The organism is Lactiplantibacillus sp. C232, from assembly GCF_023806725.1.
Lineage (GTDB): Bacteria > Bacillota > Bacilli > Lactobacillales > Lactobacillaceae > Lactiplantibacillus > Lactiplantibacillus plantarum.
Genome location: NZ_JAMSKZ010000011.1, coordinates 1 through 115,343 on the forward strand (window position 1 = coordinate 1; position 115,343 = coordinate 115,343).

The following is a 115,343-nucleotide window of genomic DNA, read 5'->3' on the forward strand; positions in this document are numbered from 1 at the left end:
ATACACCTGTTCCCATGTCGAACACAGAAGTTAAGCTTCTTAGCGCCGAGAGTAGTTGGGGGATCGCTCCCTGCGAGGGTAGGACGTTGCCATGCAACCTAAGGAATCGTTAATTCGATTCCTTTTTTGTTGCCAAAAATTAGTCTACTGGGCGAACTAAGACTAAATTTTGAAATTCAAACGGCGGGTCGGATTATTAGGAATCCCGGTACTCATCAGCGCATTGGGAATTCAACCTATACTATTAATCACCGGCACGATCTACTTATTGGTTGCAATCACGCTCATTGTACTGAATAAGTTTCCGTTGAGTTGAATCGTTAGCGATTGCGCTCAATGCTCATATTGGGGGTAGCTGGCAGTGATGGGGGAGCTGTCAAAACGAGAGACAGTAGCGTTCGGATTTTGAGAGTCAGGCGTAAATGGCGTACGTTTGGTTGGTTAGAAAAATCGATGCTAGTTTCAAGCGATAAAGTGATTCAGCTCAGTCTAAGGTACTAGGTATTGGTTTACGAACTTGGCCATTACTAACCGCTAATACGGGCTCGTGGGCCTAATGTCATTTAATTTGGACAGTATCCGTCATAACCATGTAAAAATCATGTAAATTCGGGAGCAATAATTGTTATTCTAGCAGTTACGTGCTATGTTATTATCATATTTTATGAAGTGGAGTGATAGTTATGGCTCAGATTTCTGTGGGGGATCGGGTTAAATGTCAAAAGAACGGCAATACCGATTATGATTTTTATGCTAAAGTTGAAAAAATTTACGAGAACTCCGCCTTCGTCACAATTACTCATTATGATTTGCGGGATGATATTAATGTGGCAGAACTTCAATATCGGGCAGTGATCGCCTTAAAGAAGATGAAACCCGCTAAACCGACTGCTGGTGAAGCGAAGCAGCTACAGGCAGTTAGTGCGGCCATGTTAGCTGAATAAATTAAGAATATCGATGCAACATGTAGGTAATGGGTTGTTCAAGAATTTGATTCTTGAACAACCCATTTTTAGTTTGGCTGCAAAGCTTTTCGGTGTGATGGAGTGCCCTGGTTGGGACTGATTTTATGATGATTAGAGGCCAACTGACTTAATGAATCTGTCCGTTAGAGCTTTAACAGATTGGATATTTAACAATCATTCACGCGGGTGTTGTTACAAGCTAATTGTGCACGTCTCTTTATTCGGTGTAGCAAACTTTTTTGTTGGCAATCTGACTTTTAGCCTGTACATCATTGGTTTCAATGGTACAATGGATATTAGTAGTTGATAACTGTTCTAAAGTAAGGAGGAGTTTTGAATGCAGACAGCTAATCAAAATGTAACGTTGACGGGGCGTCGACGCTTCTGGTTCATTTTTACGCTGTTGCTTGGGACTTGGACCATGTCGATCAGTCAGTCTTCCTTGTCGACGGTCTACCCAACATTTATGCGCGACTTTGGCATCTCGGCCTCAACCGTGCAATGGTTAACGACCGGCTTTATGTTGACAATGGTCGTCATGATGCCAATCAGTCCGTGGTTGTTGAATAATATTGGGTTTAAGAAATTATTCTTAGCCGTTTTGGTGCTTTTCGATATTGGTTCAATCATTATTTATTTCGCACCCAGTTTTGGTGTGATGATGGTCGGTCGCCTGATTAAAGCGGCGGCAGTTGGCGTGCTGTTTCCCTCGTATCAATCCATTTTACTGACGATTACGCCCGAGGAAAAACGGGGTAGTACGATGGGTGTCGCCGGGTTGGTCATGGGATCAGCATTAGCATCTGGCCCGATTATTTCCGGTGTGGTTTTGAAGTTTACCGATTGGCACGGATTGTTTGCCGTCTTCATCACGGTGGCAACTTTGTTGATCCTAATTAGTTTCACAACGATCAAGGACGTGATGGTCAATAAGCCTTCAAAGCTAGATTTGCTCTCAATCGTGATGTTACTGGGCTTTGCTGGGATTTTATACGTCGTGAATGAGATTGGTAAACCCAATGTGAACTGGACGTTCGGTTGGCTGTTATTAGCGGTTTCAGTACTAGCGGTGGCTTACTTTACTTATCGCCAATTTCACTTGGAGACGCCGTTATTGGAACTACGGGTCTTAAAAACATTTAATTATGACTTAGCCATTTTCCTAACAGCAATCTCGTACGTGGCGCTGATTGTCGTAACAATCATCTTCCCACTCTATTACCAGGGTGTCTTGAAGGTGTCGCCATTCGTTTCAGGCATGTCACTGGTGCCTGGTGCGGTGCTTCTAAGTATTTTGAACCCACTTACTGGGAAACTAGCAGAGAAGATTGGATACAAACAAATCATGTTACTTGGTATGAGTATGATCGTTGTTGGTTGGCTGATCTTAGCACTGATCAATTCAGAGTTGAACCTGCTCACCATGATTTTGCTGGCTGCCTTAATTGAAGGCGGGAATGCCTTTGTCATGATGCCCGCCGTCACATTGGGGGCTAATTCATTACCCGATGAACTGATTTCACACGGTACCGCTGTGATTACGACGGTTCGTCAAATTCTCGGTTCAGCTGGTGTGGCCGTGGCGACCTTGGTCTTATCCAACGTGACGTTTGCTCAGAAACAAGCGGGAGTCTCAACGTTGCGTGCGAACTTGCAAGGGTACCATACGGTCTTCTGGATGATGCTCGGCATTGAATTGGTTGGCCTCGTGCTTGCGTTACTTTTGCGTGATGGGCGCAAGCAGTCGCATTAATAATCACGGTGACTGACTACCAGGCGAGAATGACTGAAGTTAAGTGGGATATGCTTTGAACGCCACTAATTAGACATTAGTGCCTGCACAATCGGTCGGTTAGTCGTAATTAGGCCAAAAGGGCCGCCATTCTTGATTACAAGAATGGCGGCCCTTTTTTCGTGGCACGACTGTGATCGTACTGAATCACAGGACTTGGCCCAACTAACCGGGGCGCTTCTACTTGGCTGTTGCTTTTTGAATCTTTGCCAATTGACGATATTGACTGAGCATCCAGCTTTGATACGTCTGGTTGGCCGGTAACGTTTCGGTGACCTTCAGTACCGGCACATCGTATTTCCTGGCGAGTTTGACCATGTTCGTGACCAAGTTACTATCGGTCTGAGTGTTTTCAACGAAAAAGGCAATCCGGTGGTGCTTGATGTCTTGTTGCATTTGCTGGATATCCTTAGGTGATGGGTCGGAACCCTCTTCAATTGCATGTGCGAAATGCGTATTGCTGATTCGGTAGCCGATTGCCTTCAATGAGTAGTCAAAGACCGGCTCACTGACAGCGACACGCTGATTATTTGCATGCTGTTTCAATTGTTTGATCATAGTGGTTATGGTCTTAGCGTTGGTCTGATACTTTTGGGCCTGCTGTTCAAAATAATGCTTGTGCTGCGGCTGAATTTTGCTGAGTTCTGTTGCGATTTTAGTTGCTAATTTGGGCATCGTTGTGGGATCGTACCAGACGTGTTCGTTGGCCCCGTCAGTTTTATGAGCCACGTCGGTTCCCACTGTGATTACCCGGGCGCCCTTGGCTTTGTTGACAGTAAGCTTTTCCATCCAGTCATCGTAGCCGAGGCCGTTGTAAATGATTAATTGGGCGCTACTAGCCTGCTTAGCCGTGTTGACGGTCGGCTCGTAGTCGTGGGGGTCAACGCTCGGTCGATCAATAATCGAGGTCACTTGACCATACTTTCCTGCCACCGCCTTAGCCGTTTGACCATAAAAGTCGAGACTAGCCATGATATTAATTTTGTCGTTAGTCGTTTTACTGGGGGTGCTCGAACTTTGACAGCCTGCTAATAGGCCGCTGAGTCCCAGTATTATTGCCAAATAAAGCCATATCCGTCGGTTGACCATGTATTGTAACCCCATTCTCTTTAAATCGTAACCATTACTGTTAACTTTACCGAAAGAAACGGTCGTCGTCAAGTCTTTAAGATAAGGTTTAGACTAGGTGAAAACACTGCACTGACTGACGAAAGCTGGTAAAATAGGCGTACCTGAAAAGCGGAAGGCGGGGCACGCAGATGATATTTACGATTGTGATTTTAATTTTACTAGCAAGCGCAATTTTTCGCGGGTTTCACCGCGGATTTGTGATTGAAATGTTGCATCTGATTGGGACGGTCGTCGTCCTATTGTTTGCACGACTACTCTATCAGCCGTTAGGGACAATGATTAGTAATCTATTGACGAATTTACATTTAATTGAAGCTTCAGTGGCGGCAACGTTGATCATTAACCTGGTCGCTTTCTTCGTGTTAATTTCGTTAGGGTGGTCAGTGATTCGGTTGTTAGGCCGTGTTTCACGTAGCATTACGTGGCTACCAGTTATTAAGCAAGTGAACAGTGTTGCGGGTGGAATCGTGTCATTTGTCGTGACGTATCTGGTTATTTTTGTCGCGTTGTCGTTGGCGAACATCGTCAATACGAGCTTTATTCAGACGCAAATGACGCAGTCACCGCTCGCCACCTATATTGTGAAGCAGACACCTGGTCTAACTAGCCATTACCTCAGTAATTTGATTAATTTTAATGATGGGACGACTACGGATTCCTAGAGTTCATGGTGGGGGTACGACTGCTTTAAACTAAGACAAAGGCGTTACTGGTTTTTTGACCAGCAACGTCTTTTTTGATGAACCGGTTTGTTAGCAACGCACTTTTTTCGGTTCCCGAACGATTGCTAGTTTTTATGGGGTTATTTGGCTGATTACTATCATATTGAGCGTCCTTCATGCTATGATTATAAGTAAAAATGAGCAAGAAAGAGGCTGGGATACTTATGGGCATGATTCGAATTAATAATTTACGCTTTCACACGTTTAACGGGGTACTTCCGGAAGAACGGCGTAATGGTCAACAACTAGGGCTAGATATTGCCATTAAATATCCTATCGAAACCAAGGTTCAACACGATGACGTTCACGAGACCATCAATTACGCGGCGGTCCGTAACGTGGTCGATGAATTTGTAACGACCCATTCATACAAGTTGATTGAATCGCTAGCTAACCACTTATTGCAGACGTTATTGACAAGTTTTCCCGCGGCGGATGCAATCAATATTAAAATTCGTAAATATAGCGTACCAATGCCTGGAATCTTTGATGATGTGGAAATTGAGGTGGAGGGGACGCCGAATGGCAAGTAGGGAAGAACGGGTTTATTTGAGTGTTGGTTCCAATATTCATCCGCGCGTCCAAAATATTCAGCAAGCCCTTAGCCGATTACGAGCCGTCAATGGGGTAAACGTGATTGACGAATCTCATTGGTATGAGACTCAACCGTGGGGAAAGCGTGATCAGGCCAATTTTTACAATGTTTCGGTATCCTTAACGACTAATTTGACACCAGAAGAACTATTGGATGAATTACATACAATTGAGCAGGCGGGCCACCGCCAACGCTTGGTTCACTGGGGACCACGTACGATTGATTTGGATATTATTTTTTGGGGCGACCGGCAAATCAACACAGCGACGCTGACGATTCCGCATGCGCAGGCAGCTAAGCGCAACTTTGTGCTACTGCCAACTGCTGAAATCGCCAAAACTGATGTGTTAGTTGGACCACAAGTGGCCCAATTGATTGCGGCTAATCAGGATCAGAGTTGGATTAAAAAAGTAAGAAATGTGAGTGAGTTAGATGATTGATGAGAAGAACCAAGCAAAGATTGAGCATGCAGTACGAGAAATTTTAAGTGCAGTTGGTGAAGATCCTGACCGACCGGGATTAGTAGAAACACCAGCACGGGTTGCACGAATGTATGCGGAAGTTTTCGCTACTAAGACTGCCGCACCATTTGATAATTATAAACTGTTCAAGGTTGAGCATCCGACTGAAATGGTATTACTTAAGGATATTCCATTCTATTCGATGTGTGAGCATCACCTTTTGCCGTTTTTTGGCACGGTTCAAGTTGCTTATGTGCCGCAGCATGAACAAGTGATTGGCTTGAGTAAGATTCCTCGCTTGATTGACTATTGCAGTCAACAGCCGAACGTTCAGGAGCGGTTGACAGTTTCCATTGCAACAGAATTACAACGAATTCTTGACCCGGCTGGGATCGCGGTCTCAATCACGGCGCGGCACATGTGCATGGAGATGCGGGGTGTTAGCAAACCGGGTGTGCATACGGAAAGTAGCTATTACAGTGGTCAATTCAAGACGGATTTAGACTTGAAACGAGAATTCTTACAGCGAATCGCAAAGTAGGTGATTAAGTGGATACAGGGACGATTGAACAACGTTATCAGGACTTATTAGCCCAACTAAATCAAGCCATGTTAGCCAATAATCATCAGCGTGTTCCGTTATTACGGCGCATCATGGCACATCTTGGCCACCCTGACCATTATTACCATGTGATCCATATCGCTGGGACTAATGGCAAAGGCTCTACGGGAGCCATGTTAGCCAGTATCCTGCGGGCGCAAGGGTATCAAGTTGGCCGCTTCAGCAGCCCCGCGATTAATGATGCGCGTGAACAACTGCAATGCAATGGGACGTGGATCAGTCCAGCGGAATTTATCGATACGTATCGTGAGATTCTACCGGTTCTGCAAAATATGGGACTGACAGCTAGCGATGTCTCCATCTTTGAATGGTTCTTTCTCATTAGTGTCGTTTGGTTTCGGAATCAAAACGTGCAATGGGCGGTCATTGAAGCCGGTTTGGGCGGCTTGTATGATGCGACTAACGCCTTAGCCAGTCCCCAACTCACGGTATTTACTAAGATTGCCCTCGATCATACCGCCATTCTTGGGCCCACGATTACCGCGATTGCGCAAAATAAGTCAAAAATCATCAAGCCCCATACAACAGCAGTGACATTGGCTGACCAACACCCAGAAGCCCTGGCTGTTTTGCAGACCGAAGCGCTCAATCAAGGTGTTCGGCTAGTGACCGCTAAGCACGCGCAACTGACGGTGACTGGGCAAACACTCACGCAAACCGTCGTTGATGCGCACAGTCAGCTTTTTGATTGGACGCAATTAACGGTCGGACTGAGTGGCACCTATCAGCTACAAAATCTGCGGTTGGTTTTAACTGTGGTTGCAGTACTACAACAGCAACAAGTTAACTTGACGAACAGTGCGGTTCGCCGAGGCTTGCAACAAGTTTCCTTGCCAGGCCGGTTGACCGTATTACAGGAGCAACCTGTCATTATTGCCGATGGGGCGCATAATCCGGATGGTATGGCGGCACTAGTGGCAAGTGTGAAGCAATTACTCGCTGGTCGTAAATTGATTTGGATCGTCGGGGTCTTACAAGATAAGGCCTACCCTAAAATGCTGGCTGAACTATTACCGGTAGCTGACGTCCTGATTACGAATACGCCCGCAAATCCAGAACGAGCGTTATCCGCGACTAAGCTGGCCGACACGGCGAACGCATTATTAACGCCCACCTTTATGACCACGGCTGCGATGCAACGACAGCCAGACTTATTGACTGCAACGACGATCACGGATGCGTTAACGCAAGCTCAGCAGCAAGCAACCAGTAATAGTGCGATTATTGTAACGGGGTCATTTTATGTCATTCGTGAGCTCCAACAGGCTGGTTGGCCGGGGTTAAGCCAATGACGACGACTTGGTTGATTGCATCCAACAACGCTGGTAAAAGCCGCGACTTGATCGCGTGTTTGGCTTACTATGGCTTGACTGCTCGTCAGTACTTGACAGTGGCGCCGCGGCTCGAATTTCCCGTGGAAACGACGACGAGCTATGTCGATAACGCGGTTGCTAAAGCTCGTTTTGGGGCGCAACAGCTAGGGGTTCCGGTTATCGCAGATGATAGTGGCTTAGAGATTTCCGCGTTACCAGACTTGTTAGGTGTGACCACGGCGCGCGACTTAGGGGTTGCAGTCAGTGGCTTTGATTGCAATCAGGAAATTTTAACGGCCCTACGCGATATCCCTGACAACGAGCGGCAAGCGTTGATGCGTGCTACGTTAGCGGCTGCCTGGCCAGATGGGCGGATCTTGGCCGTACAAGCTTCGATCACCGGCTACATTGCGTCCTATCAATTTGGACGCTATTCTGGGGGATTTGACCGAATTTTCTGGCTACCGCGCTATGGTCGAACTTTGGCCGAATTACCAGCAACGTGGCGCATCCCGCTGACACACCGGGGACGGGCCGCCTTAAAATTAATCACAAAACTTTAAAAATTGGAAGGATCGGTGGAGTAGATGTTAGTACAAGATATCACCAGTTCATTAGCACAAGCAACGGATTTTGCGAGTCAGGCGTTGAATGCCCAAGTTCAACGACAACAACAATTAGTTTTGCGTTTTAGTGATTATAATCGGGAGCAGCAGCTCCGATTAACCCAACTATGTCAGCAATTAGATGGGGTCGTGCAGGCGAGTCCTGAACAGTTGACCGTCTTGCTGAACCAGACAGCTGGTCGCCAGTTAACACACCAATGGTCGCGAGTCTTTACGGATCAAGCAACGACTCAAATTCAATTGACTCAAATTATGAAACAATATGATGTTTTTTGGCAAGCGGGTGAGCACCGGTTTAATCTCACCAAGAAGCCGATGATTTATGGCATCATGAATATTACGCCGGACTCCTTTTTCGACGGTGGCCAGTACAAGACTAAAGATGACGTACTGAATCACGTGGATGCCATGTTACAAGCAGGAGCTGACGTAATCGAAGTTAATGGTCAAACGACACGGCCGGGCTTCACGGAAGTCACGCCGCAAGTTGAATTAGACCGGACGTTGCCGTACATTCGCGCCATCAAGGCTCGTTTCCCGGAAGCAGTCTTAGCGGTCGATACTTATAAGTATGATGTCATGCAAGCCGTCCTGGAAGAAGGTGTCAGCATTATTAACGATGTGAACGCCTTTACGGACGACCCTCGCAAGCTCAAATTGATGGCTGACAGTCGCGTCGGCTTACTGACTATGCACAGTAGTCGTGACCAAGAATATACCGATCTGACGAGCAGTATGCGTGGTTTCTTTGAACAAAATCTGGCAGCATTGACGAGTCATGGCATCGATATTGAACGAATTGCTCTAGATCAGGGAATCGGCTATTCACAAGTCGCACATGGGGAACAGGATTACGTGATGATGCGTAACATTGATGAATTTAATTATTTGCGACGCCCAATGATGGTGGCCATTTCACGGAAAGGTTATTTAGGTCTATTGCTTGGTCTGAAGAAGGAAGACCGGCTACCAATGACGTTGGTCACTGAAGCAGCGATGATGCTTAAGGGTGGCCGGATCATCCGGGTCCACGATGTGGCTGAAACCAAGCAATTGATTACGCTGTTAGGCCGAATTGAGAATGGCTATTGGTTATCGAATAATGATTAGTCCGGATGATTTTGACGATATTACGGCGAATGGGGTTAAGGACTATGATGCTTATTTCGGTACTCCCACGTACGATGATCACGTTTTATTTGAATTGTTAGTGGTTGGAATCTTACAAGTGGGTTTAGGCTGGCGGGTCGCGGCTAGTCAGTTACCAGTATTGCGGCAACATATGGCGGGTCTGCGGGTAGATGCCGTAGCCGCCCTGGACGAACCGGATTTTGAACGGCTGATGTTGACTCCCAAAGTGATGCACAATGGTCGTAAGTTACGTGCAATCATTCAAGATGCGCGTGCTATTCAACAATTACAGGCCGAGTATGGTAGCTTTAGCAACTACCTGTGGGCGTTTGTCGATGCGACACCAATCATTATGCCGGCGCCCGATGATGAATTACCGACGCGCTCACCCCTGGGCGCCCGCGTTGCGAAGGATTTACACCGACATGGTTTGACCTTCGTTGGACCAGTCGTCACCCACATGTTTTTGTTGGCGGCGGGATTGATTAAATTGAATTAAGTAGAATGAGGCTGGCGGATGCTGGCCTTTTTTTATTTGCTTATGCCGGCGTATTTTTGTGAGTATCAATGTGTGAATGTAAGCAAGGTGGGTGCTTTGATCCGGAGTGGTTATGGGAAGTGTGATTATTAGTTCCAACGCAATATGAAGCGCAAGTTCACAATGAGGGTAAGCGGCAAAAACATATTTGAATGGTCGGTGATGCTGGCGTGTAGAACCAGTCTAACCGTTTTCTAGGTAATAGTGAAGTTAGCAAAAAAACGTCGCAAGAGCAAGTTGTAATGGCCTTGTGACGTTTTTTAGAATGAGTTGATTTTGTATCCCTCTGACACGACTAGCGGTTAGCGGTCGTCGAGTCTGGCAACAGCCACATCGTTACCAAGCCAATCAGCCAGGCCACTAAGAAGAACGCCATGGCAGCTGGTAATTGATAGCCAAGCAACCATTGGCATAACAAGATAAGCGTGATAATGATACCGATAACGCGATTGATGATGCTCATGTAAGTGCCTCCTAGGTGGTTAGCTAAGAATGAAGTGAACCAGATTATCTGAATTAATAAATATTACTTAAATTATATAATGAATGACGTTATGTGTGCTGTAATGTGCGTTAATGTCTTAATTTAACGTACGAACGTCGAAAAATGCTGAATATTTGAAAAAACGATACCGCTGAGGTTGCGGTATCGTTGAACCTGTGACTGGTAATTAGCATCGTAGTGTGACTAACTCGGATACTGGTTAGTGATAACTACTTCTAGTACCATAACGTTTCAGCAAACGGTATAGCGTTTGGCGCATAGATTTTGAATGAATAAGCGTTATCCACAAAAATCATGCTCACTGCATCAGACTGATGGTTATACTGTGCTAAATGCCCAGCATGAGCGGGTTAATTGCATGTCTGGAAAATACAGACTAGTTTTTTTACTTAAGAAGGTTGTATTTATCTGATAAGACACCTATTATAAATTGCAAATATAAGTAAGACATTTAGGAGTGATTGGTTATGATTAATTTTGTTTTCTACAAATACTACAGATTCTGGGCTGCAATCGTTTTACTATTGCTAAGCGCTAACGTTTATCCAGCAATTGTTAACGGTAATGTCTTAGGTCGCGAATTTTGGCGAAATGGCACAAATCTGATTAATCTTGTTTTTGTAATTGTTGCTATTGGCTTTTTAATTCAAGTGTTGTTTTTTAAGAAAGGTGAGCCGCGTGCGAATGAACGTGCATTTTGATCAGGTCATGGTAAAAAAGCATGATTTTTAATCGCGTTATGGCAACCAAAGTATGAGGGAGTAGTCGAAAGTCTGATATGAAATTCTCTGAAAAACTAAAAGTGTGTAGGAAGCACGCACAATTGACACAATCGCAAGTGGCCGAACAATTACATGTATCGCGCAAAACAATCTCAGGCTGGGAAAATGACCACAGTTTTCCCGATGTTGGCAGTTTAGTTCAATTGAGTGATATTTATGACGTTCGGCTAGACGATTTAATGCGGGATGATCACTTACTGGCTTATTATAAGGAAGCAGAACAACTTCATCAGAAGAGCCGAAAATGGGTGGTCGTCTCGTATCGATGCAATTTCTTGTTACTGGTACTTGGCTACATTGACTATTTGCGGCCGTTTGGAATACGAACGTTTTTGGTACCGTTTTTAGTACTGGTGAACGCCATGGTATTATTGTCGTATTTTTCAGATTGGCAGCGGTTCAAGTCAGGTAAATTGCGTGTCGGTATCGTCATCACGGTGTTTATTGCATTTATTGCTGAGATTCTGATCAATACAATAGTACCGAGTTATCTGAACGAGTTAGCACATGCCGTTGATGATGGCCCCGCTGCGATAATTGGTGAAGTGGCCGGTCGCTTGCTGGTCACATCAATACTGATATTAAGTTTGGTATTAGCTATCTTTTTGAAGCCAAAACAACGAGAACGGTCGTAGTTTACCGAGCTAGTCAATATTGATGAGTTTGGAAGTGAGCCGTGGCGTCTCAAACTAACGAAAATGTGTAAGACAAAAAACGACCGCATGCTTAATAGCATGCGGTCGTTTAAGGCGGAAGAGATAGTTTATACAGAAACAGATTCGATTTGGATGCTGTGTATCATAACTTAACTCACGATGAACTAAATCGAACTATCCGTTGTTTCATAATCCACCTTGCCAAGTTCAATCTGAATCGTGATATGAGTTAGTGGAAACTGGGCGCTTAGGTCCTTGTTCAGTTGTTCCAAAAAGGCATTATTGTCAGCTAATGTTGAACGACAGAGATGGACGGTCATGGCTGTTTCAGTAGTACTCATGCCCCAAATGTGTAAATCGTGAATCTGGTTGACGGTGGGCTGGCTGGTTAAATAATCAGCGATTGCTTGGCGGTCAACATTGTTCGGTACAGCTTCCAGTGAATAATTCATCGCATCTCGTAAGAGTCCCCAAGTACCAATCAAAATCACGACGGCAATTAGCAGGGAAACAACGGGGTCTAGCCAGAACCAGCCTGTCTTCAAGATGATGAAGCCAGCAATGACCACGCCGATGGAGACGCCGGCGTCGGCGGCCATGTGGAGAAAAGCGCCCTTAATATTGAGATCGTGCTTTTGGCCCTTCATAAAGAGTAATGCGGTAAAGCCATTAATGACGACCCCAACAGCAGCAACGATAATGACATCCCATTCGGCGACGGGACCCGGATTACTAAGGCGCTGGATGGCCTCGACTGAAATGGCCCCGATAGCGACTAGTAAAAAGACGGCGTTGAAGAGGGCGGCCAAGATTGATGAGCTTTTGTACCCATATGTGTACTTATCGTTGGCGCTTTTTTGTCCAAGCCAGATTGCCAGCCAGGAGATCAGTAAGCCCAGGACGTCGCTGAGATTGTGTCCTGCATCAGCAACTAGGGCCAGTGAGCCGCTCGCAAAACCGTAGCCAGCTTCCAAGACAATGAAGGCAGTATTTAGGGCGACCCCAATCTTGAAGGCGCTGGTCTGTTGTTGTATTTGATGGCTGTGTGCCATATGAATCACCTACTTCTTAGTTGAATTTATCCTTGTTATGGCTATAATTTAAATATGAATGAACAAACATATGAATGACTGTTCATGTGTATTGTAACACGCTTACATGACAATCTCAATTAGAAATTGGAGTTTATGATGGAAAATGAAATGGACCATGAAATGATCGTCAAACGGTTGGCTGAACTGATGCCGCCGACTGATGAGTTGAGTCGGATCACCGCAATCTTTAAGGCACTTGGTGATCCGACGCGTGCCCGGATTATCTACGCGTTGGCCGTATCTAAGCTGAGTGTGGGTGAACTGGCGACGGGATTAGCCCTGACACAGTCGAATGTGTCTCATCAGTTAACGGTCCTCAAACAATTAAAATTAGTTGTGGGAACGCGCAATGGGCGTAACGTGCACTACCAGCTGGCCGATAAACATATCATTAGTATTTTTCAGCAGGTCGCAGCTCACGCTGAAGAAGCCGATAATTAGGTTGAATAGGTGTAACCACTGATCAGTTATGATGAGTGGTAAGCGCTGTGGGTTCGTAGTGGGCACTGATATAGATATCCATGGCCTAGAGGACCGCACGATTAGCTTGAATATAAGATTGTGCTTAGCATGACACCGCGAAATGGTTAATTTCGCAGTGTCATTTTTTGAACTAGTTATGTTTTTGTTAATTACCTAGTTTTATAAACTAGATGTATTGATATTTACACTATGTGATGGTATGCTGGTGTCAATAATAAATATGAGGTGATTAACATGGCACAGTCGGCGCGACAGTATCAAATAACAAATGAAGTCCTCAACTCAGTGACTCATGGGATTGGGATTATTTTAAGTATCGTTGCATTTGTTTTTTTGATGCTCAAGGCATATGCGGATGGTCAGCCCCTCGAATGGGCGGCGTTTATTATATATGGTTGTTCGTTGTTTGTACTATATACGTGTTCGACGTTATTTCACGGATTATACTTTACGCGCGCCCGCGAAGTTTTTCGTATCTTCGATCACAGTGGCGTGTACGTGCTGATTGCTGGGACATACACGCCGTACAGTCTACTGGCGATTAAGGGTTGGTTGGGCTGGACGATCTTATTAACGATTTGGATTTTAGCGATTGCTGGGATTACGGTTAATGCTGTTTGGCCTGGACGTTTGAAAAAGGTCGAAACGGTCATTTATGTGTTGATGGGGTGGATGTGCCTCGCCGGTGGTCGGCAGTTATGGGACCATTTAGGTGTCACTGGCTTCTGGTTATTAGTTGCCGGGGGCGTTGCGTTTACCTTAGGTGCATTACTATATAGTTTCCCACGGATTAAATATTTACACGTTATTTGGCACCTATTCGTGATGGTGGGAACCACGTTGATGTTTTTCTCAATTTATTTCTATATTTAAGGATGACTGTGGGGACCAGCTGCTGAGTTGGTCCTTTTTTTTTTAGATGCGGGAGATTTGAGTCGCGGATGACGTCTTAAATGCTGATTATTGACATTTTATTGCGAAAAGTTTTTCAACTGGACGGTATTCGAATCGTAACCATTGCGTACGCTCGTTAAGCTGAATGAGTTATCGCCACTCAGCTAACAATAATTTTGAAATTAAATGGCTAGATCGCTGTAGCATAGTCTAGAATACGATTTATTTTTGTCATCAAACTGTAATCAGCCAGGCGTATCTTTTGATTGCCTTTTTAAATAAACTTCCGTAGAATAGTAGGACAACGAAATTTTTAGTGAGGTGATTAAGATGGCATACGGGTTATTATTTGGTGGCATTTTCATGGAAGTTTTAGGGAGCTTTTTCTTAAAGCGCGCAAACGGTTTTCGGAACTTAATACCAACGATAATGGTGTTGGTTGGATATTTTAGTTCGTTAGTCCTTGTAACGCTTGCAATGCAACGCCTGCCGTTAGGGGTGACGTATGCCATGTGGGCTGGACTGGGCACGTTTGCAACCGTTATTTTAGCGGTCGTCGTTTACCGTGAACGGCTCAGTCTCTCACGTCTGAGTGGCTTAATTGCAATCGTAGTCGGGGCGATTTTACTGAACATTTAAATCAAGGGGGAATGATGATGCGTGCATGGATTCAATTAGTTATTGCGATTGGCGTTGAAATTGCGGGGACCAGCTTGTTGAAGTTATCGGCTGGATTTAAGTACCCCTTGGTTGGAATTGTGGGCATGTTACTATACGGCCTAGCGATTTTTAGTTTCTCACGGGCATTGAGCAAAATCCCACTGAGTGTTGGTTATGCAATCTGGGCCGGAGTCGGCACAGCTGCGACCGGCCTGATTGGAATTTGGGCGTTTGGCGAAATCTTGACGGGATTGAAAACGTTGGGATTCATGGCGATTATTACGGGTGTGATTCTATTGAACATGCCTGCTAAGGCGACTAAACCGGCTACTGCGACGCCGCGCTTGGCACGGTGGCGGACCCGGTTTAACCGGTAACTAAAAAGATCGAGAATCTGGCTGATGTTTTAAGCGATTACGCTTGAAATGCGCCGGTTGATTCTCGATCTTTTTTAGTTGTTGTAATTAGGCTTCTGACCAGACTTCCTTAGCCGTACCAATGACTAACGCCAACTTGGCCCACTGTTGAGCCTCAGTTAACTGGTTACCTTCTTCAGTTGAAGCAAAGCCACATTGGGTCGATAGTGCTAGATTACGCAATGGCACCTTAGTGGTCGCAGCTTGAACTCGTTCTTTGATCACAGTGGTCTTTTCCAATTCTGGAAACTTAGAGGTAACCAGACCTAATACGATGCGTTTGTGGTCATCATGGTTCCAAATCTGGTCTAACGCTTCGAAGCCACCCGCCCGTTCGTTATCATATTCCAAGAACAGCCCATCATAGTTAAGCTGGCCAAGGTAGGGTGCAACCACGTCGTAACTGCCCGAGAAGAGGTACGTGGATTTAAAGTTACCCCGGCAGATGTGGGTCGTGACGGTCAAGTCGCTTGGCAGGTCAGCTAATGCTGCGTTAATCACTTTAACGGCATCGGTCGCCCACTTAGTGTAGGCCGCGTGGTCAGCTTCGGGATCATTGAGTTTGCTAATTAAGAAAGCCCACGTCGTATCGTCTAACTGAATATAGCGACACCCAAGGTCATAAAAATGTTGAATGGTATCGTGATAAGCTTGGGCGAGATCATTTAAATAGGCATCCCAGCTGTCATAGAATTTGGTCCAATTGTCACTCCGATTATCACGGAATAACATAGTTGGTGATGGAATCGTTTGTTTAGCGAGTACGCCAGCGGGAACGATTGATTGTAAGTATTCAAAGGCAGCAAAGAACGGATGGTCGGGATTATACGCGACTTTGCCAATAAGTTCAGCGTTATCCGTTCGAGTATGGTCCCCCTTGAACTTATAGCTTTGATGGTAGTCGTACTTGCCAACACCAGTTAAGCCCCAAAGGAAATCTAAGTGCCACCAGCTGCGTGAAAATTCGCCATCGGTCACGGCTTTGAGCCCGAGTTTAACTTGTTCAGCGACCACTCGTTTGATTTCAGTGTGTTGGATTTCAAGTTCTTGATCACGCGTAATGGTACCGGCGGCTAATTGTTCATGGGCCTTTTTCAAACTAGCGGGGCGCAGTAGGCTGCCGACGACGTCAAAACGGAATGGGGCGGTTAAAGTTGTAGTTGTCATTAAATATCAAACTCCTTAAATTTTATTGGGAACGAAAAAACGTCGTCCTGAATAATATTAATCATTATTCAGGACGACGTTGGGCCGTGGTACCACCTGAGTTCTAGGCTAGTGAACTAGTCTACTCGATACAGCTGCCAAATGATTGGCAATTGCTAACGCGGGTAACGGTTGTTAAACCGGCTTTAGTTAATGCTGGTTACTTTGTTGCTCACCAGACACTCACCAAAACGAACTAGGGAGAAGACCATCTTCATTGGTTGTGCCGGTACCGTTTCACCAACCCGATACTCGCTGAACAGCGACACCAATTACTCATCTTTTAATCGTTCTTTAATTATTGACACCTATCATACTGGTAATTATTTTAAATGTCAAATTTAATTTAAGGCCGGAATCGGTGGGCGGGATTAATCCATAGTCATGCTATAATGCAAGTAACATGCGATTGGGGGCAAATTATGGATAGAATCATTCGGTTTTTTAAGCGGGATGACGTTGACTTGTACTTAACGTTGGCGTTATTAATCATCATTATTTATTTAATGCGCGGGTTTGCGACAGTTGTTCTATTAACGACGATTTTTGCGTATTTGGGCATTAAGCTTAGTCGGTGGTTAAACCTCCGAACGCACTTACCTTATTGGATTGCCGTCATTGTGGTCTACGTCGGCGTGATTGCGTTGTTTATCGGTGCGCTATCGTACGCGGCGCCTACCCTGGTCGATCAGTTGAAGGTCATTCCAGATATGCTGGCTAAAGCAATCACCAATCACCCGGTATTGAATAAGAATATTGATAAATGGGTCAACCAAGCCATTCATAGTAGTGAATTGATTCAAAACGGGAAGGCGTTACTCGTCACCGGTATTAAAGGACTGAGTGAGGTTGGGACTGGTTTTACGCACGTCTTAATGGCAATCTTTTTGAGTTTTATCTTTGCAGTTTCGCGGGGACGAATGATGGTCTTTGGCCGCCAGTTCTTGCAGTCGAAGTTTAAAAAGTTCTTCACGAACGTTTACTATTTAACGCATAAATTCGTTATGATTCTGGGGCGGATTATTGAAACGCAACTGGTGATTTGTACGATCAATACGATTTTGATGACGATTGGGTTCATGATTATTGGGATGCCAAGTATCATGGTGTTGTCGATCATTGTCTTTATCTTAGGCTTAGTGCCGGTGGCTGGCGTGTTGATTTCAATGATTCCGCTAACCTTACTGGGGTTTGCGTCGGGTGGCTTGATTCGAGTTGTCTGGATCATCGTGTTGGTTATTTTGATTCACGCCTTCGAGTCTTATTTCCTTCATCCACGGCTAATGGCGGATCGGACTGATTTACCAGTCTTTGTCACTTTTATTACGTTGATTATTATGGAAAGTCTATTAGGGGCCTGGGGCTTGATCATTGGGATTCCAATTGTTTCATTCTTCCTAGACATTTTGGGTGTGCAGAATTCTGAGCCGCGACGCGTGACGTCTCAAATAGCGAAACGTGAACCTTAGTGTGATTGTAACTGTACTTTACCGGTAGCAGACTTTGTATGGGGTCGGGTGATTTATATGAACAGTAGCTTGTGACTGCGCGTAAAGGTTATCAAAGATAATTGTAAGCTGGTATCTTCGAAGTGGATTACTTTCGAAGGTGCCAGCTTTAATTAATTACTGCTTAAAGATGCTGATAGTGACAATTACAAGTCAGACTGTTAGTGTTAAGCTATCAGCGTTCTAGGTGGTATAAGGTTGACTTATTTCGACTAAGTGTTAGAGTGAGCGGTTGGAATCTGTTTAGGAGGGGGCGATTACGATTAATCAATCAAATAATCAACATCCCGTGTTAGATGGCTGGCAAGAAATTGAAGCTGACCAAATTAAGCGAATGCAAGGTGCGTTGTGGCATTTGTTGGGCAATGCGATAGCATATTTAAGTCTATTTGTAATCGAACTAGTGCTTGCAACGATTGGTCATTCGCAATCTTTGCACGCGGATGCGTTTAATAATTTTGCGGGTATTGTTTCATCGGGGTTGTTATCGCTTGGTATCTGGGGTGGCATTCATAATCATCAATCACATCAAAGTAAAGTGACCGCTTTGGACGGCTGGGAGGCCGAACGTCGCAATCGATTGATGCGATTTCGTTTACAAGACTTATTCACGTTAATGAGTGGGGTCATTATGTTAGTTATGGCGGTACAAGTTATTGTGAGTGGTGTTAGTAATTTGTTTAAATCACACACCGTTCAAGCAGTGAGCGGTGTAACTGTTTGGGGAGCTGCAATCGCGAGCATCGTTATGTTAGTCGTCTGGTACTTTAATCGTCGCGGTGGGCAACAATTAGATAATTCGACGCTATTGGCTGCGGCAAAGGATAGTCTTAGTGATGCGTTAACGAGCATTGGCACTTTAATCTCATTAAGTGGGGTCTTACTATTCAAATTTGCTTGGTTAGATAGTGTTGCGAGTATCGTGATTGGATTCTTTATTTTTGCCGCTGGGTTACAAATTTTTCGGGACAGTGGGTTGCAGCTAATTAATTACAGTGATCCACAAGTTGAAAAAAATTATATTAATACGATTCAACAAATTGATGGTGTGAATCAGGTCAATGCAATTGATGTCCAGTATTCTGGGAGCTTAGTGGCCTTGTCGCTGGTTATAGCAGTGTCACCACGAATGACAGTGGCAGCCAGCTTTCAGCTCAGTGAAAGAATCGAGCAAGTGATGCGAAATCAGTATGGCATTATTGACACTAAGGTAATGTTTATGCCGCAAACATAAGTGTGTTGACTGATAGATTTTAATAATAAAAGACTAGTTTCAAGGTTGAATTCCTTGAAACTAGTCTTTTATTTATGGTTGGCGCGAATTCCGTTGCGGCGTGCGGGCATGGTGGACCGTCAAATTCGTTAGTGTGGCGTCTGTTGCTGGTTTCGTGAACAAAGGAATCGTCTCTTCCAAGACATCGCTAAACGCTAAGCCGTACCAGATAGCAGGAGATGGGGTGATGTTTTGTAGTAGAACGCGACCACCAATTAGTAGTCGATCGAACTGGCCCATAGTTGGGTTGCTAGCAAGGTCCATGATCTGCTGATTCTGAACGACAAATTTAAAATCGCCAACTTGACGAGGTTGTGTGATTCCGTAACGGGAATATTGGGGATCGATGCTGTGATCTGCAATTAAGTTCGTGACAATTTGGCGCAAATATAAATTAATGTGCTGTGATTTACGGAAACCTAAGTTGAGTTGAACTTCCACGATATTTCGAGTGCCTAGCATGTCAATGCTGTAACTACAATCATAAGGTCGGTTGGTTTCATTAATGGTAATAAACCAGTAAACCTTAGCGCGTTTAGGCCGCTTATCTAAAATCGAGTACAGAATTGACCGTTTAACCCGGTGTTGATGGTCGACCTTAGCCAAGTAGACTAAGTTCGTTGCAAATACTGGCAGGTGATCATCGTGGCTTAGCTGGATCAGTTGATTACGATAATCTAGCAGACTAATCTGTTCATTTGCCTGGTTGTAACGCAAACGCCGGCGATTACCAAAGAACCAAACGACCATAATCAAGAAAATGACGAGGGTCAGCCCCAAGGTCAAATAGCCACCGTGAATAAACTTGGTCAGACTAGCCGTTAGAAAGACGGTCTCCAGTGCGCCAAAGCCGAATAATAAAGCTAGCGCCAGCGCCCGGTGGCCCTTCATGTGAATCCACTGGCTAAGCAGGATGGTCGTCATCAACATTGTTAAGGTGATGGCTAAACCATACGCCGCTTCCATGTGAGCTGAAGTTTGAAATAGCCAAACGATTCCTAAGGTGACCAGACATAACAGCCAGTTGATCGCACCAATATAAATCTGGCTCCGAACGTTACTGGGGTGCTTGATAATCATACGTGGTAAGAACTTTAAACCGACTGCTTCGTCAACTAAGGTATAAGAGCCCGTGATCAAGGCCTGTGACGCAATGATGGCTGCGGCCGTGGCTAAGATAATCATTGCAATTTGACCGCCCGCAGGAACCATGGCATAGAAGGGATTGACATTGGTGGCATTGCGCCATGCCGCATCCTGATAATGGGTTAACATCCACGCGCCCTGACCAAGATAATTGAGAATCAAAGTCGTGTATACGAACGGCCAAGTGGCGTCGATGTTGGCTTTACCAACGTGACCCATATCAGAATACAGCGCTTCAGCCCCGGTCGTTGCAAGGAAGACACTACCAAGAATGAAAATTCCCATTTTATTAGCCGGATTGAATAAGACTTGTACGGCGTAAACGGGTGAGAAAGCTTTGAGAATGACGGGTGCCTGACTGATGTTGATCAGACCGAAGATGCCGATGACGGTGAACCAGAGCAACATCATGGGACCGAATGGCCGGCCAACGACGGCAGTACCAAACCCTTGAATCATAAAGAGAACCAGTAAAATAACCGTAACGGTTAGAGGCACGAGCCACGGGTACTGGGAAAAAGCCCCCAGTTTGGGTAATCCCTTTAAGCCTTCAACTGCTGATGTGACTGTCACAGCAGGTGTTAGGGTGCCATCTGCTAACAAAGCGGCGCCACCAATCAACGCGACGAAAATTAACCATTTGGCCCGGTGACGAACCAGCGCATACAGGGCGAAAATGCCACCTTCATGATGATTATCAGCGCGTAAAGCAATCAGGACGTACTTTACCGTTGTAATGAGCATCAACGTCCAAAAGATTAATGAAACACTGCCGATAACATAATCAGGTGTTGCATTCTTAAGTTGCCCCGCGTCATTGATCAGGGCGTTCATAACGTATAGCGGTGACGTTCCGATGTCCCCGTACACGACGCCTAATGTGATTAACATGCCAATCAATGAACGTTCCTGAATCCGTTGCTTACGCATGAATTATTGACCCCCACTTCAATTAGAACTGTGACTCATACTATACTAGCTTTTTTCAAAAGGGGTTAACCAGACAAACTAAAAATTTGCTCATGTTAACAAGTTTCAACTTACGTTTCGTTAGGTGAACTTTACTTCAAGTTGAGTACAATAAGTAATCCGGTTGTTCGTATTTAGAGGATAAAAAATGGGCCGTTTCATTCCAGTTGATAACGCTGAAATGAAGCGACCCATTAGTTTTGAATTTATTAGTCTAGTCAATTATTTCTCATCAGTGGCTGTATTCGTCTTCAACTGGGAGTGTTTAACGGAATAGCCAAAGTAAACGACCATACCGATGGCTAACCATACCACGAAGCGAATCCAAGTGACAGGCTTCAGGTTGATTAGTAGGAAGACACAACAGGTGATTGACATGATTGGTACAAACGGGACCCATGGCGTTTTGAAGGGACGCCGAAGATCTGGTTGTGTTTTACGTAACCGTAAGATGGAGAAGGAAACTAGGGTAAAGGCAGTCAAAGTACCGATATTCACCAGTTCAGCTAAGTCAGCTAATGGAATCAAGCCACCCATGATTGCGGCAATCGACCCAAACAAGACGGTTGATTTAAGTGGTGCACCGGTCTTGGCGCTAATATCGCTAAAGACATGGGGGAGTAATCCATCCCGCGACATGGAGAAGGAAATCCGAGTTTGACCGTAGAGACAGACTAACATTACAGTGGTCATACCAAGAATCGCGCCAAGGTCAATGATTCCGGCCATCCAATTTTGACCGGAGTAAATAAGAACGGCCGAGATCGGATGATCAATGTACTTGGCAAACGTTTCAAATGGGACCACGCCAGTCATGATGGCTGATACAGCCACGTAGAGAATGGTACAGATACCAAGAGACAGTAACATGGAACGTGGGAGTGTTTTGGATGGTTCCAATGTTTCTTCAACGCTGGATGAAATGGCGTCAAAACCGATGAAGGCGAAGAAAACGCTAGAGGCTGCGCCGAAGACCCCTTTGAAGCCAAATGGTAATAACGGACTCCAGTTTGCCGGTTTGATGAAGCGCACCGCGGTAAAGATGAATAAAAGAACAACGGCTAATTTAATCACTACCATGACGTTATTGACGCGTTTAGTTTCTTTGACCCCGAGAGACAATAAAGTGGTAATCAGGATAATAATGGTGAAGGCCGGCAGATTAAAATAGCTGGTCACACCAGGGACGGAACCTGCAGCTGCCGACAAAGCAGCGGGCAGTTTGAGGCCGAAGCCCGCCAAGAATGATTGAAAGTAGCCTGACCAGCCCGCTGAAACGGTTGAGACAGCGAAAAGGTATTCTAACATCAAGTCCCAGCCGATAATGAATGCAACAATTTCGCCGAGGGTTGTGTAGGCATAGGTGTACGCTGACCCACTTTCAGGCACCATCGCAGCGAATTCAGCGTAGCAGAGTGAAGCAAACAGGCAAGCAATTGCAGCTAAGACGAATGAGATCATTAGGCCGGGACCCGCCGTCAAGGCCCCCGTACCAGTTAAAACGAAGATCCCGGTCCCGATGATGGCCCCAATTCCCAGCATCGTTAGGTCAAATGTTTTAAGTTCCTTTTTGAGCGGACTGTGATAAGTGGCTAACATTGCATTGATATCTTTTTTGCGGAGTAACCGCGTGTGTGATAAATCCATAATCATCGCCCCATTTCGATGTGATAGCTTTAGTTTAATCGGTTTTGACAAAGTTACGATGGTCAATCCGACCAAAATAAATATTCTGATGGGCTATAGTGACTAAAAGCCAAATAATTGGACGCAATCGCGCGACATCCTGCGACTTCTTATTGATTGTCTGACTAATCGTGATTAATTAGCTACGGTATTCAACGCCTATTAATAGGGTGATATAGCGAACATGGCGGGGATTGTTTTTCTGAAGGTTAACTTACCTTGTGATTGCGATTGTTAGTGGGGATTATTGAAGGACCTTAGAAAATATGGTTTTGGCTCACTAAATCGCCACTTGATTGATGCAACCTGAAGAACTGGAGAGAGTGAGCGGCTTATTGGAACCCTTTTTTATTGATATCGATTATATGAATAAAATGGGATTATGATTATCCTTAAAGTATTTTGATGAATCAAATTGGATAATTAATTTTCTTGCAGGTAAAACGGCCTACGGGAAACTGATGTGACTCGTCTCGACCTTCCAATATCAACATTTATTGACCACATTTGCATAAATTTTATTATTCCAAATACAAACTTGATTGCAATTCTAAAATTAACAAATACGAATGATATTCATTAGTTGGTGACAATGGGTTTGGCGTTTGCTATATTCAAAAGGAGAACGCAAATCAAGGCCTGACCAATATTAAAGGCCACTTGAAATTAGTGGACTACTGGGTCTGCTGATTGTTGCTGGTATCGAAGCTAGTGATTGCAATGACTGGCAGATCTTGAATCAAAAAAGGGGATAGCAAGCTGATTGGTTTGGTGTTGGTAATAAAAGTATTGATACTAGTACGTCTGCATTCATAATGTATAAAGCATTGCCAGACTATTTCCAGATAATAAAGTTGGGAGGCATTAGTCATGTCGTCATTTCTTAAAGCAAAGACCGTTACACATTACGTGCTTTTTGCAATTATCCTTATTAGTAGCTTCTGTTTATACGGGTACGTTAAAAATCGTATTGAGTTAAATCAAGCGAGGACTGTACTAACAACAATATTAAAAAGCAGTCCTTATGACGTGCGTGTCTCGAGAAACACAATAATCAAGGAAGAATCCGGCCCTTTTAGCGGCATTATTTGGTATGAATACACATTTGCAACCAGCCAAACATTAGCGGAAAGTAAGAAATACAAAAAGTTTTTGCATCAGTCATCAAAAAATATGACCCTGAAAAATTGCCCCATCGTCTATCGCGTAATCGTTAGACCGCCGACTAAAAAAATAAAGCATTGGACGGGTGAAATCTATCTCGATACCAATCAAAAACTCAGCGCAACGGGACGTTCGAATTACGTCCAAGCTTTAAGCGACAAGTCTTTGTGTGAACTAACGATTTCATAAAAAGCCATTAACCAGGTGGTTCCAATGATTTAGTTTACTATCGGCCTACATTGAAAAATGGGGTAGGTAATGCGTTAACTCAATCAGGCCATACAACAGATGTTCAGAAGGGGTGGTCGAATCGAGTTGTGTTGATTGTCTAATCAACGCAACTTTTTTATTTGAGGATTTAACTTGGTCAAAAATATTTGTTATGAGTTTCTCCAGTGGTAGCAGAGGTATACTGCAATGATTGAATAAACCGATCCGTAAGATAATGACCCACAAAAAAACAGCTGGGAGACTTCACCAGCTGCTTCAAAGATTTGATTTATTAACGATGTCGTCGATAGTAACGGTAGACGACCGCTAATAAAATAATAATTAGTAAAATACCAACGGCCGCTCGCGGACCCGCAATGTGTTCGGTTAAGTGAAACATGCGAATGGGGCCGAGGCCGTGAATTCCAAGCATTGCAAGCATTGAACGCGCCCTCCTTAAGCATAATTATTAGCTATTTAATGATTAAATGCAAAAATTATATTCGCAAAAGATTATTATCTCACTACTATCTGCGGTAAAATAAAACCATCATTAATAAATTAGGTGGGTGCCTCCATTGCAATATATTCAGCCAATTTTCTATACAATTATCGTTTTAAACGCGGCCGCGGCGTTCGTTACCGTGTTCCGGGATCGTAATCGGGACATCGCGGCCACTTGGGCTTGGCTACTCGTGTTGATTTGGTTGCCGATTATTGGGTTTATCGCGTACGCTTTTGTCGGTCGTAAGTTACCAAAAAACCGGTTATTTCGGTTACGTAAAGAGACGCAAATTAGACTCGAACAGATGATTCAGCGGCAACGTGAAGCCCTGGGAACGGAATTGATGCCCGCAGATGCGGTCACTAGTTCGGTTCGTGGGATGGTCAGTTTATTCTTGAATTCCGATGGCGCGTTACTAAGCCGTAAAAACCGGGTCAAGATTTATACGGATGGACATGAGAAGTTCCATGCGATGTTCCAAGATATTGAAGCAGCTAAGAATCATATTCATATTGAATATTACACATTTTATAATGACCAGATTGGAAATGAATTATTACACCTTTTAGAGCGGAAAGCAGCCCAAGGCGTCGACGTTCGTGTCTTGTACGATCCGTGGGGGTCGATGGGCACGTTCCGCAGCTTCTTTAAGCATTTAGAAGAACTTGGTGGGCATGCCCGACCGTTCTTGGGTGCTCATTCAGCGATTTTGGACTTCCGTCTCAACTTCCGTGATCACCGTAAGATCGTGGTAACGGATGGCCGGGTCGGCTACGTCGGTGGTTTTAACGTTGGTGACCAGTACCTTGGTCGTAGTAAGAAGTTTGGTTACTGGCGTGATACCCATTTGCGGATCGTCGGTTCAGGAGTTTTTGAATTGCAGGAACGTTTCATTCGTGATTGGAACGCCACCGATGCGGAACATCGAATCGTGCCAGACGTTAATATGTTCCCAGTCATTCGCGTTAAAGGGAATACTTCATTACAGATCGTCTCCAGTGGCCCGGACAGTGATGCACAACAGATTAAATTGGGTTATATTAAAATGATTATGACAGCTCAACACCGTTTATGGATTCAGTCGCCATACCTAATTCCGGACGATTCCGTATTAGATGCGATTAAAATCGCTGCGATGTCAGGGGTTGACGTCCGCATTATGGTGCCGGACAAACCTGATCATGCCTTTGTTTACCGGGCAACTCAGTACTATGCCCGGGAGCTGGCAGATGCTGGTGTAAAAATCTATTATTATAATAATGGTTTTATTCATGCCAAGACCATCGTGATTGATGGTCAGGTGGCGTCAGTGGGCTCAGCTAATATGGACTTCCGGAGCTTTAAGCTCAACTTTGAAGTGAACGCCTTTTTATATGATGCTGATTTAGCACAAGAATTGGAACGGATTTTCTTAGAAGATCAAAAAATCAGTAGTTTGATTACCGTTCAAGACTTTAAAAATCAATCATTCTGGTTGAAGTTCAAGCAGACATTTTCACGGTTGTTATCACCAATTTTATAATTAAACAATTGAATAGATGATGCAAAAAAACTGATTTTGGAAAGTTATTGACTTTCAAAACCAGTTTTTTTAGTGTTCCTTAGTCGTTCAAGTACAATTGGCGCAAATTATTAATATCCGCTACGGATAACCCAAGCACTTCTCGTAAATAACCAATACCATTGCCGTAGAGGTCGTCGAAAACCCGAAAGACCATCTTCATATTGTCGGCTTCAACAGCCATGGCAACGTTGAATTGGCTAGCTAGGTCACCAGCATTGGCCTTGGTAATAATCGTAGCGGTATCCATACTGTCTGCGGCCATGAAGACGGCGTTAGTGAGCAGGTAGTCCTGCATAATCGTTTCACGGGGGACGTCTAGGGCCGTCATAATGAGCGCACCCGCGACCCCCGTTCGGTCTTTACCAGCAGCACAGTGAAAGAGTACCGATTGGTCGGGCTGGTCGTTGGTGAGGAGGGTCGCAAATAAATTTTGCCAGACTTTCACGGCATGACTATCCGTAACCATTTGCGCATATGTTTGTGCGTTGAAGGAATCATCGACGACCATTCGCTTGATGAGCCGTTTTAAACGGCGATCAAAGCGACGATTGTCAGTGAACGGATAGACAGACGTATTAATATACTTAGTATTCTTGGGATAACGGTCTGGAGACATCTCAGCTTCATTGGCTTGGCGCAGATCGATATCATAACGGAGTCCGTAGTTATCCAAGTAGGTGAGATCGCGGTTAGTGAGTAGTGACATGCCACCGCAACGCAGCAGTTTTTGCCACTTGATTGTCTGACCAGCGGTGTTCTCATAACCCCCCAGTTCTCGGAAGTTGATGCCGTGTTCTAGTCGTAAGACCCGATTGTGTTCCATAGTCTGATTACCTCGATTAGTGATTTAGCTTTATTATAACCGCTTTCATTTCCGGTGTCAGGGTAAAGTGGGTGCAAAAATTAGAATTGGATACTAAAAAAACTGTCAGACCAGAATTGGCTGACAAGTTTTTTTAGGTATTAGTGAGACTTAATTAGTCCCCGTTGTAAATCGAATTTTTAACTACCACATAGTCGCACTTAGTAATGGCCTTTAAATCCCGGCCACCGGCATATGAGATGGATGATTGTAAGTCTTCTTGCATCTCGTTTAAGGTGTCAACTAAGCGGCCCCGGTAAGGAACCAGCATTTGTTTACCCTCAACGTTTTTATGTTCGCCTTTTTGAGTTTCACTGGCGGAACCGTAGTATTGCTTATAAGTCTTACCATCGATTTTTAAAATGTTGCCGGGTGATTCTTGGTGTCCGGCCAACATTGAGCCAATCATGACCATCGTAGCGCCGAACCGAATCGACTTGGCGATGTCACCATTGGTCCGGACACCACCGTCTGCGATGATTGGTTTGCGAGCGGCCTTAGCACACCACCGGACAGCAGCTAATTGCCAGCCGCCAGTACCAAAGCCCGTTTTGACTTTAGTAATGCAGGCCTTACCCGGGCCAACGCCAACCTTAGTTGCATCGGCACCAGCATTTTCAAGGTCGCGAACGGCGGCTGGTGTGGCCACATTTCCGGCAATTACAAAACTATCCGGAAGGACGTCTTTGATGTGCTTGATCATCGCAATGACACTGTCAGCATGACCATGTGCGATATCAATCGTGATATATTCTGGCACGATTTGATTAGTAGCCAGGTCGTCGATAAAGTCATACTCGCTGGACTTAACACCGACCGAAATAGATGCGTACAGTTGCGCGGCATGCATCGTTTCAATAAAAGCACGGCGGGTCTCGGGGGCGAAGCGGTGCATAATGTAGAAGTAGTCGTTAGTGGCGAGCCACTTGGCAATCTCGTCGTTGATGACGGTTGCCATATTGGCAGGCACCACTGGAATCTTAAAACGACGGCCACCCAATTCTACGGTCGTATCGGCTTCCGAACGACTATTAATGACACACTTGTTCGGAATTAGTTGAATATCTTCGTAATCAAAAATCTCCATGCCCATGATGCAAAACTCCTTTAAGTTAATTCACGGTGTCACGTTCAATTAGCCCCAAATGTTGTGATCGATAACGTTAGTTTGTTCGCGATCGGGACCAACAGAGAAGGTAGCAATTTTAACGCCGACGAGTTCTTCTAATTTACGCAAGTAGTTCTGTGCATTAGTTGGCAGTTCCTCAAAGGTTTTAACGCCAGTAATGTCTTCGTCCCAGCCAGGAAGTTCTTCATAGATAGGTTTGCAAGCTTCTAATTCCTTCAGACTAGCAGGGTAGTGATAGATGGTTTCGCCGTTTAAGTCATAAGCGGTACATACCTTGATGGTCTTTAAGCCCGTCAAGACGTCTAAGCAGTTCAAACTAAGATGAGTAAACCCAGAAACTCGTTTAGCATGCCGTAATACAACGCTATCGAACCAACCAATCCGCCGAGGACGTTTAGTAACGGTCCCATATTCATGGGCCGTTTCACGAATGAAATCACCGACTTCGTCAAAGAGTTCAGTTGGGAATGGGCCGTCACCGACGCGGGAAGTGTAGGCTTTTAAGACCCCAACACAGTTATCGATTTTAGATGGGCCAACACCGCTCCCAATAGTAACACCACCGGCAACTGGGTTAGATGAAGTAACGTAAGGGTAAGTCCCTTGGTCAATATCCAGCATGACTCCCTGAGCACCTTCAAATAGGACGCGTTGACCGTTATCTAACGCATCATTAATGACAACGGAAGTATCGGTGACGAATGGTTTCAAAGTTTGACCATAAGCGTAATAGTCATCAAAAATATCTTCAAATTTCAGTGGTTCTAAGTCATAAAGCTTGGTAATAATTTGGTTCTTTTCAGCTAAGTTGCGCTTGAGTAACGCCGCAAAGGTGTCCTTATCAAGCAGGTCGGCTACGCGAATCCCAATTCGTTCAGCCTTATCCATGTAGGCTGGGCCGATTCCCTTATTAGTCGTCCCAATCTTGCCACCGGCTTTAGCTTTTTCTTGAGCGCCATCTAATGTGATGTGGTAAGGCAAGATGACGTGTGCACGGTTAGAGATTCTAAGGTTGTCAGGATTAACGCCCTTGTCCCGCAAGTATTGTAATTCTTCAACTAATGACTTGGGATTTAAGACCACGCCGTTCCCAATGACAGCTAACTTATCATGGAAGAAAATCCCTGATGGAATCAGCCGTAATTTGAAAGTTTGCCCATTAAATACGATGGTGTGGCCGGCGTTATCGCCGCCTTGGTAACGTGATACCACATCTGCTTCCTGACTCAAAAAGTCCGTGATCTTTCCTTTACCTTCATCGCCCCACTGGCTACCTACTACTACGACTGATGCCATATTCTTCCACCTCATTAAATAGTTTAATTATGAATAATTAATCCTAAAGAGTAGTTAAACGTTCACCACTCCAACAGGAAAGAGTATAGCAACTTTAACGTCAAAACGCAACCCAAAAGCCGAATGTTCTTGTTTTGAGCACAAATAATCGTTCATAATTAAGGTGAATTAGTTCGAAAACAAGTCCTTAATATGGAAACGAAGTGAAAAATAACAGTATTTTTTCATTGTTCGTCTCTATTAATTACTCGAGGGGTATGCTATAATAATGTTCGTGTTTTGTTAGTGAATACCTAAAAAGAAATGAGGATTAGCAATGATTGATCGTTATACGCGTCCCGCGATGGGCAAAGTATGGTCGTTAGAAAATCAGTACCAAGCATGGTTGGAGGTAGAGATTGCTGCCGACGAGGCCTGGGCTGAATTAGGGAAGATTCCAGCAAGTGATGTTGCTAAAATTCGAGAGAATGCCAAGTTTGATGTTGACCGGATCGCGGAGATTGAAGCCGTAACGCATCATGATGTGGTTGCTTTTACGCGCGATGTTTCCGAGTCGTTGGGTGCAGAACGTAAGTGGGTTCACTATGGGCTGACCAGTACTGACGTTGTCGACACGGCGCAAGGTTACCGGTTGAAGCAGGCTAACGCGATTATTCGCCAAGACTTACAAGATTTACGGGCGACACTAGCACAACAAGCGAAAAAATATAAATATACGGTTGAAATGGGGCGGACACACGGCGTCCACGCTGAACCAACCACATTTGGATTGAAGATTGCCCGGTGGTATTCTGAAATTAATCGGGATATCGAGCGTTTTGAACACGCGGCCGCAGGCGTTGAAGCGGGTAAAATCAGTGGGGCCGTTGGGACTTTTGCGAACATTCCACCATTTGTTGAAGAATTTGTCTGCAAACAACTTGGATTGCGCGCACAAGAAATTTCGACGCAAGTTTTACCACGGGACTTACATGCCGAATACATTGCTAGTTTGGCCTTGATTGCAACAAGCGTTGAAGTGTTTGCAACCGAAATTCGTGGTTTGCAAAAATCTGAAACTCATGAAGTTGAAGAATTCTTTAATAAAGGTCAGAAAGGCTCATCAGCAATGCCTCACAAGCGTAATCCCATCGGTTCTGAGAACGTGACGGGGTTGGCACGAGTTATTCGCGGCCACATGATGACCGCCTATGAAGATGTGCCATTGTGGCATGAACGGGATATTTCCCACTCTTCTGCGGAGCGGATCATCTTACCAGATACCACGATTTTAGTGGATTATATCTTAACTCGAATCAATAAGATTATTAAGACGCTGACGGTGTTCCCAGAACGGATGAAGCAAAACATGGATGCGACTTACGGGTTGATCTACAGTCAACGTGTCTTGCTCAAGTTGATTGATACGGGGATGTCTCGTGAAAGTGCTTATGACCTCGTTCAACCACTGACGGCTAAGTCATGGGATGAACAGTTACAATTCAAGCCACTTGTTGAAGGTAACGCCGAGATTCGTGAACATTTGGACCAGGCTGCGATTGATGATGCGTTTGACTATCATTACCATCTTCGCCACGTTGATGATATTTTCAAACGATTGGGATTAGACGATTAATTTAAAAACGATGAAGCCCCAGCGATGGTAATCGCTGAGGCTTTTATTATGATTAAAACGTGTTAAAAAGATGGGCTGTTTATTCGTCAGCCGATGCGCGTCCTATTCCGGCCTCCAGGGCTGGGGACGATTACTGGCTATTTTTGAGCTTGATAATGGCACGGTTTAATCATGCTTCATACTAAACGATAACTAGCGCAATGCGTGTAAGTACCTTGATTTCAGTTCAAGGGACCAAATGTTAGGTGCGTCGCAATCAGACCATACCCAAGTGCCATATGACGCTGTTCTTTGCGCGTGAGGCGCTGTAATTGGGTGTGAACGTATTGGTAGAGGTCACGATGCTGGCGTGGTAGAGTCATTGGGACCATATAGTTACGATAATAGGCTTGATATAGCTGGATGGTTACTTGCTGTGGCGAAACGTTGTTATTCAGGTCGATTGCAGCTGCCAGTAGCGCTTGGCGGTAGGAATCGGATGGTTGATTGGTAATCGGCTGATTATAAGCAGCATCTACTAAGGTAAATAATTTTTGAGCATCCACATCCATTGTTAGGACCAACCTTTCAATCGTTGAGATAGGCGCAATTATAGCATGGTCAGTATGCTTGATGTGCAGGCCCGAGTTGGTTTCTAAAGTAATGGAACGAACATAACCAGAGCCGCCAATGAGTGGGGGTCATTGGCGGCTCTGGTTATTAATAAGGGATTAATCAAGCGGCGGTCGCAGCAGTGTTTTCTGTTTTAAGCCCGGTGCCAAGCTGCGTAGCCGATGGTTGGGAAAATACCGATCAAACGGTCGATTTGTTCGCGGTCTAATTGATATTCGATAGCTGGCAGTAGTGCGTTGACGGCATCTTCAGCTTGATCACTGATTTCAGTCACGCCAACGAGATGGCCGTCTTGGTCATGGACCTGTTTACTAGCGGCAATCGGTTCCTTGGAGACTTGATAATACCAGTAATCTGCTAAATCGTTATCACTAATGGTTAAGCCGGCCTTTTCAGCAGCCGGTATTTTCATGCCGGCTTGCGCAATTCGTGGTGAAGTAAAGACGACCGATGGAATTACCGGATAGTCAATGGGAGCACTGGTTTGACCAGAGAACAAACGCATCAAGTATTTGGACTCAAAATAGGCTGCAGGTGTGACCTTTGGCAAGTCATTGGCAAGGACATCACCGGCTGCATAGATGTTAGGAACGTTGGTTTGCAAGTGATCGTTGACATAAACGCCGTGGCGGTCATATTTGACGCCAATCTGGTCTAAGCCTAAGCCATCTAAGTTTGGAATTCGACCAGTCGCATCTAGGATCCAGTCGGTCGTTAATTGCTGGTGGTCGCCATAACTAACTTGGAACTGGTCATCCTGTTTGGTAAATGCTTGCACGTTGGCATTTTTGATGAAGGTTACCCCACGTTCGGTTAAGTCGTCAACCACTTGTGTAACGAATGGTTGGTAAAAATCACGGAGGGCCTGGTCGCCATGTAACATGACTGTCACTTGGGCACCGGCCGCGTTAGCGATGGTGGCAAATTCCATACCAATATAGCCTGCGCCAATGATGACGATACTTTGTGGTAACCGTTTAAGGTTCATAAAATCACTACTATCGTGGGCGAGCTTGGTCCCCGGAATATCTAAACGATGGGGCTTTAAACCAGTCGCAATAACGATTTTTTCAGCGGTAATGGTTTGCTGATCATCAACGACAACGGTGTGAGCGTCCTTGAACGTGGCATGACCATGAATGATCGTTGCGCCACCATCTTCCAAACGAGCTGTCAGGCCTGCTGGTAAGGGATCAATAATCTCTTGTTTATGGGCCACGTTGGCCGTCCAATTAATGGTTGGTGCACTGCTCAAAATATCATTGAGGCGTGCTGCTTCCCGCGTTAATTTGACAGGTTCATCAAGAGTGATTTTGGCGTTACAACCACGATTAGGGCAGGTGCCCCCAATCAGACCACTCTCAATCACACCGACGCGAACACCAGTCTTGGCGAGTGGTGCGGCGCCATCAAACGTGGCGTGACCCGCACCAATGTATAACACATCGTAATCGTATTTGTTTGTCATGATTTATCAGCCTCCATTAAAATTTTGGTAACTTAAGCTTAACGAGTTTTAAGAAACCTGACAACTGATATGAATTGCTCGCGCCCGCTGTAATGATTATACTAAAAGTAATTATGTCAATAGGGAGACGTTAATATGCACGCTTTGATCGCAATTGATTCATTTAAAAATTCCATCACGAGCATTCAGGCCAACCGAATAGTGGCTAAACGATTTGCGGCTCACGGAATCACCGCTACTCAAGTTGCGATTGCCGATGGTGGTGAAGGAACGGTGGCGGCGTGGCTGGCTAACCATGCTGGTGGACAAGCTATTACGGCATCAACGGTGGATCTGGCGCAACGGTCAGTGACTGCAACGTATGGCTACTTTGCCACTGAAAAAATGGCAGTGATTGAGGTTGCGGCTGCATCCGGAATCCAGTTTGTCACGACGACCTTGACGCCGTTAGCAACGAATACCTATGGGACCGGGCTACTGATTAAAGATGCGATTGAGCGTGGCGCCCGTCAGATTATTCTGGGCTTAGGTGGTAGCGGAACGGTCGACGGTGGTGCCGGAATCCTACGTGCGCTCGGTTATCGTTTTTGGGCTGCCGATGGTCAAGAGTTATCCATGACTGGCGCTGATTTAAGTCGGGTCACTAAGATTGACGATCGACATGTGTTGCCACAATTAGCTGAAGTCTCGTTCATTAGTGCAGCGGACGTGACGAATCCGCTAACGGGACCGAACGGCGCAGCTAAGATTTTTGGCCCACAAAAAGGATTACCGGTTGCTCAAATTCAGGTTCACGATGCCGCTTTAGCTCACTATATGACGGTCGCAGCTGGTGCGGTGAGTGCCCACGAAGGCGATGGGGCTGCCGGTGGTATTGGGTTTGCATTACGTTACTTTTTACACGCCCGCGTTTGCTCTGGTTTTCAATTGTTAGCTGAAATGAGCAATCTTAAAACGAAAGTGGCCCAAGCGAATCTAGTTATCTCTGGTGAAGGCCAAGTCGACGATCAGAGTTTTATGGGCAAGGTACCAATTCAGCTCAGTCAGTTAGCCCAAGCGGCCGGCAAGCCTTGCTATTTATTAGTTGGTCGGCAGAAAGGTGCAAATGAAACATTTGCCAAACAGGGGGTCACGGCCGTTTTACCGATTGTCGATCAAGTCATGACCTTAGATCAAGCCATGGCGCAGGGACCAGCCAATCTGGAACGGATGGCGGACCGCTTAGCCCGAATCATTAGCCAGTCATAAAAAACTTAAGCGGTCAAAAAAACCGTATGCGTAGTGAATAGCGCATACGGTTTTTCGACTGAATTTTATTTATCAGGAACATAGTGATTTAAAAAGGCTGTAACATGTCGTTGATACTCGGCAGGATCGATCCAAAAACTCTCGGCGTGAGTGGCGTTGGGAACCTGCCACATCTGCTTGGGGCCCTTAGCGGCCTGATAATTTTCTTTGAGCATCCAACTTGGGACGTAGACATCCTTGTCACCGTGAATAAAGAAGATCGGTAGATGGTTATGTTTGAGCTGTTCGACAGAACTGACGTCGCTTAAATAATAGCCCATACGGTGGCGGTTAATAAAACTAACGATGGGCACAAACGGATACTTTGGTAAGTGAAACTGTCGCTTTAATAAGTAAGCGAGTTCTTCCTCGATACTCGAATAACCACAATCGGCAATGATGGCCTTAACTTGTGATGGAAGGTCTTCGCCGCTCATCATTTCAACGGTCGCACCACCCATGCTGACACCAAAAAGGATGATATCCGTGTGACGACCATTGATACGGACGACTTTATCGATCCAGCCTAAATAGTCGCGGCGATCCTGCCACCCAAAGCTAATGTACTTGCCGGCACTTTGCCCATGGCCGCGATCGTCGGGCAAGAGGACGTTATAGCCCATTTGATGGAACATATAAGCGTAATTTGCCATCGTTTCACCATCACCTTTGTAGCCATGGGAAACAATAACGGTTCGGTTGCTGGTTGTTTTAGCAGGAACGTACTGTGCGACAAGGTGATTGGCCTCGTCATTAGCGTTCAGTTGCCACTGCTGAACGGGCTGTCGGTGTAGCCAATCGACATAAGCGTAGTAGGCATCGGCGTATTTTTGTTTATCTGCCGAAGTTTCGGGCACGTAATCAACACGCTTGAAAGCAAAATCGTAGAGCTTCTCACTCGCGAATAGGGCGGCCGAAAAAATTGCCACAGGAGCACTAATTCCGGCTACGGCGCGTGTTTTTTTCATTAAATATCACTCCTCTAATCTCTCAATAATATGATACGCCGATTAGAAGTGAGATGTAACTATATTATTCTAGTAATATAAAAGGCCATCGCGGCGGGCGATGACCTATAAATTGCATTGGTCGCTAGGTGGCATCCCCAGCGAGCCTGTTTTTCATTAACTTTGGAGGAGTAAATGAAAAAGGTTCAAGTGGCTGAAGGAGATGTCCAGTCACTATATGTTTAGTATAGTAGTTTGATTGTTAAAAGGTAACTAAATCGCTTACTTGACTGGTGAAAAAACTAAAAATTATTTGTGGGTGGTCAATATTCCGGTATGGACAGATTTCGTCGTGCCAAGTATGATACCGATTCAAGTCGCATTAAGCCTCCTTAAGGGCTAGTTCATGCACTTTAGTGCTAACTTGATTAAGGACCTGCGTTTTACGTTCATCTGTCAAAAAGACGCGCTGACTTAAAATTGGGTAGTGTTGTTCACGTGCGATTAGCAATAATTCACGATAAAGCAAAGTGGCGGCTAATAGCGATGGCCGGGCGACGGGATCAATTTGTGGCATCATGGTTAATGCAGCCTCGTACTTGTTCATGGCAATCTGTGCTTCATGTTCCCAAAGCCGAATAAAATTGGCAGATGGGATGGGGCCATGCAAGTCAGTTGGATTGAGCTGATAGTGTGCCAATAGTTTTGATGGCAGGTAGATTCGGCCACGTTGGTAGTCTTCACCAACATCTCTTAAAATATTGGTGAGTTGCATGGCGCTGCCTAATTCTACGGCTGGTTTGACAAGTGATTGCGGGTTAGTTGCTAGCATTGGCAAAATCATCAGACCAACCGATCCGGCGACGTAATAGCAATAGTCTTCAAGTGCTTGCTGAGTTTGAGGTTGTTTAAAAGTCGCGTCTTGTTCTTGACCAGTGAGCATATCGAAAAAGACGTCAAGATTCATATCATAAGTCTCAAAAACGACGGCCAGTGCGCGCCACATTGGGTGGTCTGGGACATGACCATTGGCAAAGGTGGTCAATGATTGGCGCAATGCCATTAGACCATCAATATCATGGTCAACATCAACGAGGTCGTCGGCTGTTCGACAAAAAGCATAAACGGCGTAAATACTCCAAGCGCGTTCTAGTGGTAATTGCGAGAAGGCGGTGTAGAATGCGCTAGAAGACCTTTTAGTAATTGTTTGACAGTACGCAAAGTCAGTGCGATGTTGTTCGAATTTAGGCATTAGTTTGGTCATCTTTAATCAACTCCTCAACGGCTAATTTAGCACTTTGCATAACAATGGGAACACCGGCCCCAGGGTGGGTGCTACTACCACAAAAATAAAGATGGTCGGCATAGTCGAACTTGTTATGGGGACGATAATAATTACTTTGTTTTAACGTCGGTCGTAAGCCGAAAGTGGCTCCGTTATAGGCGCCAAACTGTTCTTTGAAGTCAACCGGTGTAAACTGCTTTTCGACAACGATATGCTGTTCAATATCGCTGAAGGTAGCCGTTTGTCTTAGTTTGTTAATGATTAGTTGACGATAGTTCTTCAGTGTTGTTGGTGACCAGTCATTAAACTTTGAGAGCTCAGGAACTGGTACTAAAACATAGAGTGCCTCACTGTTTTCGGGAGCTAAACTTGGATCCATCTTTGATGGAACATAGACATAATACGAGGGATCTTCTGGTAACTTGCCGTTGTCAAATAGATCGGCGACGTTTTTGCTGAAATCTTGTGCAAAGTGGATCGTGTGTAATGCTTCGGTTGGGTATTTTTTGTCTAGTCCTAAATACAAGACGAGACATGAGCATGAATAATCCATTTTGGCAATTTTTTGATCTGTGTACTGACCACGATTTTGCTCATTTGGAATCAGTGTCGTCATGGCGGTTGGAAAATCAGCATTACATAGGACATAGTCACTGTGGATCGGATGATTATTGACACGAATGCCAACAGCAACTTTATCTTTGATGATAATTTCTTGAACTGGTGTGGCAAGCTTTAACGTACCACCCTGTTCTTTGAATAACTTAACGAGACTATTGACAACTGTGTACATACCACCCTTTAAAAAATAGACCCCGTAGAAGAGCTCAATCATCGGAATAATGTTGTATAGCGACGGGCCCTGGTAGGGAGAAATCCCAATATACAGTGTCTGAAAGGCTAATGAATTACGTAGATTTTCATTCTTGATAAATTTTGCAATGTTTTTGTAGGCATTGTTAAAGGTGCGTAACTGTAGTCCTGCATACAGAGCGGGTAGGTTATAAAAGTCACGCCAGTTACGAAATGATCGTTCTAAAAAATTAGGCTTCGCGATGGTATACCGGTGATAAATATCCGCTAAAAAATTTAACATACCATTGACGTCATCAGGCGCAATGCGGTTAATCTCGGCAATTAATGTTGGGAGATCGCGTGACAAATCTAGACTAGATTGATCACCAAAGACAAGGTGCATCAAAGGTTGAACTTCTTCGAATGGTAAATAGTTGTGCGGATCGACCCCGCAAAAGCGAAAGACTTCTTCGTAGATGTCTTTCATCATGACGATCGTCGGCCCCACGTCAAATGTAAATCCTTGGCTAACAATCTGGTTCATTTTGCCACCCGGTTGCGCGTTTTGCTCATAAATCGTAACATTATAACCTAATTTTTGAAGCCGTACTGCAGCGGTTAAGCCACCAATACCAGCGCCAATAATCGATACTTGCTTCATCAGTAAATCTCCCCCTTAACAGATGAATAACTAAAAAGCATGGTTAATCATTAGTTATATTTTGGTTTAATAATGTAAAAAGTACAACAAATATGATTACTATGACGTATTAAAGTAGTCGGTAGGTGCGAATAGAGCGGACGAGAAAAACAAAAAAACCACCGTATCGGGGAATACGGTGGAAAAAGGAGTAGGGTAAACATGTGACGGGGAATCACATGTTACTATGAATTTCATTACTTTGGAGGAGTAAATGATAAATTTTAGGTTGTGTTATAGCTGATTGAGTTAACCTCAATTGCTATGATGTAATCATACCGAGGTTGTGTGAAGAATTTGTGACTGAACATGGCGAATGTCATGAAAAAAAGGGAAAGGCTTTATTAAGAAGTGTGAAGAATCATCAACGTTCTTACGGAATGCCTTGGCGAGGTGCGATGATCGACTGTTTGGGGCCAAAGAAAATAGTCACTTCAAAAGTTGTCCTTTGAAGTGACTATTTTGATTCGCAATCAATGCTAGTAATAACAAGTTTGCGGCGACGCTAAGTTGATAGTGACCAAGCAGATTTTGGTGACTGGCTGTGGGCACTGCCATTTGGCGCGATTAGTTATCGTCACGATTACCACCGAATAGAATAATTAGTCGTAGTAATTGTAAGAATGTTGACAGGGCTGCAGCAACATAGGTTAAAGCCGCCGCGACAAGCACTTTACGCACCATGGGAACTTCGTCGCGAGTCAAAACTTGCCCATCAGATAAAATCTGGAGGGCGCGTCTTGAGGCGTTGAATTCAACTGGAAGCGTGACAAGTTGGAACAATAACGCCAGTGAGAAGAGTAAAATCCCAATGTGAATCAGTGTTTGGTTGTAACTCAATAAAACGCCGATAATGATTAGTGGTAATGATAAGCTTGAACCGATGTTCGTGATGGGCACGAGGGCGGTCCGCAAGCGCATTGGCCAATAGTTAACGTGATCTTGAACTGCGTGTCCGCATTCGTGGGCCGCAACTCCGATGGCGGCCACAGAGGTTGAATCTGCTGTGGCTTCTGATAGGCTGAGAATCTTAGTTTGACCGTTGTAATTGTCGGTCAGATCCCCGCTTATCTTTTGGACACCAACATCATTGATACCAGATTGGCTTAAAATAAAGCGAGCTGCATCGGTGCCGGTTGTGCCAGATTGACTACGATAGGCATCATAATGCCGGAATGTCCGATTAACGTAACCCGATGCGGCCATTGAGATAATCAGTCCAATGATGACTAATAGGTAAGTCGGATCAAAAAACGAATAGAACAAGGTCGACCCCTCCTAAGTGGTTTAATGTTAATCCGATTCTATCAGATTTAGCGTGACATTCCTACTGAAGAAAGCCATTGGAAAGTGTCTTTACTATCGAGAAACGACGTCAGATTATATAATTAGCCCAGTTAATCGTAATTGGCAAAGAGCGAAGGAGTTTTCTGATGGAAAAGACGTATCGAACCAAAACGTATGGGGAAATGCCGTTAAAGTTAGATACTGGGAAAGGCTGGATTTTTCCTAAAGGTGTTGAAGTGAAGGCGCATGTTGATTTAGAAACGGGACAGGTCAGTTTTTTTATTGCACCAGAAGATCTCGATAAGATGAAATAAGTATTAGGACCACGATACGCGGTAAGGTTGAGAAGTTTGTTTCTCGCCTTGGCGCGTTTTTTATGGTGGAAATTGGATTGGCAATGATTATGGTTAATACGGTGTTCACGCGTGAGCCACAACTACTTGAAGGCATTAAAAAACCTCCGTATCGGGGAAATACGGAGGAAAAGGGAAGTAAATCGGTAAAATGTAATTAAGTACACACACATCATTACTTGGGGAAGTAATCATTAAAGTTAGGGGGTCGTTAAGGATTGGGATTTCCTTAATGACTATAAACATAGTATAGCGGCGACGCGTGAAGAAAGTGTGACGCGAAAAGTTTAAAAGCATGATTTTCAGACGAAAAAGTTAGGTCATGGAACGAAAAAATATGACGATTTTTACAAAGTTTATAACGAAATGATGACTGTCATAAATCAATATGAGTGGCTAAATGCTGGTGTGACGCAGTTTTTATTGGTCCTAGACTCTGAGGTGCTATAATGAAGCACAAATTAATCGAAAGGTGTTTTCCAAATATGACAATTAAAATCGTCACCGATTCGTCGGTCCAATTAACGACGGCCGAGATTGCACAGTATAATATTAAAGTGGTTCCGTTACTCGTGGGGTTCGGTGGCGACTTGATTGCAGATACGGCAGTTAGTACCGCGGAATTTGACCAACAGATGGCAGTCAGCCCAGTCTTGCCAACGACTAGCCAGCCGCCAATTGGTGATTTCGTCAGTTGCTACGATGAATTGACAGCGGATGGTAGCCAAGTATTATCACTACATTTGACGGAGACATTGAGTGGGACGGTCAATGCTGCTCGCCAAGCTGCCAAACTTGCTAGTGGCGATGTGACAGTTATTGATACCCAGGCGGCTGACCGTGGGATGGCCTTTCAAGTGCTTACAGCAGCACGGATGGCTCACGCCGGTGCGGATATGGCCACAATTTTGGCGAAGATAACCGTCATTCGGCAGCATACTAAGACCTACTTGTTCGTGGATACGCTCGACAATTTGGTCAAAGGTGGGCGCGTCCCTAAGTTGGCTGGCATGGTCACGAATTTGATTAAATTAAAATTTGTCTTTGAATTAGAAGCCGGAAAATTAAAACTTTATACGCGGGGGCGCGGGAAAAAGGCGCTAATCAAAGCGCAGGAACAAATTCTAGACCAATTAGCGGATGCGACTCGAGTCGAAGCGGCTGGAATTTCTTACGTCGGCGAACCGAGCGTTGCGGAAGCGCCAGAAAAGCTTCTCCAACAAGTCGTTCCACAAGTAACGCCACTGGTTGCGCGTACTAGTCCAATTATTGCGACGCACACCGGTGTTGGCGCTTACGCATTGATGTTTTATACAGTTGATTAAATTTGACGAACTAACCTACTATTAAAAATTACTTTGATGTGTTATAATTAATTAATGATAAATGAGAACCGTGTTGGTGCACTGTTCTGAGCCTAACCACCATTTAATGATGACTAGACCCGGATGGGGCACCTTTTTTGTCACTCTTTTCACTAAAAGAAAGTAGGAACTTATGTGAGCTATCTTCTCAATAATCCGTTTTTCGGGATCGGACTGTCGATCTTGGTGTATGGGATTGGCGAGTATTTATATCACAAAACAAATCGCTTTGTGTTATTCCAACCGTTATTTTTTGGAATGCTGCTCGGGATTGGTTTATTGGTATTGATTGCGTCGATTCTAAAGGCACCCGTGCAAAAAGTTTATGAAGCGTACCAGGTTGGTGGCGACTGGTTATTCTGGTTTGTGGCGCCCGCCACCGTCTCGTTTGCGGTGCCACTATATAAGCGTAATGATATCTTTAAGAAACATTGGGATGTCATTGTGATTGCGTTAGCGATTGGGTTAGGGCTGTCATTATTTGGTATCTATGGGATTTCACGGTTGCTCGGTCTGACGGATGCAGCGTTAGGTGCCATGTTAGTACAAGCAGCAACGACAGCAATTGCTTTACCGGTGGCTGAGTCGGTGGGTGGCGATCAAGCCATTGCGGCGTTCGCAGTCATTCTGAATTCAGTTTTGATTTACGCGTTAGGCGACCATTTTATTCGCTGGTTCAAATTGCACAAGAATCCGCTCGGTGCCGGGTTAGGATTCGGAATTGCCGGTAATGCGGTTGGTGCCACTAAAGCGATTGAAGTGAGCGAGGCTGCGGGCGCAACTGGTGCAATCGCCTTTGTGATTGCCGGTATTCTTGTTAATTTTATGGTTCCAGGGTTTGCGCAGTTGATTGGTTTAGGTTAGATGGTCCGGGAGGGATTCGATGAAAAAAGGCGCGTTTATTACACAAATTGTGATTTATGGTTTGATTTTATTGGCTAGTAGTTTAATTGCTAATTTAGTCAATAAGATTTGGCCCGCATTCCCAATGCCGACACCGTTGATTGGGATGATTCTACTATACTTGCTGTTAACGTTTAAAGTGGTCAAACTTGAGCAGGTGGCGGGTGTTAGCAACTTTTTCGTCCAATTTATCAGCTTGATTTTCATTCCATCAGGGATCGCGTTAGTAACTAAGTTAGACGTGTTAAAGGCAGAAGGCGTTCAGATTGTGATCGTCATTATTGTTTCGACACTAATGTTGTTGCTTTTTACAGCGGGAATCGCGTGGGTTTTAATTCAAGTCAAGGAATGGTTCATTGCTCGTCGAACGAACAGCAATGTTGAGTTGGAAGAAGATTAAATCTTGGTGGCACATAATTTACTCGTGAGTAGATTGGGTACCAGTTGGATCTAATCGAAACAGGCAGTTGTTGAACCGCTTGTTTTGGCTATTACAAGATAATAGCAGGCCGTTGTGGGGATTGCATACCCATGACGGCTTTTTTAGACGGCAATAAAAAAGCCACCACATCAGCGGATGTAGTGGTCAAGGAGTAGGAAACATCAAAGTGGGGGCTTTGATGAACCCCATTCATCAGACTTGGGGGAGTCTATGAATGAAAGTGATTATTAGCTGCATTATGGCAGCAACGCACTAATAATCGAAAAAACTAAAGAATATTAAGGATTGACAGTCAGTTGGTCACTTTCTATCAATCTGCGACTATTATAATTGCAAAAGTTATTGGCTGCAACTAATTGAGCTGATTAATTAGTTTAAAGTAACGCGGGGCTGGAAATCAGCCGCAAATAAGCCCATGTGATAGAGGTCGATTCGTTGCCCATCACGCTTGATAGCACGCTTATTGGTGCCCTCAAATTCAAAACCACTATTCTGGTAAACAGCGATAGCGGCGGGGTTTGTTGCGATGACGTCCAAACAGACTTTGTAAAGATTCAATTCGTTAAAAGCGTAGTTCAAAATCAAGCTGAGTGTCTCGGTACCATAACCATGGCCGCGTTCGTCGGGATCACCGATTGCGATGGCTAATTGGGCAACCTGGTTATGCCATTCGATATTGAATAGGGTGACAAAGCCTAATAAGTGGTCGTCTTCTAAACTATGAACGTGAAAGTAGTATTCGGTATTCCGATCAAGGTTACGGTAAGTTCGTTCGAGTTCTTCACCGGTCAGTGGTCGGGCGGCAGCCGTATCCATTTTACGAACAAAATCGGCGTCAGTGTACCAGTCACTGATCTCATCAAAATCTTCTGGCTGGGGAACAGCAAGGGCCACATGGGGCCCGACAAACATATTTTTCAAAATAATCCCTCACTCGTATGATGTTATTAAAGCTTATCTTCATGGTGGCGGCAAAAGGTGGGCTTGTCAACCAAAAATTATGAGATTACGCGTCAGACTAGCTAGCTCAGTATGAAACACGGGTGGCATGTGCCAAGTGCTGATGTCAAGAACAACTAGCTCTGGGGGACGGCGAAATAAGATGCGGATATACTGAAGACTTACAGTAAAGCCGTTGGGCACGTGCTGCCGATAATGTGGTTTCAGTATAATGAGGGCAATACGGGTGATGGCTGAACTATTGGTGAAAGGTGTTGCTGTGGGGGCACTTTTCAATGGTGCGTAAAGAGAGGTTAGCACAAACTTTACAGTTACTTTATATGAAGATTGGTAAAACTTTACGTTAGCTCGCTATATTAGAGATAACCATCTGGTGATTAAAGTATGAGAGGGAGGATCGAATTGCGTCCTTTACAAGTTATTCAGATTTCTGATCTACATTTAACCCCCCGCGGCCAAGTACCGGCACATGGTCAGCAGTACGATCCCTGGGGCAAGCTTGCCAATATTATTGATGATATTCGGCGATTACCAACCATGCCAGATTTGATTGTTTTTACCGGGGACTTGATTCATGACGGTAGCGCTGACGATTATCAGCGGCTGCACGCAATCATCCATACGATGGAAGCTGAATTTGATTGTCATGTTCGAGTTATCCTTGGAAACCATGATCGGCGAGCGGCGTTTTACGAAGGGTATTTGCCGGCTGACCCGGGACCATACTACGCGAGTCGCATGCGGATTGGCAACAACGACTTTTATTTTTTGGATTCAAAGGTTAGCGGTTATGAGGCAGGCTGGTTGGCACCACAACAGCTACAATGGTTGGGAAAACATCTACGACAGGCACCGACAAAGCGGGCTTTTCTATTTTTGCATCACCCCCTAGATGGGCCGACGATGACAAATATGCACTATGCGATTTTACAAAATACGCCGGCGCTGTTATCGGTGCTTCGGGGACATAATTTAGGCGGCGTATTCTCTGGTCACGTTCACTTTGTTTCAAGTTATTTGATTGGAGATAATATTCTGAATGTGGTGGCCGGTTCTGCGGCCTATGCGATCGATTGCCATGATCCACATCATCATTATGTTCATGAGGGCAGTAGTTACCAAATCATTACAATCGATCGAGGACAGGTCGGTGTGACAACGCGCCAGTTACTGCATGGGAAAGCGGTTATTGATGAATTGACGATCCCAGACACTAAGTTTGTCGGGCGAGCCCCACAAGGGTATGAATCAAGATAGCGCTTTCTTAATTAACAAGGTATAATGTTGGTAATAATTAAGGGAGGCGTCAATATGGGACTATTTCGTCATCACAATCAAATGCCACCACGGATCAAACGTAAATTAAAGCAACGGTTGTTACCCGTTGCCGCCATGGAGATTACCGCAACCACAATTGTGGTTGCGGATGTCTTGACGGCGAAGTCATTTCGCCGAGGACATCGACTTGGCTGGTTGTTATTAGCCTTTGTACAACCATTTGGACCGTGGCTCTATTTTGCGTTTGGACAGGAACGTTAGGGTAATTAGTAAATTAAAGTGGGGTTAAGTTCGGGTGAAAGCTCGGACTTTTTTACGTTGATGGGCGTTTTTTGCACGTTTATGAATGTTTTTTTGAATGCAATCATAAGCGTGTATAATAAAAGTGTATATAAAGATACCTATAATTTGAAATTATTATGGTAATCCGAATCATATAGAGGGGGACTTTATTAATGCAGCGAGAATCAGAATTACGACAACAAGCTCAAGAGGCTATTAAGGGACTAATCGTCCGGTTAAGTGGGTGGTCTGATCAGTCGGGGGACTTATTGGATATTATTGATGTATTAATGCAGGTCGATAAAAAAATTACTACGACTAAGAACCCAGAAGCCTTAGTCAATCGCCTAGTAAACTATATTCGTAGTGTAGCCATTAAGGGACGGTTACACTTTCCAGATGAAGAAGAAAAGCTAATGATCGACTTAGGAATAATCGGGCAAAAGGCCGGATTGAACGGGGCCTATATGGCTGATTTCTCTGACAAGTCACAGTTCTATGGCATGCTGGAAGAAGTCCCACAACATTAATACCGGCCAGGGGGTTGAGGGCTACCGGTCGTGTAATTGCTGATTGGTATTCCGAAAGCGTCCTCCGATTGTGATGCTGATTAAAGCGTAAGTAAAATCAGCTTATCGTATAAATTAAAAGGAACACTTCAGGCTGTGATAGTCCGCTTAAGGTTGACAGGGACTAATACAGGAAAACTGAAAGTGTTCCTTTTGTTTTAGGATAACCAGCGCGCTAAATAGCCGGTTGCCATTGAACTGGTTCTATTCACTGTGCGTCAATTTCAATCGCTTTAAATCAGCTGTTTTAGTTACATTGAGTAGTTTCTGGCAGTCTGGGCATAATCCATAGACTTCCATATTGTGACCCGTAACCAAGTACCCAGAGAGTTCCGCCGCCTTGGCTTCGACACTGCGGAGGTCGGGTTCGAAAACGTCAGTAATTTTACCACAATTCTCACAAACGACGTGATAATGTGGTCGTCCGAAAAAGTCATAGTGGGTGCCAGCATCGCCATTTTGTAATTCAATTACGATTCCTAAGTCGACAAAAAGTTTTAACGTATTGTAAACCGTTGCCAAGCTCAGGTTAGGTAATTGAGTTGCTAATTCCTGATAGATGGTTTCGACGGATGGATGATTATGGTGAGTAATCAAATAATTAAGAATGATTTGCCGTTGCGGCGTTACACGGATTTTATGGTCCTTTAATTGCTGCAAGGCTTGGGTCAACATATCTTCTGCCACGACGCGGTTCCTCCTTTTATCATATTCACCCTTATTAAACCACACTTTTTAGAAGGATTCCAATTTAGAAACATTACTAGATGAAACTTTTGACAAAATTAATTAACGAAATAGCTGAAAAGGCTTTACTGGGGCTGAGGACGTGAGTAAACTAACGATAATTAAGTGAATGTGGATAGAGGTGGTAAAATGACGCAATTAATTGTACCAGCATTACCGGTTGAGCGGGTCCAATACGAACGCGCATATGTACTTGGCCTTGAAGCAATGATGAAAGTTATCCGGCAACTTACGACTACGGAAAAAGGACGGCAGGTACCCACTAATCAGTTCCCAGTATTTGCGGCGAGCTATGATGTTCCCCAAGCGTTGGCACAAGTTGCAGTCCTAAAAGCCGCTACTACTCGGTTGAAGGTTCGACCGATTCAGTTGACCGTGACCCGGCAGTGCGTGACGTTACGATTCCAATTACAAGCATCCGCTGGACAACCAGTCTGGGTGCCGTCCGCCGGGGCACTATGGCGCCTATATGATGGCTTTTTAAGTAATTTAGTTGGGAGCCCTTTCCAACACCTAGCAAATATTCAGATTGGCTTACAGCGCGTTATTGGACCACTGACAGTGACTACGCCAATACGCCCTAGTTTTCAAAATTATGATGTTCGACTGACCCCAAGTGGGCAAACTGGTTGCCTAGTGAAAATTCACAAAGCACCAGCAATATTGGCACGACGGGCACCGATATACCAGTTAAGTCATTACTCGGAAACGATTCGGCCGGATGACTAGTCGTCATTAGCTGGATGATTCTAAATAATCCATAATCACACTGATAGCCAGATTAACGGCGGCCATAAAAAATCCCAAGCTCATTTAGCTTGGGATTTTTTGTGGCCGGTATTTAAGGCCTATCAATTGACTTAATTATGCTTGGTGGCGCAACGTCACATTATCAGTTGTGGCTACTTGAGCATCTGCTTGTGCCCACACTAGCAGTTGAGCTTGAATGTTTTCCAGGATTTTCATGGATAACTGGTAGTCACGTTCGGACCCGGTGCTATTGAAGCTCAATGTACAGGTTCCGGCAAACGTGCTGGCGGCAATTTCCATAACGGGTGAGCACTGGAAGGCACCCGAGAAGACGCAATTGACGACCGTCAAGTCATGAAATTTAAGCCGTTCCTGGTCGACGACACCAAAGTTGGTATACCGGAGCGCAGGCTGTGGTAACCAGCGTTTGGTCATTTTACGCATGACCGTGATTGGCATTGTATGGTTCATTTTCTGTAAATTGCTAAGTCGATAAAGGAAGGCGACCCGCGTACGCTCGACCGTTAACAAGTCGTGGACTTGATTGACGAGCTCACTAAAAGGTGCATCAATATCTACCTTGATTGTCAGAAAAACATTGACGGTTAAATTAGCGATTTGGGTGACGTTCGCATCTTCAGTCGTGAAGCGGCGCAGGTCGATTGGGCACGGCAATGTCACGGTTGTATGACCAGTTAAAACTTGGAGTGCTTTAGCGTATGCCGCCAAAATGGCCTCGCTAATACCGACGTCTTGGGCCTTAGCCATTCGTCGGACGCGCATGAATTGCGTGCTACTGAGCATTACGTGACCACCGTGCCGCAAGTTAATTCCCGGATAATGGGGTAGTTTAACCATACCGGTAACAATGGGTGCATGACCGTGTGGCCGTGCAAATTGACGTTGCAACTTAGTGATAACTGGGCGTAGTCGCCGTTCATTATGCAAATTCGTGAGATCGGCATAATTGTAGGCTTGTGCGAGCAGGTACAGATATTCTTTAAACCCACGATTGTCCGTTAGTAGGTGGCTCATAAAGGCTTGTAAGACATCGTAGTCACCGTGATGAATGACAAATAACCGTAGTTGCGGACTATTCGTAAAATCAAAATCAGTGTTTTCAGGACTATACGGGCTTTGAACTTCCTGAATAACTTGGTTGACTGGTTGATCAGTAACAACGAAACGATTACGGTCAGCTTGATAATGACCGAAAATCTCGGGTACGATTTGTGCGGAAGCGAGCACGGCAGCCTTTAAGCGTTCCACGTCGATCTGACTGGAAAAAACGATTCGCGAACGCATTAATGGCGCGGCACCTGTAGTATGTAGCATATTCAAAAAGTCAAGTGCTTCACCACGATAATACACGATTAACCCCCCAATCAATTTCTCTAATCAATAGTATAGCAGACTCTATTCATCACACTAACAATGGACGTTTGGTTTTGAAAAAAGTTAAGAAACATTTGTGAAAGTTTATTAATCCTGTGATGGCGATAAAGCACTGCCTCGATTATTATGTCTGGTAGTTATTTCGATGAGCAAGCAATAATCAGGCCCGCTAATGAATGTCTCACCTCGTTTAAAATTAGACTTAAGATAATGGCAGTTACGCGGATGGGGGACTGGAATTGCTAAACTGACTGAATATTCAGCAGTTAAGATTAAAATTTTGATGAAAGCAGCTGGTTTTTTGTAACCGGTTCCGACTATTTGCCAAAAAAGGGGTATACTAAAAGTAATTACAACTTAAAGGAGTTTTTCACACGATGAAGATTATCGCACTCGTCGGTAGCATTCGACGTTCCTCATATAATCGTAAGTTAGCAACGTTTGTTCAGAAACGGTATGCCGATCAACTGGATGTCACGATTCCTAACTTGGGCGCGTTGTCTTTTTATGATCAGGATATCGAGCTAGAAGCCCCCGCGGAGGTGCAAGCCTTTAAGCAGACGGTCATGGACGCGGATGGCGTCATTTTTGTGACACCGGAATATAACCATAGTGTTCCAGGTGTCTTGGAAAATGCGATTGATTGGCTATCGCGTGTTGAACGACCGTTAATTGGGAAACCAGCTATGATTTTAGGGGCCACAATGGGACCCTTGGGGACAGTGCGAGCGCAGAGTCATTTACGGCAAGTTTTAGATTCACCCGGAGTTGGGATGCAGATTCTGCCTGGAAATGAATTCTTGTTGAGCGCGGTGCAGGACAAGATGAATGCCGATGGGGACCTTACGGACAATAAGGTCGTTGAGTGGTTAGACCATTGTGTGGCTGACTACCTTAAGTTTGCTCACCAGTTAGCCGCAAACGACTAATTCGGATAAAATAATTGATAAGGGGAAGTTTCAAATGAACAAAGAACGTAAGTTGATTTATGTTATTTTGAATGACGAAGATGTGGAATATGATCTTGAAGAATTACCAGATCAATATGTGGTCTATATTCGCCAACAAGCTGGGGATTCACGCGACTTGTCGTTAGTTAATACTGAGATTCAGAACCTGTTTAAGGATGCCGAATTGGACTTTGAAGAAAAGATCAAGCCTGAAAATCGGAAGGCTGACATTGTGCTAGCTGTTAAGCGCAGTACGGTGGTAGATGACTAATAAACAAGCGTAAACAATAGTTGTAGCGGATTGATGTTTTGCCGTTACGACTATTTTTTTGTAAGATCAAATTATTGGTCTCAACATTAATCAATTCATGTGAGGAGGGCTAACAATGACCATTGAGACACTGTATCAGCAGATGTTAGCTGCCATGGGGCCCCGGCACTGGCTCCAAGCCGGAATCCCACCTGCCGAGACGCCTTGGGAGATTCTCTGGGGCGGTATTCTCGTTCAGAATACCAACTGGCGCAACGTGGATTACGCACTGGCTAATTTAAAAGCAGCCACTGACTTTGAGCCTCGGCAGTTACTAGCATTGACTGATACTGAACTGACGACTTTAGTCAAACCTGCGGGCTTCTATACGCGCAAAGTTCCAACTTTAAAAGCCTTAGCAGCGTGGTGTGGACAGTATGATTTTGACTTGACCGTGATGCGAGCCTTGCCAGCAGAACAATTGCGGCGTGAACTAATCGCCCTGCGCGGTATTGGCGATGAAACGGCTGACTACTTTAGCATGTACGTTTTTCATCAGCCAACGATCATTATTGACACGTATTTGCGGCGCCTATTCGGCTGGCTTAACCAACCGTTACCGAGCAACTACTTAAAGGCCCAACAACTGATTATGCAGGCGTGGCATTATGATTTAACGACGGCTTGGGAGTGGCACGCACTGATTGTTGATTTCGGTAAACAGGTCAAAACGACGGCTGATTTCGAACGGTCCTTTCTTGCAACGCAAAGATTAACACTTGCTTCACAAAGTTTGGCAAACTAATTAAATAAGTTCCTAAATTCAAGTGAACCGCCTTAATTTAATCGGGTTTTATTGACCGACTTAATAGGGGCGGCTATTATTATGTTTATAAAAGAAAGCGCTTTTATGGTTAAGGGCGTTACTTGATTAGTTAGGAGGGCCTGACAGTTGGTCACTGGATGGATTGGCAATTATTAGTGATTTTATAACAACCAGTGTCCGAAATTAGTTTGTTAACAACGCGATTATTGATTAGTCAAAGGGGGAGAATCGCTATGAAGCAAGTGCATTTATTAACGCCAGTTGCAGGACAGTTAGTGCCACTCGAATCGGTTCACGATCCGGTGTTTTCACAAGGGATGATGGGGCAAGGATTTGGTATTGAACCGACAGATGGACAGGTCGTTGCACCAATCAGTGGTAAAGTAACGATGGTTGCAGCGAGTCTGCACGCGATTGGCTTTACGGGGAACAATGGTCTGGAAGTGTTGGTTCATCTTGGTATCGATACGGTCGAACTAGCAGATCGGCCACCGTTTAAAGTTAACGTGCAAGTTGGTGATACGGTCGAGGCCGGCGAAAAAGTGGCCGTGATGGATTTAGCGGCGATTACTAGTGCGAACAAGGATACCACGGTAATCATGGCCGTAACGAATACGGCGGATATGGTTACCAAACTAACGCCCGAACTGGGTGAAGTCCGTGCCGGGGTCGTCGGTGCTGTTGTTGAATTGAAAGAACACGTTGCCGAAGCATCGGTGGTTAAGGGTAAGGGCGGCAAGTACGATGAATTGGCGACTCAAATCATTGCTCAAGTTGGTGGACCGGTAAATGTGAAAAGCGTGATTCACTGCATTACCCGGGTTCGATTTTACTTAAAGGACGAAGGGCAGGCCAATGACGAGGTAATCCGAAACCTAAAGGGCGTTATCGATGTTGCAAAGGCAGGTGGTCAGTACCAGGTGGTGATTGGGCCAGCGGTGACCGACGTGTATGATGCAATCGTGGGTCAACTAGGCGCAGGCTTTGGGGATGCTGACGCTTCGGCTGTTGCGATGGAGAAGGAAGCGAACCGGGTAGCGTGGCAGAAAATGACGCCGTGGCAGAAGGTCAAACACGGTTTTAGCAGCTTGATTGGTATTATTACGGGATCCATGATTCCAGTGATTGGGTTGTTGGCAGCTTCTGGGATCTTAAAGGGGATTTTGTCGTTACTAAAGAACTTCAACCTCGTCTCTGCGACAACGCCGACCTACGTGATTATTAATGCGATGGGTGATTCCGTCTTCTACTTCTTACCGATATTTGTTGGTTTCACCGCAGCCAAGAAGTTAGGGGCTGATCCGGTTATCATGGGAATTATTGGTGGGGTCTTAACATACCCAGCAATTGTTAGTATGGCAACAACCGGAAAGGTTACGGGTCACTTATTGGGAATGGCAATCAATGCGAACTTCTTTGGCATTCCGGTTCACGTTGCCTCCTATACCTACTCGATTTTCCCGATGATTGCGGGGGCGTGGTTAGCAAGTAAGTTGGAACCATGGCTCAAGCGGGTCATCCCAACAGTCTTACGGATGATCTTCGTACCGTTGTTTGAAGTTGTGATTATTTCTGGAGCCATCATTATCATCCTCGGGCCAATCATTACAGCTTTGTCTGGCGCATTGGCTGCAGGAATTGTGGCGATTTACAAACTCAGTCCAGCCATCTCTGGCTTAATTATCGGTGGCTTCTACCAAGTATTAGTTATCTTCGGGTTACACTGGGCGATTATTCCAATTGTTGTCAACGATATTACGACAACTGGGCACAGTTACTTGAATGCCATTGTTTCTGCAACGATGGTTGCCCAAGGTGGCGCGGTCTTAGCAATTGCGCTGAAGTCTAAGTTTGCTAATATTAAAGAGCTCGCTTGGCCAGCAACGATCTCAGCCTTCTGTGGGGTCACTGAACCTGCAATGTACGGGATCAATCTGAAATACGGCCGGGCATTTATTACTGCAAGTATCGGTGGTGCTGTCGGCGGTTTCTTGACCGGACTGTTTAACGTTAACATGTGGGGCTTCGCCGGATCATTGATCGGTGTGACCTCCTTCATCAATCCTAAGGGGCTTGATTTTAGTTTCTACGGTTTCTTGATTGCCTCTGCTATCGACTTGATTGTCGCCTTTACGTTAACGTGGATGTTTGGCTTTTCCGATAATGATGTCAAAAACGTTAAGAAGGCGCCTGAAAAGAAGCACCTTGGTCAACAGGTTGCAAATTAGGGCTTAACTATTTTTAGAAAAGCATTTCTTAGGGCTGCTCTTGTAATGAGGGTAGCCCTTTCTGTGTATTTAATTTTAACGATGTAGCGACGAAATGTTTCCGAATTAATGGCGGCAATGGGTGACGTTAATATCATAAGCGGCCGCTTTATTTGACAAATATATCGATATTTAGTTAAATGTAACTAATAAAGTTACATGAAAGGGCGAGTTAAATTGAAATATGCGATTACAGGTGCCACTGGTCATTTAGGACAACAGATTGTTGCCGCGATGAGACCGTTAGTCGCCACCACTGAATTATATTTAGGGGTCCATACACTCAGTAAGGCCCAGGTATACCAACAACAAGGTTTGCATGTTGCGGCTATTGATTACCAGCAGCCAGAGCAGTTACGCGCATTTTTCCAAGACAGTGATGTCCTGATCTATATTCCTAGTAAGAGTCATGATAGTTATTCGCGGGTCCAAGAATTTGAGAACGTCTTAGCAGCAGTCCAACAGGCGAATGTGCATCATTTCCTAGTCATGGGTTTCATTGCCGATCAGGTGAATAATCCATTTGAATTATCAGCATTTTATGGTTACGTGCCCCGGCGATTAGCTGGAAGTGATATTAACTATACGATTGTCCGGAATGCGCTTTACGCGGATCCGTTAGTGCCATATTTGCCAGAATTAATTGAACGGCACAACGTCGTTTATCCAATGGCTGATCAGGCTCTCAGCTTCATCAGTCAGGCAGATAGTGCGGCCGCTTTTGCTAAAGTCGCCACAACGCCTGATTTATTACAACGTGGTCGAATCTATACGTTAACACAGTCCCGAGCTTACACGATGCCGGAACTCGCTACTGTGCTTAGTCAGGTGAGCGGGCAACCAATCGGGTATCGACCAGTGTCCTTGCAAGCCTTCAGCGATATGTACAATCAGAATGGTGAGGGGCCAATGTTGGCCTCGATGTATGCCGGTGGCGCCCGCGGACTATTAGCCACAGTAAGTGATGATTATCAGCTGATTATGGATCGTCCCGCCCAGTCATTGCTGGATTACTTACAAACAAATTATCAGAAAAGTTAATTAATCACGGAAAATTCCAAGCGAGTTAATGGTCGCGACGAAATTCCATGCTATAATTTATATCAATAGCAACTTTGGAAAGGAGTCGCCAGTATGACTAACGGGACGCGTGCAGATTTACGTGAGCTTTTTCATAAAGGACAATTAACTATTGGCATTAGTGAACTAAGCAGAATGACTGGTGTCTCGCCACGACAACTACGGTATTGGCAAAAAAAGGGGTACATTATTCCTAAGAACGAGGATGAGCCGGGCCAGGCTCGCGTGTATACAATGAAAATGGTTATCAAGGCAGCCGCGATGAGTAATTTATTGCAGACTGGTTATACCTTGAAGGCGGCGGCCGCTCAGGTGGATGAGCGGATGCGACCAGCCCAAACAATCTATCATCTGCTTGCCGATCGTTACCAAGGATATGAAGTGGCGGATAATGGTCAGATTCTTGTCGACTTGGGGCCATTTGATCCTCAGCCTGACCAGGAACTATTTGTCAAACTCGTGGGGGATAAAGTTAAGTTTGAATTGAAGGATAATTCGAGACCAGATAGTTAGGCACCATTTGATAATGAGAGTTAATACTAGACTGTTCTGAGGAATATTGTAATTGGATAGTCTTAGCAGCGTGATTTCAGGATAATGAAATCACGCTGCTTTTTTATGATTGATATCAATAGTTAATTAATTCAGTAAATGATTTGTCTTCCTGTAAGATAACGCGCAAAATCGGGGTAATATTAGTCACAATAGGATTCGAGATTAAACTTCTAAAGCAATCTTCAAGTATATGGCCGACAGCACAAAGAATAATAACTTATGAAAGGTACACTAGCTACAAGTGTACTTTTATGAGCTTAAATAATGTATACGGTTACATTATCATATGAATTGTAAAAGTTAGGGAGTGATAAATTTGGCGCCGAATAGTTCACCAGCAACTCTTACACGAATGATTATTGAGTTGATATTGTCAAAAAGGATAGTTCACTATCAAGATATTATGGAGTATACGGGCACATCTCGTAAGACGATTGCTAAGTATCTGAATGAGGTGGAAAAGGTAGTCAACCAACAAGGTGTACACCTTGTTAGGAAAAGAGGACAGGGTATTCGTTTTAGTGGTAATACGAAGGGACTGTTGGCTGAGTTTCCGATACTGAAGGATAATAGCCAAAGTGAGCAAGAACGCAGAATTAGCATTATGACATTCTTGACACAGCAATCTAAACCAGTGTTATTAGATGATATTGCTGACCACTTCTTTATTAGTCGTAGTACGTTGGAACGTGATTTAAATGTTTTAAAAATGGATTATGGGTTGAAGCTGACGGCCACTACAGAAGGTGTTAAATTCAATAGTTCGGAGAGTGATGTTCGTCGAGTGATTGGTCAGCTATTACAGTCATATTGGGGACAAGAGATTAAGCAAAATCAACAGACTGGCAAAATGACACGCACATTTAAAGTGCCGCAGTCCCTGAAACGATATGTCAATAAACAAACCTTAAATCAGATGCAAAAAGTCCTGAATAAATTTGTGAAGATTTTAAAAGTTGATGTAAATGAATATCAATATGAGTCTTTACTGATCCATACAACTATTGCGATTCAGCGAATTAAGAATGGCGAGTTTATTACTCAAACGACGACACAGAATTTTGACACTATGGCAATATCTCCGAGTACCAACAAATTAGTTAAAATGCTTATCGTGGCCTTTAAGTGTGAAATTCCCGATGAAGAAATTGCTTATTTAAATATGCATGTCGCGGCCATTGAGGATGGGTACATTGATCTGGATAGAAGCGGCTTAGTTGAACGAACGATAGTCGACTGGCTACGTAGCGTGCTAACGGATTATGATAATCAGTTATTACGTAATCTAACGCTACACTTACGTCCGGCGCTGGTTCGCATTAAAAATGGCATTAGTATTACGAATCCGTATTGTAATCAAGTTAAAACGTATTTTCCCGTCGCTTTTGATCAAGCACTAGCATTAGCGATGGCGATTGAAAAGCAATACCATTTACAGCTAACTGAGGATGAAATTGCATACTTAGCACTGCACTTTGAATCGTTCATTGAGCGCCGAAAGGTCTTAAAACCAGATGTTGAGCTTGCAATTGTATGTAGCACTGGTTATGGTACGGCGGAGTTACTAAAGCAACGTGTCATGGACAAACTACCGGATGTTCAGATTGTTGGCACTTTGTCTGTGAATGAGTTGATGACTTCAACAGTGACTGCAGACATTATTATTTCGACTATCCCGTTAAAGATGAGCGGTACGAGGGTTATTCAAGTCAGTCCGTTTTTGAATGACCAAGAACTCAGCTTATTGGAAAAGTTAAGTCAAGATATTCGTCAAGAAAAGTATACGCGGAACGCATTTGTTAAATTATTAAGTCCAAACGGTATTATTACAAATTCAAAGGCAACTGAAAAAAAGATGGCGATTATTCAACTAACTGATCGGCTAGAAAAGTATGGGTATGTTGATAATCAAATGCAAAATTCAGCGTTAGCACGTGAACAAGTTGCATCCACCATTATCGATAAATTTGCAATTCCCCATGGTGATATCGACCATGTTTTGCAACCAACGATTGGAATCATGACGTCGAAAAAGGGAATTAAATGGGATCACGAAAATGTCCATATTGTATTTTTCGTAGCCCTGAATCGCACGGTTGAAACACAAATGGATGATATTTACAGTTATTTCTATAATTTGATTCAAGATGGGCAGCGAATGACGGCCTTAATAAAGGCTCAAAATGCTCAAGAAATTATTGATACATTAGCACAGCAGTGAAGGGGAAATGCAAATATGACAGAAATTTTTAAACAGAAGTATATTTTTTTAAAAGAACATTTTAGAACACGTGAGGATGTTTTTAGCTTTATTGCACATAAAGCAATTGAACTTGGCTTTGCAGATAACGAAGATGCAGTTTTGAAAGCGCTGTATCAACGAGAAAAAGAAGCTTCAACAGGAATGCAGGACGGTATAGCGATTCCTCATGCAATCTCAGAATATCTGCGGCAACCTGCTGTACTATTCATTCGCTCTACAACAAGCATTCAAGATTGGCCGACATTTGATGACCAACCAGTTAATCAGGTAATTGCTATGCTAGTTCCAAAAAATAGTGAGCAGGCACACTTACAGATTCTAGCTAACTTTGCGAGTGCATTAGTGGATGACCGTGAGCGTCAAGCATTACTTGAAAGTCAAACAGTTCAGGATGTTTACACTGTATTAACCAATAGTTCGGAAAAAATTTTATAAAAAGAGGATGACTGATATGGATTTTGTTGCAATTACATCATGCCCAGCAGGGTTAGCACATACACCAATGGCGGCGAAAGCGCTAGAAAAAGCAGCGCAGGAACTAGGTTTACAAGCTAAAGTAGAACAACAGGGTGCAATGGGACTTAAAAATGAAATTACAGTTGAAGAGGCGAAAAGCGCAAAGTTTTTATTGATTGGTTCGGATCAAAAAATTGAAAAGATGGATCGATTTGAAGGGATTCCAGCAGTTCGAGTTGATATTAATATGTGTATTAAAAAGCCGAAAGCTGTTATTGATAAGGTCAGCAAAGCGGTTGCTGCTCGTGTTAAATAAAATGAACTTAATGAAGAATGGAGGAGTGAGTTATGAAGAAAATATTGGCTGAGTGGAAGGGCTACTTAATGTCTGGTATTTCATATATGTTACCGGTTGTTATTGGCGGGTCCCTCGTAGTTGCAGTTCCTAAGTTGATAGGTCTATGTTTTGGAATTACAAGTTTTGATGCGTATAAAACTGGTTTTTGGTTTTATATGGGACAAATTGAAGCCGTTGGTTGGATTGGTGTTGGCTTAGTTAATTTAGTTTTGGCCGGTTACATTGCATATGCTATTGGCGATAAGCCAGCTTTAGCCGCCGGGTTCATTGGGGGCTCATTAGCATCTAGTTCTAATATGGGATTTTTAGGAGCCTTGGTTGCTGGGTTTGCAGCTGGTTATACTGCACGTTGGTGTCACAATAAGTTACATGTTGGTGAAAAGTTCGAATCTATTATGCCATTAGTTGTTGTACCGCTGCTATCTACAATGGTTGTGGCAATATTGATGGGAGTCATTTTGAAGCAACCGCTGACTTGGATTAATGTATCACTTGTCGCCTGGATTAAACAAATGAGTACAAGCGGTGTAAGTGCTATTACCTTAGCAGTTATCATGGGCGCTATGATTGGTTCTGACTTAGGCGGTCCTGTTAATAAGGCTGCATGGATGGCAGGAAACGTTTTATTAGCTGAAAAGATTTACACCCCTGCAATGATCGTTAATGTGGCTATTGCTGGTATTCCCTTAGGATATGCATTTGCGACGACTTTCTTTAAGCATCGTTTTTCTGATGAATTACTTGATGCTGGACGAAGCGACTGGTTCATGGGATTTATTGGAATAACAGAAGGTGCTATTCCGTTTACATTAGTTAACCCGTTGAAATTAATTCCAATTAATATGATTGCTGGTGCTGCTGGTTCGGCGACTACGATTTTACTTGGGGCTCAGGCTAAGATTCCTCCTGTTGGTGGGGTTTATGGATTTGTCACCATTACGAATGGTTGGGCCTATTTAATCGGTCTAATTGTTTGCGCTGCGATTATCGGTGTACTGGCACCATTGGCTGTGGACTTTAACCAAACACAGAGCGAAGAACAAGTCACTGATGATAATGAGGACGACATTAACATTAATTTTGAAGCTTAGATTGACTAAAACGAGCCGCATAATGGTTAAAGAGCCGTAATGCGGCTTTTGTTACCTAAAATAACAGGGAGCGATACATTTATGACAAAAGCACATTTTGTAAATCATACTCATTGGGATCGAGAATGGTATTTTACAACTGAGGACGCACAGGTGCTAAGTGATCAGCTGTTCTCAAATGTTTTGAAGGAGTTAGAAACGCATCCTGAAGCTAATTTTACTTTAGACGGACAGACATCAATACTAGATGAGTATGTTGAAATGCATCCCGAAGATGTTATCCGGATAAAGAAATTAATTAACCGTAATCAATTATTTGTTGGACCATGGTATACACAGACTGATGCGATGATACCTGATGCAGAATCAATTATTCGTAACTTAGTTATTGGCATCAACGATACCAAACAAAAGTATGGGCAACCAATGATGATTGGCTATTTGCCAGATACTTTTGGATTTAATTCGCAATTGCCAATGCTCTTAAATCAAGTTGGCATTAATGACTTTATTTTTTGGCGGGGCACTAATTTTAAGCGACAAATGGACTCTGTTTATTTTAAATGGCACAGTCTAGGTCATAGTCAAGTCTATGCTGCTAATTTTCCGTTAGGTTACTATACTGGTCAAATCGCATTGGATTCGAAGAAAAACTTACAAGAGTTCGTTGCAAACCGTCTAGATCCAGGAATTGATTTTGAAAGTCAACAGGGTCAAAATAATTCGGTCCTAGTGCCTTCGGGAATCGATCAAATGAATATTATTCATAACGTATCTGAGACTATTAGTAAGATAAATAAATATAGTCATAATCAGATTGTGATCAGCAATTATCCGAAGTTTATGCGAACATTACGACAACGCAACGATTTACCGGATTATCAAGGCGAGTTGCGGTATCCAACTTATGCTAGAGTTCATCGGACAATTGGTTCAGTACGTTCGCGCATTAAACGGCAGAATTTCAAACTCGAACAGCAAATATTACGACGTGTTGAGCCACTGATGGTCATCGCCAAAAGATGTGGTATCGATGTGTCTAAGGGTCTTATTTTGAAACTTTGGAAAAAGTTGCTAGAATGTCAACCGCATGACAGTTTGGGTGGCAGTGTTTCTGATAATGTTGCTATTGATATTGACCATCGATTCAAACAAGGTTTTGAAATTGCAGACGGTATCGAAAACTATATCAAGAAAAGAATCGCACAACGGTTGAAACTGGATGCCAATCAGGTGCTTGTATTCAATACTGATCCACGCCCATTCAATGGATATAAGAAAATCCGTTTCTTAACATCATCGAAAAACATTATGTTTGATGAAAAATATCAAGCAACTATTTTAAGTGCAAATTATGTGGCTAAGCGAGAAAATATCATGCAACAAACGGCTAAAGGCTTTGAATTTAAAGACGAGCCTGGTTACTATGAATTACAAGTACAAGTTGCAGTCCAGTTTGATGGGTTGGGTTACCAAGTAATTGACTTTAAGGATGGTGCAGAAGCTTTGCCAGAATTACAGTCTGAGCAACAAACGGCTATCCAAAATGAAAGTTGGAAAGTGAATTATGTCGATGGCAACTTTCAGGCAACTACTAATGGGAAAACTTACAAAAACATCATTAGTATTGTAGATTCGGGTAATGATGGTGATACGTACGATTATTCACCGCTTCGAGGCGACAAAGAGGTTGACTTGCCTTTAGCCGGCGTTGTAGCCATTTATGTTGGAGCTGGAAGGCAAGAACTGCGATTAAGCGGCAAGTGGCAGTTACCAGAAGGCTTGGCTGACAGGATTAGTCACGAACCAAAGCTGCACGATGTCGCATTTGAATTAACGTTGACTTTAACTGATGGTGACAATGTATTGGCAGGTCGTTTAACTGTCGATAATCAGGTTCTAGATCATCGATTACGGTTAAAAATTAATACAGCAATTGAAAGTGACACTGCAGTTGCGCAAGTTCAAGGCGGCTTTCAAAGAACACGTAATTTACCAATTGCGGAAAATTGGGAAGAAGAATTTGTTGAAAAACCGGTTAACCTTTATAACTTTGATAAAATTGTCGGGATGCAAGGGGCTAGCGATGGCCTGTATTTAATTGCTAAAGGAATGAAGGAATACGAGTTAGGAAAGAAAGCATTTTATGTCACATTAATGGCAACCACTGGTCAACTTGGTAAGCCTAATTTACTGTGGCGACCAGGTCGTGCTTCAGGCGATACAACTAGTATTGGGCATCAGATGACACCAACGCCGTTGGCCGAAGAATTAGGAGCAAATACATTTGAGTTTGGGTTAGTTTCCACGTCTCAATTGAATGAAAATAAATTGGCAATAATTGCTGAAAAGTGGTTAGCACCCGATGTTAGTTATCAATTACAAAAATTGAATTTATTTGTAAATCGATTAGACAATAAAATTTGGGATGTTGAATTTGATGATTCATTACCAACTATCTCAGAGTGCGAGTCATTTTTGAAACTCGATCCACATGTCACAATTAGCGCGTTGTATCCGGCCTATACTGTGCCAAATAGTTTTGTTATCCGTTTGGCAAATGAATCTGGTGTGGCTGCTGATTTGACCCCCTTATTAAAACAACATTTCATTCAGGTAAATGCTCTGGAAGAGGCTCAACCATGTTCGGAACAATTAGTGATTCAGCCTTATGATATGGTTACCTTGCTCATACACAATCAGGGGGCATAGCTCATGCGTTTGGGAAGTATTGAAGCTGGAGGGACTAAGTTCATTTTAGCAATTACTGATGAGCACTACCGTATCTTGAAGCGACAACGAGTAGCGACCACAAAGCCAAATGAAACGCTGGAAGCCTGTGTTTCATTTTTTAAGAAAAATCCAGTCGATGCGTTGGGAATCGGGAGTTTCGGCCCAGCCGATATTAAGGTGGATTCACCGACATATGGTCAGATTTTAAATACACCAAAAGCTGGTTGGTCTCATACGGATGTTGTACAGATGTTGAGGGCAGCTTTGAAAATTCCAATTACTTTTACAACGGACGTAAATGCTTCGGCTTATGGTGAATATATGATTGGACAAGGACAAGCAGTGCGTTCACTAGTATACTTTACTATTGGGACAGGCATTGGTGGTGGTGTTATCCAAGATAATCATTTCATAGGTGGTATGTCTCATCTTGAAATGGGACATACAATGGTCATACCTATGTCAGGCGATAACTTCAAGGGTGTCTGTCCATATCATCAAAATCGGTGCTTTGAAGGCATGGCTTCAGGACCCGCAATTGAGGCTCGAACTGGCAAACCGGGGGAACAATTGAAGCGAACCAATGAAGTATTTAAGTTGATCAGTTATTATATTGCACAGCTGGTCTTTGATGCATATCTTAATTTCATGCCTGAAAGAATTGTTATTGGTGGCTCAGTAGTAAGCGAAACTGAACTTCCAGTGATTAGAAGAGACGTTGAGCAGCTTAATAACAATTATGTTGAATTACCGAACTTAGATCATTTGATTGTTTTAACGGGAATTGCTAATAATGGTTCTGCAACGATTGGTAATGTCGCCCTGGCCAAAAATTTGATATTTTAGGTAAAAAGAGTCGATAACAAGTAACGTTATCGGTTCTTTTACTTTACTATGAATGAAAAATGGTCTGGAATACTTATTTATGACTTGATTCATGCTACAGTAGAATCTATAAGGATACATAATATAAGTCTACGCTTAGCATAGCCATGATTAACTTAACGGAGGAAAATCAATGATCAAATTAATCGTAAGTGATATCGACGGTACCCTAGTCGACAGTCAAGGACAGTTATTACCGGCTACAATTACGGGAGTTCAAGCAGCAGTTGCACGGGGGGCACAAATGGTGTTGGCCTCAGCACGTTCGCCTAAGGGGATGTTTGGAATTGCGCAACAACTAGGAATTAATTCGACCATGATTGCCTATAATGGCGCGCTAACGGCTACGACTGATGTGAATGATCGACTAACTGTTTTTGAAGAGCAAGCCGTTGACCCTAAACTAGCACAAGCTGTGCAAACGGTAGTAGCTCATGATTGGCCAGCTGCCTCAATTAGTATTTATTCGAATAATAACTGGTTGGTGGCTACTAATGGCCCGTGGGAACAGCAGGAAGCGACGGGAATTGGTTATGCACCCCATGTCACGGATTTGGGCACATGGTTGCAACGGATGCCGACGCCAGTGCATAAAATGATGATCATGGCCGATCCAGATATTATTCAGGCGATTGAACACCGATTAAGCCGTGATGAATTTAGCGGCTTAGCAGTTTATCGTTCGAAAGAAACTTATTTAGAAATCGTTGCGGCAGGCGTAACTAAAGCAGCCGCATTAATGAAATTATTACAGGATGATCAAGTTACCCCTGCTGAAACGATTGCGTTTGGCGATAACTTTAATGATGTTGCGATGCTCCAGACAGCGGGGATTGGTGTTGCGATGGCTAATGCGCCACAACCCGTTAAAGAGGCAGCGAACATAGTAACAACTGATAATAATCATAATGGTATTCAGCTAACCTTAGCTCGGTATTTTGCTGATGTTACGCGCTAATTAAAAGGCCATTTACGAATCATTAAAAAATAGGAAGCCCAACGCCATGTTCGTTGAACTTCCTATTTTCGTATTGTAGAAGATATTTAAGAGAAACTTACAGTTAGCTCGTTATTAGCGCGCTAAGATTTCTTTAATAGCTACACTTGTGTCCAATGGTTGACGACCCAAGACATGAGCTAAGTCGACTGACTTTTCAGCCAGCGCACCATCATTGATTGGGGATTGGAATGAGGCAAACAAAGCAGCGGTATCATGATTTAGACCAGTCGTTTCAAGGAATTGCACGTATGCATCCTGACTGACTTGGGTAATCTTAACTTGGTTGCCAGTTGCTTCTTGGAGTGCTTGACCGAGTGCGGCATAAGTGAGGGGTGTCCCAGCAAATTCGTACACTTCTTGAGGGGCATCTGCCATCAAAACGGTTGCGGCCGCTTCGGCATATTCACGTTCCAAGGCCCAGCCAGCTGTATTGTTAGCCCAGTACAAGGTTTCTTGATTATGGGCACCACTTTGTAAGAAGCCCATTTCGTTTTCTAAATACCAGTTGTTACGAAGAAAACTGTGCGCAATATTAGTCGCTTTTATGGCATTTTCGGTGGCCCGATGATCATTGGCTAAGGCGCTGACTGCTGCCTGTGCGTTGGGAAAACTAGTGTAGGCGACAAATTTAACATGAGCGGCGTTGAGGGCAGTCACGACGTTTTTATGAGCGGTGGCCCGGTCAACGGGACCACCAGGTTGTGATGAAACGAAGAGCACGCGTTCAACGTTCTCGAAGGCTTTCGTCATTGAGTCGACATCATCGTAATTCCCGGTACGAATTGGATTATCAGGAAACAGCTGAGCAGCTTTGTCCTGATTACGAGCAATTACTAAAACATTTTCTGCACCAACTTTAGCATTCAGCGTACTAACGGCGCTTTGACCAAATTTACCAGTAGCGGCAGTGACGGCGTATTTCATAATTAAAACATCCTTTCAAATTGCTGTAGCAATAAAAATTACAGTAATTAGCTTATCACATGTAACTTCAAAGTCAACAAGTTTGCTTCCAATAACCGAAAAGACAATTTTCGTATGCTGACATTTAATGAATGGCTAAGAAAAATAAAAACGAGTATTAGTGCGAATTTCTGTGACTAATGAAGTTTCACCGCTATTGATTTATGTCCGAAAAAATAGGATTAGACAACTTGGTGTTATCTAATCCTAATTTATAAAAGTCAGCGATAAATGGTGGCGTTTACTTATTATTCAACGACGTCAAAATTCGCTGTGATGCCTGTCCGTTGAAGTCATTGGTTTGTAACCGTTCAAAAACGTCCTTCATAATGTGCATTAATTGTTGATCGGACAAACCTTGGGCAGATAATGTATTGAGCATGACTTGCAGCAAGTCGATTGGCAGGATCGGTCGCTGTTCAGGATGCGCACTGAAGAATTCCTGAACGGCTTGGTCGTGTAAGCGCCAGTAAACTGGGTTTTGGACATCATCAAAAATCGTTTTTAGTTGCTCTAGGGCCGGTGATAACGGAATGTTTTTGGCAATAATCGTCGTTAGCATCCCATCACGAGCCGGTATACGAACATCCGCCACGTAATCTTTTAATAGTAAGAAATGAGTCTTGAATGGTGGCCGTAACGTAAAGGTCATCGTTAATGCAATTTGACTATCAGTAGCTGCCATGATGATTCCCCCTAATATGATTGGCAGTGAGTGGCAAATTAATGACGCTTCGTGAAGCGGACGACGGCTTCGCAACGAGCTGTTTGTGGGAACATGTCGATCGATTGAATATAGTCGACTTGATATCCGCGGGTAAGTGCTTGTAAATCCTGAGCAAGCGTCGATGGGTTACATGAAATGTAGACGAGTTTTTCCGGTGCGCTTTGCAAGATGGCATCAATTAAGACGTTATCTAAACCAGTACGGGGTGGATCAACGACCATTGCATCGGGCGCAAAACCGCTCGCTAACCATTGCGGTAACAAGACTTCCGCCTCACCAACTTCATAATGAGCATTAGTGATTTGATTGCGTTGGGCGTTGGCATTGGCATCTGCAACGGCTGCTGGAATGGTATCCATTCCCCGAACTTCCTTAGCCACGTCGGCTAGTGATAAACCAATCGTTCCGACACCCGAATAAGCGTCGACCAACGTCTCGTTAGGCGCTAAGTTCAAAGCTTCGCGTGCTAAGCGATAGAGTTTCTTGGTTTGCTGCGGGTTCAATTGGAAGAAGGCCCGAGCAGATAAATCGAAGACTAGGCCGTCTAGCTCCTCCGTAATAGTTGGTTTGCCGGCCAGTAATGTTGTTTGGTCACCCCAGATCAATGAAGTTTTACCAGCATTGATATTTTGCATGACCGACACGACCATTGGCAGTTTTTCAGCGATTTTCATCAATAATTGATGCTTTTTCGGTAACTTGGGTGTATTTGTGATGAAGACCAGCTGAATTTCACCAGTGGCGGCCGCTTCACGCACAACGATTGTCTTGACGATGCCAGAATTATGTTCTTCATCGTAAATCGGTACTTGGAGTTCCTCCAGCCAAGCCACGACTTGACGCATGACTGTCATTGTCGCCGGCATTTGCACCGAACAGGTCGGTAAGTCGACTAGGTCATGACTATTTTCTTTATATAAGCCAGCAGCGACGTGCCCATCAATTAAACGAACTTGAAATTGGGCTTTGTTGCGGTATTCATAAGGATTAGTCATCCCAATGGTGGGCCGAACATCATAGTGTCGATAACCAGCTGGGCGGTATTTTTCGAGTGCTTGACGAATTAAATCTTGCTTAAAGGCTAATTGGGCCGGGTAGTCGAGGTGTTCTAATTCAAAACCACCGACTTCGCCCGCATAGGCATCGCGGGGATCGACCCGGTCAGGACTAGGCTTGCGAATACTACGAATCTTAGCTTCTAGGTAACGTGGGTGCACGGCGGTTACTTCAGCAACAACGACTTCTTCAGGAAGGGCGCCCTTGACGAAGGTGATGACGTGTTTGTAATAGCCAATACCTTCACCGTTAATGCCTAAACGCCGAATGGTCAGTGGAAAACGCTGGCCGATGTTAACGGTCGCTTGCACTTTTTCATCCGGCTGTTGTCGGCGCCGATCATTGTGCGATCGGGATTGGTGCGAATAATGATTAGATTGTGGCATAAGTTTGATTTTGACCTCGTTTTTCTGTGAACTGTGTTAACCTCCATTATAGCATGTGGAAAGACACAGGATAACTGAGGAGGATTGTTTGAAAGTCGCCTAACAGTCAGGTTATAATGATTCTAAATTAGTAATCGGGGTGGGCATATGAATTCATTGATTAGTTTAGAAAAAGTTAATTATCAAATCGCTGATCAACATATTTTACATGATGTTGATTGGCAGATTCCAGCTGGGGCTCATATTACATTGACGGGACCATCCGGTGGTGGGAAAAGTACGTTATTACGGATCATTGCGGCCATGATTTCTAAAACAAGTGGGACCTTGATTTTTGATGGGCAGCCGATTGAAAGCTATGACCCAATCATGTATCGGCGGCAAGTCTCATATTGTTTCCAACAGCCGACGCTATTTGGTGAGACGGTGGCAGATAACTTAGCTTTCCCGTACCAAATTCGTAAGCAAGTCATGGATACGCAACGAGTGGTAACGGCGTTAAATAATGTTGGGCTGTCCGAACGAACCCTGCATCAGCCGATTACCGAGCTTTCCGGTGGTGAACGGCAGCGGGTCGCGCTGATTCGCAACATCTTATTCTTACCAAAAGTGTTGTTATTAGATGAGGTGACAGCTGGTTTGGATGAAAATAATAAGCAAATCGTGCACGCCTGGTTACGACAGTTAAATGAGCAGGATCACGTGACAACGATCATGATTACTCATGACGCGACAGAGATTGCTGCGGCAGATCAATTAGCGAAAGTGGTTGCTGGCAGATTGGAGGTACACGCATGAATTTAGCAGTTAATAATACGTCGCTATTTTTGGCGGCAATGTTAGTGCTCGTCGCGTTAGGAATTAGTTTGTGGCAGAAACTTGGCTTGGATAAGGACATCGTCATTGGTGTCGTGCGGGCTGTTGTACAACTATTTATCGTGGGTTACTTGCTAAAGTATATTTTCCGAGTCAATAATTTGTGGCTAACGCTGGCGATGATAGGCTTCATTATCTTCAATGCGGCTTGGAATGCGAAAAAACGGGGGCCGGGGATTGACCATGCATTAGCTATTTCGTTATTAGCCATTTTTGTTAGTACGGGGGTAACACTCGGCGTTCTCGTCCTATCTGGTGCGATTAAGTTTGTGCCATCGCAAATGATTCCCATTTCTGGTATGATTGCGTCGAATTCAATGGTCGCAATTGGGCTGGCTTATCGCAGCCTCAATAGTCAGTTTCATGACCAGCGGCAAGGGGTGCTTGAACGGTTGGCGTTAGGGGCTGGTCTACTCGATGCTTCGATTGCCATCGTGCGTGAGGCGATTCGTACAGGGATGTCACCAACCATTGATTCGGCAAAGACTGTGGGTCTAGTCAGTCTGCCAGGGATGATGTCCGGTTTGATCTTTGCAGGGGTCGATCCAGTACGGGCCATTAAGTATCAAATTATGGTCACGTTCATGCTCTTATCAGCGACTAGTTTGGGGTCAATCATTGCGTGCTATTTAGCTTACCGTAATTTCTATAATGAACAAAAACAGTTGAAGTAATGACTCCTGATTGCAGTCCCGCGGGGAGTCCTTTATGATGGAAGCTGAAATAAAACTTAATGCGGGGGTATTGATGTGAATGACGCAGCGGTTTGGGTTCCAGTTCCAGCAACGTTTTACTGGGGCTGGTTAGTACCACTCATATTTGGAACCATTTTTGGTTGGCGTTATCATCGCGATAAGGTTCGCCTAGGTAACGGTATTTGGTTTTCGCTATTTTTCTATTCGTTTTTAACCATGCTGGCGATTACAATTTTAGGTAGTAATATCCACTGGTTGATCATTATCAGTGGGACGTTGTTTGTGTTGCTGATCCTGTTGATTGGGCTGATTTTTACCTTACAAGCCTTCTTGCTCTTATGGAATGCGTGGATCATGTGGCGTCATGAGAGTCATACGTTGGCGAATATGCTGACCTTGTACTTGGGACTGGCCATTCTGATTTTGCCATTTTTAGGCAATCTGTTGAGTAGTCATGTGCCGCAGCCCGTGAGTTATTTTTTGACGGTATTTCCGAATCTGGTCATTTTTTACCTTGGTTTTTGGTTTTATAACTATCTGACGATGCTGACGATTTATCAATTCAATTGGCCCCGTCTGCGACAAGATTATATTATTGTGCTTGGGGCTGGCTTGTTAGATGGAGACCGTGTCTCGCCATTGCTAGGGCAACGAATCATGCGTGGACTGCGCTTTTATCAGAAGCAACAACGCAAGACGCATCATCGGGCCGTGATGATTTTCTCAGGTGGTCAGGGTGGTGATGAAACGGTTCCGGAAGGCCAAGCCATGCTGGAATACGCCATTGCGCATGGCCTTCCTGCAACGGATGGCTGGGCGGAGACGCAATCGAAGACGACCTTGCAAAATATGCAGTTTAGTAAGCAATTGATTGCACAGGGCCCTGTTAAAAATCCACGCACGATTTTTGTTACAAATAATTACCATACCTTTAGAGCCGGGATGTTTGCCAAGCAAGCAGGTCTAAAAGCGGATGGTATTGGTGCGCGGACGGCGCGATTCTTCTTACCGGATGCGATCATTCGTGAGTATATTGCGATATTTGTCCGAAATAAATGGTGGCACGCGGTGGCGATGCTTGGTATCTTGATTGTGTCGCTATTATTGACGTGGTTTGATGTCTATCAAGCATCGTTATAGCGATTACTAAGGCTGAATCAGTAATTAAAATATTCCAAGTCAGGTGTACGCTGGCTTGGAATATTTTTTTGGCTGGAATGTTAAAAATGAAGTTATCGAAATGGCAGTATACTGCCATTTTTTTAATGGTGGACTAAATGTTTTAAGGGCAAACGTTTTTAGTGAATTCATTTTGAAAAACCAATTTGTCTTGACAATTACTTGAAAGGTCGTTATATTAATTATGGAAACGATTCCAAATAGGGGGGTGAGCCTAAATGACAACGATTAGTGAAATAGCAGCTGAGGCTGGTGTAGGTGTTGGGACTGTTTCGCGGTATTTAAACCATCGGCCTAGTGTTTCAGTTGCTAAGAAGAAACAGATTCAGGCAGCGATTGAAAAACTGGATTACACCCCGAATGCCATTGCGAGTCAGCTACGCGCGCAGAACACTAATACGATTGGTGTACTGGTATCAAGAATCTCTAACCCCTTCTTTGCACAGTTATTTGATGCATTGGAACGGGAGTTAAACGGATACGGGTTTCAAGTGATGGTAATGCAGACTCATGATGATGCGTTGGCAGAACAACACTTTCTGGATAAACTCAAGCAGCAACAAGTGGATGGCGTCATTCTGGCATCCATTGAAAATCAACAACTAGTGGCACAATTGTCGGCGACGTATGCTAATCAGATGGTGCTGTTGAATGAAGAAGCTACTGATATTGGTATTCCAATGATCAGTTTAAATCATTATCAGGCAACTAAAGATGCTTTGGCATACTTATATCATCAAGGTCATCGGCGAATTGCCTATGCCACGGGTGGTGATTTTCCCAGTACGCATCATGGACGTTCGCGGACGCAAGCCTATTTAGATTTTTGTGAAGAGCAGCAGTTAGTTGTAAACAATAACTGGGTTTTCGCACAACAACATACGATTGCGGATGGACAAGCGTTGGGGAAGCAATTAGCGTCCTTAAACCCTAGTGATCGCCCGACAGCGGTGTTTACCAATTCTGATGAGGTGGCCGTTGGGGTAATTGATGAGTTACAGCAACAACATTTTCGCGTACCAGATGATATGGCCGTGATGGGATATGACGATCAACCATTTGCGGCAGTGGCCCAAGTTCCATTAACAACGATTCGACAACCGGTCGCGGCAATGGCTCAATTGGCGGTCGATCAGCTATTACATCACTTGGGCCGGTTACAACGACCTGAGTTAGCGATTGCTCTAAGCTTAGACTTAATCAAAAGAAAAAGTGCTTAAGCCTTTTTCTTTTGATTAAAGTGGAATCGATTCCAAATATAGGAGTAGTAATTATGCAAAAAAATTGGTGGCAAAAAGAAGTTTTTTATCAAATTTATCCGGCATCATTTAAAGATGCTAATAACGATGGCATTGGGGATTTGCGTGGAATCATCCAAATGTTACCCCGGTTGAAACAGCTGGGAATTACGACTATCTGGTTATCTCCAATATATCAATCACCCATGGTTGATAACGGTTACGATATTTCTGATTACCAAGCTATTGATTCTCGGTTTGGAACGATGGCTGATTTTGATGAGTTGATGGAAGTAACTAAACGATTAGGATTAAAAGTCATTTTAGATTTGGTTATCAATCATACCTCTGATCAGCACGTGTGGTTCCAATCTGCAATTAAATCGCCGACGAGTCCGTATCGTGATTTTTATATTATTAGGCGTGGGGCACACGGCAATCCGCCTAATAATTGGCGATCAAACTTTGGTAAAGGCTCGTCATGGACGTTATTGCCAGGAAGTCAGGATGAGTATTATCACCATGTCTTTTCTAAACAACAACCGGACCTAAATTGGGAAAATCCGGCTCTAAGGAAACGAATCTATCAAATGATTAATTGGTGGTTGGCAAAAGGGGTTGCGGGTTTTCGGATCGATGCGATAACATTCATAAAAAAAGATCAAGATTTTGCCAGCATTAGTCCTGATGGTGTTGATGGGTTAGGTAAAGTCAAACGTAAAGCTGAAAATCGACCTGGTATTGAAAAGTTCTTAGCTGAATTGAACACGGCTACTTTTAAACCAGCTAACGCGGTGACGGTTGGAGAGGCTTCGGGGGTTAGTTATGACCAACTTGGACAATTTATTGGTAAAAAAGGTTACTTCTCGATGATTTTTGACTTTCATTACGCAGACATTGATATTGCATCCGGATCAGAGTGGTATCGACGAGTTAAGTGGACACCGACGGACTTACGGCGCGCAATTTTTAAAAGCCAACTGGCGATTCAAAATGTCGGCTGGGGAGCTAACTTTTTTGAAAATCACGATCAGCCGCGGAGTATTGATAAATATATTCAGACACCAGCTTATCGGAACGAAATTGGTGCCAAAGCACTAGCCTTACTTTATTTTAACTTGCGCGGTTGTCCATTTATTTATCAAGGACAAGAGCTGGGGGTGACAAATGCACGGCGTGACTCAATTACCATGTTTAACGACTTGAGCAGTCACGATAACTATGATCGTGCTATTGAAGAGGGATATTCAGCAAGCGAGGCGCTTGCCTTTGTAAATGCTCGTTCCCGGGATAATGCGCGATTACCATATCCATGGGATGATTCCGTCAATCAAGGCTTTAATCAGGGTGCCAAGCCATGGATTACACCAAAACAGTCACATGATAGGGTAAACTGGCAAAGCGAACAATTAGATTCAAATTCAGTTTGGCATTTTTATCAGTCATTGATTAAGTTACGGCAAATATCAAATTTAAGTCAGGATTTAATAGTCGGTGATTTTAGGCCAATTACTTGTGATTGTGACCAAGTGATTGCTTATCAACGTGGTCGAAGGGTACAGGTGTATGTTAACTTAAGCGCAAAACGGTTATTCCTAACGTTACCTAATGGCCGACCTCGATTAAATAATTACGCACATTATCGACTCAATACGTTGGAACCATATCAAGCCATTCTTTTTGAGGTGAATTCAAATGAGTAAAAACTATCAGGTACTTGCGAAAAAAATTATTGATATTGTTGGTGTTGACAATGTTGAATCGGTTACTCATTGTCAGACACGGTTGCGGTTTGTTGTTAAAGATCCTAAGCAGATTGATAAAGCAGCACTTGAAGACTTAGATGAGGTTAAGGGAGTCTTTTTCGGTTCAGGACAGTATCAGGTCATTATTGGCACTGGTGTTGTTAACGATGTGTATGACGCGATTGAAAAGTTACATTTAGTTAATGCAATTTATAGTCAGGAAACGCCGACTACGCCGACTCCTGATAATCAGAAGTCACCATTGCAACGATTCATGGCAATGCTTTCGGGAATCTTTATTCCAATTATTCCGGTGATTGCAGCTACTGGACTTTTCTTGGGATTACAAAGTGCTTTGACTAACAATCAGGTTTTACAGTTGTTTGGAACTTCATCTGCCGCGATTCCGGCAAGTCTTAATACAGTAATTTCAGTTTTAACGGGGACTGTTTTTTCATTTCTGCCAGCTTTAATTGTTTGGTCCACATTTCGCTATTTTAAAGGTACACCAATTGTCGGTATTGTGATTGGACTAATGCTCGTTTCCCCTTCACTGCCTAACGCGTATTCAGTTGCGGGTGGTACAGCGAAAGCGATTATGCTTTTTGACAAGATTCCAGTTATCGGTAGTCAAGGATCCGTATTAACAGCGTTAGTTGCTGGTTTTCTTGGAAGTAAACTGGAGCATTACTTTCATAAACACGTCCCTAACGTTCTCGACCAAATTTTAACGCCCTTTTTAACGATGTTAGTTACTTTTGGTATTATGATTTTAGGGGTTGGCCCGGTTGTACACTGGATTGAAAATGTGATGATTAGTGGTGTTGAAGGGTTGATTAACTTACCATTTGGAATTGGTGGTTTTTTGATTGGAGCCGCTTATCCGTTAATGGTGCTAGTTGGTATTCATCAGATGATGATTGCCATCGAAACGTCACTATTAGCAGCTACCAAGCTCAATCCGTTAATTACTTTAGAAGCCATGTATGGCTTTGCTAATCTGGGGGTAGCTTTGGCGATGATTTTACGAGCAAAGTCACAAAAGGCTAAGGCTAATTTTATTGGCGCATTTTCCTCGCAACTATTTGGTGTTTCAGAACCAACCTTGTTCGGGGTCTTGATTCGCTATAATTTCAAGCCGTTGGTTGTAACCGTTTTAACCAGTGGGATAGGTGCTGGCGTACTGAGTGTTATGAGTGTGGCAGCAAATTCATATGGTCTAGCCGTTGTTCCCTCTTATCTGATGTATATTTACAATGCTCGTGATTTGCTGATTTATACGGTCGTCTCGTTATTGACGGTAGCAGTGGCTTTTATTGCCACTAATATGTTTGCGATTCCTAAGGACATATTAAAATCTGATCAAGTACAACCAAAGATTGTAGATGATACGATATTTTCACCAGTTTCTGGTAAAAGTATTGCCTTGAGTACGGTTAACGATCCGGTCTTTGCATCTAAGATGATGGGGGACGGCATTGCAATTAAGCCACAGGAACAGGGGCCGGTAAAAGTCTATGCGCCACAAAGTGGTCAGATGAGTGTTGTAGCCGATACAGGACATGCCTATGGGTTAACAACCAATAATGGAGTTGAGTTGTTGATTCACATCGGTATTGATACGGTGTCATTAAAAGGGCAAGGCTTTAAAGTTGTCGTTAAACCGGGGCAAACTGTTCAAAAGGGTGATCTCTTAGGTGAGTTTGACGCAACGGTGTTAAAAGCTGCTAACTTAGATGACACGGTCATGGTGATTGTGACAAATAGTAAAAATTATCAACGGATAGAATCAGAACCTAATCAGTCTATTCAGTCGGGAGCAGCACTGCTGGCGATTCAAGGGCGTCCGGAAATGACGACTGCAACAGCATCCTAAACGTAAGTACGATAAAACCGCGATTTGCCATGAGCAAGTCGCGGTTTTATTTTGAAAATTTGAGTAAGTGCAGTACTAGCATGGACTAGTTAGCACTAACCGTAATATCACCATTGCTGGTCGTCAGTCGGTATTGCACGGCTGCCGATTGGTTGACCTGGTAATCACCGCCATCGGACTGGAGATGATTGAAAATATGCAAGTCCCCATCGCTAGTGCTAGCTTTAATACCGGTTGTCCGTGGCGCGGTTATTCGAATATCACCGTCACTGGCTGTAGCGGATAAACTTTCAGTGATGCGATTATTATTGAGCATAATATCACCTTCGCTACTTGTTAGCTTAAGGGCTTTGAACTGATTATTGGTTAGATGGATGTCGCTATCAGCGGTTATAATTTTTGAAGCAGTCTTGGTAAAATGACTGTCGGTGATGCTGATATCTGGATCGCTATTGATTTGTAGACTAGGCGCCGAGACACGAGTTAACCGTAAATTATCGCCGGTCAACGTCAGCGACTGATTGACTTTGACATCCGTTAAATTAATATCGCTATCCGTACTAAGACTTTTCAATTGGTCGACGGTAACTTTTTGCAACGAAACGTTACCACTTTGACTAGCTTTGGCGGTTATTTGATGAATAGTAGTTCCTTTAGGCACCGTAATTATTGTCGTGTCAGCAAATTGTCCGACGTTATCGAACATGAAGCCAACGGTTTTGGCGTTGTGTGTCGTTGAAGTAACAGTGACGTGACCATTGTTGATCGTAACAGTTGGTAAGGCGCGCGTGGCGGTAACCGTGATATTAGCAGCTGTGCCTTGCTTAATAGTAATATTGTTGGCCGTTGCAATCGTGATATCTTTTAGCTGACTGACGTGGTAGCGCCGAGTCTTATGGCGAACAATGTGAAAACCCTGGTCCCAATAGACGCTTTGAATACCGTTATTGGCAATTCCAAACATGATTAGAAGCAGTCCAACAACTAATAAAATAATGCCAACTCTAATTGTCTTTCGCATGGTGGTGACCTCCTCGTTCCGCCCGATTTTTCTTAACAAATCGGTGGTATAGGTTTTGTACGATTTTTGCAATTCCTTGCAGAATAACGCTAATAAGCCAGATAAATAGTGGTAAAACTAATAGCTCGGCACCAATAATAGCAAGACCGCTACCTAGGTAGAATAGTGCGACCCATAGCGACTGGCCGAAGATACCGATGCCGGCTGTTAGCATGGCAAATGCGAGGATGGTCACGCCAATTAAGATGGCACCCGCTGCAATCACGAATGCAAAGACGGTAACGGCCAAGGCAAAGAAGACCGCTAAAATAACTATTAATGCGGGAATTGTGATCGGTGTTGATAATAAAGCAAGCACAATTAGCCAAATCGTGCGTACGGTTGCTTGAGATTTTTGCCGTTTAGAAGTATTGGCGTTGAGATTTTCGTTAAAACGAATCGAATAATCGGCTAACACTTTCCGAGCCAATTGTTTAGGCGTTCCCAGTTCTGCAACGCAATCATCATAATTGGCGATTGCCGCGTCTAGCAAGTATTCGCGATAAAATTCAACGACCTCGTCGCGTTCATCATCGGTAAGTTGAACGAGTAACGCGTTAAATTTAGATAAGTAGTCGTTCATGATTCATCCTCCCCCTGAAGTAAGTGGTTAATGGCCAAATAATAGGTTTGCCACTCTTGTTGAATCGCACTCAATTGTGTCAGGCCGGCGCTCGTAATCTGATAATAGCGTCGGTTGCGGCCTTGATAGGCCTGATCGTAAGTCGTGACCCAGTCATTTTTCTTGAGTCGTCGAAGCACTGGGTAGAGCGTCGATTCGGACACCGAGATGGCGGCTTGCAAGCGCTGCGTTAGCGCGTAACCATAGTAATCTTGGCCTTTAAGGCAGGCTAAAACGCACCCGTCCAATAACTCGGAACTAATTTGAATGGCCATTGCTATCCCTCCTGCTATATTATACGTCGTATAGTATTGCTCAATGAGTAGTATACAGTGAAGTGAAACTAACTGTCAAACTTAAATATTAAAATAATGATAAAAGGCAAACTACTTTTAGCCACTAGTAAACGCAAAACGTGCTTGCTAACGGTGACTGAAATAGGCCCGTACTAAAGCTTAAAATCATGATGCTCAGCGAATACCAGCTGTCCGGTACGCAAGGGTGATACTATACTGATCTGATAAGGCCTAGAAAAATGACTGATTTCGATATATAATCATTATATTGAAATATTAATACAGTTAATTGTCATGGCTGAGTTAATTATTATCGATAATATTATGACGGAGGGCAATTATGGAAACGGACATGAAGAATTGTGTGGTTTGTGGTGAACGAATTCCCCAAAGTGCCCAGTATTGTGGAAAATGTGGCAGTGGACAACCGACAGTTGCTGAGGATAAGCGTAAAGACGCGGAAACGACGACTTTAAAGCAGCCGCATCATCAAAAAAAGAGCTTACGGACGTGGTGGTTTTGGTTGCCACCAGTTATCTGTGCGCTAGTCATTGTCTTTGAGATTGGATTTAATTTGTATCAGGCTCGGGAAGCTAATACGCTTGCAGCCAATATTCAATCAGAAATCAGAACGAATAAAGCTGAATATGGCAAGGTTAAAGTGAGTTGGAATGGTGGTGCCATGCGTGTGCGAATATCAAAGCAAGCGCCAGTTATTGAAAGTGTCGATCAAGGCAAGACCGCTTCGTGGCAGTCACTAGCCAAGACACTGCAAAGCCGCTCTGAAAAAATCGCGAAGAATCACAATCAAAAATATTCACATATTGAGGTTTTGTCGCCTAAGAACACCAAATATATGTGGTTGGAAGTCAATCATGGCAAGATGAAATTCAATATTGCAAATCAGTTGAATTAGCTGACCGGGTTCACGACATAAGCAATGGTGTAAATGGTCCCGGATGGTTTTTAGAAACACAATGAGTGATAAAAGATGGTCGCTGAAAGACGCCGACACACACAAAAAGCCCGGTTTTCCGGGCTTTTTGTGACTATCAACTGGACGTTATCAAATAGATTGCGATGGCTATTGGTTTGTGACGTTACCACCAAAGTATTTATTAGACAGTTTCTTTAAGGTGCCATCTTGACGGAGTTCTTGAATCGCTTTAGACAGTTGTTTTTGGAGTGAGGCGTGCTTTTTAGTGACAATTGCGCCAATCTTTTGTGTTTTGATTTCTGAACCACCACTAATGAATTTCAAGCTGGCCTTTGGATTCTGCTTGAGGTAAGCATAGAATGCTTCCCGTGAGTTGATTGTTCCGGCGACGCGACCTTGGTTTACGAGGTCGATCGATTGTTGAAAGCCATCGGTCGGTGTGACGGTCGCACCTAAACGTTTAGCATCGGTCGCGTTATTACTAGTCGTTGTTTGGGCAACTTTCTTGCCTTTGATATCCGTGATCTTGTTAATTGAGGACCCCTTCTTGACCGCTAATTCGGATTTAGAGTAGATATAAGGCGTAGAGAAGAGGTATTTTTGTTTACGTTGCGCAGTTTCAGCGATATCGTTGATGACCACGTCGTATTTATCGACATCCAGGCCAGCAATCAAGGAGTCGAATTTCGTTGGGACGAACTTTGCCTTGAGACCGAGCTTTTTAGCGACGGCTTTACCAAGGTCGACTTCAAAACCAGTCAACTTACCGTCTTTGCGATAGCTATAAGGCTGGAAGGTGCCTTCTAGCCCGATCGTCAACGTGCCGCTCTTTTGCAATTTGAGCTGACTACTTGTGCTAGAAGTGCTGCTTTTAGATGAGCTAGAATTACCGCATGCCGTCAAGGTGACTGTTAGTGCGAGTCCTAAAATTGTTAAACTTACTGCTTTGAGCCATTTTTTCATATCGATTACCCCCGTAGAGCTATATTTTTTGACAAAAAAAGTCGTCCTTTATCGAAAAAGGACGACTGCTGATCGTGGTACCACCTTAGTTTCCAAGCGCGTGCACAACGCTTGGCTCAATGAGCTAATTCACTCAGTACGCTAACGGGTACGACGCGTTACTGGCTTGCTAATGCTCACCAATACCATTTAGAGACCATCTTCGTATCACTGTCCGACCGTTTTACACCAACCAACGGCTCGCTTTGCGTGGCAATCACACTACTCATCTCATCACAATGTTTAGATATTGAGGCTAGTCTACAAGATTAAATAACAATTGTCAAATCGAAATCACATTTTATATTAATCTAAATGCCATTTGTTGTGAATGCGCCAGATCGATGGTTGATGTGAGACGCTAGGGGGTGCTAAAAAACGTGCATCTGACTGGGATTTTCCAGTTAGATGCACGTTAACTCAAATGAACGCTATTGGTTTGCTTTGTCTGAAATCGTGGTGAACGTCATCGCGGCTAAGAAGTCGGCAATTCGTTGCGTTGGCTGCTTAAAGAATTCAGCGGGTGTCCCGTCGAACAGGATTTTGCCATCTTCAACAAATAGGATCTTATCCGCAACTGCGCGGGCAAATTCCATGTTGTGAGTGACGATAATCATGGAGTCTTCTTCCTGAGCGAGGGCTAGTAGAACGCGGAGCACACCCGCTTCGAGTTCGGGGTCTAGCGCACTAGTTGGCTCATCTAACAAGATGAATTCGGGATCCATCGCTAACGAGCGCGCAATCGCGACCCGTTGTTGTTGCCCACCGGATAATTGTTCGGGGTAGGCGTCGGCCTTATCTTGCAAGCCAACCCGGGCCAACAATTCTAGCGCGGACTTTTTAGCCGTCGCGGAATCCTTTTTTAAGACTTGCACGGGGCCTTCCATGACATTTTTAACAACGCTGAGATGGGGAAACAGATTATAACCTTGAAAGACCATCCCAGTTTTGCGTCGAATATTGAGAATTGTTTTATTAGTCAACGGCTTAGTAAAGTCGATAGTTTCGTCATTGAAGTGGTATAAACCTTGTTCGGGCCGTTCAAGCAAATTTAGTGACCGCAGTAAGGTTGATTTACCAGAACCCGAGGGGCCAACGATGACGGTCGTCTGGTGTTCTTTAAATTCAGTATTGATATCGGTTAACACCTGGTGATTGCCAAACGTCTTATTTAAGTGTTCTAATTTGATCATTCGACAACCTCCTAATTAAGTGGCCGTAAGTAACGTGACGTCCGCTTTTCCAAGTAGCCTTGTAGCCAGCTGAGAATCGTACATAGAATTGCGTATAGGGCAGCAACCAGGGAGTACATCACAAGTGGTTGATAATTTTGAGCAGCAATTTGTTGGCTGACTTCGAACATTTCAATAATCGTGATTGAAGCGGCCAAGGAGGTGTCCTTGACTAAGCTAATAAAACTATTGGATAGTGGCGGTAGTGAGACTCGCGCAGCTTGCGGCAAAATAATTCGTTTGAGTACTTGTGACTTGGTCATGCCAATCGAGTAGGCCGCTTCCCACTGACCTTGAGGAATGGAGAGAATGGCTGCTCGAATCGTTTCCGCACAGTAAGCCCCGGTGTTCAGTGAAAAAGTGGCAATCCCAGCAGTCCAGGGGTCGAGCTGGACCCCATTTGGAAAGAGCCCTTTGATTTTAAGGTAGGGAAGCCCGAAATAGACGATAAAGAGTTGTACTAGCAGTGGGGTACTCCGAAAGAGCCAGACGTAGAAGTTAGCGATGGCTTTTAGAATTAAAAACCAACCACGACGAGTCGAAATCTTGACGAGGGCCGTGAAAATCGCAAGTATCAAACCGAGAATAAACGAAATAATGGCAATCGGAATGGTATATTTTAAACCCGCTGCAGCAATTTGCGGCGTTGATGTGACAATGATGTGCCAGATTGAATCCATAGGGAGCCTCCTGTAACAAATTAGAATTTGGTGCTATGTATCCCGCCATAATAGCGGGCAATGGTACGTTACTTATCAGTAACGTTACCACCAAAATACTTATTGGACAATTTCTTTAACGTGCCGTCCTTACGTAATTCTTGGATTGCTTTCGAGATTTGTTTTTGCATCTTAGGGTGTTGCTTAGTGACGATGGCCCCGATTTTCTGTGAGGCAATGTGATCGCCGGAATCAATCAGCTTAATGTTAGCCTTCGGATTCTGCTTGAAGTAAGCATAGAAGGATTCACGAGAATTAATAGTCCCAGCGACGCGGCCTTGTGAGACGAGGTCGATCGACTGTTGGAAACTATCGGTTGGGGTGATGGTTGCACCTAAACGTTTAGCATCCGTTGCGTTATTGCTAGTCGTTGTTTCGGCAACTTTCTTACCCTTAATATCGGTAATCTTACTAATCGATGAGTTCTTCTTGACGGCTAATTGTGATTTAGAATAAATGTAAGGGGTCGAGAAGAGATACTTCTTCTTTCGGGCCGCCGTTTCGGACATGTTATTCATGACAACGTCGAATTTGTTTGTGTCTAAACCAGCTACTAACGAATCGAACTTCGTTGGTACAAATTTAGCTTTTAGTCCCATCTTCTTGGCAACGGCTTTCCCGAGGTCAACTTCGAAACCAGTTAATTTACCGTCTTTACGGTAGCTATATGGTTGAAAAGTGCCTTCTAAGCCAATCGTCAACGTCCCCGATTTTTGCAATCCGAGGTCGTTAGACTTTGAACTGCTGCTAGTGTTACTACCACAGGCGGTCAATGTAACTGCTAAACCTAACCCAAGCACTGCAACGCCTAATTTTTTAACCCATGACTTCATGATTCACACTCCTAGAAATTTTTCACAACACTCCTAGTTTATCCGAAAATGAAGCTGTTAACAAAAAATAAGCATTGAGTGTCGCAAACGGACCAATGCTTATTTCATAATCGGCTAGTGTAGCGAATCAGAGAAGGACTGTCAAACCCTTTTTTATCAGTAAAAGCGACGCAAGCGCGGGTGCTCAAACTGATACAGTATAAATGGTCGTAAAGCGTACGGCTTATTTGATGTGGATCCTGATATAAAAAGTGCTAATATTCAGGAGCACGACCACTCATTACAGCTGACAGATGTAATCAAAAAATGCGACTAATCGCAATTATTACGGTTAGTCGCATGATGAGTGGGTCAAGTTAGAATTGGGGTGCGAACGATGCTGCTGGAACAGTTACTGGTGCCGGTTGTAAGATGTGGCCAAGGCGTTTAATTCCCAGCGTAATTGTTTCGACGTCGAGACTAGTGAAATTCAACCGGAACCCGTTTTTAACCTTGCGACTTGCGAATTGGCAAGCGGATGGCACATAGGCAACGTGTGCTTGTGGTAAAACAACGTCATTGAGCAAGGTTTTAGCATCAATTCCTTCTGGCAAGGTTACCCAGATGAAGAAGCCCCCATTAGGACGGGTGTAGTGGACATTTTGCGGGAAGTATTGATCGAGTGCGGCTAACATCGCGTCACGTTTAATTCGGTATGAAGCACTGATAGTTGCAACGTGATCGTCGATATCGTGTTGATCCAGGTAGCTGTTGATAGCAGCCAGTGTTACATTAGGCGATTGAACATCGATTGCGGATTTCAGTCCGACCAATTCGTGCATGATTGCGTCGTCAGCAACAATCCAGCCTGTTCGCAAGGCCGGGGAGAGAATCTTTGAGAAACTTGAGATAAAGATGACGCGGCCTTCAGTATCGTAGTGTTTGATAGCCGGAATATTTTGACCACTATAACGGAGGTCCCGGTACGGGCTGTCTTCCAAAATAATGACGTCGTACTGATTGGCAAGGGCAACGAGTGCTTGACGACGTTTGGCACTCATCGTCGTACCCGTTGGATTGTGGAAGTCAGGAATCGTGTAAATCAATTTGATCTCAGGATGAGCTTTCAAGGTTTTACGAAGTTGACGAATATTCATCCCATTATCATCAACTGGAATTTCGTAGTAAGTCGGTTCGTAAGTGTCGAAGGCGGCTAAAGCCCCCATGTAAGTCGGGCCTTCGACGACCATGGCATCTCCATGGTTCAACATGAGCTTCGCCACGAGGTCGATGGCTTGCTGACCACCTTGGGTCATCATGACATTGTCGGCACTAACTTGAACGTCAGCATGAGTCGCCATTCGATCTGCAATTTTTTGGCGTAATGCCGGCAACCCTTGAGTTGATGAGTATTGGAAAATGCCTTGACCATCGTGTTCAATAGCATCACGATAGGCTTGCTTTAAGTCGTTGTCAGGGAATAAGTGCTGATCTGGAAAACCACCAGCGAAGGAAATGTTTTCCGGGTTTGCACTATTCTTGAAGACCTCATCTAGGTCGGAAGTGTCATTGTTTAACACGCGATTTGCAAATAATTTTTTCATAATAATTTTCCCCCACTCAGTTTTTTGTACTTAAACTGTTTTCTTTGATTATCAATATGATAAAATAAAGCTTGTAATTAGTAAAACTCAACTTTTTCAATAATAAGTGAAATAAATTCACCTAAGAGAGGTAAATCATTATGGCAAACTTCGCATATGAAGTCTTTTCAACGGTCGTTGCCCAACATACATTCTATCAAGCGGCCGCTACGCTTAACGTTACGCCAAGTGCGGTCAGTCATTCGATCAATCAGTTGGAAAAAGAACTGGGTTTTCCGCTATTCATCCGTAACCGTTCAGGCGTTGAACTTACTAGTGATGGGCGGCAGGTTTTACCCTATGTTCAAGAGATTCTGAATACGGAAAGTAACTTGCGACAAGTTGCCGATAATATTCAAGGATTGCACTCTGGATCGGTACGGATCGGCGGTTTCAGTAGTGTCTGTATCAACTGGTTGCCCCGAATTATTCGCGAATTTAATCATAAATATCCTGATATTAAGATTTCAGTCATGCAAGGTAACTTTAATGAAATAACCAACTGGGCCAAGATCGGTACTATCGATATTGGGTTTACGTCGATGCCAGTCAATGAGAACTTATTAGTGCATTCACTGATCAATGATCCAATCTATTGTGTGACGCCCGCTGATTTTATTCCAGAAAATGGTGAATTCATCACGACTGATGACGTTGCGGATAAGAACTTTATTCTACAACAAAGCGATTATGACCGGGACACCAAGCTAGCACTGGACCACTACCACGTTACTAATAACTTTTTACGATTCTCGATTGATGATCAATCTATTATTTCAATGGTAGAATCCGGTTTAGGCATGGGCATTTTGCCTCAGCTAGCACTACGGAAGCTAACTGGAGATGTTAACACGTTTTCCTTTGCCGAACCTTATAATCGTGAGATTGCCTTAGTTGCCAACAAAACCCAGGCGGCCGCTCCTTCAACGGCTATCATGATTCGTGCTATTAAACAGTTTTTGACCAAGGAGTATCCGGATCAGATGTTATGGCAGTAGCAAAGTTAGGCAGAGCGTTGGCGTAGCCAGCACAGACTTCAGTGGCATTGAGCATGTTTCGGGAAGCCACTCGAAAGGTAGATGAACGACCGCCTAACTGGTGCAATTAGTCGTTAAATTATTATTTACTACTAAGAACTTTGAACAAATGTTAATGGGACATCAACTGTTTTGAATACCTCAGTATAAAGATCATGGAACAGTCGTAATTCTATTATCAGACTGACAGTTATATGGCAAAGTCGCTGTCGCTAAAATAGCCACGGCCAATTCATCAGAAACGGAATACGCACATGTCCGCCATTCGAACGCTATCCCGACTGGAAGGCGTTGTAGGACGCGCTCAACCAGGCAGGGTTGGCACTAACTTAAACTTTTTTCAGCGGACTTAAGCTGGCTGCTTTTAACGTTAAAGGCTTACTACGACCAGATCGCACAATTAAAGCTAAAAATAGCCGCTTTTCCAGTAGACCAAGTTGGTTGTCAGGAAAGGTGGCTATTAATCTTTTAGATATGTTTTAGATAAGCACTCTGAGCAAAAATGATGGCTAGGTCGATTGGACGGGTGAAATCAGTTTATAAACGTTTGAATCGTATTACCGATTTGATGGTTGTTGAGTAAGCCGGATTGGGTGCGCCATGAGCGCAACACTTTTTGTTGATAGACCTTTACCACTGGCTTGAAGATAGATTGACCAGCCAGGGCACTTTGCAGTGGTAGGGGTTGGTCAGCTTTGATGGCTTTTCCAGCGACAATCAATACCTGCATCTTGGAATCAATGGTATGGCGGTGTGCAATCAATTTAGCTAGTGCGGCCGTTTGCGACTTGGCGGCAACCGGCGTCGTTTGGCGACGATTGTTACTTTGGCGGCTGGCGCCGTTAAATGGGGTGGCCATCAGTACAAGGTGTTGTGGTGATAAGCTTGTTGTTGTGTGTTCGACATAGTTAGTGGCAGTGAGACCGCCACGACCGTAACTGACAAGGTTAAACCGGCGAAATTTAAACTGCTGGCGGGCGGCGGTTAGGAGTTGCTTTAATAAATGCGTTTGTCGGTTTGAATCAAGGTTCTTGGGCAGTTGCACTTGTATGTAGGGGCGGTTGTCACTGTTGAGCAATTGCCCTTTAAATGTCACGGTCCCCGTCGCTGTAATTTTGGCGGTGACCAGTGCCTGAGTGGCGCTACTGTTTTGAATATGGGCAGTTAATTGCTGAATCTGATTGTGAGTTAAGTGGTCATCTAGTAAGAGCACCATTGGAATACGTTCAGTAGAAGTCACTGTTATGGTGGTGACCGGTTTTGACTTGTGGACTTGTTGTTGCCAAAGCATGGTACCACCGATCATTGCTAGCAGAACTACTAGCCAGGTAGCGCCTGTCAATACTTGTTTTGTCGTTGCTTTCATATTTCCCGTTACTCCATATCTCCAAATAAACTGCACTTTTAATGTAAGCCACTCACAGTCAACTTGCAACTGTTTATACACACTTTTAGATAGCAAAAGTCCCGACCAAGTAAATTTGGTCGGGACTCCTTAAAGGTATCAGTCATGTGCTCCGAATAGGGCAGAGACTGATGCTTTAAGATCACATATGGTACTCAAAAAGCATCACCCCCTTTCATTAATTGTCCGTAGTTTAGTCCCATTTAATGGTCAGGTCAACTAATTAGTTCGCAAACGGACTAAACGCGGTATAATAGAATTCCTTGGCAGGGGCACTCCGCGGTTGCGGGGTACTTAACGACTGAATTTTCAGTTGTCATCAAGTCAGTTCATCATTGGTTTATTATTCAAAATGGGAGCTGATAGAAAAAGTTCGATTCAATGACGAATCGAACTTTTTTGATCAGAAAGCATGAATTACGTGTAAATTTTAATACGAGAAAATAGACTGGAGTTCTTACTGGTTTGATTGATTATGCAACCAAGCGTGTGATTGCCAAAGGATACTAACCAGTAGAAGCAAAAGGCCAATTAACGAAATTATAGCGCCCAATCGTAATCCGGGTGTATGATATTGTAATTTGACTTTATGCTGACCAGCGGGAATTTTTGCACCAACGAAACCTGTATTAACAACTTGAGTCTTAGTTGGTTTGTCATCAACTGTTAAGTGCCAACCAGTTGAATATGGAATCGAGGTAGTTAATACGCTGGCAGTTTGTGCTTGAGTGTGACCCGTAATGGTGTTGTTAGTTACCTTTTGTTGTTTAAGGCCGTGCTTTTGAATGGCCTTGATTTGACGCTGGTAGCGCCCCTTAAATCCAACTGCCATTAATTTTACATGATGGATTTTTAGTTCAGGCACTTGACTAAAACGAACGGTCACGATTCTTCGTAAATGACTTGAATAGCCTAAATTTAAAATAACACGTTTTCGAATCGAATAATTCGAAAGATTAGTTGGTGATTGTTGTGAAAAGTTGTTACTTCGATAAGCGGTTGATGCGGATAAATAGTAACCGCTGAGTTGCCAATCAGTATGAAGTGCCTGGCGAAACTGTTGAATCTTAGCTAATGTTGTATTGGGGCGATTAGCAAATACGGCATTAGCCGCATTATTTTGCAAAAATTGATTCAACGTAGGTTTGACCATTGTCATACCGCTAACCTCTAAATATAACTCTTTATTTTGCCACTTTTCAGGATGATCAAGAATTAAATCATAGGTCAATTGATGTCCCTGACAATCACTAACTAATTGATGTAGACCATCTTTGTTAGTGGTTTGATTGTCATTAACAATTTTTTTATTAGTAGTGACTAATTTCTGGCTTAGTCGGCTTGAAGAGTTGACTGGCCTGTCGGTAACATTCCTAACTTTAACGGTATAGGGGACAGTGGTGGCTATTTTTTGAGGTTGCACTTGTTTAACACCAGTTATTGGCTTATCAGTAATCGGCGCTTGTATCATTGCTTGCTCTTTATCAACAGCATTTAATCGTTGATATTTGGCTGCGCTAATCTGAGCGTTTTGCGTGGATACTAATGGTAAAAAGTTGTCATTAACAAAAACGATAGTTCCGGTTTTGTTAGATAATCCACCGGCCACTGGTTGATCTTTAAATATACGCACGTGCCCATCGTTGTTTTTTAAAGCATGATAGCCTACGGGAATATTTTTAGGGTCATAACGGTCTGCTAGTTCAAATATATAACGGACCCCCAGAAGGTTGCGTGTTGTTGTCCGACCATCAGCTGTGCTTAGTGGTGAATTAGGATCGGCCTCTTGATTGCCAATTGACTGTGAAAATTGGCTAATACTTCTATTCTGTACTGAGAAATAGGATGCAATATCATGGGTGCCGAGCAACATTGAGATGTTTTTCTTTCCAGAAGCAGCTCCTCTAGCATAGAATCCAGGGGTTAATGTAGTTCGATAGAAATTATCATTACGCGGTAAAGCTTTTTGAGCACCATCCAAATATTTATTAATCCAACTCGTGGCACTTCCACGATATAGTTGTTGTGGATTGGCAACTCCGGAACTGGTCATAGTTGCACCAAAGCCAGTATTAATTAGATTAAGACATAGCAGAGTGAAACAGCCAATTATCAGTGTTAAGCGGCTTAAATGCATCGCACTTGACCCGATAAACCAGGTGATTAAGACGAATAGTAATATATATGATATTAGGTCGCGCGCACTAACGTTAAAAGTAAAACCATTTACGACCCAAATAATTATAATTAAGCCAACACTGGCGCCTAGAAATAGTCGGTAATCCCAACTATCAAGTTTTTTCCAGTCATCGATGAGTCGCATTGTAAGAACGCTGAACAGCAAAGTGCTTAATAATAGCCAACGATTGGAGGGCGAAGATAGAACGTTGAATGTGGCTGCAACAGCTGGAAGTAATAGGCCTACTAATAAAATAATGAGTAGACTATTTAAGTCCCATCGTTGTTTAAAATGACGTAACGAATGTAAAATAGCTAACCAAGTTAGGCTACTGATACCTAAAATGACCCAAAACGGCATCCCATCACTATTTAAAACCAAATTGGGTAGCGCAATATAATAACTTAATGGGTAGAGCGATAATCCGTTGGCAAATTGGCCACCTGTACGTGTCGAGTGCAACATGGCGAGGACGGTCGGAATAACTAACACTGCTGCACACGCTACACCGACTAAAACAGCGCTTAATAAGTGGTAAATCAATTGCCAAAATCGTGTATACGTTTTTGTTTGACGATATTGTTGCCAATAACGCCAGATTGTGTAAATAACGCTCCCGAGTGCTAATACGTAAGCAAAGTAAACGTTACTGGCAACCGTGATTGCAATTACTATTGCCAGGGGCCACCATGATTTTCCTCTGAATACTCGCTCAATTCCCCAACATAATAATGGGAAAAAGATGAGGGGTAATAAGAAGAAGGGATGATGCATGCCGATGTGAAGTGCAAAAGCAGTGAAGGTATATGTTAAAGAACCAATTAAAAGACTTAAGCGGCTAAAGTGCCATATCCTAGCAAATGTTAAAAAAGCTAGGCCCGTAGCATATAAGCGAATCAAAATCAGAAACTGATATGCAAATTCAATTTTAGTAGTTGGAAATAGAGCGACTAAGTAGTTGAATGGATCGCCGACAACGTAATACGCAAAAGTCGTCATTTGATCGGCTCCTAGGCCAAGATTCCAAGACCATCCAAATAATGATTGTGTGCCAATTCCCTTAAGCATTTTTTGGAATGCTGTTAGTATTGGCAAATGCTGTGAAATCCCATCTACTGTCCAAATCAAAGACCGTCCGTCCAGAAATAGTGGACTATAAATGATGCAAGTTAAAATAATAAAGGCTACTGTATAAGTAATCCAAACTGGTACTTTCCCCAAATGACGCATGAAATTCTCCTTTGTATATTGGCATAAAGCTTTAAAAAGATTAACTAAAAATAATTGAATGCAACCAACATAGAGATATAGTCAATCTCAATGATTCCCGGGTTGTAACAACAAAAGTCTATTATCTGCCAAGTAACTGGTGATTTTCAACTGTTATTTAATGATTTGAGGTATTTATTAACTGATAATGATTTATTAAATTGGCCCTTGATTGATACAATGACTTTGAATTACGGGTACTTGCGGTGAGAAATATAGGTAAATTGAATCATGATACTTTAATTTTACAGATTATAATGTGTGGGTTTTATTATTGCTATTAGTTTGTAACTTAACGACTTAGAGAATACTCAGATAGATTACTAAGTTAATAAATTAATTCTAGTCACAATAAGTTAACGGTTAATCAAGATGGGCCTAAATTTTCGATCTCTGATTAGCAGAATTACTAAAATTTAGAATGAAATTGGGCAGACATAACTAAAATTCCCACGGTTACCAGCACTATCTGGACGGGGCCTTTCAATAAATTGGTACGGCCTAATTAAGAACTTAAGCTTTTCTTTAAAAAGTGCTACCGCAAGTGCGTATTAAATGGTAAATTAATAGAAGTAGTTTTGTCATATTTCTTACATTCATAGGGAAGAGGGATTATTCACATGGTCTTTAACTTGGTAGTTAATATTATTGGGATTGTGGTTTTTATTGCCATTGCCTACTTATTCTCCAAGCAAAAGCACGCCATTAACTGGCGTTCAGTTGGTGTCATGTTAGTACTAGAAGTCTTATTGGCATGGTTCTTAACGGGTTCACAAGTCGGTGTCGACGCGGTTAAAGCAGCGGCAGATGGCTTCACTTGGCTCGTCAATGTATCATACGATGGGATCGCCTTTGCGTTAGCTAGTTGGGTTAACGTTAAGTCGATGGACTTCGTCACTAGTTCATTATTACCAATCTTGTTGATTGTGCCATTATTCGATATTTTGACCTATATTGGCGTATTACCATGGATTATCAAATGGGTTGGCCGGGGCTTAGCTTACATTACTGGTCAACCAAAGTTCGAATCATTCTTCGTTGTTGAAATGATGTTCTTGGGCAACACGGAAGCTCTTGCTGTTTCGCAGTTACAATTGAAGCAGATGAAGGCACAACGAAACTTGACGATTGCGATGATGTCAATGAGTTGTGTGACGGCATCGATCTTAGGGGCTTACATTAAGATGATGCCTGGTCAATTCATTTTGACGGCGGTGCCAATGAACGTCTTAAACGCTGCGATTATTGCTGCAATCTTGAATCCGGTCGAAGTTAAGCCGGAAGAAGATACCATTGCGAAAATCTCAGGTAGTGCGGCTGTTGAAGAAACTACTGCCACCACTGAAACGAGCGGTTCTGAAGAATTAGCTAATGAACAAGTTAAGGAAGCTAAACCAGCTCGCGAACCATTCTTCTCTTTCTTGGGTGATTCAATCTTAGGCGCTGGTCGCTTGATTTTGATTATTGCTGCTAACGTTATTGCTTTCGTAGCGTTAGCCAAATTAATTGATAAGTTGTTAGGTTTAATCAATAGCAATTTATCACTTGAAAACATCTTTGGGGTTGTCATGTTCCCATTTGCATGGTTACTTGGCTTTAACCCAAGTGATGCTTTCCAAATGGCTTCATATATGGGAACGAAATTAGTGACTAACGAATTCGTTGTCATGGGTGAAGTTTCCAGCAAAGTTAACGATTTTGCACCGCATTTCCGGGCAGTCTTAACGGTCTTCTTAACGTCCTTCGCGAACTTCTCAACGATTGGGATGATTATTGGAGCTTTCAAGGGAATCGTTGATCGTGAAAAGAACGATTTGATTTCACGGAATGTTGGTTACATGCTATTATCTGGGATCCTGGTCTCCTTACTATCAGCCGGTGTCGTTGGGTTGTTCGTTTGGTAGTCGGTGATATAATTTAATCTTGAATTAAACGTAAGAGTGTCAGCTATTCGGCTGGCCTCTTTTTTATTAATGAATCATCCGGTCATACTTTTATCCGGTGTCGTTTTTAACGGTGAGATGTTCAAGGCAGTTCATGAATTTGACTAGAAAAATTGCAAACTAGAATAGCTGTCAATGATGGCTGTAAAAGCAGACTTTTCAAGGGTTATTGCGATTTTTACAGCGGGGCTGTGCATTGATTTTAAGTGTTATTTACGTTAAAGTTATGAGGTGACGTGAAACATTGAGTTGTTTCACAAAAAGAGGACGAATGTGACCCCTTTAAGGAGAGCTATTACTAATGAATCCAGAAGAATTTAAACAAGCGTTAGCCCAACACGAGATTGCGCTGACGGCAAAACAATTGGGACAATTTGCGCTGTATTTTCAACTATTGGTCACGACTAATAAGCAGTTCAACCTGACCACGATCACAGCGGAACCAGAAGTTTATCTTAAACATTTTTACGATTCACTCACGCCAGCATTCTACGTTCCTGCGCTGCGTGATCAACCGCTCACGATTTGTGATGTTGGCGCTGGAGCCGGTTTCCCGTCGATTCCGCTCAAAATTGCGTTCCCACAGTTACAAGTGACGATCGTTGATTCATTGAATAAGCGAATCAATTTTTTAAATGATCTAGTCCAACAATTAGGCTTAACGGGTGTGAAAACGTTCCATGATCGCGCTGAAACGTTTGCTGGCAAGAAGTCTGCTCACCGGGAAAGCTACGATATCGTGACGGCTCGGGCAGTAGCGCGCCTATCAGTATTGAGCGAACTCTGCCTACCACTCGTTAAAATTGGCGGCCAGATGATTGCATTGAAAGCAGCCAATGCCCGTACTGAAACGGCTGAAGGGACATACGCCGTTCAACAATTAGGGGGCCAAATTGTTCAGGACGAGGCCTTTAGTTTGCCCGTGACTGCTGATCCGCGCCATATCATTGTTATTGATAAGAAGAAGCCGTCACCGAAGCGGTATCCACGCAAGCCGGGGACACCGGCGAAACAGCCGTTAACGGCACCAATGTAAGGTGGGAGGTAATTTCAATGGCATTTTCATTATTTGGTTCTAATCGTGATAAACATAAAACCGAGGCGGCCACGACCCCCACGGAGCAACAAATTGTCCGTATTCCGGTCACTGCCATTATCCCCAACCGGTTTCAACCCCGGCAAGTCTTCGATGAAACTGGTATTGCTGAATTGGCTGCTACGATTGCGGATCACGGCTTGTTGCAGCCAATTGTCTTGCGGGAATACGAACCGCAGAAATACGAAATTATCGCTGGTGAGCGGCGGTTCCGCGCCATTTCTTCACTTCATTGGGCAGATGTGCCGGCCATCATTCAAAAGATGGATGATGGTGAAACCGCGTCAATGGCGCTGATCGAGAATCTACAGCGACAAGATTTAACGGCCATTGAAGAGGCTCGGGCCTACCAAGAACTGATGGAACTCAACCAATTAACGCAATCGGCGCTAGCGAAAGAATTGGGCAAAAGTCAGTCGTTAGTTGCGAATAAGTTGCGATTGTTGAAGTTAGCACAGCCGGTTCAAACGGCGTTGTTGCAGCGACAAATCAGCGAACGGCACGGCCGCGCACTACTCAACTTGGCTGTGGAGCAACAGGCTGCGGTTTTGAAACGGGTGCTTGCTGATCAATTGACGGTCAAAGAAACAGAACAGCTAGTGGCGAAGACCCAAACGCCGCCGAAGCCCAAACGCAAACGTGCACGGGGGTTGACCGGCGATACGCGAATTGCTGTGAATACGATCAAAAAATCAATTAAGATGGTAACTGATGCCGGCTTACCCGTGAAGACCCATGAAGAGGATACGGATGACGGGTATCGGATTACGATTGAAATTCCAAAAAATCAACCAAGGGGTGATCAATAATTATGGGAACCGTAATTGCACTCGCTAACCAAAAAGGTGGCGTTGGCAAGACAACCACGAGTATTAATCTCGGGGCTAGTCTGGTCGAATTAGGCCAAAAAGTTTTATTAATTGACACGGATGCGCAAGGGAATGCGACCAGTGGTTTAGGTGTTCAAAAGTCGACCATCGAACGTGAAATCTATGACGTTTTAATCAATGACGTTCCCATTAAAGAAACCATTATCCCAACGAGTCATAAGGGTTTAGATATCGTTCCGGCTACAATTCAGCTTTCTGGGGCAGAAATCGAACTGACACCGATGATGGCACGTGAGACCCGCTTACGTGATGCCATCGATGACGTGAAGGATGATTATGATTATATTTTGATCGATTGTCCACCGTCGTTAGGCTTGCTGACCATTAATGCGTTTACGGCTTGTGATTCGATTTTGATTCCGGTTCAAAGCGAGTACTATGCTTTGGAAGGGCTGAGTCAGTTATTGAATACGATCAAGCTCGTACAAAAACATTTTAATAAACAGTTGCGAATTGAAGGCGTGCTATTGACTATGTACGATGCCCGTACCAATCTCGGAGCCCAGGTCAACGAAGAAGTTCGGAAATACTTTAAGGACGCCGTCTATAAGACGATTATTCCCCGCAATGTGCGGTTATCTGAAGCACCTAGCCACGGCCTATCGATTGTCGATTATGATGCCCGTTCGAAAGGTGCGCAAGTCTACTTAGCTCTAGCAAAGGAAGTGTTGGCCGCTCATGGCAAGTAAAGATAAAGATAATAAGGCGCTGGGACGCGGTATTGGAGCCCTGTTTGCCGATGTTAACGAACCAGCTAGTGAAGAAGCCGTGGTTGATCTAGATCTTAAGGATATTCATGCCAATCCGTACCAACCCCGGCGAACTTTTGATCAGACGGCACTTAAGGAGCTCGCCAGCTCGATTGAAAAGTCCGGCGTTTTCCAGCCAATCATTGTACGACAACCGGATGCCGAGCTGAATAAATATGAAATCATTGCTGGTGAACGGCGTTTTCGGGCGTCGAAGCTCGCTCATCAAACGACTATTCCAGCCATTGTCCGTGATGTTACCGAAGAACAAATGATGGAAGTAGCGGTGCTTGAAAATCTACAACGGGAAGATTTAACTCCGCTTGAAGAAGCTGCGGCCTACGATTCGTTGATGAAGAAGCTGAAGTTGACGCAGGCGGAAGTCTCAAAGCGCCTAGGCAAGAGTCGGCCATATATTGCTAATTATTTGCGGTTATTGGGCTTGCCAGATGGGGTCAAACAGTATATCCAAAAGGGCCAACTGTCCATGGGCCAGGCTCGAACGCTTTTGTCTTTGAAGGATAAAACCAAGTTAGCGCCATTAGCGAAGCGCGTCGTGAAGGATAACATGACGGTCCGTCAGTTGGAACAAATCGTGGCGCGTTATAACGGCGAGTCCAAGGAGCCGGCCAAAAAAGTTGCACCCAAGAAGTCACCGTACATCCGTGCGAGTGAAGAACAATTACAAGAGAAGTTTGGGACGGCCGTTTCGATTCAAACTAAGGCGAACAAAGCTGATCAAGGGAAAATTGAAATTCCGTACTTGTCAAATGAAGATTTGACACGGATTTTAGAAATTCTCAGTATTAATTTATAAAGGGGCGTTGCGCATGTATGATTTAGGTGATATTGTCGAGATGAAAAAGGCGCATCCGTGTGGTGTCAATCGCTGGGAAATTACCCGGATGGGCGCTGACATTAAGATTAAATGTACGGGATGTGGTCACGTGGTCATGATGCCGCGTCGTGAGTTCAATAAAAAACTCAAAAAGGTATTAGAAAGCAAAGCCGATCAAGCTTAATTATTAAAAAAGGAAGAGTGAATAACCGATATGGCACTTACAGCAGGTATCGTTGGGTTACCAAACGTTGGTAAATCCACATTGTTTAACGCAATTACGAAGGCGGGCGCCGAAATGGCCAACTATCCATTTGCGACGATTGACCCCAACGTTGGGATGGTTGAAGTTCCCGACAAACGACTAGACCGAATTCAAGAAATCATCCCCGCAAAGAAGGTCGTTCCCACGACTTTTGAATTTACGGATATCGCCGGGATCGTCAAGGGTGCTAGTAAGGGTGAAGGACTTGGGAACAAGTTCCTTGAAAACATCCGCCAAGTTGACGCAATTGTGCACGTGGTCCGGGCCTTTGATGATGACAATATCACCCATGTGACGGGTAAAGTCGATCCGCAAGATGATATTGAAACAATTAATCTAGAATTGAGTTTAGCGGACTTAGAAGCTGTTGATAAGCGTTTGGCTAAAGTGCAACGGGCTGCTAAGGGGAGCGATAAAGAAGCTAAGGCTGAGCTCGCTGTTTTGCAAAAGATCAAACCTGCCTTGGAAGCCGGCAAACCCGTGCGTTCACTAGAATTCAACGAAGATGACCAACAAATCGTCAAGGGCTTATTCTTATTAACGTCTAAGCCAGTGCTGTATGTAGCCAATATTGCCGAAGATGACATGGCCGATCCAGAAAACTCTAAGTATTTCCAAGTGGTTGCGGACTATGCTAAGCAAGAAGGAGCCCAAGCCATTGGTGTTGCTGCTGAAACTGAAGAAGAAATTGCCGAACTAGATGATGACGACAAGGCCGACTTTTTAGCAGCTGAAGGCGTTGAAGAGCCTGGCTTGAATAAGCTGATTCGGGCTTCTTACAAGCTATTAGGACTGGAAACCTTCTTCACGGCTGGTGGTAAGGAAACCCGGGCTTGGACGTTTAAACGCGGTACTAAGGCCCCTCAAGCAGCGGGAATTATTCACTCTGATTTTGAACGTGGATTTATTCGGGCTGAAGTGATGTCTTACGATGCTTTGGATGAAGCCGGTTCAGAAGCAAAGGTCAAGGAAAATGGTAAGCTGCGTTTGGAAGGTAAGGACTATGTCATGCAAGATGGCGACATCGTCGAATTCCGCTTCAACGTTTAAGCTGAAAGGAGCAATTGTATAGTGAGTGAGAGCGAAACTTCAAAGACACCTAGGAACGCCGCGGCCGGGGCCAAGCAGGCTCAAGCCGCAGAACGGCCAGTTCACGAAGCGACTGAGTTGACGAAGCGCAATGCTGAATATATGCGTCAGATGCGCAAGTCACTTGATGCCACAGCGTTGAGTGGTGAGAAAAAGACGGCAGTTCTGAATGAAATGACGTCTACATTGTTAGCGGAACAAGGTCGGGGAACCACGGCTCGTCAATTATACGGGACCGTTCAAGAACGGACCGAAGAGATTGTGAATCCAAAAAAGACACCGGTAGAACGTCAAAAGGCGAACTATTGGGTCACGGCGCTGGATAATGGCTTGATGCTATTCATGATTTTCTGCTTAATGTACGGGATCATGGGCTTCATCGGCACGAACGCTACTAAGAATTCAGCTGGTGCCAACGGGATCACCGCTATTCTGATTACGTCCGCCATTGGTGGTTTGGGCGTTGCTAAGTTATTCGAATACTTAATGCCTGCTAAAGATGGCAAGAAAGTTTCGTTATGGAAGAAAATCGCGTGGTCAGTACTGGCTATCATCGTTTGGATGTTAGTCTTTACAACCATGTCAATGATTCAAGGACCATTGAACCCGGTCTTACCAGGAATCGCGTACTTGATCATTGCCGTCGTCGTCTTCTTCGCCCGGATGTGGTTGAAGCGGCGCTTTAATATTACGACGAGCATGTTTTAGGCTCGGACTGAAAGACAAGCTGATGGCGTGCATTGGCTTGTCTTTTTGTCGATTGCAAGTGGTCATTGCTTGTTATTCACCTAGTTAGCTTTTAAACTGGTGATACGGATGTAATGACTGAATGAAAGTTGTGTGTGAAGTACGCTCGGCCCAACCTGGAACATTCGGTTGGGCGTTACAGGCTTAAAATAAGAACTTTCTGAAAATCTGCGCAACCCCTTGCATTTATCGCGATGTTTTGTTACCTTTACAGATAAAAATAAAAACATAAGGAGCTAACGTTCAATGTCTAATTGGGATACAAAGTTTGGAAAAAAGGGTTATACGTTCGATGATGTACTATTAATTCCGGCCGAAAGTCATGTTTTACCGAATGAAGTCAATTTAGGTGTTAAACTTGCCGATAATTTACAGCTGAATATTCCAATTATTAGTGCGGGAATGGATACTGTTTCAGAATCCGCAATGGGAATCGCGATGGCCAACCAAGGTGGCTTAGCTGTTATCCATAAGAACTTAAGCATTGAAGCGCAGGCTGAAGAAGTTAAGAAGATCAAAGCGGTCGTTAAGGATGATGATCACCCACACGCTGCCGTTGATGCCAACAATCACTTGTTGGCCGTTGCGGCTGTTGGGGTCACTAGTGATACCTTTGACCGGGCTGAAGCCCTATTTGCCGCTGGTGCGGACGCCATCGTTATTGATACGGCTCATGGTCATTCCGCTGGTGTGCTTCGGAAGATCAAGGAAATTCGGGCCCACTTCCCTAAGCAGACATTGATTGCTGGTAACGTTGCGACGGCAGAAGGCACGCGTGCTTTATTTGAAGCTGGTGTTGATGTTGTTAAAGTGGGGATTGGCCCTGGTTCAATCTGTACGACCCGGATTGTCGCTGGTGTCGGGGTGCCACAATTAACAGCGGTTTATGATTCTGCCAGCGTTGCTCGCGAATACGGCAAAGCTATCATTGCTGATGGTGGGATCAAGTATTCCGGTGATATCGTTAAGGCCCTCGCTGCTGGTGGTAACGCCGTGATGCTTGGGAGTATGTTAGCCGGAACAGCCGAAGCACCGGGTGAGGTTGTCTTTGACGATGGCCGTCAATACAAGTTCTATCGGGGCATGGGTTCCGTTGGGGCGATGTCACAAGCTCATGGTTCGTCTGACCGGTACTTCCAAGGTGGCGTGAACGAAGCGAACAAGTTAGTTCCAGAAGGTGTTGAAGGACGTGTGCCATTCAAAGGCAGCGTTGATGATATTATCTTCCAAATGTTAGGTGGTTTACGTTCTGGCATGGGCTACGTTGGCGCTAAGGACATTGATGCCTTGATTGAAAACGCCCAGTTTGTTGAAATCTCTGGCGCTGGGCTCCGCGAATCACATCCACATGAAATTCAAATTACAAAGAATGCACCGAACTATTCAGTCAACGGTTAAAATGACGATATCGTATGAGTCAGTCTGATTGGTTTAGTTGAATAAGCATCAAGTAAGCGTAGAACATCAACTTTGTTCTACGTTTTTTTGTCTGGTGAGTACCAGCGGAAGATATAGGCAGATGTAACGTTCGTGTAGATTGACCGTAGTGTTTCTTTCTTGTTAGGACGTTGATACTAGCTCTGTACACGATTGTGTTACTTATTAAGTTCATTAGATTTTTAATGATATCGTGGTATTAGTGATGCAAAGAAAGGGGCTAATATAAATGAAGTATCGGTTAATAGGGGTAGGTGCGAGTCTAGTCATCGCAGTCATGTTAACAGGGTGTCAAGCGAAGGCTACGACATTGGTCAAGTCAGATGCTGGCCAGGTCACACAAGCGGAAGTATTTAAACAAATTGAAAACCAGGCGACGACGCAACAGGCTGTTCAAGAATTGACTCTAAACAAAGTCCTTAATCAACGATATCATGTTTCACAAGCTGAAGTAACTGCTAAATTAAAAGCATTCAAACGGCAGGCAGGCGCAAATTATCACATGATTTTAGAACGTAATCATGTCACTGAACCGCGTTTAAAATCGCAAATCAAAGCGAATTTATTGATGGAGAAAGCCATTAGTGCTAAGTATCCAGTGACTAAAGCACAACTAAAAAAAGCCCGAGCAGCTTATATGCCAATGACAACGGTTCAACACATTGCGACGGCCAATGAGAAGCAAGCGCAAAAAATTATTGCTGAACTGAATGCGGGTGCTAGCTTTGATTCGCAAGTGCGAAAATATCAGAATAATCGACAAGCGCACACAACTGCTGGAAAATTAGCGCAGTTTGACAGTTATAATCAAACTCTAGCACCAGCAATTGTACAGGCTACAGCCAAACTACGAGTGGGACACTATGTCACGAAACCGGTCAAAACAGTTATGGAAACTGCCGACACGAAAGACAAACCAACTTATGAAATTATCAACGTTGTCAGTCGTCGATCTAAGACTGCGGCTGTAACTGATGATAGCGGTAAGCGGATTGATGTGACAAATTATTTGCGTGAAAAAATCCAGCAACAGCGGATGATGGACAAGCAGACGCAAGTTGCGACGATTCGGTCAGTTTTCAAAGCGGCCCACGTTAAGGTAGTTGATGCCCATTTCGCACCAGCGTTTAATGATTATTTAACCACCCAAAATAGCTAACAATAGAATCATCAGCAATGATGTGATGATTATGAACGCGTCTCTTAACCTGTCATGGGTTAAAAGGCGCGTTTTCGTTAGGTACTGATGATTAATTGCGCTATGATGGACTTATTAAAACGTATTGTACCAGTTTAGTGAGGTGCCAAATTCAACATATTAAGTAGGTGAGTAGATGCAACGGTTTCAGTCACGCCATTTATTCCAGTTACGAGAAATTGGCTTGGGCTTAACCTGTATCGGTGGCTTTATTGACGCATACACATTCATCCAACGGGGTGGTGTCTTAGCAGCTGGTCAAACGGGTAATTTGATTTTTCTCAGTGTTGATGTGGCACAGTGGAATTTACCGGGTGTGTTGACTAAATTAGCAACAGTCCTCTTTTTTACACTAGGTGTAATTGTTGTGGGTATACTGAAACAATGGTTGGGCGCGCGGTCACACTACTGGCGCTTGCCCGTTTTGGTGGCAGAGCTGGTTGTTTGTTTAATGGTCGGCATGCTACCAGCGACTGTTAGTAATGCGATGGTGGTCCCACCACTCGCATTCGTGATGGCGATGCAGACGACAGCCTTCAGCGCAATCGCCGGCCACGGCTATAATAACGTGTTCTCTACTGGTAATCTCAAGAAGGCAACGATCGCGCTTACGAATTATTGGTTGACAGGCGTGCGCACGGAGCTTGACACTGGTTTAGTGTATTGGGAATTAGTGTTGAGCTTTGCTACGGGCGCGATTGTTTCGGCGATATTGCAGCGGTGGTGGACATTACGGACGATATGGGTTGCGGCGGGATTATTGATCTTAGTAGGTGGATACTATACTTGGTTATTAGTTCACCGTACGGCAAATGACGCGGAATAGTTGCGTTTTCTCTAAAATCAATCGTTAACTGCCAAGCCCGGCCGCTTTTTTGGTAAAATAAAAACAGAATTATTTAAGGAGAAAAATAAGATGAAAATTTTAGTAGTCGATGACGACAAAGAAATTGCACAACTATTAGAAATTTATATTAAAAACGAAGGCTATGAACCAATTAGCGCCTATAATGGCCGTGAAGCTTTGACTAAATTAAATACGAATCCTGATATTGCGTTAATGATTTTGGATATCATGATGCCTGAAATGGATGGGATTGAGGTCATCAAAGAAGTACGGAAAGATTCCCAACTTCCAATCCTAGTCTTGTCGGCCAAGACTGGTGATATGGACAAGATTCAGGGCTTGATTACGGGAGCTGACGATTACGTCACCAAGCCATTCAATCCGCTTGAAATTATGGCACGGGTCAAGTCACTATTACGACGTTCTGAAAATAACGTGACGACTACCGAGCCTGATATTTTGGACATTGGACCGTTAACGATCAATAAAGATTCGCACGAAGTTAAAACGTTGACGGGTAAGGATATTCAATTAACCGCGTTAGAATTTGGTATTTTGTATTTGCTCGCAAGTCATCCTAACCGAGTCTTTTCAGCTGATGATATTTTTGAACGTGTTTGGCAGCAAGAAAGTATTGTCTCAGCTAAGACCGTGATGGTGCACGTGAGTCATTTGCGGGATAAGATCGAAGAAGCCACGGATGGAGAAAAAGTCATTCAGACCGTTTGGGGCGTTGGCTATAAGATTGAATCGCGTTAAGAGTGAGGGTTAGCTTTTGAAATTAACGGGACGCGAAAAAAGTGAATTATTTTTTGAAGGGGTAGTGACGGTGATTTTGCTACTCCTTTTAAACTTGTCGATCGTAGTACTGATCAACAGTACGATTGCGCATAATCCGGGGTTACAGAGCGGTATTTTCCAAATTAAGCGATCGATTACCATTGGTCCCAATAACTACCAGCTATGGAGTTATGAAAACATCTTTATTGGACTGATGCTGATTGCGGACGGTTTCGTATTATATTGGCGATTAATTCGACGATACAAACAGATGCAGTTACGACATATTATTAGTGAGTTGCATTATATTGCGGCCGGCCACTTTGACCATCGGATTGACTTTAATCTGACTGGTGATACACAACGAGTCGTTGAAAGTGTTAATGCCTTAGTAGACTCGGCAATCCACTCGATGGACGAGGAACGGGAAATTGAGCGGTCTAAGGATGCGTTAATTACGAATGTCAGTCATGATATTCGAACGCCGTTGACGTCAATTATCGGCTATTTAGGCTTAATTGAGAACAAACAGTACCAATCAGAAGAGGATTTAATTAAATATGCGCATATTGCCTATTTGAAGGCAACACAAATGAAGTCACTGGTTGAAGATCTGTTTGAATATACGAAATCACGGCAGACAGAGACACCGTTGGCCATTAATCGGTTAAACTTGACGGCCATGTTAGAACAGTTAGCGGCAAGCTTTGAGCTGGAAGCGAACAAGAAGCATCTGAAGATTGAAGTAGAAAGTGGCACGCAGCCTATTTACATTGAAGCCGATGCTGAAAAGCTGGGGCGGGTCTTCAGCAATTTGATCACTAATGCGTTTAAATATGGAACTGGTGCTAAAAACGTAGTATTACAAGCTGAACAACGTGGTGAAGAAGTCGTGATTCACGTCACGAATGATGGTCAGCGTATTCCAGCTGAGTCGTTGGGACGCTTATTTGAACGGTTTTATCGGGTTGAAGAATCGCGTTCTAAGGCGACCGGGGGTTCTGGACTGGGCTTAGCGATTGCCCAAAGTATCGTGGATCACCACGGTGGCTATATTTATGCGCAAAGTGATGATGAGCAGACAAGTTTTGTTATTCATTTGCCAGTTAAACATGACCACCCATTAACAAAAAAACAATCGGATATGATAAATTAACTTGTTTCCACAGACATAATTATTTAAACTAAAACTAGCATTAGCAATTAAGAAAGGGATAATTGAGAAATGAGATTTGCGGGAAAGTTAAAGAAAGTTATGATTGCCCTCGTTGCGGCAGTCACGTTTAGTACAGCTGGTTTAGGCATTGCGGGGGCTGACCTCCAGGCCCAAGCAGCCAGTACACCATCGATCTCTGCGAAAGCCGCCATTGCGGTTGACGCGTCGACCGGTCAGATCCTGTATGATAAGAACAGTAGTAAGCCAATGGCGATCGCATCAATGACGAAGATGTTAAGTACATATTTAGTGCTTAAGGCGATCCATGAAGGTAAGTTGTCTTGGAATCAAAAAATCAGTGTTAGCAAGGCAGTCGCTAAGATGAGCCAAAACACGGAATATGCGAACGTACCGTTATTATCAACGAAGACGTATTCAGTGCGGCAATTATATAACGCGACTGAAATCTATTCCGCTAACGCCGCTATCACAGCCTTGGGTGACGCGGTAGCCGGGACGCCCCATAAGTTTGTTAGCTTGATGCGGAAGACGGCTAAATCATGGGGGATCACGGACGCTACCATTATTAATGCCAGTGGATTAACCAATAAAGAGGTTGGCAGCACAATTGGGTACAGTAACGTTGCCGCCAGTGCTGAAAACGAAATGTCAGCACAAGATGTTGCTACCGTTGCGCAAAAGCTATTATCAGATTACCCAGAAGTTTTAAAGACTTCTAGCATTGCCCATGCTTGGTTTGAAAAGGGCACTAGTTCAGCAACCAAGATGGATAACCGAAACTACATGCTCAAAGGATTAGTTAAACATTACTCCGCACTTCCTGTGGATGGTTTGAAGACTGGGACTTCCACTAAGGCTGGGAATGCCTTCACTGGGACCGTTAAGTTTAGCAATGGTAACCGGATCATTACGGTCGTCATGCATGCCGGTGCCGCTAACGATAGTGGGACGGAACGTTTCACTCAAACGGCTGAAATCATGTCATATGTTTACCACAACTACACGACTACGACGATTAACAAGAATGGCAAGATCAATGGTGTGAAAGCCGTTGATGTCCAAGATGGGAAGTCCTTAACGTCGCAACTCGTTTCAAATAGTGGTGCAACCAAGATTTACTTGCCAACCGGGACGGATGCTAGTGCCGTTACTGGTAAGGTCAGCTTGAAGAAGTCGGCGACAACCGATGGTAAATTACAAGCACCCGTTAAGAATGGCAAGACTGTCGGTACTGTTAACTTGAACCTAAGCAAGAAAGCTATCAAGGTAGTTGACGGAACGACTAGCAAGAATATGACCATCAATGTAACGCCTAAGAAGTCCATCGACAAAGCAAATATCTTTGTACGGATGTGGCGCGGGGTTAAGAGCTGGTTCAACTAAATTATAGCAGTTAGTGTATTAGATTCTGTGGGTGCATTAGCTTAGTAAACGCTACGAGATATTTCTTAAAAGATATATTCCTCTTTGAGTAGGCAAGCTAGTAATTGAGACTTGCCTACTCAAAGAGGATTTTTTTGTTGGCAATAGTGATTCATGACAGGCAACTAATGACCAGGGCTGTGCCACTGATTTAGCTAATTAAAAATAATTAGCATCCAGAGTAATTTCAAAAAGGCACTGTCAAGGATGACCAAGTTGAACGGCTGCGGATGTTATGATAAAAAGAGTATTAATAGTCTTCATTTGGCGATGCTAAAAAAGCAACGTTTAAATCGGGATAATTATGAGGTGCTTTGTTAAAAATTATTCCCTAAATTAGGCCGTGTGCCTATCTTAGTCACTACTTCGACTATTCGCTACAAGCGTTCCAGTTTGAGCGTTCTTTCTTTTTTTGCTAATATTTGAATGCTAGCTTTGCGGATAAATTGCGATTCCATTTATGTAGAATTTGTTAGCATGATCCACGATTAACTGTATAATGAAGACTGATAACAGTAGTTAAACCGAATGGAGTGAAAGTCACCTATGAGCGTATCATTACGAACTGCAACCATGTCAGATTTACCCATTATTGTAGATATTTACAATCAAACGATTCCCAGTCATCAAGTGACGGCTGATCTTAAACCAGTTACGGTTGAGCAACGTCGAAATTGGTTTTTGAGTCATACCCCTGAACACTATCCGCTGTGGGTTGTTGTAAAGGACGACTCAGTGGTCGGTTGGGTTAGTCTGTCACCATTTTATGGACGGGCAGCGTATGCAAAGACGACTGAAATTTCAGTTTATTTGGATCGCAGTGTTCAAGGACAGGGAATCGGTAGCCAGGTTTTGACATTAGTTCCTAAACAATTACCTGTGTTGGGATTAACAACGATTATCGCTTATATTTTTTCAAGTAATATTCCAAGCATTAAGCTGTTCAAAAAGTTTGGGTACGAACAGTGGGGGTTTCTGCCAGAAGTCGCTGAATTAGGTGGCCGACCGAATGACTTAGTGATTCTGGGACAACATTTCAAGTAAAAAATGGTATTGATACCGCTTACATACACTTAAAAACTTAACAAGGTGTAGGATTGCAATAAAAAACATGTTAAAATTAAGTCCGAGTGTCTAAGTAATTTGACGCTCGCTGTTGTTGCTAGAATTCTTTACTGGTATGGTACTGGAGGCATTCTTGGTGAAAAAGAACGAGCCAAATTGGTTAGTGGTATTACGAACAGTAATGCCACTTGGGCTTAGCTATATTCCCATCGGGTTAGCTTGTGGGGTTTTATTGCATGCGGCCGGGTTCAACCATCTACTGACGGCGTTAATTTCGGTAATGGTCTTTTCCGGTGGCGCCCAATTTTTAATTGCATCGATGCTGACAATTAATGCACCGATGACAACCATTATTTTGATGATGTTTTTCTTGGAGTTACGGTACGCCTTATTAGGTTCCAGCTTATCGCGCTATCTGAAGGGGCAATCATTACCGTTCATTTTTACGTTTGCGTTTTCGATGAATGATGAAAATTACGCGGTCAACTATTTAAAGTTTGCGACGGACAAGCATTGGAAGCCATCGCAGGCCTTAATGGTCGAACACTATTCGTTATTATTTTGGACGGTAAGTAATATTATTGGTAGTTTGATTGGCAGTGCATTGACGATTAATCTCCAAGTGGTGGATTTTGCGCTGACGGCACTATTCATTTATATGGCAATTATGCAAACTAAGAGCCGCTTGATTATCTTAGTGGCAGTTTTGTCTGGCGTTCTAACGATAGGTTTTCTGGTCTTAATGAAGAGTACGCTGGGCCTAGTGGTGTCAACACTACTCGCGTCGTTGACCGGTTACTTTATTGAACGTTACTTGTTGGCACATAAGCCAGAAAGTCATTTACTCTATAAGGTTCACGATCCTACTGGCCAAACAGCCATGGAAGAATCTGACAAGTAGGGCACAGAGGGGTTTTTCTTATGCAATCAGTCAGCTCAATGAGTAGTATGGACCATTTTTGGTTGGTCATTTTTTGTGCGTGTGTGGCTTTCATACCACGCTTTTTCCCGCTACTGTTCTTTACGAAGCGGAAGATCCCAGAATGGTTTAATGAATGGATGCGGTTCGTACCCGTCTCACTATTCACGGCGTTAGTTGTTAAAAGTGTCTTTATCGATAGTAAGTACGCAGTGATCACTTCTGGCAATCTGGGGATGATTATTTCTGCTATTCTCGTTGGATTTGTGGCTTATCGCACGCGTTCAATGACTTTATCAGTGGTGATTGGTCTAGTCTCAGTGATGATTTTTGTGTTACTAATTCATATTTAGATTTTGTTGGAACTGGGTGACCCGGTTCTTTTTTATTATGATGAAAAGAGGATACGTTGATGGTATGGTTATTGGTTTTCTTACCCGGATTATTGGCTGGTCTGGTCCAAGGGTTAACGGGCTTTGGTGCGGCCATCGTCATGATGATCTTTTTACCACAGTTGTTTCCGATTGCTCAAAGTGCGGCCGTGGCGGGCGTTATTATGGCAGCCAGTGTCATAACATTAGTTTGGCGTTATCATCAGCATATCCACTTTCGTCAGATTATTGTGCCGTTTATCGTTTATGCCAGTGTGGCGGCCTATTCGGTACATCTTGGTCAAGTTTTAGATGTGCAATTATTGCGACGGTTATTAGGTGCGCTGTTAGTTTCGTTAGCCGGGTACTTTAGTCTGAGCAAACGTGCGGCGAATCAGACTTATCCGTGGTGGTTAGCCGGTCTCTTCATGATTATTTCGGGGTTCTTCAATGGGTTATTCGGTATTGGCGGCCCGCTGATGGCCCTTTATTTTCTATCACTTGCCGATACGACTGCGGATTACTTGGGAAATTTGCAGACTTTCTTTTTGATCGATGTGGTCTATATTTCGACAGTCCGCGTACTGAACGGTATTCTGACGCCAGTCTTGCTCCCCCATATTATGATTGGTATGGTAGGTGCAGTCATTGGGACGGCGCTGGCGGCACGAATCCTGCCGCGGCTACCCATGACGACAGTCCGGCATTTGATCTACTTGTTCATTGGACTTAGTGGCGGGTATTATTTGATTGTGCCAGTTTAGAACGAGGTATTTATCACCTTCACTACGAGTTGATTTTAGTGGTCAGGCGCAATGCGTTTGGCCTTTTTTGATGGTGCAAAGCGTCCAAGTGTTAAAAAATATTTTCAGAAAGCAGCGGTAGCACTTCGACAATCTGTCTTCGGTTATAAACGAGTTAATCCCAATGTATAAATTGAATATTATTAATTTAATAATCAAGAATTTGCCAGCTACAGCTGGAACAGTGCTTATCTGTTTTGGGAGCGGACGTGGATGCGTAAGATAGTGCCGTTGAGCGTGCCTGGCTGTAGCTTCTTAATCGGCCTTGCGCACGGTTCTAAAGTTGAACAACCGGGATTGAAATATTTATTGTTGAAGATTTTTTATTTTAACGATGCTTAATTACAGGTGCTACATAGCTGAAAAAAGCATTGGCTTATTGGTTTCCTTTTAGTATAGTTTTATTCTAAGAACTGCTAAATTGGGGAGACATATGAATAGCTACAGACGAATTCAAGTTATTGCAGGGATTTACTTGCTGATATACATTGCGGCACTTTACTTTTCGACGGGGGTTCAGGTTGGATTTAAGCTGGATAGTAATCAGCTCACTGGGTATGTGAGTTGTGGGCTGTTGCTGGCCGTAATTATGGGGTCAGAGTTTGGCAAACGATTAAGGATAAAAAAGCTATTTTCAATTTTGATACTAGTTAGCTGTTTGATTATTCTAGGGATAACTAGATTCAATGTTGTGAGTTTTAACGAGGCCTTCTGGTACTTTATCTTATTTGTTCGATACATCCCGTTCATTGTATTGATTGAAACCATCATCTTTATCTTTGACCTAGATTGAGCAAACCAGGCCCTAATGAGCATTCAACTCATTAGGGCCTGGTCTTTTAGTATTCTAGAACCTGGTTATGCCGAACTTTTAGTTGGCGTGAGTCTGCCATAGGACATTAGTGTGGATGTTGGCAACTACGCTAATCTTCGTCGGTAATCGTGCCTAGACCGTATTGATAAAGTAGTTCATCAGTACGATTAAGATCAAAGCGCTGACTAAGTGCGAAGATGACCAGAGCATCCCATTCATCCTTAGCATAAAGGACGGCGTAACCAGTTCGCTTGAGCATCGTGTTAAGCTCGGTCAGGGTCAGTTGAAAACCGAATCCGAGGGCGATGATGCGAGCCCGGTTAGGTCGGCGCTTGCCATCGAAGTACTGGTAACCGATCGAGGGCGTTAGATTAGCGCGCCGAATGACTTGGCTTTTAGTGACGTGTTTGATTTGAATAAGCTCGGCGAGGTATTCCGCCGGATTGGTACGAATAAAACTAGTGGCCATATTTGTCATAAATTGGTCGGCCTCACTTGCATGTTTGATTTCGTTAAATAGTTCCTTAGTTGCGCGTTCTACCACGGTTAGTGCCCCCCTAATACTCCTTCTTAATTAGTATTAGTGTACCAGAAACTACTGTAATTTAAAGGTCAAATGCCGATCACTGAAGTAGCTGGGATTGTAGATGAGTTCAACGGACCCATCTGCTTTGGCTTGACCAGTCATGGTACCACTGACAGAGCCACCAGCGGTCAGGTCACCACTATCTAATTGGTTATTTTCATCAATGTTGATCTCATCTAGGCTAGTTTGGTTACCGGCGGCCTTGATTTTAAAGTCAAACGGGTTATAGCTGACTTTATCTCTACCGCTATTTTTCAATGTTACGGTGACCGTATAATATTGATTGCCAGTTTTAGGCTGAACATCATTGAGCGTCGTTGCGGTTTTAACATTATTAACCGTTACTTGCACGTGATCGATGGTGGCTGTCTGCCCGACTTTATAAATCGTATTTGCCGGGGTTTCCTTAGCGGTGGACTTGCTAGCGCTGGTCTTTTTGGTCGTCGCTGCTTGTGAGTTTTTACCGTCTTGTGGAGAATTGACGAGGCTGATGACAAAGAAGATGCCAAGGAGAATCAGGACCCACGCCCACCATTTTTGATACCAAGCTTTCGTTTTTTGCATGAGCTTACCTACTTTCTTAGTGCTAAGCCGCCCGCAATAACAATGAGCAGACCGCTTAGAATCCCGAAGAAGCTGACAAAGACGAAGTTAAGAATCCCACAAAGGATGATCAACCAGCCCATTAAAACGTGATTGCGATTAATCATGACACTTAAAATAATCGCGAGGACAGAGACAATAATGCAGCCAACGCCAAGATTGCTGACCCCAGCCGATCCGCTGGTTTCTAAAGCACTACCGATGCCGCCGATGGTCATCGCCAGTAAGCCGGCAATGATACCGAAGATACCGCCAATAATTCCTAAAACTAATTCGGCTGTTCGCGACTGGTGTGCGACTGGTGTGACTTCGTTATTCTGATATTTTGACATTGTAATTCCTCCAAAAGTATGGTTATGATAAAAGTTAGTAATTTTGATAAAAAGGGGGGTGTCACGGTGTTACCGATTGTTCAAGCAATGCAATTGTTAAGTACGGCTGGTTATGAACCACTAGGACCATTAGTTGCGCAACGCGAGTTTCCGTTACTGGTTAAGAAGCAACAGGTTGTTTCGGTAGCTAAACTATTAAATCCTGATAATGTTCCTGTTCTACAGCGTTTGAAGCAGCAGCCAATTCCCCGAATGCCCCGGATCGAAGCATTATTAACGGCGACTGATTGCATTGTAAGTGTTGAGACCTTAATTAATGGTCAAACACTAGTGGATCGATTGGCCACACAAGGACCGTTTTCCCCCGAAATGACGGTGCGCGTCGCACAAGAATTGTTGATAACGCTACAGGCGTTGGGGCAACAACAAATTGTGCATCGGGACCTTAAACTAAGTAACGTGATGTGTTATCGGGATCACTACTATTTGATTGATGTCAACGCAGCGCGACAATATCATGCTGAGCAAGACAGTGATACTCGTTTATTAGGCACGAGCGGTTTTGCCGCACCTGAAAACTATGGCTTCGCCCAAACGGATCAACGGAGCGATCTATATTCGTTAGGGGTCGTTCTAAACTGTTTGTTGACTGGTCAAGAGCCGAGCGGGCCGTTAGATACAACGACACTGACACAGGATTCAACATGGGCCCCGATTATTATGAAGGCCACGGCCCTAGACCCACAGCAACGATATCAAAGTGCGACTGCAATGTTAGCAGCGTTACCTGGTCATGAGCATTATCGGCCGCACCATCAATCAATGATTAAGCGAATACAGGCCCGGCAATGGTGGCCGAAAATCAAACGACCTTTACAAATCAGTTTGTGGGGCCTCTACATCTTGCTCGTAGTTGCGACCATTGGTGCTGGCTTTGATAACACGACTTGGCCCGCCCGCGTCGATTTTTGGACCGAGGGTTTTATGATTATCGGGGCGCCACTGATTGCGCACTATGCCAATCAGTGGCTAAAACACCATTGGTCGGTATTACGCTGGCACCGATATCGGTGGTGGTTACGAGTAGCAGAAGCCATCTTCATATTTTTGATGTTAGGCCGTAACGGCTAGTGTACGTAGGCTGGTTAACCAATTACTAGTACGATAAATAGCATAACCGTTTAGTTATCAAAAGGCTTATGCAAAATGCATAATTTTCTGACTGCGGTGTTGATAACGTTGCGACTGCGTTGGCGCGACGACTGAATTCGACTGGGTAAGACTTTACTCAGTCGAATTTTGATTTATAGGTCAGGAAAGTGATTGAAAATAATCCTGAAAACTGTTGATGTGTTTTCAGGATTATTTGAGGAGACGATTGTATTTATGGTACAATGCTAGTCGTTGACACTTGATAACATAAATATATCTAATCGAATATAAGAAAGGAATATTTTGTCGAAATGGATTTAAAGCAAAGCGATGGTTGGCGATACTTAGCTGGGTGGAGCTTCATTCTATTAATGGTGGCGAGTGCCACATTGCAACATGATGCGGAAATCATTTTACCCGAAATCGGTGCTCTGACAGCCGGGACGTGGGTTTATCGTAAGACGGCGTGGACTCGGCAACCCTTAAAGTTATTCTTAGTACCATCTGGAACTGCAATTATTGGCTTCTTAGTCAATCAACTACCTTGGTCGTACGCCCTCAAAGTGCTTGTCGGTCTATTACTGATGCTATTATTATTGAAGGGGTTAAAATCGAATTTGGCGCCAGCCTTTGCTACTGGCTTACTGCCAATTATCATTAATGCAACGCACTGGACCTTTATCGTAGCCATCTTTTTCTGGACTATTTGCCTGATGATTGGGGCTTGGATTCAACGACCGCGATCAATCTCACGGGTAACCGAAGCTTCTGCTAGTCGCTGGCAAATGCTCGGCTTTATCAGCCTAGTTTTTGTCTGGGTGGGTATTGTTTGGCTAGCGGGACAGCCCCAGATGGCCGCAATCCCACCCGTGATCGTCGTTTTCTTTGAAGCGGCTCAACAGTCTGAATATACGGTAACGACCGCACTTAAGCAGTGGCTTGCATTGTCGGCTGCTGCTAGTATTGGGGTCGGCATTCACCTATTGATTGCTTCGTGGCTATTAACGACGGTCATTGCCTTACCACTTGTGTATTTGTGGTTACGGGCGCTTAACTTACAATTGCCAGCAGCGTATGCCTTTCCACTATTAGCCTTAGTGTTACCAGCCAATATGTTTAACAAACTACCGACATCCGCCGGTTTAGCGGCCGCTTTCTTCCTAGGATCGTTACTCATCTACCATCAGATCTTGGGTTGGGTACGCATGGCGGTGACTGAAAGCTAGTTGTCAGTCATTCCTGAAAAATGGTCAAAAAAATACCAACTATTTCGAAATAATCGAGATAGTTGGTATTTTGGCATTTAATTAAGCTTTATTGATTCGGTTATCCGCATACATGTATTTCCGGGTCATTGGTAAGGTTCGTGATGAAGCACCTTTAGTTACGAGGTACTGCATGACGTCAATGTTACCAGACTGGAAGGAAGCGGCACAGGCTTGTAGGTAGAGATCCCACATGCGAGTGAAGCGCACGCCCATCTTTTCTTCGATGGCAGCGCGCTTAGCGTTAAAGTTTTTATCCCAGATTTCAGTCGTCCGTTGGTAATGGCGACGGAGGGTTTCAACGTCAGCGACTTGTAAGCCGGCGTCAACAATGTGTTGTAAGTTTTCGGTCATCCCAGGAACGTAGCCACCTGGGAAAATGTACTTATCTAACCAACCGTTAGTGGCGCCACCTTGTTGCCGGGTGATGCCGTGCAATAAGGCAACGCCGTCAGCTTTAAGATAGTGGTTAACGCGTTCAAAGTACATTGCTAAGTTGTCCTTACCAACGTGTTCGAACATCCCAACACTGGTAATGTAGTCGAAAGTTTCGTCGCCAAGTTCACGGTAATCTTGTAACCGGACTTCAGCAACATCACTGAGGCCTTCATCCTTGATGCGTTGAGCAACTAGGTTATATTGTTCTTGTGATAACGTGACCCCGACGACTTTTAAGCCGTATTCTTTAGCGGCAGTCAACATCAACGTACCCCAACCGCAACCAATGTCTAGTAAGGTCTTGCCAGGTTGTGGGTTGAGCTTTTGAATGATGTGATGAACCTTATGAATCTGGGCTTCTTCTAATGTATCAGTGTCATGTTTGAAGTAAGCACAAGAATAGGTCATGGTTGGATCAAGCCACATCTTGTAGAAGTCGTTACCCACATCGTAATGGCTTTGGATGTCTTGTTGACTCTTCTTTTCAGAGTGAGATTGTTTAGGCATGAACTTCTTGAACTTAGAATTGTTGAAGAAACTTTCTGCCGATTCATAGGCCGATTCAATTAATTTTTGAATACTGCCATCAATTTCAATCTTGCCATCCATATAAGCTTCACCAAGGGCAATTGAAGCGTTCTTGGTAATTTCACGCATTGGAATGGCTTCTTTAAAAGTCACCGTGACTTCTGGTGTGCCTTCACCATAAGTTTCACTACTTCCATCCCAGTAGTTGACTGTGACGGGCATATTGAATGAGTGGCTTAGAAGGGTGTGGTAAAAGGTTTTTTCTAGCATTGCAATAAGGATCCTTTCTTCGTAAAATACACTAATTATTATACGCTTATGAAAACAGTTTTGTAAGCACAACGAATCGCGACCTGATTCGTAAACATGTTATAATAAATTAATTACAAAATCAGTTGATGGGGGTGTCGTGATGAAAAGATGGATGTGGATCGTGTTTGCAGTAATTATCGCTGTGGGGGTTGGTAGTTATTCATATACGCGGTACCGTCTGCAGGAAGACTCATACACGGCTGAAATGCGAACTGGTGAGCGGGCACTGCAAGCGCGGAATTATACGTTAGCGGAGACGAGTTTTACACATGCGACCAGAACGAAAGCTAGTAGTACTGAGGCGCAACGGTATTTAACCCAGACCCAGACTTATGTGGCTGGTCAAGAAGCATTGGCTGCGCGGAAATTTGACATGGCTAAACGTGACTTTATGACGGTTAAGACGACCAAGCACGGTGCAGTTACGTTAATTAATCAGGCCCAAGAACAACTTACCTTAATAAAAAAGGTGCAACAAAAACGCAAGACTTATCAACAACAGTATCAGAAAGCTGCTGAGCTGAATAAAGCGAATGAGTTTACGGATTCTAACGTTGTAATTGCTAAGTTATTGCAGGATAAGGCGTTTAAGCAACGTTACTATCAGGATATTCGGAAAAATGTGTTGGATTTACAGAAACAAAATAATGCGTCACTCAAGACATTGACCGGTTCAGCACCGGTGATCCCGAGTGCGGCACAAGCGGTTACGGGGATGACCGGAAGTCAGCAACAAACGCAACGCACGCCAGCCACTAAACAGCAGGCGGCTGCTTCATCATCAACTTCCTCAGCTAACCATTCGATGGGCTCGTCAGCTGCAGCTAACAACAGTTATGGTGACAGTCAAGTGCAGACGACTCGTGCTGAGTTGACTGCGCAAGGGCTCGACGGCAGTAGTTATAGTGATGCCCAAATTCGTGCTATTCTGCAACGAGCAGCGGCACAACACCTCTCACTGGCGCAAGCTGCCCAAACGATGAATTATAGCTCTGATCAGATTCAGGCAACGCGTGCGGAGCTAGCGCAAGCTGGATTTAATGCTAGTCAGTATACGGATGCCCAAATCGAGGCCATTTTACAACAAGCCAGTTTACAACATATGTCTCTGGCGCAAGCAGCGAGGTCGTTGCAGTAATATAAACAATTTAATAACAGTATGGAAGTCCACTTAACAATCATCGATAAAACACCTACTTTTAGGTGTCAATCGGTGATTTTTTTATAAAAACTGTTATAGAATGTAGGAGTAAGGACGGAAAGTTTTCGTTCTTGATATTTTGGTTCTACGGGGGCGGTCATTTTATATCGGTATTGGCCTTTTTTTAACGTTCATATGTCAAAATGGGTATAAAATTGACTATTTTGTGTACTATTTTTGTTTGATGCTATAGAATATTAACAGATTAGGGGGTTAAGGTGCCCGTTGATGATTGAATTAATGGCAGACCAAATTAACATGATTTGGTAAAGTAGTTCGATTGTCAATGGTGGGCATCGAAATTCAGTATGATTATTAATAAACATGTAATGCGCAGTACGAATGAAAAGCAAGTTCTGCAGCAGGTTATTAACGAAGGACCGATTAGCCGGAGCCAGATTTCACGGAACTTGAGTTTGAATAAAGTGACGGTTTCAGATATTTATAATCAGCTACTGCGGACCCAGTTCATCAAGGAAATTGGCTGTGGTGTCAGCACGAAAAACGGCGGTCGTAAACCAGTGATGGCTGAGCTGAACGTGAACTATGGTTTTGTGGCCAGCATTGACATGACGGCTGACGCAGTCAAACTTATGTATTCACGGTTGAATGGTAAAATTTTGCACTTTCAAAGCTTTAAGACGAGCGATATGACGTTGACGGATGTCATTGATTTGATTGAAGATCAATTACGGAACGTTGATGACTATGGTACGATTCATGGTCTGATGGGGGTCGCCATTGCGCTGGATGGGATTATTTATGAGAATAAAATCCTCAAGACACCGATCAAGGGACTAACACACTTTGATCTAGCAAAGTATTTACGTGATAAGCTACGGATTCCGGTAGTTCTGGAAAAGAAAGCTAACTTAACGGCCGTTTTTGAACGTGATTTCCATGACAATGAGATTTTCGATAACGTGGTTTCAGTAGTCGTTCGCGATCAAATTCATGCGGGAATCGTGGCTGATTCGCGACTATATTCTGGTCATGAAGGCGAAGCAGGTGAAGTGGGGACTGCTTTGTTAGAAGATCGGCACGTTGAGGACCACTTGGCATCCGTTAACGATTATGCTTCTGAAAAAGCCTTGTGGGCTCGGTTGAAGGCCATCAAGCATGTCGATCGACTAGATTTGACGACGGTCAAACATGACTACATCAACCATGATCCGGAAGTGACAAAGGTCTTCGAAGACTTTGTTTACTATCTATCTAAGGTGATTGCGAATGTTTCCACGGCGTTCGCACCAGATGTGGTTGTGTTGAACACGACCGTTCTAGAAATCTTGCCACAACTATTGACTAATGTTCGGGAGAGCACGGCCAAGCTAACTTCGCCAAGTCGGCAAGTTCCGATCATTGCAACCAAGAACGTACAGTCGGCGGCCTTGTTGGGTGGCGCCTCAGTTATTATTCACCAAGCATTAGGATTAGAGAGCTTAAAGATGCAGTTCTCATAAGTCATTAAGTGTTTATTTAAACGAACGTGTGAAGTTTATCGAGTGATTAGTGATAAACTTGACACGTTTTTTGTCGATTCACAACGGCCTTTTAATTTTTATTGCTGAGACTTTCCGTTAGAATAGGAGTAAGGGATAGTAGAGGGGTGGATGTTGTGGAATTTTGGTCACAGTTAATACGAAATGTGCGCTGGCGGCGCGCCTGCGTATTGGCGTTGATTGTGTTAACGCTATACTTGGCATCAAGTATGATGAGTATCATTTTATTAACGTTTATTTTTACGTTCTTAGTGACGCGGTTAGTTCGGGCAGTTCGGCGGTGGGTGAAGATTCCACCGACGATCATTGTCCTAGTGGTCTACGCACTAGTCATTCTTGGAATTTACTTTGCTGTATCGATTT

At 43.8% G+C, this 115,343-nt stretch carries 112 protein-coding genes, 1 rRNA gene and 1 other annotated feature (1 of these 114 running past the window's edge); of the genes, 76 read left to right on the forward strand and 37 right to left on the reverse strand.

Annotated elements, in window-relative coordinates; all coding sequences use genetic code 11:
* The 3 genes from rrf to MZO41_RS10985 all read left to right on the forward strand — a co-directional run.
* Positions 1-95 (forward strand): 5S ribosomal RNA (gene rrf, locus MZO41_RS10975); the annotation flags it as partial.
* 588 nt (positions 96-683) lie between these two features.
* A complete protein-coding gene (locus MZO41_RS10980) occupies positions 684-944 on the forward strand; it encodes a DUF2187 domain-containing protein (protein ID WP_003645462.1) in 261 nt (86 codons plus the stop codon).
* Between the two features lie 358 nt (positions 945-1,302).
* A complete protein-coding gene (locus MZO41_RS10985; RefSeq protein ID WP_252129681.1) occupies positions 1,303-2,718 on the forward strand; it encodes an MFS transporter in 1,416 nt (471 codons plus the stop codon).
* A gap of 219 nt (positions 2,719-2,937) precedes the next feature.
* Here the strand turns inward: MZO41_RS10985 and MZO41_RS10990 are convergent, their stop codons facing one another.
* Positions 2,938-3,846 carry a metal ABC transporter solute-binding protein, Zn/Mn family gene (locus MZO41_RS10990; protein ID WP_003643486.1) on the reverse strand — a complete coding sequence of 303 codons (909 nt, stop codon included), beginning with the start codon at positions 3,844-3,846 and terminating at the stop codon, positions 2,938-2,940.
* Positions 3,847-4,016: 170 nt separating this feature from the next.
* Here MZO41_RS10990 and MZO41_RS10995 point away from each other — a divergent pair, with 170 nt between their 5' ends.
* The 8 genes from MZO41_RS10995 (at position 4,017) to MZO41_RS11030 (ending at position 9,857) form a co-directional block, all read left to right on the forward strand.
* Positions 4,017-4,550, forward strand: a complete 534-nt coding sequence (locus MZO41_RS10995) for a CvpA family protein (protein ID WP_003642519.1) — start codon at positions 4,017-4,019, stop codon at positions 4,548-4,550.
* Positions 4,551-4,774: 224 nt separating this feature from the next.
* Positions 4,775-5,143 (forward strand): dihydroneopterin aldolase, encoded by a 369-nt coding sequence (gene folB, locus MZO41_RS11000; protein ID WP_003643485.1) that lies wholly within the window; start codon positions 4,775-4,777, stop codon positions 5,141-5,143.
* Entirely contained in the window at positions 5,133-5,645 is a 513-nt protein-coding gene (gene folK, locus MZO41_RS11005) for a 2-amino-4-hydroxy-6-hydroxymethyldihydropteridine diphosphokinase (RefSeq protein ID WP_003642516.1), read from the forward strand. Before folB ends, folK begins: the two co-directional genes overlap by 11 nt.
* Entirely contained in the window at positions 5,638-6,207 is a 570-nt protein-coding gene (gene folE, locus MZO41_RS11010; RefSeq protein WP_003642515.1) for a GTP cyclohydrolase I FolE, read from the forward strand. Before folK ends, folE begins: the two co-directional genes overlap by 8 nt.
* An 8-nt stretch (positions 6,208-6,215) precedes the next feature.
* Positions 6,216-7,580 carry a bifunctional folylpolyglutamate synthase/dihydrofolate synthase gene (locus MZO41_RS11015; RefSeq protein WP_003643484.1) on the forward strand — a complete coding sequence of 455 codons (1,365 nt, stop codon included), beginning with the start codon at positions 6,216-6,218 and terminating at the stop codon, positions 7,578-7,580.
* A complete protein-coding gene (locus tag MZO41_RS11020) occupies positions 7,577-8,164 on the forward strand; it encodes a non-canonical purine NTP pyrophosphatase (protein ID WP_003643483.1) in 588 nt (195 codons plus the stop codon). Before MZO41_RS11015 ends, MZO41_RS11020 begins: the two co-directional genes overlap by 4 nt.
* A 24-nt stretch (positions 8,165-8,188) precedes the next feature.
* Positions 8,189-9,337: a dihydropteroate synthase gene (gene folP, locus MZO41_RS11025; RefSeq protein WP_003642512.1), complete on the forward strand. Its 1,149-nt coding sequence runs from the start codon at positions 8,189-8,191 to the stop codon at positions 9,335-9,337.
* Entirely contained in the window at positions 9,309-9,857 is a 549-nt protein-coding gene (locus MZO41_RS11030) for a DNA-3-methyladenine glycosylase I (protein WP_003645468.1), read from the forward strand. The genes folP and MZO41_RS11030 overlap by 29 nt, the downstream gene beginning before the upstream one ends.
* 334 nt (positions 9,858-10,191) lie before the next feature.
* Here MZO41_RS11030 and MZO41_RS11035 read toward each other — a convergent pair whose 3' ends face one another.
* Positions 10,192-10,359: a hypothetical protein gene (locus tag MZO41_RS11035; protein WP_003642510.1), complete on the reverse strand. Its 168-nt coding sequence runs from the start codon at positions 10,357-10,359 to the stop codon at positions 10,192-10,194.
* A gap of 509 nt (positions 10,360-10,868) precedes the next feature.
* On the opposite strand from MZO41_RS11035, the gene MZO41_RS11040 reads away from it, so the two are divergent.
* Positions 10,869-11,102: a hypothetical protein gene (locus MZO41_RS11040; RefSeq protein WP_003643482.1), complete on the forward strand. Its 234-nt coding sequence runs from the start codon at positions 10,869-10,871 to the stop codon at positions 11,100-11,102.
* Positions 11,103-11,224: 122 nt separating this feature from the next.
* Entirely contained in the window at positions 11,225-11,818 is a 594-nt protein-coding gene (locus MZO41_RS11045; RefSeq protein ID WP_229030962.1) for a helix-turn-helix domain-containing protein, read from the forward strand.
* 185 nt (positions 11,819-12,003) lie between these two features.
* Here the strand turns inward: MZO41_RS11045 and MZO41_RS11050 are convergent, their stop codons facing one another.
* The gene (locus MZO41_RS11050) at positions 12,004-12,891 is read right to left on the reverse strand and encodes a cation diffusion facilitator family transporter (RefSeq protein WP_003642507.1); all 888 of its coding nucleotides are present in this window, start codon (positions 12,889-12,891) and stop codon (positions 12,004-12,006) included.
* A 138-nt stretch (positions 12,892-13,029) separates the two neighbouring features.
* Between MZO41_RS11050 and MZO41_RS11055 the strand changes: the two genes are divergently transcribed.
* The 4 genes from MZO41_RS11055 (at position 13,030) to MZO41_RS11070 (ending at position 15,347) form a co-directional block, all read left to right on the forward strand.
* Positions 13,030-13,374: an ArsR/SmtB family transcription factor gene (locus tag MZO41_RS11055; protein ID WP_003643481.1), complete on the forward strand. Its 345-nt coding sequence runs from the start codon at positions 13,030-13,032 to the stop codon at positions 13,372-13,374.
* Between the two features lie 276 nt (positions 13,375-13,650).
* Complete coding sequence (trhA, locus tag MZO41_RS11060; protein ID WP_003642505.1) at positions 13,651-14,289, forward strand: PAQR family membrane homeostasis protein TrhA; 639 nt, start codon at positions 13,651-13,653, stop codon at positions 14,287-14,289.
* 351 nt (positions 14,290-14,640) lie between these two features.
* Positions 14,641-14,949, forward strand: a complete 309-nt coding sequence (locus tag MZO41_RS11065) for a DMT family transporter (RefSeq protein WP_003642504.1) — start codon at positions 14,641-14,643, stop codon at positions 14,947-14,949.
* A gap of 14 nt (positions 14,950-14,963) precedes the next feature.
* Entirely contained in the window at positions 14,964-15,347 is a 384-nt protein-coding gene (locus MZO41_RS11070) for a DMT family transporter (RefSeq protein ID WP_003643479.1), read from the forward strand.
* An 87-nt stretch (positions 15,348-15,434) separates the two neighbouring features.
* Here the strand turns inward: MZO41_RS11070 and MZO41_RS11075 are convergent, their stop codons facing one another.
* Complete coding sequence (locus tag MZO41_RS11075) at positions 15,435-16,553, reverse strand: vitamin B12 independent methionine synthase (protein WP_003642502.1); 1,119 nt, start codon at positions 16,551-16,553, stop codon at positions 15,435-15,437.
* A 461-nt stretch (positions 16,554-17,014) separates the two neighbouring features.
* Here MZO41_RS11075 and MZO41_RS11080 point away from each other — a divergent pair, with 461 nt between their 5' ends.
* The gene (locus MZO41_RS11080; protein ID WP_003643477.1) at positions 17,015-18,061 is read left to right on the forward strand and encodes an AI-2E family transporter; all 1,047 of its coding nucleotides are present in this window, start codon (positions 17,015-17,017) and stop codon (positions 18,059-18,061) included.
* Positions 18,062-18,389: 328 nt separating this feature from the next.
* Entirely contained in the window at positions 18,390-19,334 is a 945-nt protein-coding gene (locus tag MZO41_RS11085; RefSeq protein WP_003642499.1) for a cation diffusion facilitator family transporter, read from the forward strand.
* 72 nt (positions 19,335-19,406) lie between these two features.
* Here the strand turns inward: MZO41_RS11085 and MZO41_RS11090 are convergent, their stop codons facing one another.
* Together MZO41_RS11090 and bcaP are read right to left on the reverse strand one after the other, a co-directional pair.
* Positions 19,407-21,449: a KUP/HAK/KT family potassium transporter gene (locus MZO41_RS11090; protein ID WP_252129682.1), complete on the reverse strand. Its 2,043-nt coding sequence runs from the start codon at positions 21,447-21,449 to the stop codon at positions 19,407-19,409.
* 261 nt (positions 21,450-21,710) lie between these two features.
* Complete coding sequence (gene bcaP / locus MZO41_RS11095; protein WP_286208030.1) at positions 21,711-23,135, reverse strand: branched-chain amino acid transporter BcaP; 1,425 nt, start codon at positions 23,133-23,135, stop codon at positions 21,711-21,713.
* A gap of 909 nt (positions 23,136-24,044) precedes the next feature.
* On the opposite strand from bcaP, the gene MZO41_RS11100 reads away from it, so the two are divergent.
* Positions 24,045-24,527: a hypothetical protein gene (locus tag MZO41_RS11100; RefSeq protein WP_003642496.1), complete on the forward strand. Its 483-nt coding sequence runs from the start codon at positions 24,045-24,047 to the stop codon at positions 24,525-24,527.
* 313 nt (positions 24,528-24,840) lie between these two features.
* On the opposite strand, the gene MZO41_RS11105 is transcribed toward MZO41_RS11100, so the two are convergent.
* Positions 24,841-24,990, reverse strand: a complete 150-nt coding sequence (locus tag MZO41_RS11105; RefSeq protein WP_003642495.1) for a hypothetical protein — start codon at positions 24,988-24,990, stop codon at positions 24,841-24,843.
* Positions 24,991-25,126: 136 nt separating this feature from the next.
* Here MZO41_RS11105 and cls point away from each other — a divergent pair, with 136 nt between their 5' ends.
* Positions 25,127-26,575, forward strand: coding sequence for a cardiolipin synthase (cls, locus tag MZO41_RS11110; RefSeq protein ID WP_015381020.1), 1,449 nt, complete (start codon positions 25,127-25,129; stop codon positions 26,573-26,575).
* Positions 26,576-26,654: 79 nt separating this feature from the next.
* Here cls and MZO41_RS11115 read toward each other — a convergent pair whose 3' ends face one another.
* The 3 genes from MZO41_RS11115 to MZO41_RS11125 all read right to left on the reverse strand — a co-directional run bounded on the left by MZO41_RS11115 (position 26,655) and on the right by MZO41_RS11125 (position 29,904).
* A complete protein-coding gene (locus tag MZO41_RS11115; protein ID WP_003642493.1) occupies positions 26,655-27,440 on the reverse strand; it encodes a tyrosine-protein phosphatase in 786 nt (261 codons plus the stop codon).
* Between the two features lie 154 nt (positions 27,441-27,594).
* Positions 27,595-28,566, reverse strand: coding sequence for a GMP reductase (locus MZO41_RS11120; protein WP_024272289.1), 972 nt, complete (start codon positions 28,564-28,566; stop codon positions 27,595-27,597).
* A 48-nt stretch (positions 28,567-28,614) separates the two neighbouring features.
* Positions 28,615-29,904 (reverse strand): adenylosuccinate synthase, encoded by a 1,290-nt coding sequence (locus MZO41_RS11125; RefSeq protein ID WP_003643473.1) that lies wholly within the window; start codon positions 29,902-29,904, stop codon positions 28,615-28,617.
* A 316-nt stretch (positions 29,905-30,220) separates the two neighbouring features.
* On the opposite strand from MZO41_RS11125, the gene purB reads away from it, so the two are divergent.
* The gene (purB, locus tag MZO41_RS11130) at positions 30,221-31,519 is read left to right on the forward strand and encodes an adenylosuccinate lyase (RefSeq protein ID WP_003642490.1); all 1,299 of its coding nucleotides are present in this window, start codon (positions 30,221-30,223) and stop codon (positions 31,517-31,519) included.
* Positions 31,520-31,740: 221 nt separating this feature from the next.
* Here the strand turns inward: purB and MZO41_RS11135 are convergent, their stop codons facing one another.
* Complete coding sequence (locus tag MZO41_RS11135; protein WP_003642489.1) at positions 31,741-32,070, reverse strand: bacteriocin immunity protein; 330 nt, start codon at positions 32,068-32,070, stop codon at positions 31,741-31,743.
* Positions 32,071-32,264: 194 nt separating this feature from the next.
* A complete protein-coding gene (locus MZO41_RS11140) occupies positions 32,265-33,599 on the reverse strand; it encodes a dihydrolipoyl dehydrogenase family protein (RefSeq protein WP_003642488.1) in 1,335 nt (444 codons plus the stop codon).
* 135 nt (positions 33,600-33,734) lie between these two features.
* Between MZO41_RS11140 and MZO41_RS11145 the strand changes: the two genes are divergently transcribed.
* Positions 33,735-34,847 carry a glycerate kinase gene (locus MZO41_RS11145; protein ID WP_003642487.1) on the forward strand — a complete coding sequence of 371 codons (1,113 nt, stop codon included), beginning with the start codon at positions 33,735-33,737 and terminating at the stop codon, positions 34,845-34,847.
* Positions 34,848-34,912: 65 nt separating this feature from the next.
* Here the strand turns inward: MZO41_RS11145 and MZO41_RS11150 are convergent, their stop codons facing one another.
* From MZO41_RS11150 to MZO41_RS11165, 5 genes are all read right to left on the reverse strand, one after another.
* On the reverse strand, positions 34,913-35,854 hold the full coding sequence (locus MZO41_RS11150) for an alpha/beta hydrolase (protein ID WP_003642486.1): 942 nt from the start codon (positions 35,852-35,854) through the stop codon (positions 34,913-34,915).
* 361 nt (positions 35,855-36,215) lie between these two features.
* Positions 36,216-37,097: a phytoene/squalene synthase family protein gene (locus MZO41_RS11155; protein WP_003642485.1), complete on the reverse strand. Its 882-nt coding sequence runs from the start codon at positions 37,095-37,097 to the stop codon at positions 36,216-36,218.
* Entirely contained in the window at positions 37,078-38,574 is a 1,497-nt protein-coding gene (locus MZO41_RS11160) for a phytoene desaturase family protein (RefSeq protein WP_003643471.1), read from the reverse strand. Before MZO41_RS11160 ends, MZO41_RS11155 begins: the two co-directional genes overlap by 20 nt.
* A 468-nt stretch (positions 38,575-39,042) precedes the next feature.
* Complete coding sequence (locus MZO41_RS16845) at positions 39,043-39,171, reverse strand: hypothetical protein (protein ID WP_003642483.1); 129 nt, start codon at positions 39,169-39,171, stop codon at positions 39,043-39,045.
* A 9-nt stretch (positions 39,172-39,180) separates the two neighbouring features.
* Positions 39,181-39,879 carry a zinc metallopeptidase gene (locus MZO41_RS11165; RefSeq protein WP_003642482.1) on the reverse strand — a complete coding sequence of 233 codons (699 nt, stop codon included), beginning with the start codon at positions 39,877-39,879 and terminating at the stop codon, positions 39,181-39,183.
* Positions 39,880-40,046: 167 nt separating this feature from the next.
* Between MZO41_RS11165 and MZO41_RS11170 the strand changes: the two genes are divergently transcribed.
* The 4 genes from MZO41_RS11170 to MZO41_RS11185 all read left to right on the forward strand — a co-directional run bounded on the left by MZO41_RS11170 (position 40,047) and on the right by MZO41_RS11185 (position 42,920).
* Complete coding sequence (locus tag MZO41_RS11170) at positions 40,047-40,214, forward strand: hypothetical protein (protein WP_003642481.1); 168 nt, start codon at positions 40,047-40,049, stop codon at positions 40,212-40,214.
* 524 nt (positions 40,215-40,738) lie between these two features.
* The gene (locus tag MZO41_RS11175) at positions 40,739-41,578 is read left to right on the forward strand and encodes a DegV family protein (RefSeq protein WP_011102096.1); all 840 of its coding nucleotides are present in this window, start codon (positions 40,739-40,741) and stop codon (positions 41,576-41,578) included.
* A gap of 174 nt (positions 41,579-41,752) precedes the next feature.
* A complete protein-coding gene (locus MZO41_RS11180) occupies positions 41,753-42,481 on the forward strand; it encodes an LrgB family protein (protein WP_003642478.1) in 729 nt (242 codons plus the stop codon).
* A 19-nt stretch (positions 42,482-42,500) separates the two neighbouring features.
* Entirely contained in the window at positions 42,501-42,920 is a 420-nt protein-coding gene (locus tag MZO41_RS11185) for a CidA/LrgA family protein (protein ID WP_003642477.1), read from the forward strand.
* Positions 42,921-43,331: 411 nt separating this feature from the next.
* On the opposite strand, the gene MZO41_RS11190 is transcribed toward MZO41_RS11185, so the two are convergent.
* Positions 43,332-43,874, reverse strand: coding sequence for a GNAT family N-acetyltransferase (locus MZO41_RS11190; RefSeq protein ID WP_003642476.1), 543 nt, complete (start codon positions 43,872-43,874; stop codon positions 43,332-43,334).
* A gap of 432 nt (positions 43,875-44,306) precedes the next feature.
* Here MZO41_RS11190 and MZO41_RS11195 point away from each other — a divergent pair, with 432 nt between their 5' ends.
* The 3 genes from MZO41_RS11195 (at position 44,307) to MZO41_RS11205 (ending at position 46,012) form a co-directional block, all read left to right on the forward strand.
* Positions 44,307-45,179 (forward strand): metallophosphoesterase family protein, encoded by an 873-nt coding sequence (locus MZO41_RS11195; RefSeq protein WP_003642475.1) that lies wholly within the window; start codon positions 44,307-44,309, stop codon positions 45,177-45,179.
* A gap of 54 nt (positions 45,180-45,233) precedes the next feature.
* Entirely contained in the window at positions 45,234-45,461 is a 228-nt protein-coding gene (locus MZO41_RS11200; protein ID WP_003643468.1) for a PLDc N-terminal domain-containing protein, read from the forward strand.
* 194 nt (positions 45,462-45,655) lie between these two features.
* Entirely contained in the window at positions 45,656-46,012 is a 357-nt protein-coding gene (locus MZO41_RS11205) for a bacteriocin immunity protein (protein WP_003642473.1), read from the forward strand.
* A 243-nt stretch (positions 46,013-46,255) separates the two neighbouring features.
* Here the strand turns inward: MZO41_RS11205 and MZO41_RS11210 are convergent, their stop codons facing one another.
* Positions 46,256-46,738 carry a Fur family transcriptional regulator gene (locus MZO41_RS11210; RefSeq protein ID WP_003643467.1) on the reverse strand — a complete coding sequence of 161 codons (483 nt, stop codon included), beginning with the start codon at positions 46,736-46,738 and terminating at the stop codon, positions 46,256-46,258.
* 189 nt (positions 46,739-46,927) lie between these two features.
* Here MZO41_RS11210 and MZO41_RS11215 point away from each other — a divergent pair, with 189 nt between their 5' ends.
* A complete protein-coding gene (locus MZO41_RS11215) occupies positions 46,928-47,527 on the forward strand; it encodes a hypothetical protein (RefSeq protein WP_021356276.1) in 600 nt (199 codons plus the stop codon).
* 135 nt (positions 47,528-47,662) lie between these two features.
* Here MZO41_RS11215 and MZO41_RS11220 read toward each other — a convergent pair whose 3' ends face one another.
* Positions 47,663-48,937 (reverse strand): hypothetical protein, encoded by a 1,275-nt coding sequence (locus MZO41_RS11220; protein ID WP_003642470.1) that lies wholly within the window; start codon positions 48,935-48,937, stop codon positions 47,663-47,665.
* A 383-nt stretch (positions 48,938-49,320) separates the two neighbouring features.
* Between MZO41_RS11220 and MZO41_RS11225 the strand changes: the two genes are divergently transcribed.
* The 13 genes from MZO41_RS11225 (at position 49,321) to MZO41_RS11285 (ending at position 63,615) form a co-directional block, all read left to right on the forward strand.
* Positions 49,321-49,872, forward strand: a complete 552-nt coding sequence (locus tag MZO41_RS11225; protein WP_058906764.1) for an NADPH-dependent FMN reductase — start codon at positions 49,321-49,323, stop codon at positions 49,870-49,872.
* 34 nt (positions 49,873-49,906) lie between these two features.
* Positions 49,907-50,164, forward strand: coding sequence for a hypothetical protein (locus MZO41_RS11230; protein WP_003642468.1), 258 nt, complete (start codon positions 49,907-49,909; stop codon positions 50,162-50,164).
* A gap of 115 nt (positions 50,165-50,279) precedes the next feature.
* Positions 50,280-50,948 (forward strand): endonuclease III domain-containing protein, encoded by a 669-nt coding sequence (locus MZO41_RS11235; protein WP_003642467.1) that lies wholly within the window; start codon positions 50,280-50,282, stop codon positions 50,946-50,948.
* Between the two features lie 254 nt (positions 50,949-51,202).
* Positions 51,203-53,197, forward strand: a complete 1,995-nt coding sequence (locus MZO41_RS11240; RefSeq protein ID WP_003642466.1) for a PTS sugar transporter subunit IIABC — start codon at positions 51,203-51,205, stop codon at positions 53,195-53,197.
* Between the two features lie 198 nt (positions 53,198-53,395).
* Positions 53,396-54,277 carry an SDR family oxidoreductase gene (locus tag MZO41_RS11245; RefSeq protein WP_022638194.1) on the forward strand — a complete coding sequence of 294 codons (882 nt, stop codon included), beginning with the start codon at positions 53,396-53,398 and terminating at the stop codon, positions 54,275-54,277.
* Positions 54,278-54,370: 93 nt separating this feature from the next.
* Positions 54,371-54,829 carry a MerR family transcriptional regulator gene (locus MZO41_RS11250; protein ID WP_003642464.1) on the forward strand — a complete coding sequence of 153 codons (459 nt, stop codon included), beginning with the start codon at positions 54,371-54,373 and terminating at the stop codon, positions 54,827-54,829.
* A gap of 646 nt (positions 54,830-55,475) precedes the next feature.
* On the forward strand, positions 55,476-57,092 hold the full coding sequence (locus MZO41_RS11255; RefSeq protein WP_003643464.1) for a BglG family transcription antiterminator: 1,617 nt from the start codon (positions 55,476-55,478) through the stop codon (positions 57,090-57,092).
* Between the two features lie 15 nt (positions 57,093-57,107).
* Positions 57,108-57,569 (forward strand): PTS sugar transporter subunit IIA, encoded by a 462-nt coding sequence (locus MZO41_RS11260; RefSeq protein WP_003643463.1) that lies wholly within the window; start codon positions 57,108-57,110, stop codon positions 57,567-57,569.
* Positions 57,570-57,585: 16 nt separating this feature from the next.
* Positions 57,586-57,906, forward strand: coding sequence for a PTS fructose transporter subunit IIB (locus tag MZO41_RS11265; protein WP_003642461.1), 321 nt, complete (start codon positions 57,586-57,588; stop codon positions 57,904-57,906).
* Positions 57,907-57,938: 32 nt separating this feature from the next.
* The gene (locus MZO41_RS11270) at positions 57,939-59,039 is read left to right on the forward strand and encodes a PTS fructose transporter subunit IIC (RefSeq protein ID WP_003642460.1); all 1,101 of its coding nucleotides are present in this window, start codon (positions 57,939-57,941) and stop codon (positions 59,037-59,039) included.
* 81 nt (positions 59,040-59,120) lie between these two features.
* Positions 59,121-61,751 (forward strand): alpha-mannosidase, encoded by a 2,631-nt coding sequence (locus MZO41_RS11275; protein WP_003645314.1) that lies wholly within the window; start codon positions 59,121-59,123, stop codon positions 61,749-61,751.
* Positions 61,752-61,754: 3 nt separating this feature from the next.
* Complete coding sequence (locus MZO41_RS11280) at positions 61,755-62,618, forward strand: ROK family protein (RefSeq protein ID WP_003642458.1); 864 nt, start codon at positions 61,755-61,757, stop codon at positions 62,616-62,618.
* A 172-nt stretch (positions 62,619-62,790) separates the two neighbouring features.
* Complete coding sequence (locus MZO41_RS11285; RefSeq protein ID WP_013355973.1) at positions 62,791-63,615, forward strand: Cof-type HAD-IIB family hydrolase; 825 nt, start codon at positions 62,791-62,793, stop codon at positions 63,613-63,615.
* Between the two features lie 114 nt (positions 63,616-63,729).
* On the opposite strand, the gene MZO41_RS11290 is transcribed toward MZO41_RS11285, so the two are convergent.
* The 3 genes from MZO41_RS11290 to rlmD all read right to left on the reverse strand — a co-directional run bounded on the left by MZO41_RS11290 (position 63,730) and on the right by rlmD (position 66,789).
* Complete coding sequence (locus MZO41_RS11290) at positions 63,730-64,581, reverse strand: SDR family oxidoreductase (RefSeq protein WP_013355972.1); 852 nt, start codon at positions 64,579-64,581, stop codon at positions 63,730-63,732.
* A 280-nt stretch (positions 64,582-64,861) separates the two neighbouring features.
* Positions 64,862-65,305, reverse strand: a complete 444-nt coding sequence (locus tag MZO41_RS11295; RefSeq protein WP_013355971.1) for a hypothetical protein — start codon at positions 65,303-65,305, stop codon at positions 64,862-64,864.
* 38 nt (positions 65,306-65,343) lie between these two features.
* On the reverse strand, positions 65,344-66,789 hold the full coding sequence (gene rlmD, locus MZO41_RS11300) for a 23S rRNA (uracil(1939)-C(5))-methyltransferase RlmD (protein ID WP_003642454.1): 1,446 nt from the start codon (positions 66,787-66,789) through the stop codon (positions 65,344-65,346).
* A 147-nt stretch (positions 66,790-66,936) separates the two neighbouring features.
* Here rlmD and MZO41_RS11305 point away from each other — a divergent pair, with 147 nt between their 5' ends.
* The 6 genes from MZO41_RS11305 (at position 66,937) to MZO41_RS11330 (ending at position 74,398) form a co-directional block, all read left to right on the forward strand.
* Positions 66,937-67,587, forward strand: coding sequence for an ABC transporter ATP-binding protein (locus MZO41_RS11305; protein WP_003642453.1), 651 nt, complete (start codon positions 66,937-66,939; stop codon positions 67,585-67,587).
* Positions 67,584-68,339 carry an ABC transporter permease gene (locus tag MZO41_RS11310; protein ID WP_003642452.1) on the forward strand — a complete coding sequence of 252 codons (756 nt, stop codon included), beginning with the start codon at positions 67,584-67,586 and terminating at the stop codon, positions 68,337-68,339. The genes MZO41_RS11305 and MZO41_RS11310 overlap by 4 nt, the downstream gene beginning before the upstream one ends.
* 75 nt (positions 68,340-68,414) lie before the next feature.
* Complete coding sequence (locus MZO41_RS16995; RefSeq protein WP_013355970.1) at positions 68,415-69,500, forward strand: YdcF family protein; 1,086 nt, start codon at positions 68,415-68,417, stop codon at positions 69,498-69,500.
* Positions 69,501-69,757: 257 nt separating this feature from the next.
* Complete coding sequence (locus tag MZO41_RS11320) at positions 69,758-70,759, forward strand: LacI family DNA-binding transcriptional regulator (RefSeq protein ID WP_013355968.1); 1,002 nt, start codon at positions 69,758-69,760, stop codon at positions 70,757-70,759.
* A 53-nt stretch (positions 70,760-70,812) separates the two neighbouring features.
* Complete coding sequence (locus tag MZO41_RS11325) at positions 70,813-72,480, forward strand: alpha-glucosidase (RefSeq protein WP_003642449.1); 1,668 nt, start codon at positions 70,813-70,815, stop codon at positions 72,478-72,480.
* On the forward strand, positions 72,473-74,398 hold the full coding sequence (locus tag MZO41_RS11330) for a sucrose-specific PTS transporter subunit IIBC (RefSeq protein ID WP_013355967.1): 1,926 nt from the start codon (positions 72,473-72,475) through the stop codon (positions 74,396-74,398). The genes MZO41_RS11325 and MZO41_RS11330 overlap by 8 nt, the downstream gene beginning before the upstream one ends.
* 85 nt (positions 74,399-74,483) lie before the next feature.
* On the opposite strand, the gene MZO41_RS11335 is transcribed toward MZO41_RS11330, so the two are convergent.
* From MZO41_RS11335 to MZO41_RS11345, 3 genes are read right to left on the reverse strand one after another with little or no spacing between them, the layout of a single operon-like run.
* The gene (locus MZO41_RS11335) at positions 74,484-75,419 is read right to left on the reverse strand and encodes a DUF4097 domain-containing protein (protein WP_013355966.1); all 936 of its coding nucleotides are present in this window, start codon (positions 75,417-75,419) and stop codon (positions 74,484-74,486) included.
* Positions 75,403-76,041, reverse strand: coding sequence for a DUF1700 domain-containing protein (locus tag MZO41_RS11340; RefSeq protein ID WP_003643454.1), 639 nt, complete (start codon positions 76,039-76,041; stop codon positions 75,403-75,405). Before MZO41_RS11340 ends, MZO41_RS11335 begins: the two co-directional genes overlap by 17 nt.
* The gene (locus MZO41_RS11345; protein WP_003643453.1) at positions 76,038-76,355 is read right to left on the reverse strand and encodes a PadR family transcriptional regulator; all 318 of its coding nucleotides are present in this window, start codon (positions 76,353-76,355) and stop codon (positions 76,038-76,040) included. Before MZO41_RS11345 ends, MZO41_RS11340 begins: the two co-directional genes overlap by 4 nt.
* A gap of 361 nt (positions 76,356-76,716) precedes the next feature.
* Between MZO41_RS11345 and MZO41_RS11350 the strand changes: the two genes are divergently transcribed.
* On the forward strand, positions 76,717-77,292 hold the full coding sequence (locus MZO41_RS11350; protein ID WP_003643452.1) for a zinc ribbon domain-containing protein: 576 nt from the start codon (positions 76,717-76,719) through the stop codon (positions 77,290-77,292).
* A gap of 168 nt (positions 77,293-77,460) precedes the next feature.
* Here MZO41_RS11350 and MZO41_RS11355 read toward each other — a convergent pair whose 3' ends face one another.
* The 5 genes from MZO41_RS11355 to MZO41_RS11375 all read right to left on the reverse strand — a co-directional run bounded on the left by MZO41_RS11355 (position 77,461) and on the right by MZO41_RS11375 (position 82,682).
* Positions 77,461-78,276 (reverse strand): transporter substrate-binding domain-containing protein, encoded by an 816-nt coding sequence (locus tag MZO41_RS11355; RefSeq protein WP_003643451.1) that lies wholly within the window; start codon positions 78,274-78,276, stop codon positions 77,461-77,463.
* 54 nt (positions 78,277-78,330) lie between these two features.
* Positions 78,331-78,562: a binding site (T-box leader), on the reverse strand.
* A 184-nt stretch (positions 78,563-78,746) separates the two neighbouring features.
* The gene (locus MZO41_RS11360; protein WP_252129683.1) at positions 78,747-79,508 is read right to left on the reverse strand and encodes an amino acid ABC transporter ATP-binding protein; all 762 of its coding nucleotides are present in this window, start codon (positions 79,506-79,508) and stop codon (positions 78,747-78,749) included.
* Positions 79,509-79,519: 11 nt separating this feature from the next.
* Complete coding sequence (locus tag MZO41_RS11365; protein WP_003642440.1) at positions 79,520-80,227, reverse strand: amino acid ABC transporter permease; 708 nt, start codon at positions 80,225-80,227, stop codon at positions 79,520-79,522.
* 68 nt (positions 80,228-80,295) lie between these two features.
* A complete protein-coding gene (locus MZO41_RS11370; protein ID WP_003643450.1) occupies positions 80,296-81,099 on the reverse strand; it encodes a transporter substrate-binding domain-containing protein in 804 nt (267 codons plus the stop codon).
* A gap of 356 nt (positions 81,100-81,455) precedes the next feature.
* The gene (locus tag MZO41_RS11375; RefSeq protein ID WP_013355965.1) at positions 81,456-82,682 is read right to left on the reverse strand and encodes an aminotransferase-like domain-containing protein; all 1,227 of its coding nucleotides are present in this window, start codon (positions 82,680-82,682) and stop codon (positions 81,456-81,458) included.
* A 140-nt stretch (positions 82,683-82,822) separates the two neighbouring features.
* Between MZO41_RS11375 and MZO41_RS11380 the strand changes: the two genes are divergently transcribed.
* A complete protein-coding gene (locus MZO41_RS11380; protein WP_003642437.1) occupies positions 82,823-83,719 on the forward strand; it encodes a LysR family transcriptional regulator in 897 nt (298 codons plus the stop codon).
* 571 nt (positions 83,720-84,290) lie between these two features.
* Here the strand turns inward: MZO41_RS11380 and MZO41_RS11385 are convergent.
* Together MZO41_RS11385 and MZO41_RS11390 are read right to left on the reverse strand one after the other, a co-directional pair.
* Complete coding sequence (locus tag MZO41_RS11385; protein WP_128650882.1) at positions 84,291-85,124, reverse strand: alpha/beta hydrolase; 834 nt, start codon at positions 85,122-85,124, stop codon at positions 84,291-84,293.
* A 496-nt stretch (positions 85,125-85,620) separates the two neighbouring features.
* Complete coding sequence (locus MZO41_RS11390; RefSeq protein ID WP_057705026.1) at positions 85,621-88,572, reverse strand: YfhO family protein; 2,952 nt, start codon at positions 88,570-88,572, stop codon at positions 85,621-85,623.
* 659 nt (positions 88,573-89,231) lie between these two features.
* Between MZO41_RS11390 and MZO41_RS11395 the strand changes: the two genes are divergently transcribed.
* From MZO41_RS11395 to MZO41_RS16855, 19 genes are all read left to right on the forward strand, one after another.
* Positions 89,232-90,515: a NupC/NupG family nucleoside CNT transporter gene (locus MZO41_RS11395; protein ID WP_003642434.1), complete on the forward strand. Its 1,284-nt coding sequence runs from the start codon at positions 89,232-89,234 to the stop codon at positions 90,513-90,515.
* Positions 90,516-90,855: 340 nt separating this feature from the next.
* The gene (rsmG, locus tag MZO41_RS11400; protein WP_013355962.1) at positions 90,856-91,590 is read left to right on the forward strand and encodes a 16S rRNA (guanine(527)-N(7))-methyltransferase RsmG; all 735 of its coding nucleotides are present in this window, start codon (positions 90,856-90,858) and stop codon (positions 91,588-91,590) included.
* 17 nt (positions 91,591-91,607) lie between these two features.
* Positions 91,608-92,459, forward strand: a complete 852-nt coding sequence (gene noc / locus MZO41_RS11405; protein WP_003642432.1) for a nucleoid occlusion protein — start codon at positions 91,608-91,610, stop codon at positions 92,457-92,459.
* Positions 92,460-92,461: 2 nt separating this feature from the next.
* A complete protein-coding gene (locus MZO41_RS11410; RefSeq protein WP_003642431.1) occupies positions 92,462-93,229 on the forward strand; it encodes a ParA family protein in 768 nt (255 codons plus the stop codon).
* Positions 93,219-94,106, forward strand: coding sequence for a ParB/RepB/Spo0J family partition protein (locus tag MZO41_RS11415; protein ID WP_013355961.1), 888 nt, complete (start codon positions 93,219-93,221; stop codon positions 94,104-94,106). The genes MZO41_RS11410 and MZO41_RS11415 overlap by 11 nt, the downstream gene beginning before the upstream one ends.
* A gap of 13 nt (positions 94,107-94,119) precedes the next feature.
* Complete coding sequence (locus tag MZO41_RS11420) at positions 94,120-94,311, forward strand: DUF951 domain-containing protein (protein WP_003639829.1); 192 nt, start codon at positions 94,120-94,122, stop codon at positions 94,309-94,311.
* 30 nt (positions 94,312-94,341) lie between these two features.
* The gene (ychF, locus tag MZO41_RS11425) at positions 94,342-95,442 is read left to right on the forward strand and encodes a redox-regulated ATPase YchF (protein WP_003642429.1); all 1,101 of its coding nucleotides are present in this window, start codon (positions 94,342-94,344) and stop codon (positions 95,440-95,442) included.
* A 21-nt stretch (positions 95,443-95,463) separates the two neighbouring features.
* Entirely contained in the window at positions 95,464-96,189 is a 726-nt protein-coding gene (locus MZO41_RS11430) for a DUF1129 domain-containing protein (RefSeq protein ID WP_003642428.1), read from the forward strand.
* Positions 96,190-96,474: 285 nt separating this feature from the next.
* Entirely contained in the window at positions 96,475-97,626 is a 1,152-nt protein-coding gene (gene guaB / locus MZO41_RS11435; protein WP_003642427.1) for an IMP dehydrogenase, read from the forward strand.
* A 268-nt stretch (positions 97,627-97,894) separates the two neighbouring features.
* On the forward strand, positions 97,895-98,824 hold the full coding sequence (locus MZO41_RS11440) for a peptidylprolyl isomerase (protein ID WP_003642426.1): 930 nt from the start codon (positions 97,895-97,897) through the stop codon (positions 98,822-98,824).
* Positions 98,825-98,999: 175 nt separating this feature from the next.
* Complete coding sequence (locus MZO41_RS11445; RefSeq protein ID WP_003642425.1) at positions 99,000-99,689, forward strand: YoaK family protein; 690 nt, start codon at positions 99,000-99,002, stop codon at positions 99,687-99,689.
* A gap of 90 nt (positions 99,690-99,779) precedes the next feature.
* Complete coding sequence (gene croR / locus MZO41_RS11450) at positions 99,780-100,469, forward strand: response regulator transcription factor CroR (RefSeq protein ID WP_003642424.1); 690 nt, start codon at positions 99,780-99,782, stop codon at positions 100,467-100,469.
* A 16-nt stretch (positions 100,470-100,485) separates the two neighbouring features.
* A complete protein-coding gene (locus tag MZO41_RS11455; RefSeq protein ID WP_003642423.1) occupies positions 100,486-101,646 on the forward strand; it encodes a sensor histidine kinase in 1,161 nt (386 codons plus the stop codon).
* A gap of 69 nt (positions 101,647-101,715) precedes the next feature.
* Positions 101,716-103,050, forward strand: a complete 1,335-nt coding sequence (locus MZO41_RS11460; protein ID WP_003642422.1) for a D-alanyl-D-alanine carboxypeptidase family protein — start codon at positions 101,716-101,718, stop codon at positions 103,048-103,050.
* Between the two features lie 585 nt (positions 103,051-103,635).
* On the forward strand, positions 103,636-104,133 hold the full coding sequence (locus MZO41_RS11465) for a GNAT family N-acetyltransferase (protein WP_003642421.1): 498 nt from the start codon (positions 103,636-103,638) through the stop codon (positions 104,131-104,133).
* A gap of 136 nt (positions 104,134-104,269) precedes the next feature.
* Positions 104,270-105,055, forward strand: coding sequence for an AzlC family ABC transporter permease (locus MZO41_RS11470; protein ID WP_003642420.1), 786 nt, complete (start codon positions 104,270-104,272; stop codon positions 105,053-105,055).
* A 20-nt stretch (positions 105,056-105,075) separates the two neighbouring features.
* The gene (locus MZO41_RS11475; RefSeq protein WP_003642419.1) at positions 105,076-105,426 is read left to right on the forward strand and encodes an AzlD domain-containing protein; all 351 of its coding nucleotides are present in this window, start codon (positions 105,076-105,078) and stop codon (positions 105,424-105,426) included.
* A gap of 59 nt (positions 105,427-105,485) precedes the next feature.
* On the forward strand, positions 105,486-106,208 hold the full coding sequence (locus MZO41_RS11480) for a sulfite exporter TauE/SafE family protein (RefSeq protein WP_013355958.1): 723 nt from the start codon (positions 105,486-105,488) through the stop codon (positions 106,206-106,208).
* Positions 106,209-106,460: 252 nt separating this feature from the next.
* Entirely contained in the window at positions 106,461-106,589 is a 129-nt protein-coding gene (locus MZO41_RS16855) for a hypothetical protein (RefSeq protein ID WP_013355956.1), read from the forward strand.
* 581 nt (positions 106,590-107,170) lie between these two features.
* Here MZO41_RS16855 and MZO41_RS11485 read toward each other — a convergent pair.
* From MZO41_RS11485 to MZO41_RS11495, 3 genes are read right to left on the reverse strand one after another with little or no spacing between them, the layout of a single operon-like run.
* A complete protein-coding gene (locus MZO41_RS11485; protein ID WP_003642414.1) occupies positions 107,171-107,605 on the reverse strand; it encodes a hypothetical protein in 435 nt (144 codons plus the stop codon).
* Positions 107,606-107,656: 51 nt separating this feature from the next.
* The gene (locus tag MZO41_RS11490) at positions 107,657-108,211 is read right to left on the reverse strand and encodes a DUF4352 domain-containing protein (RefSeq protein ID WP_003642413.1); all 555 of its coding nucleotides are present in this window, start codon (positions 108,209-108,211) and stop codon (positions 107,657-107,659) included.
* 8 nt (positions 108,212-108,219) lie between these two features.
* Entirely contained in the window at positions 108,220-108,582 is a 363-nt protein-coding gene (locus MZO41_RS11495) for a DUF4064 domain-containing protein (protein ID WP_003643441.1), read from the reverse strand.
* 24 nt (positions 108,583-108,606) lie between these two features.
* On the opposite strand from MZO41_RS11495, the gene MZO41_RS11500 reads away from it, so the two are divergent.
* Complete coding sequence (locus MZO41_RS11500; RefSeq protein WP_013355955.1) at positions 108,607-109,713, forward strand: serine/threonine protein kinase; 1,107 nt, start codon at positions 108,607-108,609, stop codon at positions 109,711-109,713.
* Positions 109,714-110,045: 332 nt separating this feature from the next.
* Positions 110,046-110,960: a hypothetical protein gene (locus MZO41_RS11505; protein ID WP_013355954.1), complete on the forward strand. Its 915-nt coding sequence runs from the start codon at positions 110,046-110,048 to the stop codon at positions 110,958-110,960.
* Between the two features lie 81 nt (positions 110,961-111,041).
* Here MZO41_RS11505 and MZO41_RS11510 read toward each other — a convergent pair whose 3' ends face one another.
* The gene (locus MZO41_RS11510; RefSeq protein ID WP_003642409.1) at positions 111,042-112,235 is read right to left on the reverse strand and encodes an SAM-dependent methyltransferase; all 1,194 of its coding nucleotides are present in this window, start codon (positions 112,233-112,235) and stop codon (positions 111,042-111,044) included.
* Positions 112,236-112,377: 142 nt separating this feature from the next.
* Here MZO41_RS11510 and MZO41_RS11515 point away from each other — a divergent pair, with 142 nt between their 5' ends.
* The 3 genes from MZO41_RS11515 to MZO41_RS11525 all read left to right on the forward strand — a co-directional run.
* Complete coding sequence (locus MZO41_RS11515; protein WP_022638484.1) at positions 112,378-113,415, forward strand: hypothetical protein; 1,038 nt, start codon at positions 112,378-112,380, stop codon at positions 113,413-113,415.
* Positions 113,416-113,786: 371 nt separating this feature from the next.
* On the forward strand, positions 113,787-114,941 hold the full coding sequence (locus MZO41_RS11520; RefSeq protein ID WP_003643436.1) for an ROK family protein: 1,155 nt from the start codon (positions 113,787-113,789) through the stop codon (positions 114,939-114,941).
* Between the two features lie 155 nt (positions 114,942-115,096).
* On the forward strand, positions 115,097-115,343 hold the start of the coding sequence (locus tag MZO41_RS11525; RefSeq protein WP_003642406.1) for an AI-2E family transporter. It continues 827 nt past the right edge of the window; 247 of the gene's 1,074 nt are visible here — the first part of the coding sequence; its start codon is at positions 115,097-115,099; its stop codon lies off the right edge, out of view.

Excerpts from the sequence above, each read along its gene's own strand:
- MZO41_RS11125 (WP_003643473.1), bottom strand. The coding sequence starts at position 29,904 with ATGGCATCAGTCGTAGTAGTAGGTAGCCAGTGGGGCGATGAAGGTAAA.
- trhA (WP_003642505.1), top strand. The coding sequence starts at position 13,651 with ATGGCACAGTCGGCGCGACAGTATCAAATAACAAATGAAGTCCTCAAC.
- MZO41_RS11260 (WP_003643463.1), top strand. The coding sequence starts at position 57,108 with ATGACAGAAATTTTTAAACAGAAGTATATTTTTTTAAAAGAACATTTT.
- MZO41_RS11390 (WP_057705026.1), bottom strand. The coding sequence starts at position 88,572 with ATGCGTCATTTGGGGAAAGTACCAGTTTGGATTACTTATACAGTAGCC.
- MZO41_RS11375 (WP_013355965.1), bottom strand. The coding sequence starts at position 82,682 with ATGAAAAAATTATTTGCAAATCGCGTGTTAAACAATGACACTTCCGAC.
- bcaP (WP_286208030.1), bottom strand. The coding sequence starts at position 23,135 with ATGGATTTATCACACACGCGGTTACTCCGCAAAAAAGATATCAATGCA.
- MZO41_RS11380 (WP_003642437.1), top strand. The coding sequence starts at position 82,823 with ATGGCAAACTTCGCATATGAAGTCTTTTCAACGGTCGTTGCCCAACAT.
- MZO41_RS11350 (WP_003643452.1), top strand. The coding sequence starts at position 76,717 with ATGGAAACGGACATGAAGAATTGTGTGGTTTGTGGTGAACGAATTCCC.
- MZO41_RS11470 (WP_003642420.1), top strand. The coding sequence starts at position 104,270 with ATGGTACTGGAGGCATTCTTGGTGAAAAAGAACGAGCCAAATTGGTTA.
- MZO41_RS11460 (WP_003642422.1), top strand. The coding sequence starts at position 101,716 with ATGAGATTTGCGGGAAAGTTAAAGAAAGTTATGATTGCCCTCGTTGCG.
- MZO41_RS11330 (WP_013355967.1), top strand. The coding sequence starts at position 72,473 with ATGAGTAAAAACTATCAGGTACTTGCGAAAAAAATTATTGATATTGTT.
- MZO41_RS11495 (WP_003643441.1), bottom strand. The coding sequence starts at position 108,582 with ATGTCAAAATATCAGAATAACGAAGTCACACCAGTCGCACACCAGTCG.
- MZO41_RS11275 (WP_003645314.1), top strand. The coding sequence starts at position 59,121 with ATGACAAAAGCACATTTTGTAAATCATACTCATTGGGATCGAGAATGG.
- MZO41_RS11360 (WP_252129683.1), bottom strand. The coding sequence starts at position 79,508 with ATGATCAAATTAGAACACTTAAATAAGACGTTTGGCAATCACCAGGTG.
- MZO41_RS11245 (WP_022638194.1), top strand. The coding sequence starts at position 53,396 with ATGAAAGGGCGAGTTAAATTGAAATATGCGATTACAGGTGCCACTGGT.
- MZO41_RS11280 (WP_003642458.1), top strand. The coding sequence starts at position 61,755 with ATGCGTTTGGGAAGTATTGAAGCTGGAGGGACTAAGTTCATTTTAGCA.
- MZO41_RS11415 (WP_013355961.1), top strand. The coding sequence starts at position 93,219 with ATGGCAAGTAAAGATAAAGATAATAAGGCGCTGGGACGCGGTATTGGA.
- folE (WP_003642515.1), top strand. The coding sequence starts at position 5,638 with ATGATTGATGAGAAGAACCAAGCAAAGATTGAGCATGCAGTACGAGAA.
- MZO41_RS11480 (WP_013355958.1), top strand. The coding sequence starts at position 105,486 with ATGGTATGGTTATTGGTTTTCTTACCCGGATTATTGGCTGGTCTGGTC.
- MZO41_RS16855 (WP_013355956.1), top strand. The coding sequence starts at position 106,461 with ATGCGTAAGATAGTGCCGTTGAGCGTGCCTGGCTGTAGCTTCTTAATC.
- MZO41_RS11195 (WP_003642475.1), top strand. The coding sequence starts at position 44,307 with ATGAGAGGGAGGATCGAATTGCGTCCTTTACAAGTTATTCAGATTTCT.
- MZO41_RS11080 (WP_003643477.1), top strand. The coding sequence starts at position 17,015 with ATGGATAGAATCATTCGGTTTTTTAAGCGGGATGACGTTGACTTGTAC.
- MZO41_RS11150 (WP_003642486.1), bottom strand. The coding sequence starts at position 35,854 with ATGAAAAAAACACGCGCCGTAGCCGGAATTAGTGCTCCTGTGGCAATT.
- MZO41_RS11070 (WP_003643479.1), top strand. The coding sequence starts at position 14,964 with ATGATGCGTGCATGGATTCAATTAGTTATTGCGATTGGCGTTGAAATT.
- MZO41_RS11075 (WP_003642502.1), bottom strand. The coding sequence starts at position 16,553 with ATGACAACTACAACTTTAACCGCCCCATTCCGTTTTGACGTCGTCGGC.
- noc (WP_003642432.1), top strand. The coding sequence starts at position 91,608 with ATGGCATTTTCATTATTTGGTTCTAATCGTGATAAACATAAAACCGAG.
- MZO41_RS11355 (WP_003643451.1), bottom strand. The coding sequence starts at position 78,276 with ATGAAAAAATGGCTCAAAGCAGTAAGTTTAACAATTTTAGGACTCGCA.
- MZO41_RS11325 (WP_003642449.1), top strand. The coding sequence starts at position 70,813 with ATGCAAAAAAATTGGTGGCAAAAAGAAGTTTTTTATCAAATTTATCCG.
- MZO41_RS11155 (WP_003642485.1), bottom strand. The coding sequence starts at position 37,097 with ATGACCAAACTAATGCCTAAATTCGAACAACATCGCACTGACTTTGCG.
- MZO41_RS11160 (WP_003643471.1), bottom strand. The coding sequence starts at position 38,574 with ATGAAGCAAGTATCGATTATTGGCGCTGGTATTGGTGGCTTAACCGCT.
- MZO41_RS11100 (WP_003642496.1), top strand. The coding sequence starts at position 24,045 with ATGTCGTCATTTCTTAAAGCAAAGACCGTTACACATTACGTGCTTTTT.
- MZO41_RS11475 (WP_003642419.1), top strand. The coding sequence starts at position 105,076 with ATGCAATCAGTCAGCTCAATGAGTAGTATGGACCATTTTTGGTTGGTC.
- MZO41_RS11255 (WP_003643464.1), top strand. The coding sequence starts at position 55,476 with ATGACATTCTTGACACAGCAATCTAAACCAGTGTTATTAGATGATATT.
- ychF (WP_003642429.1), top strand. The coding sequence starts at position 94,342 with ATGGCACTTACAGCAGGTATCGTTGGGTTACCAAACGTTGGTAAATCC.
- MZO41_RS11445 (WP_003642425.1), top strand. The coding sequence starts at position 99,000 with ATGCAACGGTTTCAGTCACGCCATTTATTCCAGTTACGAGAAATTGGC.
- MZO41_RS11310 (WP_003642452.1), top strand. The coding sequence starts at position 67,584 with ATGAATTTAGCAGTTAATAATACGTCGCTATTTTTGGCGGCAATGTTA.
- MZO41_RS11345 (WP_003643453.1), bottom strand. The coding sequence starts at position 76,355 with ATGGCCATTCAAATTAGTTCCGAGTTATTGGACGGGTGCGTTTTAGCC.
- rsmG (WP_013355962.1), top strand. The coding sequence starts at position 90,856 with ATGAATCCAGAAGAATTTAAACAAGCGTTAGCCCAACACGAGATTGCG.
- MZO41_RS11200 (WP_003643468.1), top strand. The coding sequence starts at position 45,234 with ATGGGACTATTTCGTCATCACAATCAAATGCCACCACGGATCAAACGT.
- MZO41_RS11145 (WP_003642487.1), top strand. The coding sequence starts at position 33,735 with ATGCACGCTTTGATCGCAATTGATTCATTTAAAAATTCCATCACGAGC.
- MZO41_RS11230 (WP_003642468.1), top strand. The coding sequence starts at position 49,907 with ATGAACAAAGAACGTAAGTTGATTTATGTTATTTTGAATGACGAAGAT.
- MZO41_RS11465 (WP_003642421.1), top strand. The coding sequence starts at position 103,636 with ATGAGCGTATCATTACGAACTGCAACCATGTCAGATTTACCCATTATT.
- MZO41_RS11305 (WP_003642453.1), top strand. The coding sequence starts at position 66,937 with ATGAATTCATTGATTAGTTTAGAAAAAGTTAATTATCAAATCGCTGAT.
- MZO41_RS10995 (WP_003642519.1), top strand. The coding sequence starts at position 4,017 with ATGATATTTACGATTGTGATTTTAATTTTACTAGCAAGCGCAATTTTT.
- MZO41_RS11340 (WP_003643454.1), bottom strand. The coding sequence starts at position 76,041 with ATGAACGACTACTTATCTAAATTTAACGCGTTACTCGTTCAACTTACC.
- croR (WP_003642424.1), top strand. The coding sequence starts at position 99,780 with ATGAAAATTTTAGTAGTCGATGACGACAAAGAAATTGCACAACTATTA.
- MZO41_RS11190 (WP_003642476.1), bottom strand. The coding sequence starts at position 43,874 with ATGTTTGTCGGGCCCCATGTGGCCCTTGCTGTTCCCCAGCCAGAAGAT.
- MZO41_RS11235 (WP_003642467.1), top strand. The coding sequence starts at position 50,280 with ATGACCATTGAGACACTGTATCAGCAGATGTTAGCTGCCATGGGGCCC.
- MZO41_RS11215 (WP_021356276.1), top strand. The coding sequence starts at position 46,928 with ATGACGCAATTAATTGTACCAGCATTACCGGTTGAGCGGGTCCAATAC.
- MZO41_RS11040 (WP_003643482.1), top strand. The coding sequence starts at position 10,869 with ATGATTAATTTTGTTTTCTACAAATACTACAGATTCTGGGCTGCAATC.
- folB (WP_003643485.1), top strand. The coding sequence starts at position 4,775 with ATGGGCATGATTCGAATTAATAATTTACGCTTTCACACGTTTAACGGG.
- rlmD (WP_003642454.1), bottom strand. The coding sequence starts at position 66,789 with ATGCCACAATCTAATCATTATTCGCACCAATCCCGATCGCACAATGAT.
- MZO41_RS11505 (WP_013355954.1), top strand. The coding sequence starts at position 110,046 with ATGGATTTAAAGCAAAGCGATGGTTGGCGATACTTAGCTGGGTGGAGC.
- MZO41_RS11105 (WP_003642495.1), bottom strand. The coding sequence starts at position 24,990 with ATGCTTGCAATGCTTGGAATTCACGGCCTCGGCCCCATTCGCATGTTT.
- MZO41_RS11175 (WP_011102096.1), top strand. The coding sequence starts at position 40,739 with ATGACAATTAAAATCGTCACCGATTCGTCGGTCCAATTAACGACGGCC.
- MZO41_RS11370 (WP_003643450.1), bottom strand. The coding sequence starts at position 81,099 with ATGAAGTCATGGGTTAAAAAATTAGGCGTTGCAGTGCTTGGGTTAGGT.
- MZO41_RS10980 (WP_003645462.1), top strand. The coding sequence starts at position 684 with ATGGCTCAGATTTCTGTGGGGGATCGGGTTAAATGTCAAAAGAACGGC.
- MZO41_RS11320 (WP_013355968.1), top strand. The coding sequence starts at position 69,758 with ATGACAACGATTAGTGAAATAGCAGCTGAGGCTGGTGTAGGTGTTGGG.
- MZO41_RS11365 (WP_003642440.1), bottom strand. The coding sequence starts at position 80,227 with ATGGATTCAATCTGGCACATCATTGTCACATCAACGCCGCAAATTGCT.
- MZO41_RS11120 (WP_024272289.1), bottom strand. The coding sequence starts at position 28,566 with ATGGAGATTTTTGATTACGAAGATATTCAACTAATTCCGAACAAGTGT.
- MZO41_RS11410 (WP_003642431.1), top strand. The coding sequence starts at position 92,462 with ATGGGAACCGTAATTGCACTCGCTAACCAAAAAGGTGGCGTTGGCAAG.
- MZO41_RS11270 (WP_003642460.1), top strand. The coding sequence starts at position 57,939 with ATGAAGAAAATATTGGCTGAGTGGAAGGGCTACTTAATGTCTGGTATT.
- MZO41_RS11515 (WP_022638484.1), top strand. The coding sequence starts at position 112,378 with ATGAAAAGATGGATGTGGATCGTGTTTGCAGTAATTATCGCTGTGGGG.
- MZO41_RS11490 (WP_003642413.1), bottom strand. The coding sequence starts at position 108,211 with ATGCAAAAAACGAAAGCTTGGTATCAAAAATGGTGGGCGTGGGTCCTG.
- MZO41_RS11510 (WP_003642409.1), bottom strand. The coding sequence starts at position 112,235 with ATGCTAGAAAAAACCTTTTACCACACCCTTCTAAGCCACTCATTCAAT.
- MZO41_RS11205 (WP_003642473.1), top strand. The coding sequence starts at position 45,656 with ATGCAGCGAGAATCAGAATTACGACAACAAGCTCAAGAGGCTATTAAG.
- MZO41_RS11420 (WP_003639829.1), top strand. The coding sequence starts at position 94,120 with ATGTATGATTTAGGTGATATTGTCGAGATGAAAAAGGCGCATCCGTGT.
- MZO41_RS11065 (WP_003642504.1), top strand. The coding sequence starts at position 14,641 with ATGGCATACGGGTTATTATTTGGTGGCATTTTCATGGAAGTTTTAGGG.
- guaB (WP_003642427.1), top strand. The coding sequence starts at position 96,475 with ATGTCTAATTGGGATACAAAGTTTGGAAAAAAGGGTTATACGTTCGAT.
- MZO41_RS11020 (WP_003643483.1), top strand. The coding sequence starts at position 7,577 with ATGACGACGACTTGGTTGATTGCATCCAACAACGCTGGTAAAAGCCGC.
- MZO41_RS11285 (WP_013355973.1), top strand. The coding sequence starts at position 62,791 with ATGATCAAATTAATCGTAAGTGATATCGACGGTACCCTAGTCGACAGT.
- MZO41_RS10990 (WP_003643486.1), bottom strand. The coding sequence starts at position 3,846 with ATGGTCAACCGACGGATATGGCTTTATTTGGCAATAATACTGGGACTC.
- MZO41_RS11520 (WP_003643436.1), top strand. The coding sequence starts at position 113,787 with ATGATTATTAATAAACATGTAATGCGCAGTACGAATGAAAAGCAAGTT.
- MZO41_RS11115 (WP_003642493.1), bottom strand. The coding sequence starts at position 27,440 with ATGGAACACAATCGGGTCTTACGACTAGAACACGGCATCAACTTCCGA.
- MZO41_RS11335 (WP_013355966.1), bottom strand. The coding sequence starts at position 75,419 with ATGCGAAAGACAATTAGAGTTGGCATTATTTTATTAGTTGTTGGACTG.
- MZO41_RS11240 (WP_003642466.1), top strand. The coding sequence starts at position 51,203 with ATGAAGCAAGTGCATTTATTAACGCCAGTTGCAGGACAGTTAGTGCCA.
- MZO41_RS11250 (WP_003642464.1), top strand. The coding sequence starts at position 54,371 with ATGACTAACGGGACGCGTGCAGATTTACGTGAGCTTTTTCATAAAGGA.
- MZO41_RS16845 (WP_003642483.1), bottom strand. The coding sequence starts at position 39,171 with ATGGCAGTGCCCACAGCCAGTCACCAAAATCTGCTTGGTCACTATCAA.
- folK (WP_003642516.1), top strand. The coding sequence starts at position 5,133 with ATGGCAAGTAGGGAAGAACGGGTTTATTTGAGTGTTGGTTCCAATATT.
- MZO41_RS11050 (WP_003642507.1), bottom strand. The coding sequence starts at position 12,891 with ATGGCACACAGCCATCAAATACAACAACAGACCAGCGCCTTCAAGATT.
- MZO41_RS11385 (WP_128650882.1), bottom strand. The coding sequence starts at position 85,124 with ATGAAAGCAACGACAAAACAAGTATTGACAGGCGCTACCTGGCTAGTA.
- folP (WP_003642512.1), top strand. The coding sequence starts at position 8,189 with ATGTTAGTACAAGATATCACCAGTTCATTAGCACAAGCAACGGATTTT.
- MZO41_RS11225 (WP_058906764.1), top strand. The coding sequence starts at position 49,321 with ATGAAGATTATCGCACTCGTCGGTAGCATTCGACGTTCCTCATATAAT.
- MZO41_RS10985 (WP_252129681.1), top strand. The coding sequence starts at position 1,303 with ATGCAGACAGCTAATCAAAATGTAACGTTGACGGGGCGTCGACGCTTC.
- MZO41_RS11135 (WP_003642489.1), bottom strand. The coding sequence starts at position 32,070 with ATGGATGTGGATGCTCAAAAATTATTTACCTTAGTAGATGCTGCTTAT.
- MZO41_RS11295 (WP_013355971.1), bottom strand. The coding sequence starts at position 65,305 with ATGGCAGCTACTGATAGTCAAATTGCATTAACGATGACCTTTACGTTA.
- MZO41_RS11170 (WP_003642481.1), top strand. The coding sequence starts at position 40,047 with ATGGAAAAGACGTATCGAACCAAAACGTATGGGGAAATGCCGTTAAAG.
- MZO41_RS11030 (WP_003645468.1), top strand. The coding sequence starts at position 9,309 with ATGGCTATTGGTTATCGAATAATGATTAGTCCGGATGATTTTGACGAT.
- MZO41_RS11185 (WP_003642477.1), top strand. The coding sequence starts at position 42,501 with ATGAAAAAAGGCGCGTTTATTACACAAATTGTGATTTATGGTTTGATT.
- MZO41_RS11290 (WP_013355972.1), bottom strand. The coding sequence starts at position 64,581 with ATGAAATACGCCGTCACTGCCGCTACTGGTAAATTTGGTCAAAGCGCC.
- MZO41_RS11055 (WP_003643481.1), top strand. The coding sequence starts at position 13,030 with ATGGAAAATGAAATGGACCATGAAATGATCGTCAAACGGTTGGCTGAA.
- MZO41_RS11140 (WP_003642488.1), bottom strand. The coding sequence starts at position 33,599 with ATGACAAACAAATACGATTACGATGTGTTATACATTGGTGCGGGTCAC.
- MZO41_RS11440 (WP_003642426.1), top strand. The coding sequence starts at position 97,895 with ATGAAGTATCGGTTAATAGGGGTAGGTGCGAGTCTAGTCATCGCAGTC.
- MZO41_RS11395 (WP_003642434.1), top strand. The coding sequence starts at position 89,232 with ATGGTCTTTAACTTGGTAGTTAATATTATTGGGATTGTGGTTTTTATT.
- MZO41_RS11090 (WP_252129682.1), bottom strand. The coding sequence starts at position 21,449 with ATGCGTAAGCAACGGATTCAGGAACGTTCATTGATTGGCATGTTAATC.
- purB (WP_003642490.1), top strand. The coding sequence starts at position 30,221 with ATGATTGATCGTTATACGCGTCCCGCGATGGGCAAAGTATGGTCGTTA.
- MZO41_RS11265 (WP_003642461.1), top strand. The coding sequence starts at position 57,586 with ATGGATTTTGTTGCAATTACATCATGCCCAGCAGGGTTAGCACATACA.
- MZO41_RS11035 (WP_003642510.1), bottom strand. The coding sequence starts at position 10,359 with ATGAGCATCATCAATCGCGTTATCGGTATCATTATCACGCTTATCTTG.
- MZO41_RS11500 (WP_013355955.1), top strand. The coding sequence starts at position 108,607 with ATGATAAAAGTTAGTAATTTTGATAAAAAGGGGGGTGTCACGGTGTTA.